105 protein-coding genes and 1 other annotated feature (1 of these 106 running past the window's edge) are annotated in these 115,343 nt (G+C 42.5%); of the genes, 79 read left to right on the top strand and 26 right to left on the bottom strand.

Features of this window, described 5'->3' with window-relative positions; genetic code table 11:
- Nucleotides 1–14 carry the end of a hypothetical protein gene (locus NRIC_RS08550; protein WP_146622276.1) on the top strand. The gene continues 481 nt to the left of window position 1, outside the view, so 14 of the gene's 495 nt are visible here — the last part of the coding sequence; the start codon falls outside the window, past its left edge; the stop codon is at nt 12–14.
- Between the two features lie 9 nt (nt 15–23).
- On the top strand, nt 24–716 hold the full coding sequence (locus NRIC_RS08545) for an aspartate/glutamate racemase family protein (protein ID WP_146622275.1): 693 nt from the start codon (nt 24–26) through the stop codon (nt 714–716).
- Between the two features lie 43 nt (nt 717–759).
- Here the strand turns inward: NRIC_RS08545 and NRIC_RS08540 are convergent, their stop codons facing one another.
- Nucleotides 760–2,796, bottom strand: a complete 2,037-nt coding sequence (locus tag NRIC_RS08540; protein ID WP_146622274.1) for an FAD-dependent oxidoreductase — start codon at nt 2,794–2,796, stop codon at nt 760–762.
- Nucleotides 2,797–2,932: 136 nt separating this feature from the next.
- Here NRIC_RS08540 and NRIC_RS08535 point away from each other — a divergent pair, with 136 nt between their 5' ends.
- The 11 genes from NRIC_RS08535 (at nt 2,933) to alsE (ending at nt 12,357) form a co-directional block, all read left to right on the top strand.
- On the top strand, nt 2,933–3,907 hold the full coding sequence (locus tag NRIC_RS08535) for an AraC family transcriptional regulator (protein ID WP_175580034.1): 975 nt from the start codon (nt 2,933–2,935) through the stop codon (nt 3,905–3,907).
- Nucleotides 3,908–4,047: 140 nt separating this feature from the next.
- Nucleotides 4,048–5,433 carry a sigma 54-interacting transcriptional regulator gene (locus NRIC_RS19540; protein WP_227873771.1) on the top strand — a complete coding sequence of 462 codons (1,386 nt, stop codon included), beginning with the start codon at nt 4,048–4,050 and terminating at the stop codon, nt 5,431–5,433.
- A gap of 31 nt (nt 5,434–5,464) precedes the next feature.
- Entirely contained in the window at nt 5,465–6,562 is a 1,098-nt protein-coding gene (locus tag NRIC_RS19535; RefSeq protein ID WP_227873770.1) for a PRD domain-containing protein, read from the top strand.
- A 185-nt stretch (nt 6,563–6,747) separates the two neighbouring features.
- Nucleotides 6,748–7,170: a PTS sugar transporter subunit IIA gene (locus NRIC_RS08525; RefSeq protein WP_146622273.1), complete on the top strand. Its 423-nt coding sequence runs from the start codon at nt 6,748–6,750 to the stop codon at nt 7,168–7,170.
- Nucleotides 7,167–7,643, top strand: a complete 477-nt coding sequence (locus NRIC_RS08520) for a PTS sugar transporter subunit IIB (protein WP_146622272.1) — start codon at nt 7,167–7,169, stop codon at nt 7,641–7,643. Before NRIC_RS08525 ends, NRIC_RS08520 begins: the two co-directional genes overlap by 4 nt.
- A 75-nt stretch (nt 7,644–7,718) precedes the next feature.
- A complete protein-coding gene (locus tag NRIC_RS08515; protein WP_146622271.1) occupies nt 7,719–8,477 on the top strand; it encodes a PTS mannose/fructose/sorbose/N-acetylgalactosamine transporter subunit IIC in 759 nt (252 codons plus the stop codon).
- A 1-nt stretch (nt 8,478) separates the two neighbouring features.
- Nucleotides 8,479–9,309, top strand: coding sequence for a PTS system mannose/fructose/sorbose family transporter subunit IID (locus NRIC_RS08510; protein ID WP_146622270.1), 831 nt, complete (start codon nt 8,479–8,481; stop codon nt 9,307–9,309).
- Between the two features lie 12 nt (nt 9,310–9,321).
- On the top strand, nt 9,322–10,374 hold the full coding sequence (locus tag NRIC_RS08505; protein WP_146622269.1) for a galactitol-1-phosphate 5-dehydrogenase: 1,053 nt from the start codon (nt 9,322–9,324) through the stop codon (nt 10,372–10,374).
- The gene (hxlB, locus tag NRIC_RS08500) at nt 10,358–10,912 is read left to right on the top strand and encodes a 6-phospho-3-hexuloisomerase (RefSeq protein WP_146622268.1); all 555 of its coding nucleotides are present in this window, start codon (nt 10,358–10,360) and stop codon (nt 10,910–10,912) included. Before NRIC_RS08505 ends, hxlB begins: the two co-directional genes overlap by 17 nt.
- A gap of 9 nt (nt 10,913–10,921) precedes the next feature.
- Nucleotides 10,922–11,659, top strand: a complete 738-nt coding sequence (locus NRIC_RS08495; protein ID WP_146622267.1) for an SDR family NAD(P)-dependent oxidoreductase — start codon at nt 10,922–10,924, stop codon at nt 11,657–11,659.
- A gap of 26 nt (nt 11,660–11,685) precedes the next feature.
- The gene (gene alsE, locus NRIC_RS08490) at nt 11,686–12,357 is read left to right on the top strand and encodes a D-allulose 6-phosphate 3-epimerase (RefSeq protein ID WP_146622266.1); all 672 of its coding nucleotides are present in this window, start codon (nt 11,686–11,688) and stop codon (nt 12,355–12,357) included.
- Between the two features lie 45 nt (nt 12,358–12,402).
- Here alsE and fni read toward each other — a convergent pair whose 3' ends face one another.
- Genes fni through mvk form a run of 4 tightly spaced genes read right to left on the bottom strand, consistent with a single transcriptional unit; the run spans nt 12,403 to nt 16,447 of the window.
- A complete protein-coding gene (gene fni, locus NRIC_RS08485) occupies nt 12,403–13,443 on the bottom strand; it encodes a type 2 isopentenyl-diphosphate Delta-isomerase (RefSeq protein WP_146622265.1) in 1,041 nt (346 codons plus the stop codon).
- Nucleotides 13,433–14,524, bottom strand: coding sequence for a phosphomevalonate kinase (locus NRIC_RS08480; RefSeq protein WP_146622264.1), 1,092 nt, complete (start codon nt 14,522–14,524; stop codon nt 13,433–13,435). The genes fni and NRIC_RS08480 overlap by 11 nt, the downstream gene beginning before the upstream one ends.
- The gene (gene mvaD, locus NRIC_RS08475; protein WP_146622263.1) at nt 14,521–15,513 is read right to left on the bottom strand and encodes a diphosphomevalonate decarboxylase; all 993 of its coding nucleotides are present in this window, start codon (nt 15,511–15,513) and stop codon (nt 14,521–14,523) included. The genes NRIC_RS08480 and mvaD overlap by 4 nt, the downstream gene beginning before the upstream one ends.
- A complete protein-coding gene (gene mvk, locus NRIC_RS08470) occupies nt 15,506–16,447 on the bottom strand; it encodes a mevalonate kinase (protein WP_146622262.1) in 942 nt (313 codons plus the stop codon). The genes mvaD and mvk overlap by 8 nt, the downstream gene beginning before the upstream one ends.
- A gap of 362 nt (nt 16,448–16,809) precedes the next feature.
- On the opposite strand from mvk, the gene NRIC_RS08465 reads away from it, so the two are divergent.
- Nucleotides 16,810–17,469, top strand: coding sequence for a deoxynucleoside kinase (locus NRIC_RS08465; RefSeq protein ID WP_175580033.1), 660 nt, complete (start codon nt 16,810–16,812; stop codon nt 17,467–17,469).
- A 424-nt stretch (nt 17,470–17,893) separates the two neighbouring features.
- The gene (locus tag NRIC_RS08460) at nt 17,894–18,799 is read left to right on the top strand and encodes a magnesium transporter CorA family protein (RefSeq protein WP_146622260.1); all 906 of its coding nucleotides are present in this window, start codon (nt 17,894–17,896) and stop codon (nt 18,797–18,799) included.
- Nucleotides 18,800–18,842: 43 nt separating this feature from the next.
- Here the strand turns inward: NRIC_RS08460 and NRIC_RS08455 are convergent, their stop codons facing one another.
- Complete coding sequence (locus tag NRIC_RS08455) at nt 18,843–19,652, bottom strand: Cof-type HAD-IIB family hydrolase (protein WP_146622259.1); 810 nt, start codon at nt 19,650–19,652, stop codon at nt 18,843–18,845.
- A 98-nt stretch (nt 19,653–19,750) separates the two neighbouring features.
- Complete coding sequence (locus NRIC_RS08450) at nt 19,751–20,806, bottom strand: FUSC family protein (protein WP_146622258.1); 1,056 nt, start codon at nt 20,804–20,806, stop codon at nt 19,751–19,753.
- A 145-nt stretch (nt 20,807–20,951) separates the two neighbouring features.
- Nucleotides 20,952–21,081: a sequence feature (ribosomal protein L20 leader region), on the top strand.
- 36 nt (nt 21,082–21,117) lie between these two features.
- Between NRIC_RS08450 and infC the strand changes: the two genes are divergently transcribed.
- The 3 genes from infC (at nt 21,118) to rplT (ending at nt 22,360) form a co-directional block, all read left to right on the top strand.
- On the top strand, nt 21,118–21,642 hold the full coding sequence (infC, locus tag NRIC_RS08445; RefSeq protein ID WP_146622257.1) for a translation initiation factor IF-3: 525 nt from the start codon (nt 21,118–21,120) through the stop codon (nt 21,640–21,642).
- A 92-nt stretch (nt 21,643–21,734) separates the two neighbouring features.
- Entirely contained in the window at nt 21,735–21,935 is a 201-nt protein-coding gene (gene rpmI / locus NRIC_RS08440; protein ID WP_010755107.1) for a 50S ribosomal protein L35, read from the top strand.
- 65 nt (nt 21,936–22,000) lie between these two features.
- Nucleotides 22,001–22,360 (top strand): 50S ribosomal protein L20, encoded by a 360-nt coding sequence (rplT, locus tag NRIC_RS08435; RefSeq protein WP_010747118.1) that lies wholly within the window; start codon nt 22,001–22,003, stop codon nt 22,358–22,360.
- Between the two features lie 63 nt (nt 22,361–22,423).
- Here the strand turns inward: rplT and NRIC_RS08430 are convergent, their stop codons facing one another.
- Entirely contained in the window at nt 22,424–22,627 is a 204-nt protein-coding gene (locus NRIC_RS08430) for a tyrosine-type recombinase/integrase (protein WP_265416106.1), read from the bottom strand.
- Between the two features lie 520 nt (nt 22,628–23,147).
- On the opposite strand from NRIC_RS08430, the gene NRIC_RS08425 reads away from it, so the two are divergent.
- The 4 genes from NRIC_RS08425 to NRIC_RS08410 all read left to right on the top strand — a co-directional run bounded on the left by NRIC_RS08425 (nt 23,148) and on the right by NRIC_RS08410 (nt 26,983).
- The gene (locus NRIC_RS08425; RefSeq protein ID WP_175580032.1) at nt 23,148–23,849 is read left to right on the top strand and encodes a helix-turn-helix domain-containing protein; all 702 of its coding nucleotides are present in this window, start codon (nt 23,148–23,150) and stop codon (nt 23,847–23,849) included.
- Between the two features lie 402 nt (nt 23,850–24,251).
- Nucleotides 24,252–25,340 (top strand): C40 family peptidase, encoded by a 1,089-nt coding sequence (locus NRIC_RS08420; RefSeq protein ID WP_146622254.1) that lies wholly within the window; start codon nt 24,252–24,254, stop codon nt 25,338–25,340.
- Between the two features lie 18 nt (nt 25,341–25,358).
- Complete coding sequence (locus tag NRIC_RS08415; protein WP_146622253.1) at nt 25,359–26,252, top strand: permease-like cell division protein FtsX; 894 nt, start codon at nt 25,359–25,361, stop codon at nt 26,250–26,252.
- Between the two features lie 17 nt (nt 26,253–26,269).
- Nucleotides 26,270–26,983: a cell division ATP-binding protein FtsE gene (locus NRIC_RS08410; RefSeq protein ID WP_146622252.1), complete on the top strand. Its 714-nt coding sequence runs from the start codon at nt 26,270–26,272 to the stop codon at nt 26,981–26,983.
- A 430-nt stretch (nt 26,984–27,413) separates the two neighbouring features.
- Here the strand turns inward: NRIC_RS08410 and NRIC_RS08405 are convergent, their stop codons facing one another.
- The gene (locus NRIC_RS08405) at nt 27,414–28,178 is read right to left on the bottom strand and encodes a LytR/AlgR family response regulator transcription factor (RefSeq protein WP_146622251.1); all 765 of its coding nucleotides are present in this window, start codon (nt 28,176–28,178) and stop codon (nt 27,414–27,416) included.
- A gap of 85 nt (nt 28,179–28,263) precedes the next feature.
- A complete protein-coding gene (locus NRIC_RS08400; protein WP_146622250.1) occupies nt 28,264–29,757 on the bottom strand; it encodes a sensor histidine kinase in 1,494 nt (497 codons plus the stop codon).
- A gap of 610 nt (nt 29,758–30,367) precedes the next feature.
- On the opposite strand from NRIC_RS08400, the gene NRIC_RS08395 reads away from it, so the two are divergent.
- From NRIC_RS08395 to NRIC_RS08375, 5 genes are all read left to right on the top strand, one after another.
- Entirely contained in the window at nt 30,368–33,409 is a 3,042-nt protein-coding gene (locus NRIC_RS08395) for a hypothetical protein (protein WP_146622249.1), read from the top strand.
- A gap of 1 nt (nt 33,410) precedes the next feature.
- Nucleotides 33,411–34,994 (top strand): SpaH/EbpB family LPXTG-anchored major pilin, encoded by a 1,584-nt coding sequence (locus tag NRIC_RS08390; protein WP_146622248.1) that lies wholly within the window; start codon nt 33,411–33,413, stop codon nt 34,992–34,994.
- Nucleotides 34,991–36,865, top strand: coding sequence for a SpaH/EbpB family LPXTG-anchored major pilin (locus NRIC_RS08385; protein WP_146622247.1), 1,875 nt, complete (start codon nt 34,991–34,993; stop codon nt 36,863–36,865). The genes NRIC_RS08390 and NRIC_RS08385 overlap by 4 nt, the downstream gene beginning before the upstream one ends.
- A 103-nt stretch (nt 36,866–36,968) precedes the next feature.
- Complete coding sequence (locus tag NRIC_RS08380; RefSeq protein ID WP_146622246.1) at nt 36,969–38,189, top strand: class C sortase; 1,221 nt, start codon at nt 36,969–36,971, stop codon at nt 38,187–38,189.
- A 68-nt stretch (nt 38,190–38,257) separates the two neighbouring features.
- Complete coding sequence (locus NRIC_RS08375; RefSeq protein ID WP_146622245.1) at nt 38,258–39,142, top strand: SurA N-terminal domain-containing protein; 885 nt, start codon at nt 38,258–38,260, stop codon at nt 39,140–39,142.
- 1,814 nt (nt 39,143–40,956) lie between these two features.
- Here NRIC_RS08375 and NRIC_RS08370 read toward each other — a convergent pair.
- Entirely contained in the window at nt 40,957–43,410 is a 2,454-nt protein-coding gene (locus NRIC_RS08370; RefSeq protein ID WP_146622244.1) for a hypothetical protein, read from the bottom strand.
- Between NRIC_RS08370 and NRIC_RS19845 the strand changes: the two genes are divergently transcribed.
- Both NRIC_RS19845 and NRIC_RS08360 read left to right on the top strand, forming a co-directional pair.
- Nucleotides 43,346–43,522 (top strand): LPXTG cell wall anchor domain-containing protein, encoded by a 177-nt coding sequence (locus tag NRIC_RS19845; RefSeq protein ID WP_175580031.1) that lies wholly within the window; start codon nt 43,346–43,348, stop codon nt 43,520–43,522. The genes NRIC_RS08370 and NRIC_RS19845 overlap by 65 nt on opposite strands.
- A gap of 26 nt (nt 43,523–43,548) precedes the next feature.
- On the top strand, nt 43,549–43,857 hold the full coding sequence (locus tag NRIC_RS08360) for a DUF2089 family protein (protein ID WP_146622243.1): 309 nt from the start codon (nt 43,549–43,551) through the stop codon (nt 43,855–43,857).
- A gap of 48 nt (nt 43,858–43,905) precedes the next feature.
- On the opposite strand, the gene NRIC_RS08355 is transcribed toward NRIC_RS08360, so the two are convergent.
- From NRIC_RS08355 to NRIC_RS08340, 4 genes are all read right to left on the bottom strand, one after another.
- Nucleotides 43,906–44,433 (bottom strand): GNAT family N-acetyltransferase, encoded by a 528-nt coding sequence (locus NRIC_RS08355; protein ID WP_146622242.1) that lies wholly within the window; start codon nt 44,431–44,433, stop codon nt 43,906–43,908.
- A 381-nt stretch (nt 44,434–44,814) separates the two neighbouring features.
- Nucleotides 44,815–45,390 (bottom strand): TetR/AcrR family transcriptional regulator, encoded by a 576-nt coding sequence (locus tag NRIC_RS08350; RefSeq protein ID WP_227873769.1) that lies wholly within the window; start codon nt 45,388–45,390, stop codon nt 44,815–44,817.
- Nucleotides 45,391–45,450: 60 nt separating this feature from the next.
- Nucleotides 45,451–46,065 (bottom strand): DNA alkylation repair protein, encoded by a 615-nt coding sequence (locus tag NRIC_RS08345; protein WP_227873768.1) that lies wholly within the window; start codon nt 46,063–46,065, stop codon nt 45,451–45,453.
- A gap of 433 nt (nt 46,066–46,498) precedes the next feature.
- Entirely contained in the window at nt 46,499–47,689 is a 1,191-nt protein-coding gene (locus tag NRIC_RS08340) for a polysaccharide deacetylase family protein (RefSeq protein WP_146622240.1), read from the bottom strand.
- 187 nt (nt 47,690–47,876) lie between these two features.
- Here NRIC_RS08340 and NRIC_RS08335 point away from each other — a divergent pair, with 187 nt between their 5' ends.
- The gene (locus NRIC_RS08335) at nt 47,877–49,928 is read left to right on the top strand and encodes a serine hydrolase domain-containing protein (RefSeq protein WP_175580030.1); all 2,052 of its coding nucleotides are present in this window, start codon (nt 47,877–47,879) and stop codon (nt 49,926–49,928) included.
- Nucleotides 49,929–50,029: 101 nt separating this feature from the next.
- Here the strand turns inward: NRIC_RS08335 and NRIC_RS08330 are convergent, their stop codons facing one another.
- Nucleotides 50,030–50,956 carry a hypothetical protein gene (locus NRIC_RS08330; RefSeq protein ID WP_146622238.1) on the bottom strand — a complete coding sequence of 309 codons (927 nt, stop codon included), beginning with the start codon at nt 50,954–50,956 and terminating at the stop codon, nt 50,030–50,032.
- A gap of 752 nt (nt 50,957–51,708) precedes the next feature.
- On the opposite strand from NRIC_RS08330, the gene NRIC_RS08325 reads away from it, so the two are divergent.
- Entirely contained in the window at nt 51,709–52,170 is a 462-nt protein-coding gene (locus NRIC_RS08325) for a hypothetical protein (protein WP_146622237.1), read from the top strand.
- 160 nt (nt 52,171–52,330) lie between these two features.
- Here the strand turns inward: NRIC_RS08325 and NRIC_RS08320 are convergent, their stop codons facing one another.
- The gene (locus tag NRIC_RS08320) at nt 52,331–53,221 is read right to left on the bottom strand and encodes a helix-turn-helix domain-containing protein (RefSeq protein ID WP_146622236.1); all 891 of its coding nucleotides are present in this window, start codon (nt 53,219–53,221) and stop codon (nt 52,331–52,333) included.
- 259 nt (nt 53,222–53,480) lie between these two features.
- On the opposite strand from NRIC_RS08320, the gene kduI reads away from it, so the two are divergent.
- The 15 genes from kduI to NRIC_RS08245 all read left to right on the top strand — a co-directional run bounded on the left by kduI (nt 53,481) and on the right by NRIC_RS08245 (nt 69,079).
- Complete coding sequence (gene kduI / locus NRIC_RS08315) at nt 53,481–54,323, top strand: 5-dehydro-4-deoxy-D-glucuronate isomerase (protein ID WP_175580029.1); 843 nt, start codon at nt 53,481–53,483, stop codon at nt 54,321–54,323.
- Nucleotides 54,324–54,348: 25 nt separating this feature from the next.
- Nucleotides 54,349–55,152, top strand: coding sequence for a gluconate 5-dehydrogenase (locus NRIC_RS08310; protein ID WP_146622235.1), 804 nt, complete (start codon nt 54,349–54,351; stop codon nt 55,150–55,152).
- Nucleotides 55,153–55,318: 166 nt separating this feature from the next.
- A complete protein-coding gene (gene bglB, locus NRIC_RS08305; RefSeq protein WP_146622234.1) occupies nt 55,319–56,428 on the top strand; it encodes a beta-galactosidase BglB in 1,110 nt (369 codons plus the stop codon).
- An 18-nt stretch (nt 56,429–56,446) separates the two neighbouring features.
- On the top strand, nt 56,447–57,463 hold the full coding sequence (locus NRIC_RS08300; RefSeq protein ID WP_146622233.1) for a TRAP transporter substrate-binding protein: 1,017 nt from the start codon (nt 56,447–56,449) through the stop codon (nt 57,461–57,463).
- 10 nt (nt 57,464–57,473) lie between these two features.
- The gene (locus NRIC_RS08295; protein WP_146622232.1) at nt 57,474–57,959 is read left to right on the top strand and encodes a TRAP transporter small permease; all 486 of its coding nucleotides are present in this window, start codon (nt 57,474–57,476) and stop codon (nt 57,957–57,959) included.
- Between the two features lie 2 nt (nt 57,960–57,961).
- Nucleotides 57,962–59,257, top strand: a complete 1,296-nt coding sequence (locus NRIC_RS08290) for a TRAP transporter large permease (RefSeq protein ID WP_146622231.1) — start codon at nt 57,962–57,964, stop codon at nt 59,255–59,257.
- Nucleotides 59,258–59,261: 4 nt separating this feature from the next.
- Nucleotides 59,262–60,122 (top strand): sugar phosphate isomerase/epimerase family protein, encoded by an 861-nt coding sequence (locus NRIC_RS08285; protein WP_146622230.1) that lies wholly within the window; start codon nt 59,262–59,264, stop codon nt 60,120–60,122.
- Entirely contained in the window at nt 60,110–60,763 is a 654-nt protein-coding gene (locus tag NRIC_RS08280; RefSeq protein ID WP_146622229.1) for a bifunctional 2-keto-4-hydroxyglutarate aldolase/2-keto-3-deoxy-6-phosphogluconate aldolase, read from the top strand. The genes NRIC_RS08285 and NRIC_RS08280 overlap by 13 nt, the downstream gene beginning before the upstream one ends.
- Complete coding sequence (locus tag NRIC_RS08275) at nt 60,756–61,754, top strand: sugar kinase (protein WP_146622228.1); 999 nt, start codon at nt 60,756–60,758, stop codon at nt 61,752–61,754. Before NRIC_RS08280 ends, NRIC_RS08275 begins: the two co-directional genes overlap by 8 nt.
- Before the next feature lie 841 nt (nt 61,755–62,595).
- Nucleotides 62,596–63,807 (top strand): glycine C-acetyltransferase, encoded by a 1,212-nt coding sequence (locus NRIC_RS08270; RefSeq protein WP_146622227.1) that lies wholly within the window; start codon nt 62,596–62,598, stop codon nt 63,805–63,807.
- A 31-nt stretch (nt 63,808–63,838) separates the two neighbouring features.
- A complete protein-coding gene (locus NRIC_RS08265; RefSeq protein ID WP_146622226.1) occupies nt 63,839–64,816 on the top strand; it encodes an NAD-dependent epimerase/dehydratase family protein in 978 nt (325 codons plus the stop codon).
- 202 nt (nt 64,817–65,018) lie between these two features.
- Nucleotides 65,019–66,377: an APC family permease gene (locus NRIC_RS08260; protein WP_146622225.1), complete on the top strand. Its 1,359-nt coding sequence runs from the start codon at nt 65,019–65,021 to the stop codon at nt 66,375–66,377.
- A gap of 543 nt (nt 66,378–66,920) precedes the next feature.
- A complete protein-coding gene (locus tag NRIC_RS08255) occupies nt 66,921–67,832 on the top strand; it encodes a N(5)-(carboxyethyl)ornithine synthase (protein WP_146622224.1) in 912 nt (303 codons plus the stop codon).
- Between the two features lie 90 nt (nt 67,833–67,922).
- Nucleotides 67,923–68,516 (top strand): Crp/Fnr family transcriptional regulator, encoded by a 594-nt coding sequence (locus NRIC_RS08250; protein WP_146622223.1) that lies wholly within the window; start codon nt 67,923–67,925, stop codon nt 68,514–68,516.
- Entirely contained in the window at nt 68,516–69,079 is a 564-nt protein-coding gene (locus NRIC_RS08245; protein ID WP_146622222.1) for a YbhB/YbcL family Raf kinase inhibitor-like protein, read from the top strand. Before NRIC_RS08250 ends, NRIC_RS08245 begins: the two co-directional genes overlap by 1 nt.
- 45 nt (nt 69,080–69,124) lie before the next feature.
- On the opposite strand, the gene NRIC_RS08240 is transcribed toward NRIC_RS08245, so the two are convergent.
- Nucleotides 69,125–70,312: an AraC family transcriptional regulator gene (locus NRIC_RS08240; protein ID WP_175580028.1), complete on the bottom strand. Its 1,188-nt coding sequence runs from the start codon at nt 70,310–70,312 to the stop codon at nt 69,125–69,127.
- Nucleotides 70,313–70,477: 165 nt separating this feature from the next.
- Here NRIC_RS08240 and baiCD point away from each other — a divergent pair, with 165 nt between their 5' ends.
- The 4 genes from baiCD to NRIC_RS08220 all read left to right on the top strand — a co-directional run bounded on the left by baiCD (nt 70,478) and on the right by NRIC_RS08220 (nt 76,275).
- The gene (baiCD, locus tag NRIC_RS08235; protein ID WP_146622220.1) at nt 70,478–72,409 is read left to right on the top strand and encodes a bile acid Fe-S flavoenzyme BaiCD; all 1,932 of its coding nucleotides are present in this window, start codon (nt 70,478–70,480) and stop codon (nt 72,407–72,409) included.
- A 20-nt stretch (nt 72,410–72,429) separates the two neighbouring features.
- A complete protein-coding gene (locus tag NRIC_RS08230; RefSeq protein WP_146622219.1) occupies nt 72,430–73,188 on the top strand; it encodes an SDR family NAD(P)-dependent oxidoreductase in 759 nt (252 codons plus the stop codon).
- A 483-nt stretch (nt 73,189–73,671) separates the two neighbouring features.
- Nucleotides 73,672–75,027 (top strand): citrate transporter, encoded by a 1,356-nt coding sequence (locus tag NRIC_RS08225; RefSeq protein WP_146622218.1) that lies wholly within the window; start codon nt 73,672–73,674, stop codon nt 75,025–75,027.
- 24 nt (nt 75,028–75,051) lie between these two features.
- Nucleotides 75,052–76,275, top strand: coding sequence for an amidohydrolase family protein (locus tag NRIC_RS08220; protein ID WP_175580027.1), 1,224 nt, complete (start codon nt 75,052–75,054; stop codon nt 76,273–76,275).
- Nucleotides 76,276–76,337: 62 nt separating this feature from the next.
- Here the strand turns inward: NRIC_RS08220 and NRIC_RS08215 are convergent, their stop codons facing one another.
- Nucleotides 76,338–76,781, bottom strand: coding sequence for an acyl-CoA thioesterase (locus NRIC_RS08215; RefSeq protein WP_146622216.1), 444 nt, complete (start codon nt 76,779–76,781; stop codon nt 76,338–76,340).
- Nucleotides 76,782–76,784: 3 nt separating this feature from the next.
- Nucleotides 76,785–77,621 (bottom strand): NAD(P)H-hydrate dehydratase, encoded by an 837-nt coding sequence (locus NRIC_RS08210; RefSeq protein WP_146622215.1) that lies wholly within the window; start codon nt 77,619–77,621, stop codon nt 76,785–76,787.
- 186 nt (nt 77,622–77,807) lie between these two features.
- Here NRIC_RS08210 and pepV point away from each other — a divergent pair, with 186 nt between their 5' ends.
- Nucleotides 77,808–79,217 carry a dipeptidase PepV gene (gene pepV / locus NRIC_RS08205; protein ID WP_146622214.1) on the top strand — a complete coding sequence of 470 codons (1,410 nt, stop codon included), beginning with the start codon at nt 77,808–77,810 and terminating at the stop codon, nt 79,215–79,217.
- A gap of 41 nt (nt 79,218–79,258) precedes the next feature.
- Here the strand turns inward: pepV and NRIC_RS08200 are convergent, their stop codons facing one another.
- On the bottom strand, nt 79,259–79,543 hold the full coding sequence (locus NRIC_RS08200) for a hypothetical protein (protein WP_146622346.1): 285 nt from the start codon (nt 79,541–79,543) through the stop codon (nt 79,259–79,261).
- A gap of 296 nt (nt 79,544–79,839) precedes the next feature.
- On the opposite strand from NRIC_RS08200, the gene NRIC_RS08195 reads away from it, so the two are divergent.
- The 5 genes from NRIC_RS08195 to NRIC_RS08175 all read left to right on the top strand — a co-directional run bounded on the left by NRIC_RS08195 (nt 79,840) and on the right by NRIC_RS08175 (nt 84,508).
- On the top strand, nt 79,840–80,157 hold the full coding sequence (locus NRIC_RS08195; protein ID WP_146622213.1) for a thioredoxin family protein: 318 nt from the start codon (nt 79,840–79,842) through the stop codon (nt 80,155–80,157).
- Nucleotides 80,158–80,165: 8 nt separating this feature from the next.
- The gene (locus NRIC_RS08190; RefSeq protein ID WP_146622345.1) at nt 80,166–80,621 is read left to right on the top strand and encodes a universal stress protein; all 456 of its coding nucleotides are present in this window, start codon (nt 80,166–80,168) and stop codon (nt 80,619–80,621) included.
- An 88-nt stretch (nt 80,622–80,709) separates the two neighbouring features.
- Nucleotides 80,710–81,321, top strand: coding sequence for a YtpR family tRNA-binding protein (ytpR, locus tag NRIC_RS08185; RefSeq protein WP_146622212.1), 612 nt, complete (start codon nt 80,710–80,712; stop codon nt 81,319–81,321).
- 210 nt (nt 81,322–81,531) lie between these two features.
- Nucleotides 81,532–84,102: a YfhO family protein gene (locus tag NRIC_RS08180; protein WP_175580026.1), complete on the top strand. Its 2,571-nt coding sequence runs from the start codon at nt 81,532–81,534 to the stop codon at nt 84,100–84,102.
- 172 nt (nt 84,103–84,274) lie between these two features.
- Nucleotides 84,275–84,508, top strand: coding sequence for a hypothetical protein (locus tag NRIC_RS08175; RefSeq protein ID WP_146622210.1), 234 nt, complete (start codon nt 84,275–84,277; stop codon nt 84,506–84,508).
- A 126-nt stretch (nt 84,509–84,634) separates the two neighbouring features.
- Here the strand turns inward: NRIC_RS08175 and NRIC_RS08170 are convergent, their stop codons facing one another.
- Nucleotides 84,635–85,942: a S1C family serine protease gene (locus NRIC_RS08170; RefSeq protein WP_146622344.1), complete on the bottom strand. Its 1,308-nt coding sequence runs from the start codon at nt 85,940–85,942 to the stop codon at nt 84,635–84,637.
- 347 nt (nt 85,943–86,289) lie between these two features.
- Between NRIC_RS08170 and rlmH the strand changes: the two genes are divergently transcribed.
- The 13 genes from rlmH (at nt 86,290) to NRIC_RS08105 (ending at nt 96,947) form a co-directional block, all read left to right on the top strand.
- On the top strand, nt 86,290–86,769 hold the full coding sequence (rlmH, locus tag NRIC_RS08165; RefSeq protein ID WP_146622209.1) for a 23S rRNA (pseudouridine(1915)-N(3))-methyltransferase RlmH: 480 nt from the start codon (nt 86,290–86,292) through the stop codon (nt 86,767–86,769).
- 257 nt (nt 86,770–87,026) lie between these two features.
- Complete coding sequence (locus NRIC_RS08160; RefSeq protein WP_146622208.1) at nt 87,027–87,506, top strand: PTS sugar transporter subunit IIA; 480 nt, start codon at nt 87,027–87,029, stop codon at nt 87,504–87,506.
- Nucleotides 87,507–87,527: 21 nt separating this feature from the next.
- Nucleotides 87,528–88,361, top strand: a complete 834-nt coding sequence (locus NRIC_RS08155) for a PRD domain-containing protein (protein WP_146622207.1) — start codon at nt 87,528–87,530, stop codon at nt 88,359–88,361.
- A 96-nt stretch (nt 88,362–88,457) separates the two neighbouring features.
- Nucleotides 88,458–89,885 (top strand): PTS transporter subunit EIIC, encoded by a 1,428-nt coding sequence (locus tag NRIC_RS08150; RefSeq protein ID WP_146622206.1) that lies wholly within the window; start codon nt 88,458–88,460, stop codon nt 89,883–89,885.
- The gene (locus NRIC_RS08145) at nt 89,860–91,317 is read left to right on the top strand and encodes a 6-phospho-beta-glucosidase (protein WP_146622205.1); all 1,458 of its coding nucleotides are present in this window, start codon (nt 89,860–89,862) and stop codon (nt 91,315–91,317) included. Before NRIC_RS08150 ends, NRIC_RS08145 begins: the two co-directional genes overlap by 26 nt.
- A gap of 42 nt (nt 91,318–91,359) precedes the next feature.
- On the top strand, nt 91,360–92,937 hold the full coding sequence (locus NRIC_RS08140) for a glycoside hydrolase family 1 protein (protein ID WP_373862073.1): 1,578 nt from the start codon (nt 91,360–91,362) through the stop codon (nt 92,935–92,937).
- A 118-nt stretch (nt 92,938–93,055) separates the two neighbouring features.
- Complete coding sequence (locus NRIC_RS08135) at nt 93,056–93,376, top strand: DUF960 family protein (RefSeq protein WP_146622204.1); 321 nt, start codon at nt 93,056–93,058, stop codon at nt 93,374–93,376.
- Between the two features lie 62 nt (nt 93,377–93,438).
- A complete protein-coding gene (locus NRIC_RS08130) occupies nt 93,439–93,912 on the top strand; it encodes a JAB domain-containing protein (protein ID WP_146622203.1) in 474 nt (157 codons plus the stop codon).
- Nucleotides 93,913–93,970: 58 nt separating this feature from the next.
- Nucleotides 93,971–94,291 (top strand): 4'-phosphopantetheinyl transferase, encoded by a 321-nt coding sequence (locus NRIC_RS08125; protein ID WP_146622202.1) that lies wholly within the window; start codon nt 93,971–93,973, stop codon nt 94,289–94,291.
- 186 nt (nt 94,292–94,477) lie between these two features.
- A complete protein-coding gene (locus NRIC_RS08120; RefSeq protein WP_146622201.1) occupies nt 94,478–95,035 on the top strand; it encodes a DUF1643 domain-containing protein in 558 nt (185 codons plus the stop codon).
- A gap of 74 nt (nt 95,036–95,109) precedes the next feature.
- Complete coding sequence (locus NRIC_RS08115; protein WP_227873767.1) at nt 95,110–95,496, top strand: Mor transcription activator family protein; 387 nt, start codon at nt 95,110–95,112, stop codon at nt 95,494–95,496.
- Complete coding sequence (locus NRIC_RS08110) at nt 95,486–95,995, top strand: hypothetical protein (protein ID WP_070509375.1); 510 nt, start codon at nt 95,486–95,488, stop codon at nt 95,993–95,995. The genes NRIC_RS08115 and NRIC_RS08110 overlap by 11 nt, the downstream gene beginning before the upstream one ends.
- A complete protein-coding gene (locus NRIC_RS08105) occupies nt 95,982–96,947 on the top strand; it encodes an SPFH domain-containing protein (RefSeq protein WP_146622200.1) in 966 nt (321 codons plus the stop codon). The genes NRIC_RS08110 and NRIC_RS08105 overlap by 14 nt, the downstream gene beginning before the upstream one ends.
- A 69-nt stretch (nt 96,948–97,016) precedes the next feature.
- On the opposite strand, the gene NRIC_RS08100 is transcribed toward NRIC_RS08105, so the two are convergent.
- Complete coding sequence (locus NRIC_RS08100) at nt 97,017–98,447, bottom strand: hypothetical protein (protein ID WP_146622199.1); 1,431 nt, start codon at nt 98,445–98,447, stop codon at nt 97,017–97,019.
- A gap of 427 nt (nt 98,448–98,874) precedes the next feature.
- On the opposite strand from NRIC_RS08100, the gene NRIC_RS08095 reads away from it, so the two are divergent.
- From NRIC_RS08095 to NRIC_RS08070, 6 genes are all read left to right on the top strand, one after another.
- The gene (locus NRIC_RS08095; protein WP_146622198.1) at nt 98,875–101,652 is read left to right on the top strand and encodes a DUF927 domain-containing protein; all 2,778 of its coding nucleotides are present in this window, start codon (nt 98,875–98,877) and stop codon (nt 101,650–101,652) included.
- A 27-nt stretch (nt 101,653–101,679) separates the two neighbouring features.
- On the top strand, nt 101,680–102,381 hold the full coding sequence (locus tag NRIC_RS08090; protein WP_146622197.1) for a hypothetical protein: 702 nt from the start codon (nt 101,680–101,682) through the stop codon (nt 102,379–102,381).
- 474 nt (nt 102,382–102,855) lie between these two features.
- A complete protein-coding gene (locus tag NRIC_RS08085; RefSeq protein WP_146622196.1) occupies nt 102,856–103,137 on the top strand; it encodes a hypothetical protein in 282 nt (93 codons plus the stop codon).
- A gap of 164 nt (nt 103,138–103,301) precedes the next feature.
- Nucleotides 103,302–104,672 carry a recombinase family protein gene (locus NRIC_RS08080; protein ID WP_146622195.1) on the top strand — a complete coding sequence of 457 codons (1,371 nt, stop codon included), beginning with the start codon at nt 103,302–103,304 and terminating at the stop codon, nt 104,670–104,672.
- Between the two features lie 60 nt (nt 104,673–104,732).
- Nucleotides 104,733–106,376, top strand: coding sequence for a recombinase family protein (locus tag NRIC_RS08075; protein WP_146622341.1), 1,644 nt, complete (start codon nt 104,733–104,735; stop codon nt 106,374–106,376).
- A gap of 205 nt (nt 106,377–106,581) precedes the next feature.
- Nucleotides 106,582–108,024, top strand: a complete 1,443-nt coding sequence (locus NRIC_RS08070) for an Eco57I restriction-modification methylase domain-containing protein (protein ID WP_146622194.1) — start codon at nt 106,582–106,584, stop codon at nt 108,022–108,024.
- A 115-nt stretch (nt 108,025–108,139) separates the two neighbouring features.
- On the opposite strand, the gene NRIC_RS08065 is transcribed toward NRIC_RS08070, so the two are convergent.
- Complete coding sequence (locus NRIC_RS08065; protein ID WP_146622193.1) at nt 108,140–109,078, bottom strand: BsuBI/PstI family type II restriction endonuclease; 939 nt, start codon at nt 109,076–109,078, stop codon at nt 108,140–108,142.
- 165 nt (nt 109,079–109,243) lie between these two features.
- On the opposite strand from NRIC_RS08065, the gene NRIC_RS08060 reads away from it, so the two are divergent.
- The 4 genes from NRIC_RS08060 (at nt 109,244) to NRIC_RS19840 (ending at nt 114,288) form a co-directional block, all read left to right on the top strand.
- Entirely contained in the window at nt 109,244–110,167 is a 924-nt protein-coding gene (locus tag NRIC_RS08060) for a hypothetical protein (protein WP_146622192.1), read from the top strand.
- A 108-nt stretch (nt 110,168–110,275) separates the two neighbouring features.
- Complete coding sequence (locus NRIC_RS08055; protein WP_146622191.1) at nt 110,276–111,475, top strand: PIN-like domain-containing protein; 1,200 nt, start codon at nt 110,276–110,278, stop codon at nt 111,473–111,475.
- A gap of 358 nt (nt 111,476–111,833) precedes the next feature.
- Nucleotides 111,834–112,955 carry an IS4 family transposase gene (locus NRIC_RS08050; protein WP_146622190.1) on the top strand — a complete coding sequence of 374 codons (1,122 nt, stop codon included), beginning with the start codon at nt 111,834–111,836 and terminating at the stop codon, nt 112,953–112,955.
- 224 nt (nt 112,956–113,179) lie between these two features.
- Nucleotides 113,180–114,288 (top strand): IS630 family transposase gene (locus NRIC_RS19840; RefSeq protein ID WP_373862072.1). Its coding sequence is split into 2 segments (ribosomal slippage): nt 113,180–113,600 and nt 113,600–114,288, totalling 1,110 coding nucleotides; the frame shifts between segments, so codons are not numbered across the junction.
- A 305-nt stretch (nt 114,289–114,593) separates the two neighbouring features.
- On the opposite strand, the gene NRIC_RS08030 is transcribed toward NRIC_RS19840, so the two are convergent.
- Together NRIC_RS08030 and NRIC_RS19530 are read right to left on the bottom strand one after the other, a co-directional pair.
- Nucleotides 114,594–114,803, bottom strand: a complete 210-nt coding sequence (locus NRIC_RS08030) for a hypothetical protein (protein ID WP_146622186.1) — start codon at nt 114,801–114,803, stop codon at nt 114,594–114,596.
- A 332-nt stretch (nt 114,804–115,135) separates the two neighbouring features.
- A partial coding sequence (locus NRIC_RS19530; RefSeq protein WP_227873766.1) for a hypothetical protein occupies nt 115,136–115,343 on the bottom strand: 208 nt, incomplete at its 5' end.

Here is a 115,343-nt window from a genome sequence, read left to right as displayed (position 1 = left end):
AGAAGAAAGGCTAGGAACAGCAAATGAAAACGATCGGTTTATTAGGCGGGATGAGTTGGGAGAGTACTGTCAGCTATTATACAAGGATCAACCAGGGAATCAATCAAGCCTTGGGTGGACTTCATTCAGCAAAGATTTTACTGGCTAGCGTCGAATTCCAGGAAATCGAAGCCTACCAGCAAACCAACCAATGGGAGAAAAGTGGAGAGGTCCTAGCTGGGTATGCCAAGGCGCTAGAAAATGGTGGTGCTGATTTTCTATTGATTTGTACCAACACCATGCACAAGGTTGCTCCGCAAATCCAGGAGCAGCTGACGATTCCGATTTTGCATATCGCAGATGCAACGATCGAAGTGCTTAAGCAGCAAGGCATCCAAACGATCGGGCTTCTGGGAACCCAATATACGATGACTCAGGATTTTTACAAACAGCGCATCGTGGAGCAAGACATCGAGGTATTGATTCCTGATGAAGCCGCGATCGAAAGGATCAATGATATCATTTTTAACGAGCTGTGTTTGGGTGAGTTAAAAGCAGAATCAAAGGCTTTCTTTTTAGAGGTCGTTGATCAGCTTGCGTCAAACGGAGCGCAGGGCGTGATTCTAGGGTGTACAGAGATTGGCTTGCTGATCCAGCAAGCTGATACCGATCTGCCGCTGTTTGACACAACGGAGATTCATTCAGAAGGTGCAGTCAGAATGGCTTTAGAAGATTAAAATAGCAGAGTGCCCATGTCACGGCACTCTGCTGTTTTTTTAGTTAAGCATGCATTGCTTCTTCGTAAGCAGCCCAAATGGCATCCATTACATTTGTCGGTTTCTTGGCATCTCCAATCAAATGTACATGGTCTGCTTCGATTGCTTTGTACAAGGCATCATCTGACGTGTACCCGATCGATACCACAATGTCGTCTGCAGGGATCTCGTGGGGTTTAGGAAGCCCTTGTGTACCCAAGGCGAACATGTGCTGTGCACGATTGGCTACATTCGGGTAATTCTTCACGGTCTCAGTTACATAAGCGATTCCGGCTTCATATCTATCGACCACTGCATTTTTGATCACAGTGACTTGGTAATAATCTAAAAGCTCCATCATCATGTTGTAGTTGGCGGCGGACAAACCAAAGGCATTTAGAATTGTTTCGCTGGCTTCAATGATGGTGACTTTTTTGCCTTTTTTAGCCAAATCGTAGGCAATCTCACAGCCGGTCAATCCACCGCCGACGATCACAACGTGGGTTCCCGTGATTTCCTTTTCACGCAGGGCTTCAATCGCATAGGTCACATGGTCGCCGTCGAAGCCTGGCGTGTTCAATCTGCGTTCGACTGCTCCAGTGGCCACGAAGATTTCATCGTAATTTGTTGTTTGTGCTTCTGTTATTTCGGTGTTCAACTGGACATGTACTTTTAGATCGGCCATCTGTTTTTTGTACCAAGCGAGTAATTGGCGGTCGTCCTCTTTAAAATCAGGGGTCGCTGCTGCAACAAACACACCGCCCAGCTGATCGGTTTTTTCAAATAGATGCACCTCATGTCCGCGGATCGCAGCCACACGAGCAGCCTCCATTCCGCCGATCCCGCCGCCAATAACCAAAATTCTTTTCTTAGTTTCCGCTGGAGTTAGTGCATAACTTTTCTCCCGACCGCAGGCTGGATTGACTGCACAAGAAATGTCTTTGCCTTGGAAGATTCGCCCTAAGCAGCCTTGGTGGCAGTAAATACAAGGGCGAACATCGGCCAATCGTCCCTCTACGTATTTGTTTGGAGCCTCTGGATCTGCTAACAATGGACGGCCCATTCCCATGATGTCGAGTTTTCCTTCGGCGATCACACGGTCGGCCAGATCGGGTTCATCAAATCGTCCGGCACAAGCCACCGGGATCGAAACGACTTCTTTTACTTTCATTACGTCCTCTAGATTGCAGGCTTTCGGCATATACATCGGCGGATGCGCCCAAAACCAGGAATCATAGCTGCCGTTGTCGCAATTCAGCATATCATAGCCGAATTCCTCCATCTTCTTGGCAACGATCAAGGATTCCTCGTAGTCACGGCCTTTTTCTTCAAATTCTTCGCCAGGAATCGCGCCGCGGTTGAAATCTTTGACATAACTTTTCACACTGTAACGCATAGATACAGGGAAGTCTTGGCCACAAGCGGCTTTGATCGCTTCTACGATTTCTTTGATGATCCGCAAGCGATTTTCAAGGGAACCACCATATTCGTCGGTCCGGCGATTGAAAAAGGAGATCACAAATTGATCCAGCAGATACCCTTCATGGACAGCATGGATCTCTACACCGTCACCGCCAGCCTCTTGGACCAGCTTAGCGCCTTTTGCAAAATTCTCGACATATTGTTTGATCTCTTCTTTGGACATGCCGCGGTCGATCTTGGTTGGGTCCCAGACATTTTGGATTGGGGCAGGTGCAGGACAAATGCCCGTCAGGCCATGATTGGCACGGCCGGTTAGCGAGGTCAATTGAACAAACACTTTACTGCCGGTCTCGTGGACGCCATCCATCAGGTATTTCATGTCTTTCACATAACCTTCAGGATTGCTCAAAATACAAAAGCCCATATTATCAACGACAGGCATCAACCCGGTGATGATCAATCCAGTGCCGCCTTTTGCGCGGGCGATGTAATAATCTGCACCTTCTTTTGTATAGGCGACCGTTTCTGGACTTAGCAGGCGTGGGGAGAAGACCCCCATCGGCATCATAGCAATACGGTTGGGAATTTCAACAGGTCCAATCTGCAAAGGGGAGAACAAATGAGTAAAATGTGATGTCATACCGCAATTCCTCCTTTTAAATAAACTTGTGAAAAAACGATCAAAGAGTATAATTTAAGTATAGAGTATCTGCTGGAAAACGATATGATTTTGGCGCCTGGGAAGTATAATTATTACGCGAGGGGAGCGAAATTGGATGGTTGAAAGAGGGATTCGCTGCACACAATTTTCAAAGTCGCTGGATTATTCAGAAGGTCTGTCTCAGTTGAACTATCGCTATACGATCAACGGCTCAAAGGAACCCGGATGTGTTTTTAGAATATACCAGATGGACCAAATGGTGTTGACCCACAGTATCGTCGACCGCTCCCAAGGAATGTTTACCCGCTCCTCCCAAGACCACACCAATTATCTAGGTTTGCGTTTTATCAAGACCGGACGTGAAACACATGCGAACCAACAAGAGAGGTGTGTGTTGACCGACTATACGATCGGGATTTTTGACCTGCGAATGACCAGCAGCTACGAAAGGGAAGAACGAACAGAAGGGATCAACCTCTTTATTCGACGAAATGGACAGACAGAAGAGCTGCTGCCACTTCCGCTGACCAGCAAGATTCTAGAGGCGGAAAGAGGAATGGGCAGAATGCTGCTGGAAATGATTTTTCAGATTACTGAGCAGTTTCCTTATTGTACAGAAGCAGAAAATCGGTTGCTGCTTCAGCGGTTTATCCAGCTGTTTTGTGAGTGGACGAGTCAAACTGCGCCTTTTTTAACACGTGAGACTCACAATGAGCTGCTGGTAACAGCGACGGATTACATGCGGGCCAATCTCTGGGATGCAGAGCTTTCGATCGAACAGACCGCTTCTTATTGCCAGACGTCTATTCGAACCTTGCAAAAGGTGTTTCAAAAGGCGGAGCTGTCCTTCAGCCATTATTTGAATGACCTGCGTATTACTGCGGCGGCGATCAAGCTGTATCAGACAAGCCAGCCGATCACTTCGATCGCTTTTCAATGCGGCTACAATCATTCGGCCTATTTCAGCAAACGATTCAAGGAGAAATACCGGCTTTCACCCATGGATTACCGCAAAAAGATGCAGGACCTGCTGAAGCTGGAAACGCTCGGAGAAAGAGACTGTCCCTTGCTGCTAAAAAAGGTTTTATAAAAAAGGGCCGATCGAATAGTAAAACCAAAATGGTTGCTCACTGAGGGCGGAGCAGCTTTTCAGTTCTAAAGAAAAAGGAGACTATTGAAAGCCTTTTATTTCCTGTGTACAATATGTGTATCAAAAAGGAGGGTTGCCTGATGGGGAGAAAGGAACTGATTTTTGAATTTTTACAAGATCAAACCAAGCTGTTTATCGCTGGGGACACTTTTGCAAAGATCGAGTCGACAGCGATCGCTGCAGAGCTGAATATTGCACGTTACAACGTAAGTCGTGACTTAAACAGGTTGTCTGAAGAAGGAAGGGTTCTAAAGTTTTCGGGCAGGCCTGTTTATTTTCTTACTCGAGAGCTGATCGAGGCCAAGGTAGGCAAAAAAATCTCTGATGAGGACGAAGTGACCTTAGAAAAGATTCAAGAAGCCTGTACCGCTGAAGCCAGTGGCGGGCTTCCTGAAGACTATCCTTTTACAGAATTGATCGGCTATGACGGCTCGCTGGAAAATGCGGTGCGACAAGCCAAAGCCGCTTTATTGTATCCGCCGAACGGGCTGCATACGTTATTGACAGGCCCTTCTGGTTCTGGGAAAACGACATTCGCCCGTTTTATGTATCAATATGCCAAACGTGCAGGGACCTTGGCAGAGGATGCTCCGTATGTCGTTTTCAACTGTGCGGATTATTCCAACAACCCTCATTTACTGCTGGACCACCTTTTCGGACATGTGAAGCATGCGTTTACTGGTGCAGAAACAGATAAGGTCGGGTTGATCGAGTCAGCCAATCGGGGGATTTTATTCTTAGATGAGATCCATCGTCTGCCGCCAGAGGGACAGGAAATGTTGTTTTCGATCATGGACCGTGGCGAGTATTATCGTTTAGGGGAAACTGGAGCTCCTCATAAGGTTCAAGTATTGATCATCGGTGCCACGACAGAGGAGATTCAGGGCACGATCCTAGCTACTTTTTTGAGACGCATTCCTTTGACCATTACGATGCCAAGTGTCAAAGAACGCGGACTGGCAGAAAAAATCAAACTGATCTATTTTTGCTTCAAACAGGAATCGAAGAAAATCAACCGCAAGCTGCAGGTCAACGAAGACGTGATCCGATTCTTCTTGCAATACGATCCCGTAGGAAATATTGGACAGATCAAAAATGACGTTCAGCTATTGTGTGCCAATGCGTTGGTTGACAGCATCTCAAATCAGCAGGACACGGTCCAAGTGAAATTATCTCATTTATCGACGTATTTGATCGACCAATTCTACTACGCTCATTCAAATGAGAGGGACGATCAGCAAATGCGGGAAAAATTAAAGCTGCTCCAGATCGATGAGTTTGTGTTTACTCCGCAGGAAGAAAAAAACGCGGATCCTTTTTTATTGGTCGATGAGGAGGAAAGTGTTTCTCGCGACGTTTTGGCAACTTACCAGCGCTACCTCGAAGGCAAAGGTAAAATCAATCATCCATGGCAAGACGCGCGAGCTGGCGGAAAAACAGCAAAATCGCCAACAGCCGATCTTTAAAATCGTTTCGCGGAAAAACTACGAAGTCACAATGAATATTCTAAAGAAAATTTCTCAGGTTAATCATTACCACTTGGATGAGAGCAACATCAAGAGCTTAGCTTTGCATCTGGATACGTTGATCGAAAAAATTTCAGAAGGTTATTCGTTTCGCGATAATTCCTTTTTGGAACATAAGCAGCAAAGTGACATCGAGTTAGAGAAGGAGCTGGCGGTGGCAGAGCACATCTGCCGCGAGATCTCTGATCAACTGGAAGTCGAGCTGCCGGAGAGCGAGAAGTATTTTATTTCCTTGTATTTGAAAGCGATGAACGAAAAGTACACGGAGAAGAAGATCGGTGTACTGATCCTGACGCATGGGAATGCTGCTGCAACGGATTTTGCTGCGACCGCCAATCAGCTGCTGAACGTGGAACATGCGGTGGGCTTGAACATGCCGCTTTCGCAATCGGTAGGCGAAACCTTGGAAAAGGCCACTGCGATCGTCCAGAAAATCGATCAAGGCAAAGGTGTGATCCTGCTAAGTGACATGGGCTCCTTAAATATGTTTGGTGATATCATCACCAAGAAAACCGGCATACCGACCGGAACGATCACAATGGTCACGACACCTATGGCGATCGAGGCTACGCGAAAAGCCTTGCTGCCTAAGATGACTCTGCAGCAGCTGGCGGAGGATATCGTAGAGCAAAGCGGCTACATCGGCAACAGTGTCCAAGAGTTTCAGGAAAAAAACTTGGAAGAAACCAGTGGAATCTTTGAAGACGATCGCCGCCGCAAGATCATTTGTATTTTGGAAGAAAGCCTGATTTTCTTGGATGGCACGACGATTTATGATCTTTTGGAGACCGAAGCACACAAAATCTGTGAGCATTACCAAATCGATCACTACGAGGATTTTTGGATCAAATTTTTATTCCACACCAGCAACATGATCGAACGAGCCATTCGCAAAGAACAGTTTTTACGAGAAGAGACCACCGGGATCATTCAGCGGAATCCCTCGTTGTATGACTTTTTGAGGGAAATGCTGACGCCGATCGAAAATCGGTTTGCCATCTCGATCGAAGACAGCGAAGTGACCTTTTTAATGGAGCTGATCGAAGTGAATTCAGAAATGATCGCTTAAAGACAGCACACTTCCGAATACTTAGAGCACACTAGAGGAAATAGGCAGCACACACCAGCTGAATGGCAGGATAATAAATGAGCGATGAAACAAGGAAAGCGAAAAAGCTTGGTTTGTCGCTCTTTTTTTGTTGTTTTCAATTTTGGCACACGACTTGCTATATAAAGAGACGAGGAGGTGAAAGGATGATTGGATTATTGATACTTACTCATGGGGAGCTGGCCAAGGGGTATTTGTCAGCTGCAGAATTAATTTCAGGGAAAGCAGAAAACATTGATTCACTGGGGTTATTTCATGAAACGAGTATTGAAACATTTAGAGAAAACGTTGCAGAGAAAATAGTGGAACTCGATCAGGGGGAAGGCGTTCTAGTATTTTGCGACATTTTTGGAGCCAGCCCGTATAACGTGACGGCCCAAAACTATCATCAGCTAAAGGGAAGGGTTGCTTACCGATCGGTGACAGGGGTCAATCTGCCGATGGTGATCGAAGCCATTTGCAGCCGAGAAAACATGAGCTTGGCCGAACTAGCCCAGCATGTCCAAGACACCGGGAAAGAAGGCATCAAGGAATTATTTGAAACCATGGAGAGGAAGGAACAAGGATGAGTGAAATCGTATTGACAAGAATAGACGATCGCTTGATTCACGGACAGGTGATGACTGCCTGGGTGAAGAAAACTCGAGCGAATCAAATTTTGATCATTGATGACGAGGTTGCTAAGGATGAATTTATGCGGGAAGTCCTAAAAATGTCGGCACCCAAAGGCATCGACATCGTCGTGATGGGATTAGAGGATGCAGTCGCCTTTTTGAATGAGCAGGGTGAAGCAAACAAGCGGCTGATCATCTTAGTGAAGGGGCCGGCGATCATTGAAAAATTACTGGAAAGCGGCATTACGATCAACAAACTGATCGTTGGCGGTATGGGGGCCAAGGCAGAGCGGCGCGTTTTATACAAAAACATCTCTGCTTCTGAAGAGGAACGGGCGATTTTTCAACGAATCATCGCGCGCAATATTCCAGTGGCGATCCACATCATTCCGGATCAAAAGGAGACAGATCTTTCCAAATATTTGTAGTGTGCAGTAAAAGAGGGGGTTCACGGGTGGCGAAAAACAAGCTGTCCGTATGAAAAGAAAAAAGGAGGAAAAAAAATGCTATTATCTGCGATTTTAGTCGCCATTATCTCAACGGTTTGTAACTGGTGGCCAAGTCATTTGATCACTCGTTCATGGTTGTACCCAATTTGGTCAGGATTTTTAGTGGCACTGGCGATGGGAGAACCGCTACTGGGAATGCAAGCTGCAGCCTACATCAACTTGGCCTATCTAGGCTGGATCACTGCTGGCGGAACGATGCCAGGAAATTTGCCAGTCGCTGCGGTGTTTGGGACAGCCATGACGATCTTGTCCGGAGCGGATCCTAGTTTGGCAGTGACCTTTGCTGTACCATTCAGTCTCTTTGGAATTTTGACCTTCCAATTGACGATGTCGATCAATGCATTGTGGGTCCATCAGGCGGAGAAATTCCTGGACAACGGAAATATTCGAGCAATGCGAATGATGAATTATGTTCCGTCAGGCATCTTGAACTTTATTATCACAGGTATTCCAGCTTTCATTTTAGTCTATTTTGGTGCTGAACCAATGCAAAATTTGTTGAACATGATCCCTGATTCCTTTGTAACAGCGATGCAGGTGGTTGGTGCGATCATGCCGGCTTTGGGGATTGCTATGCTGATCAGTTTCATGGGGAACAAGAAGATTATGCCGTTCTTTTTCTTAGGTTTTATTTTAGCGGTCTATTTGAAACTTGATGTGATGGCTATCACGGCAATCGCTGCGATTCTTGGTTTTGTTTTCTACAACACCGGTTTCTTAGATATGAAACCAGCTGGAAAGGAGCAATCATAAGATGGAAGTGAAATTAACGAAGAAAGAAATGTTGAAAAACTGGGCCTTGACTTATTCTAGTGAAACGGCCTACAACTACGAGCGACTTCAAGCATTAGGCCAGGCCAATGCCATGGTTCCCGTCATTCGCAAGCTTTATCCAGAGGACAAAGAACGACAAGTCAAAGAATTGAAGAAATACTTTGTGTTTTACAATACAGAACCTTCCTTCATCGGTACCATGATTCCGGGTGTTGCGGCAGCCATGGAGGAGCAGCGAGCAAACGGCGCAGAGGATATCACCGATGAGACGATCAATTCGCTGCGTACCGGACTGATGGGTCCAATCGCTGGGATCGGCGATACAGTCAGTCAGGGGATTGTTTATCCGATTCTTGCAGGGATCGCCTGCTCGCTGGCGATCGATGGCAGTTATGTTGGACCAATCTTTTTCGAAATAGCTTATAAAGCTTGTTTGATCGGCTTTGGCTGGAACATGTATCGTTTGGGTTACCAAAAGGGGAAATCCTTTATCTTGACGATGCTGCGTGAAGGAACGATCGCTCGATTGACGGAGATCTTCAGTATGATCGGTTTGATGGTCGTGGGCTGTATGACGGCATCACGGGTAAATGTGGAGATTCCGCTGGTTTTAAATATCAAAGGTGTGGAGCTGAATGTGCAGGAGCAGGTGATTAATGCATTGATGCCGGGGCTCGTTCCATTAGGGATCACCATGCTGGTATATTGGCTGGTACGCAAGAAGGTCAATATCAATTTGATTATTTTGATTATCTTCATTCTGGGGATTACTTTGGCCTATCTAGGTGTTTTAGGAGTTCCAGAAGGATAGAAGGAGGATGTCATGAAAGCTGTTGAGTTAGTCTCTATCGGGGAATTAACCTTAGTGGATAAAGCCCAGCCTACGCCTAAAGCAGGGGAGGTTTTGATCAAAATCATGGCCTGCGGGATTTGCGGGTCAGATATCCCGCGAACCTTTGTGACGGGGTCTTATCATTTTCCGACGGTTCTCGGCCATGAATTTTCTGGTGAAATCGTGGCTTTGGGCGAAGGGGTTGCGGAAAGCTATCTAGGCAAGAAGGCTGCGGTGTTTCCGTTACTGCCTTGCAATACGTGTGAGTTTTGCCGCTCCGGCAATTACGCACAATGTACCGATTACAATTATTTCGGTTCACGGACCGATGGTGGATTTGAGGAGTATTTAGCAGTGCCGCTGTTCAACTTGGTGCTGCTGGAGGATCAGGTCAGCTTTGAGGAAGGGGCAATGGTCGAACCGGCAACGGTCGCACAGCATGTGATCAACAAAGCTCAACTCTCATTAGGAGATTCGATCGTGATCTTCGGAGCTGGTCCGATCGGTGTCATGGTTGCTCAATGGGCTCAGATCAATGGAGCCGGAAAAGTGATCTTAGCAGACATCGATCAAACCAAAGTCGACTTTGCTAAAAAAATAGGGTTTGAATTTGTCTGCAACAGTGCAGAGGTTTCGGCCGAGGATTTTATCAAAGAAATGCTGAATGGCAAACTGGCCGATGTCGCAGTCGAAGCTACAGGGGCCAGTGCCGCTTTTGATCAATGTGTGCAATCCATTCGTGCATTTGGTCGAGTCGTTTTGTTGGGTAATCCACATTCAGACATGCTATTGCAGCAGAAAACCTATGATCAGTTTATGCGCAAGGAGGGGACCATCGTGGGCATGTTCAACAGTGTCTATGACAAAATCCCCAAAAACGAATGGCAGATCACTGCCCAGGCAATTGCAAATGGCAGTCTGAAGCTGTCGCCGTTGATCACCCATAAAGTCCCGATCGAAGGATTGATCGAGGCGTTTGACATCGTTCACGAGAAAAAAGAATTTTATAACAAGGTGTTGATGGTACATGAAGACATATTATGAAAATAGTCAAGCAGTGGTCGCCGAATTGGGTCAACTGTTGGGCAAGGTTTCAGAAGAGCAGCAGCAGGAATATGCTCAAGCGCTCCTGCAGGCAGAACAGGTTTTCTTTGTTGGTGTTGGCCGGGTCCGTTTGGCTTTGGAAGCAGCCGTCAAACGACTGACTCATTTAGGAATCCACTGTCACATGGTGGGGGATCTGAACGAACCGCCGATTACAGATAAGGATCTGCTGGTCGTCGGCAGCGGGTCAGGGGAATCGTTGTTTCCTCTGGGGATCGCTAAAAAGGCCAAGACCTTCGATGCGCGGATCGTTCATCTGACCTCGAATCCAGAAAGCTCGATTGCCCAACTGGCCGACGTGATCGTCCGTTTTGAAAGTCCATCAAAGAGTTCCCAAGCATTTACGTCAATTCAACCGATGACCACGGTGTTTGAACAAGGGCTGCTGGTGTTCCACGACGTACTTGCACTGCAATTGATGGAAGAAAAAGGAATGACCTTTGAACAATTAAAAGCCAATCATGCCAATTTAGAATAGAGGGAAAAAATGAAAAAGAAAACAGCAATGATCACCGGTGCAGCCGGCGGGTTAGGCCAAGCGGTGGTTCAAAAGCTGGTCGCGCAAGAATTTATGGTTTTTGTCAATGACAATGATGCAGACCGTTTGAAAGCATTAGAAGAATCCTGCGGAACTGAACATGTGCATGCACTGTGCTTTGATGTAACCCAGGAAGACGCTTGGAAAAAAGCCGCTGCAACGATCCAAGAAAAAGCTGGAAAGCTGGATGTCTTGTTCAACAATGCCGGCATTTTTAAAATCGACACGATCGAGGATACAACGGTCGAGCTGTGGGAAAAAACCATGGCTGTCAATACGCTGAGTATGTTTTTGGGAATCAAAGAGATGCTGCCGTTGCTTAAAAATGGCAGCAGCGTAATCAATACGGCTTCGATCGCTTCGTTCTTAGGCTCGAAAAACCGAATTGCTTATGCCGCTTCAAAGGGGGCCGTAGCGTCTCTAACGAAGGCGGCAGCCATTGAATTAGCACCAAGAGGGATTCGTGTAAATTCGGTCCATCCAGCTTACATCAAGACCCAGATGGCAGAGCACGCTGCTTTGGCCACGGACCGGACGATGGAAGAGATGGGTGCGCGTATTCCGCTATACAATCGGATCAGTACGGCGGATGAAGTTGCAGATGCCGTGGTATTCCTTGCATCCGATGCTTCACGCTTTATGACTGGTTCAGAAATGGTCGTCGACGGAGGACAATCGGTCAACTAAATTCAGGAAAGAAAGAGGGAAAGCTTATGGTGAAATTATCGCCTTCACTCATGTGTATGGATCTAGGCAAATTCAACGAACAGATCGCGTATCTCAATACCGTGATGGATTACTATCATATCGATATCATGGATGGTCACTACGTCAACAATATGACCCTTTCACCATGGTTCATCGAACAGCTTCAGGCACATACCGATGTTCCGCTGGATGCCCACCTGATGGTCACCAATCCAGTTGAGTATGTGGAACCGTTATTAGACTTAGGGGTAGAGGTCATCAGTATTCATGCGGAGCATTTGAATGGACATGCTTTTCGAGTGAGTCAAACCATCAAGGCACAGGGGAAAAAGATGGGGGTAGTAATCAATCCGGAAACCCCGATGGAGCTGATCCTTGATTACCTGCACCTAATCGATATCGTAACGGTGATGACGGTTGATCCGGGATTTGCCGGGCAGAAGTTCATTGTTGAAAGCTTGAACAAGGTGCGCTGGCTGAAAGACTATCGGGAAACGAATGAACTTGGGTTTTTGATTCAGATCGACGGGTCCTGCAATGAAAAAACCTACAGTCGGATGCTGGAGGCCGGAGCAGATATTTTGATCATTGGTTCCAGCGGGTTATTCAGCTTGGATGAGGATATAGCCAAGTCTGTGGCTTTATTAAATGAACACCTGACTCAAGCCATGCAATAACTAAAAAAGATGCTGTATTGTTTTCGCACAATACAGCATCTTTTTTTATCGTGTGGCTAATTTTCTGACGTCGATGCCTCTTAGGTCGCACCATTCCCTCGGTGCTCCTGTAATCATCAATTGGTTCTTTTGAACCTCGTTGGTCGTGGCTCTGCCAGTCATCAAATACAGCCGCCGCAATTGTTCTTTCCAATCTTCGACCATTTGGATCGTTGCATCGATGCCGTCTGACATCAAGGTATGCAAAAATGTACCGGAAATCCCAACAGCGTGAGCACCTAAAGATAAGGCTTTGAAGATGTCAAAGGCATCACGAATGCCGCCAGAAGCCAGCAAGGTCACATCGTTGGCAAAGGGTTGTGCCTCTAACAAGGAAACCACTGTAGATTGCCCCCACTGGTCTAAGTAAGCCAGTTCATGGCGTTTGCGGCGAGAGTTCTCGATTTTAGTGAAGCTGGTGCCGCCGCGTCCGGAGACATCGATCGCCGGAACACCTAATTCTACCAATCGCTGCACCGTTTCTTGAGCCATGCCGAAACCAACCTCTTTCACGAGGATTGGTACCTCCAGCAATTCTAATGATTGACGAATATTGGTCTCCCATTGTTCAAAATCGTGTTCACCCTCGGGCATTACCAGTTCCTGTGGAACGTTCAGATGAATCTGAAGACCGTCTGCCTGCAGCAGATCAACGATTTTTTTGGCATCTTCAGCTGTACGTCCAGCACCCATATTTCCTAACAGCAGGCCGTTAGGATTTTCTTCACGAATAACGGTGTAGGAATCTGCTACCGAAGGATCCTTTAAGGCGGCAGAAACGGAGCCAGTTGCCATCATCAAGCCGGTCTCGCGGGCTACGATCGCCAGCTGCTGATTGAAAATCTTGGTTTTCTCACTGCCGCCGGTCATCGCATTGATGTAAAAAGGAACGTCCAGCGACAAACCGGCGATCGAGGTAGAAAGGTCGATTGAATCATCAGACAAAGCGACTAGCGATTGATGGACAAAAGAGACCGCATCGAAGTCGTTCTCCTTGGCCTTGTATTGTGTTTTAGCTAATAAAAGATGTTCGTCTTTACGATTCATTCATCTTCTCCTCGTTTAAATGGTAGACGTGCAGCGGCAACGGTGTGATTCCGGCTTTTTCCCAAGCGCTCATCAACGGCAGGATCCCGGCCTTTTTATCCACGATCACGATGCCGCAGTCGCCGCCGCCAGCACCTGAGGATTTCGCGGCACCGCCATATTGCTCAGCCAGATCGCTCATGACCTGCAGCTGCTGCGTTTCGATCGAGACATTGCTGAAGGTGGTCAGTTGAGTGAGCAAGGCTCGATTGGTACGGATCATTGCTTGGATCAATGAAACATCCTCTTGCTTGAAGCCTTGGATCATTTGTGCGACACAGGCTTTACTGTCTGCCAAAAACTGTTGATAGGCCGCTTCTTTTTGCTCGCGAGACTGGTGGACCTGATCGACCAGATCGGAGGTCGATGCTGGACTGCCAGTCCAGCCGATCAATAGGCGCAGGTCTTCCGGAGCCTTCAGCGGTTCGATTTTCAGGCTGGGCCAATCACTTTTGACCAGATCGGTCAGCGATCGAGAAGTTAGCTGGTTCAATACCCAGTCATGATCAAAGGTCGAAAAGGCTAACCAGCCACCATAGCAGCTGGCCGCAATGTCGCCGCAGGAACCATTGCCCTGGACATTCAAATGAGCCAAAGTTGCTAATTTGAAAAGCTCCAATTGGGAAAGCCCTAATTGGTAATAGGCATCCAAGGCTTTGACTGTTGCGACCGTCACTGCGCCGCTGGAACCAAGTCCATATTTCCGTCCATTGGAATTGTCCAGCTCGCTGGTCACCTTCAGATCGTAAAAGGTCAGGGTCTTGTTGTTTTCCAGCGCAAATTTTTCAGTAAAGTGAATGGCGGCCAGAATATAATGGAATGGATTGTCCCGAATATCCAAGACCAATTCACCTTTGCGTCGAGTCCAGCGGATCGGCATGTCGCTGTATTGAGCAGATTGGATGCTGCCGTTGCGTTTCGATGACTTGATCGAGACGTTGATGAACTGGTCAATCGCTGCGATGATTGCAGGATGCCCTGGTTCGACGACCGCATATTCCCCGGCGATATAAAGTTTTCCTGGTGCTGACACTTCGATCATGTTCGTTCTTCCTTTGGTAAGATTTGGATTGCCGGCCCGGCATGGGCGACAATCAGCTGTTCACGAGAAAATTGTTCCGCTAGCTTTTGAAGTACTTGCTTTTCATGTGTTTTTTGAACGAGGACTTTCACATTGGGACCGGCGTCCATCGTAAAGTAGCAGGGTAAGCCCTCTTGACGCAGCTGACGCACCAAGGACATTGCCTTCATGCTTTCCGCCGACCAATAAGTGAAGGGCGGTTGTGCAGCCAAGGTCGTGCCGTGCATTTTTAAGGCACTGGCTTCGGTCACTTCGCCTAATGCTTGGAAATCCTTTTTTTGGATCGCTTTTTTGGCTTTTGACAAATCCGTTGGTACTGTATCCAGCCAGCCCTGATAAAAAGCGGAAGTTTCCACTGTCCGCTGCATGCCGTCCCGGCTGGAGATATCCTTTTGTTGGTCATTCACTACGACGAAGATCATGCTCAATTCTTCAGCAAAGCCTTCAGAAGGAATGGCTTCTGCATAGGAAGTTTCATCGGAATCGCCTTTTTGCCATTCCGCAAAGCCGCCGTAAATACTGCGGCAGGCCGATCCGGAACCACGACGTGCCAGTCGAGATAATTCTTGTGGTGTCAATGAAAGATCCAAAGCTTCCGCTGCTGCACCTGCTAATGCAGCCAGACCGCTGGCTGAAGAAGCTAAACCGGCAGCGGTTGGCACAAAATTTCGGCTTGCGACTTTAGCGAACAGCTTCGAATCGGCTTTTTGCCGTACCAAATCTAAAAACATGCTGATTTTTTCCGTGGCTTTGGCATCTTGCAAGTGCCCATCTAAGTAAAATCTATCTTCTGTATAATCTTCTGAGAAAACAACCTCAGTTTCTGTATAAAAAGCATCCAGGGTCAGCGATAGGCTGTTGTTCATTGGCAAAATGAATGCTTGATCGGCTTTTCCCCAGTATTTGATTAACGCGATATTGGTGTAAGCCCGCGCCTTTCCACTATGCATGTGCATATACTCCTAACCCTTCGATCCATGTATCTCGAGCCCCTGCACGAGATAAAATGGTTTGTAGATGACGCCCTTGTGCTTCGTTTTCCGCTAATGCGATCATACAGCCGCCCCGGCCCCCGCCGGTCAGCTTGGCCCCTAATGCCTGGTGCATCAGTGCCGTGTCAATCAAATGATCCAGTGCGTCGTTGCTGGTGCCAAGAATGCGCAACTGCTCCTGAGCTTGATTCATGCAGTCGCCCAACCGGTGCGGCTGATTCAAAAGGATTGCCTGCTGAGCGGTCTTTGTCAACCAGCCGATTTCGCGGATCCGTGGTGCTGTCGTCGAAAATTGAGTATTCATCAACTGAGCCACATCTTTGACGGCTTTGCGCGTTTGGCCTTTGAAGCCAGTATCGGCGACTACCAAAAAGGCATCCATATTCAGCTCGAAAGGTTGGAAATCCAAGCCTTTCTGGTACAACAAAGGCTCTGTTCCGCTGATCGTGGTGGCATCGATGCCGCTGGGGTTGCCGTGAGCGATCTTTTCTGCTTGATGAACAAAATAAAGAATATCGGTCTGCGCAGCTGGGATCTCCATCCAGTCAAAAAAAGCACGCGTGATCGAGACAGCCACGGCTGCACTAGATCCCATCCCGCGTTCCGCGGGGATCGTGCTGTCGATAGTTATATAAAAAGGTTCCTGTACGGCAAAATGACGGATCAGCTGCCATACTAAAGCTGTAACATTTCTCATCGTCGCAGGAGCTTGTGTAAGAGGACCGTGATAGAAACTCGATTGAATCCATGATTCCTGAGAGTGAAGCTGGATCGTCGTATCGATCCCTGTTCCGGAAAACGGAAAGGCGATCGCTGGTTCACCGTAGACGACGGCGTGTTCACCCATTAAAATGATTTTACCGCTGGCATGTCCATGGCCGATGGTCTTCATCGTAAAACTCCTTTTTAGTCAGAATATACTATTTTTTAAACTGTACTCCATTCTACTAAACAACTTAGGCAGAATCAAAACGTTCGATCGCTTCTGCACAAGCCAGTTCGAAAGAAGAGCCAGCTTCTTAGTGAAAAAGGGATCGGACTCCCTCTAGATCTCTTCCATTTTACTGAGAGAAAACGAACAAGTAAATGAAAACGATGAAAACTTCTGAAAAATGAACTTTTTTTTAAACATTCTCGGATTAAAATAATCCTCTATTTCTTTTGTTTTTTATTTGACGCCACAAGATATTGGGGGTATATTAATAAAGTTGAAAAAAAAGATACTATATTTTGTGCGAAGTGAGTTGGAGGTTAATGAGCGTGATCGTATTAGCGGGAACGATTGGGGCAGGAAAATCAAGTTTAACAGCCATGCTGTCAGAATACTTAGGCAGTCAAGCATTTTATGAATCCATCGAAGACAATGAAGTGCTGCCATTATTTTATGCAAACCCAGAACAATATGCATTTTTACTACAAATTTATTTCTTAAATAAGCGGTTCGACAGCATCAAAAAAGCGATGCAGGATGACAACAATGTCTTGGACCGTTCGATCTATGAAGATTCACTGCTGTTTCACTTAAATGCCGATCTTGGTCGGGCAACCGAAACAGAAGTAAAGGTCTACGATGAGCTGTTGGCCAACATGATGGAAGAATTGCCCTATGCTGCAAACAAAAAACATCCAGATCTGTTGATCCATATTCGGGTCTCCTTTGAAACCATGCTGGACCGGATCACCAAACGCGGCAGAGAATACGAGCAGCTGGAATTTGATCCCACCTTGTATGACTATTACAAAGAGCTGAACAAGCGTTACGACCAATGGTATGAAGACTACAATGAAAGTCCGAAAATCCAAATTGACGGGGATCAGTTGAACTTTGTAGAAGATCCGCAGGCAAGAGACATCGTTTTAAAATTGATCGACGAAAAAATTGCAGAGGTACAGCAGCTGTCGGTTGTGGAATAAGCAAAGAGCGGGGAAACCTGCTCTTTTTTGTTGAATAGTTATGGGGAGTGTCAGTTATCCTTTTCCGCATGTTAAATTTTGTTTTGTTTGAAGTAGGGTGATGATGAATTATCCTTTATGATCAAAACACTGTCCGAACACATCAAAGCGTATTGACGGAAAAAGACTCTTTCCAATGGGCGGTGATACAGCTGATCGGGATCGCTTTGTTGATCCATTCGTTATGAGCGTTCAAAGGAAGACCTAGCCTTCCAGATTTTACTGTCGGATTGTTAATGCTTGCTGTCGGAAGGCTGACGCGTTAATTATTTCAACAAATCAACCCTAAAGGTGAGGGTGCGGTGTCCTAAATCTGTGGTGTTTTTTTGTCGGATTCGTGTTTTTCTCTTATAATGAGAAAGAAGCTGGATCAAGGAGGGAAATCATGTTAGAGAAACAACGCTTTAATCAAGGCTTGTGTTCATGGATCAATGTGGACGCCAAAAATACCGAAGAGGTCGCCAAATTACGAGAACGCTACCAGATCAGTGATGAGATGCTGACCTACTCCCTCGATAAAAATGAACGTGCCCGAGTCGAATATGATCCCATGACCCATTCTTTGCTGGTGGTTTTCAATGTTGCTCATTTGGATAAAACGGACAATCACTATGAAACCAGTCCGATGGCGTTCATTTTGAAAGACCATCATATGTTTACTTTTGTTTCCGAGCGGACGAAGTATGTCGTCGCGGTGATCGAAAATCAGTTGAAACGAGAACCCAAGCAAAGTACGGCCAGTTTGCTGTTTCATACCTTATTTGTGATCTCGGATTACTATTTTCCGTTGATCGAAGAGGTCAACAGCGAACGGATCCGATTGAATGCGCGCTTGCGAGAGAAGACTACGAACAAGAATCTACTGCGCCTGTCTGACTTGGAGATTGGGCTGGTCTACCTAGTGACGGCTACCAAGCAAAATGTTGTGCTGCTGGAACAAATTAAAGCACAAGGACTGTTCCCAAGCTTCACCGATAAGGAAAAAGAGCAACTGGACGATGCCTTGATCGAGGCCAAACAGGCCGTTGAGATGACTCAGCTGGCCAGTGAGATATTGGATCAGCTATCAGGTACCTATAATAATTTGCTGAACAATAATTTGAACGACACGATGAAAATTTTGACGATCTGGTCGCTGCTGTTGACGATCCCGACGATCGTTTCGGGCTTCTTTGGCATGAATATGCCGCTGCCCTTCGAAAATTCCAACGCTGGTTGGATCATTTCTTTAGTGATCAGTTTGGGATTATCTGTGTGGATGATCATCGTGCTGTGGCGAAGAATACGTTAAAAAATGGGCGAAACGGAGGTGAAGACCGTTTCGCCCATTCATTTTAGAGGACAAATTTTTGAATGACTTCCGCCACTGCACTCTGGTTATGGTCAGCATCCGTCACATATTGTGCAATCGCTTTGATCTCAGGAATCGCATTTTGGACTGCGACTCCTAATTCCGCTGTTTCGATCATCGTGCGGTCATTGGTGTTGTCACCAATCGCAATGGTTTCCTGTGGAGCGATGCCAAGTCGTTTTGCCAAGCTCAGCAAAGCCTCTCCCTTGGTCACGCCAGCTGGATTGAATTCGAGATAGCGGTTGGAGGAGTAGCTGATTTCGACCTGAGCGCGCAGTTCTCGCGGCAATTCGGCCTCGATGGTCTCAAGGTAGCGGCGATCGAGGTTTTGGAACAACACTTTGTAGCAAACTTCGTCGTTTAAGAAGTCGATCTCATTGGTCTCAACGACTTGATGAGGAATTGTGCTCAAATAAGCGGCTTCCTCCGGGTTGATTTGGTAAATATAAGCCTGATCAAACGTATAGAGGTGGATTGTTACCTCGTAGTTCAGACCAAACTGAAACAGAGTGCTAAGCAGGTCGAAGTCGATCGGGTTGTCTTCAATGATCGTTCCTCCCTGATTCGCTACGATCACTCCGCCGTTAAGGCCGATCATGTAGTGGTCTTGTTTATCCACGGCGTCTAATTCTTCCAATGTCTTGCGGATCGAATGGAATCCCCGACCAGTAGCAGGAACGAAAAAAGCTCCGGCTTCCTCCGCTTTTTTGATCCATTCGAGGTTTCTTTTTGAGACATGCCGCTCCTTGTCCAACAGAGTTTCATCTAAATCACAGGTGATCAATCGATACATACAGGCGCTCCTTTTCCTTTTCTTAGCCTCATTATAGCAAAGAGCCGTCAATTTGAAAAAAAACCACCGACTGCTTCAGACAGACGGCGAGCACGGCGTTATTCTGTTTCGTTGTCAAAATTTTCATCCAGACTAAATTTCTGATTGTAAAAAATCAGTCCAGTGGTCATGATCCAGGCTGCTCCCAGCCCCAGCATACCACCTAAAACGATCCCTAAGAAACGATATTGAATCAAGGTATACAAGTACTGATGTCTGACTAGCATGGATAGCATCAATGCCATGGGTGTGGTGAAAAACTGCGCCAAAGCATAATTGCGCGGAATAAAAAATTCAACCGTCATGAACAGCAAGGTGATTACCACTAATGTTTGCAACACGGACAAATGCAGTGTCAAAAGCAGTGCGGCGATCATCAATCCAATGATCGAGCCGAAGATTCGTTGGATGTTGCGATGCAGCATGGCGCGCAAATTGTCGCCCTGCAGGATCGCCGCACAGGAAACCACCATCCAATAAGGATTTTTCAACTGCAATCCAAAGCTCAGATAAACCGCTAGAAAAAGTACGGCCGCATAAAATAAGCTATCGATGATCACGGCAGGATCATTGTTGATCCGCTGAGTAAGAGAGAGCAGGTTGGAGGACTCAGGTTTTCGTTGATCGAAAAGAGAAAGTACTGCTGCAAAAAATAAAGAGAAGGCAACACCGATCAAAAAATAAAGACTCATCACCGGGATTTTCTGTAAGGGGATCGAAGTACTGGCGCCCATGGCAGTCACCATTACGACAAAAAAGGCCCCTGGCTTGGCGATGCCGTAAAGACGAAAAAACAAACGCCCGATGAATCCGACCAATGCGACGACAAGGGGTGCAGTCCAATGCAGATGAGTCGAAAGCATTCCTAAAAAGTTGCTTAATAAAAGAAAACTCCCAATGGTGGATAACCGAAGCATGGATTGCTTTATGGGGAGTGGACGGGAATACAAAAAGGTGAAAATACCTAAAGAGCCGAAACTGGCGATCGCCAGCTGGTGTGAAAAGTAGCCGGTGAACAAGACACTGAGCATGCAAAGGCCGGCGCCGATCCAGCGAAGGGAAGAGTCCTTTGGCTGGTTATAATGAAGCAATTCTCGAAAGAAAGAATGTTCCATTGAATCACTCCTATTCTAAATAAATGTTCCTATCCAGCTTAGCACAAAAATGAAAAGAAAACTATCGACGTTTTCTGAAACAGAAGAAAAACGAACAAAATAAGTTGACTTTGCTGTTTGAACACTGTATACTATAAAAGTTGAGAAATAAAAGCAGAAGCACCCGCTTCTCGCCTTAGCTGACCGAGGTCACTGGGCTGGATAGTTAATGACTTGTCTTTAGAGATGAGGATAACTGCGCGCGGGTTCGTTACGAACTCGTTTTTTTGTGCGATCGCGCTTTGACTTTCTCTCAAAAATTTTGGAGGTGAATGACCATAGCAAAGGATATGATGGTTAACGACGGCATTCGTGCTCGTGAAGTGCGTTTGATCGATCAAAATGGCGAACAATTAGGTGTGAAATCTAAAGCGGAAGCATTAAGAATCGCTGAACAGGCTAATCTTGATGTCGTCCTTGTAGCTCCAGGCGCAAAACCACCGGTGGCGCGTATCATGGATTACGGGAAATACCGCTTTGAACAACAGAAAAAAGAACGTGAAGCACGCAAGAAACAAAAAGTGATTAACGTTAAAGAAGTTCGTTTAAGTCCAACGATCGATATCAACGACTTTAATACGAAACTTCGCAATGCACGTAAGTTCCTGGAAAAAGGCGATAAAGTGAAAGCTTCTATCCGTTTCAAGGGCCGTGCCATTACCCACAAAGAAATTGGTCAGAAAGTCTTGAATCGCTTAGCTGAAGAAACTGACGATATTGCGACAGTGGAACAAAAAGCGAAAATGGACGGACGTAGCATGTTCTTAGTGCTTGCACCGAAAGAGAAAAAAGACTAACAGTCAGCAAAAATAGTTTGAGGATGCTTGTTCAACTTTTACATTTCTTGTAGTTGAACGGTATGCAAAATGAAATGTAGGAGGAATTAATTATGCCAAAACAAAAAACACACCGCGGATTAGCAAAACGCGTCAAACGTACTGGTGGTGGCGGATTGAAACGCTTCCGTGCCTTTACAAGTCACCGTTTCCACGGAAAAACTAAAAAACAACGTCGTCAATTGCGTAAAGCACGTATGGTGTCAGCTGGCGATTACAAACGTATCCGTCAACAACTTGCTCGCATGAAATAATTGCGGCACCTGAGCTTTACTACTTTAATTTTAAAATTCAACAGAAACATTAGGAGGAATTAAACATGGCACGTGTTAAAGGTGGAACAGTAACTCGTAAACGTCGTAAAAAGACACTAAAATTAGCTAAAGGTTACTACGGTTCTAAACACACCCTATTTAAAACAGCTAAAGAACAAGTAATGAATTCATACAACTACGCATACCGCGATCGTCGTCAGAAAAAACGCGACTTCCGCAAATTGTGGATTGCACGTATCAACGCTGCTGCTCGTATGAACGGCTTGAGCTATTCAAAATTAATGCATGGCTTGAAAGTAGCCGGTATCGAGATCAACCGCAAAATGCTAGCTGACTTAGCAGTAAATGATGCAGCTGCATTTACCGCTCTAGCTGACCAAGCAAAAGATTCATTAGCTAAATAAGCTTATAAACGTTGATTTAACAACATGAACCTCGCTCTTATTGAGCGGGGTTTTTCTTTTGATCTAGAGATTAACCCAGCTTTTTCCATTCTTCATATAATTGCCAAAACTATTGGCGGTTTCTTCTTTGACTTTTTTGGTCACACGAGTGTAAACATTCATGATCGTTTTAGTGCTATGACCCAGATGTGCTTGGACTTGCTTCATACGGGCACCAGCTTCAAATAATAAAGAAGCATGAGTAGGGCGAAAACCGTGTGGCGTGATCTGCCGCGTATCCTTATTGTGACGAAAGAATGTTTGCAGCCATGTAATTGTGCTTTAGACAGACCTATTTTTGGGTAGAAAGATCATCATGAAAAAGCGAATGACTCTTAATCCATTAAAACCATTCACTCGATGAAAGAATACATCTTCGTCTGATTAGCAAAAGATTCATTGAACAAATAATAATTATTACAATATTATTGATTTAAACTAGGAAAAAGTCACTAATTTCAGTGGAAGGGTTCTTTTTTTATATTTTTTCGAGTAAATTTCTTTGAGATCCCCCTAAAAATAACAGAGCATTGGGTAAAATATCAAAAAAAGAAGAAAAAATTAATATTTTTAATAGGGATTCTTATTGAGGATCTCTTTATGATGTGGTAATTTTGAACTGTAAATAGGAATATGTTTTTTTAATTAGTAGTAACATTTTTTAGGAATTATTTTGTGAGGTAAAAAACAATTCTTTTTATAACGATCAAATAGACCAAATATTATGAGGAAAAGTTGGGTGAGGCGAATGAAAAGAATGATTATTCTAACGAGAAACATACTGGCAGAACAGAAGCTTCAAGACATGCTGCAAAAGTTGGATTACGAAGTTTTTGTCACAAAGAGACTGTTTCACAAGGAGAGCTCTGTGATCGATTTCTTGCATTTTTTTAATATTGTCATTTTCAGTGAAACCTTGTCAAACAGAGAAGTGGAAAATGTTCTGGAATTTCTGGAGAAACCGGAATTTCAATTCGTCAGAAGAGCAGAGACGACAAGCGAAAAACAGTCTTACAGTAAAGAGGTCCATTATCTGCCTGTGGAGCTTTCGTTGTCGGAGTTAAGGGAGCAAATGCTGAAATTCGCAGGTGAGAACCAAGAAGAGGAATCATTTGGCTTGAAGGAGTATGAATTCTCGGAGACGAACCGGCATAATTTGTTGACCTTCTACAACTCGCTGAACAAATTAGAATTGCGGATTTTAAAGGTGTTGTTGGAGCATATCGACGGTATCGTATCTCGTGAAGAATTATGCACGATTTTATGGGAAGAGGGAATGAGCAATTCTCGTCTAGTCCAAATCTCTTCGGCGATTGGCAGTATTCGCAAGAAGATGGAGCAAGCAAACGTCAATGATTTCAACATCATCACGTATTGGCGAAACGGGTACCGGTTAAGTGAGTTGATCCAAGGATCAATGACCGGCTACTTTTCAACCTTGATGGAATAATCTGAATCAATTAAAAAAGGGAATGCATGCGAGCAGAGATGTTGCATGCATTCCTTTTTGCTCTTGGCTTACAAATTCGGATATGTTCATTAATAGAAATAAAGTGATCTTTAAATGAAATAGAAAAGTCAATACGCTTATGATAAAATAAAACTGGATTTTTTTGTTTTTGAAATAACTAAAACTGGATATTTTTAACATAATTTAATTTATGATAATTAAAATCCAAAAGGCATCTGTGGTACTAAAAAGAAAATGCTGTTATTTAGGAGCAAGCATAAAAATCGGTACTACTGTAAAAATAACAATGTTTATCATAGAAAAAATCAACTGAGACAAAAAAAGAAATGATTGCTGTAAAGCATGGGACTCGTTTAGTAATCAGAAAAGGAGCAACGAAGGATGCACTACCAAAAGAGAAAATGTTTTTGCAAAGTCATGCTGGTTATTGGGTTCGTCAGCCTTCTTTTCTGTGCGGCGACGGAGCCTGTTTACGCAGATCCAAAAGAGGAACAACAAACTGCCGTCGATGAGCTGAAGGGACGGATCATGAAATTAAACAATGACATCTCCACTGCAGTCGTTCGACAAAAGGAACTGGAGAGTGAGGTCGAAAAGGTCAATCAGGAGATGGAAGGAAAACAAAAGACAGTCCGTGAGGCAACGAAGAAAAAGGAGAAGCTTGAAAAGGAGATCGGTACTCGGGCACGGGCGATCCAAGTGAATGAGTCGCGGGACGGTGTCTGGTTCTTAAAGCTAGGGGAGCTGTCCAAGGCCTTGCTTACGCTTCAATCGCTGCAGGAAATTCAAATGGCGGATGAAAAAAGAGCCAAAGAATACCAGCAGTTGGTTGATCAGCTGGGGCAGCAAGAAGGCCAAGCCAAAGAAAAGCAGCAGGAAATGGAAAGCAAGCAGGAAGAACTTCGGGAAACAACGACAAATCTAGAGGTCAAGAAACATGAGCTGCAAGGAGAGTTGAGTGAGAATCAGGAACTGCTGAAAACGATCAAGGAGCAGGAACAAGAGCAGGAGGAGACGCTTAAGGAGGAACGAGAAGGCGTGGTTGAGCAGGTTACCGCGGGATTCTTTTCCAATGTGCGCCTTCCCGAAGAAGATAGTCAGGGCTCAGAATTACCAAGCGGTACAGCAAAAGAAGTTATCCTCGAGGCCGAGCAATTTATTGGTGTTCCCTATGTGTGGGGAGGAACTACACCTTCGGGATTTGACTGCAGCGGATTGATGCAGTACGTTTTTGCCCGCCATGGTATTTCTTTGCCAAGAGTCAGTCAGGCACAGCAGCAGTTTGCCAAAACCATTCCGCTTAGTCAATTACGTCCGGGAGATCTAGTGTTTTGGGGTGACCCAGCACATCATGTGGGCCTATACATCGGTGAGGGCTTTTATATCCATGCCCCGCAGCCAGGTGAAAACGTCAAAATCACCCATGAAAGCTATCATCCTTTCCAGAGTGCGGGGAGAGTAATTTTTTAGGAAGTTGAGTGGAGACAGATGCGTCGATATACGTTCAAAAAAATGTTTAGAGAAGGGCTGCAAAATATACGCAGACATCAGTTTATGTCTGCAGCAAGTCTGCTGATTATTGTGGTAACGATGACTTTTTTAAGTTTATTGCTGGCACTGAGCTTTAATATTCGTTCCTTTTCAGCTCAGCTTGAAGAAAACGTCGCGATTCATACTTTTGTTGAGGTGTCTGCGAGCAAGCAAGACATTGATTCTTTGCAAAAGGATATTCAAAAGCTGCCAAATGTTCAGTCGGTGACCTTCAAGTCAAAAAAGCAGAGTGTGAAAGAAATCATCGAACGATATGGCAGTGCCTTTGAGATGCTGCAGGGAAAAGCGAATCCTTTGTATGACAAGTTTGTAATCAAGGTCAAAAAGGAAAGAGCAATCAAGCAGACCAATCAGAAGATCGAAGCCTTAAAGCATGTAGCGGAATCAAATTACGGGGACCAAACGGCGGATGAACTCTTGCGCACGACCAAGACCCTTCGACGTTTTGGCTGGCTGCTGTTCGGTTTAGGCAGTGTGTTTACGGTGTTGATTCTGTTCATTACCTTGATGATGGGAATCAAATCCAGACAAGAAGAGATTCAGACGAGAACACTGCTGGGAGCGACTCCGTTGTATATCAGCATGCCGTTTTTAATTCAGGGAGTGTTTATGTCCTTGTTAGGGAGCTTAGCTGCTTCAGGAATCGCCTTAGCCAGCTATGCGTGGCTGACAGGACTTTGGCAAAAGGGGCTGAGGCACTTTGGCTATCACTTTGTTGAGGTTCGAGAACTGCTGCTGTTATTACCCCTTCTTACAATTGGCACCTCCCTTGTCATAGGACTGATCAGTGCTAAAATCGCGGTAAGCTCATGCATTCGCTACCCGAAATAAGGAAAGGGAATGAACAGATGATCTATTTAAATAATGTCATGAAGTACCGTTCTGAGAAGCAGTTGATCCACCAGAGCGGCAAGGAAGCACAGGTCGAATCGCAGATACTTCCTACGTTGGAAAACATTCATCTCGAGATCAAAAAAGGGGAATTTGTCTATATCACGGGACCCTCCGGCGCTGGGAAATCTACGTTGCTGAAGCTGCTTTACAAAGAACAAACTGCTGACAGCGGGGAAATTCGCGTAGGCGGCCATGACTTGAGTATGATTAAACGCCGCGAGATTCCGTATCTGCGTCGGGAGATCGGCGTTGTTTTTCAAGACTTCCGGCTGCTGCCTCAAACCAATGTGGAAGAGAACCTCATCTATGCGATGGATATCGTCGGGACTGACCCAGAGGTAATCCCTAAAAAAATTGAAGAGATTTTAGAGCTGGTCGATTTGAGCGAGAAGCGATTTGCGACCGCTTTGTCGGGCGGTGAAGCCCAGAGAGCTGCGATCGCTCGGGCCGTCATCAATCAGCCCGCGCTTTTGCTTGCGGACGAACCGACAGGCAACTTGGATCGTAAAAATGCTGTGCAAGTGATCAAACTACTGGAAGAGATCAATCAAAGCGGAACGACTGTATTGGTTACAACGCATAATGAAACCCTCATCCATCAATTCCCTCATCGTGTCATTCGGCTGGTGAACGGGCGAATCGTTCGTGAAGAAAGAATGGAAATGTAAGTAAAAATGCCAAGAAAAGAGGAGCGTAGCAGAATCGTCTTTTTTTGGCATTTTTAATGTGTTATAGATGAATGATGGTTGGCGGATTATTTAGTATATATGAGCAAAAATAAAGTGAAATAAGTAGGGGGATAGATGGATAATGTGAAATTAAAATGATAACAAAAACAAATCAATAGCAACAGAATACTGAATGATCCAGCTGCTCGACGGAATCGAAAATCGTAATTCAGAATCTTGGAGAAAAATAAGGTCGACAAGTACGCCGGGAGGAAATCATCCAGTCACAGTGAGGAAAAGGCTATGTGGTGGTTTCGGCGTTTTACTAGTATGTTTCTTAAAAAGATCACTTTCAAAAGACGAAAGAAAGTGAATAAAAAGAGTTGAACCAGCAGACTGTGTGTTGTTTGATTCAACTCTCTTTTTTATTTTAGGATAGGCTGTCCAGCACCAAATTCGATTTCAGTGCTTTCAATGCAGAACGTTTTCTGACGGAGACGGGGATGGAGCTTCCATCTTCCAAGACGACCGTGCCAAAGACTTTTGCGATGTGGGTGATGGCCTTGGTGTTGATCAGAAAGCCGCGATGGCAGCGCAGGAAATGTTCGCTGAGCTTGGTTTCTAGTTCGTTCAAGGTCTCTTGGTAGATCATGTAGTCGTTTTGCCGTGTGACCATGGTTAGGATATGGCCCTTATTGGAAGAAAAGTAGAGGATATCTTCGACTAAAAAGGTCATAATCTCATTTCCGGTGTTAAGGCGCATGGTTTGGCTTTGGCTTAGCAGGTCCAGACGCTGCTTAACGGTTCTCAAACAGGAATACAGCCGTTCGCGAATGTCCACGGAGGGGTCTTTGATGATGAAATCCAGTGCCTGCACACGGTACTGGAAGGTCAAAAAACTCAGTTCGGAACGGATAGTCACAAAGATGATGAAGCCAAAGGGATCGAAGGCACGGATTTTTTGTGCGACGATGAATCCGTTGTTTACTTCGTCACTTTCCTCTAGGTTGATATCCAAAAAATAGATGTTCCATTGATTGCTTCGGTCAATATTTCTCAACAGCGCTTCTCCAGAGCCGGTACTGTAGGCCAGCTCCAGCTCCCAATCCGAAAACAGCTGATAGTCTTTGATGGCTTGCTCCAGCTTTTCGCGTTGGGCTGGATTGTCCTCTACGATATAGATTTTAATGGCCATATGGTTCCTCCTCAAAATAGGCAATTTGGTTTATAAATGGTCAAAAGGGTCTTTTCAACGAACTAAGTTTAATCCAGCGGCCAGCTTATGCGTTAGGGGTATCTGAGTTATTTGGTTTCGCAAAAATCAGGGTTTGAAACACTTGATCGTGTTTTTGTGAAGTCCGCATCGTCAGAATACCGGAATAGCTTTGAACGATTTTTCGGACAATCGACAGGCCCAGTCCGCGGGATTCTCCTTTGGTAGAGAAACTGTCTTGCGTTAAAAGCGAGTGGATATTCTTGTGTTTGGTCGAATTTACGATCATACAAACATAAGAAGCGGGTTCATTGATAAATGCCAAACAGACTTGAGGTACCTCACTTTCTGCAGCAGCCTCAAGGGCATTGTCCAGCAGAATCCCGAAGATCCGCGACAAGTTGACGCCTGAAATACCTAACGAGGAGATTTTCGTATCGATCTCGATCGTAAACGAGATGTTTTGTTTTTTTGCGTCGACCAATTTTGTGAAAATCAAAGTCTTCAATTCAGGGATTTCCAAATTTCCAAGCTTGGAGGTCTCTAAAAAGTAATCGTAATCTGCCTCGAAGGTTTGAGTGACCGATTCAAAATAGCTTTTCAGTTCTTTTTGATCGATCGTCGGCTGATAGATATACCCTCCTAAGGAAAAGAGAATATTGCTGAAGTCATGATGGTTTTTCCGAATATCCTGGGTCATTTTTTCCAAGTTTTTTACATATTGAGTTAATTCATATTGCATTTGTTCCTGGTGGGCCAGCTGCAGCTTGGAGCGTCGATTCAGGAAAAGCAAAAAGATGAAGGCGCCTGCGGCCAGCGCATTTTGCACGATCAGGATCATGTTCACCGTGTACGTCTGATAAAGCGGTTCAATAATGAAAAAAGCCGATGGAATCAAAGACTGGATCATTGAACGTCCGATAAAGCTTTCCGATAGAAAAATCACGGAAGAGTATCCTGGGTACTTAGTGGGTTCAGTGACCGCATAGATCTGAACAAAAAATACGAACAAGTCTATCGCGATCCACAGGGTCCACATCAACACGAGCATCGTCGTGGGAGCTGCGAGGATGTGAGTTCTTAACCAGTTTAAAAATCGTCTCAGCAAAGGCAGAAATGCCAGCCAAAGAAGCAAATACCAGTTGATGATCCCAATCGAAAAAATCGGCGCCTTCGTACTCAATAAAAACATCCGAAGATACTCGAAGGAACTCACCGCTAAAAAGGCAAAACAGGTGACAGTCAGCAAGTTCGTCAGAAAAAGGCGGTCTCCTCGATTAAAGACGACGTAAAGAATCAGCATCACAGCAAATTGACAGACGATGCTGAAATTATTGTGGATCGTCAAGACCTCTTGAAAGGAGTATTGAACGATCTTCATGAAGATCCATCCCAAATTATAAGTAGCAATCATCGTCAAGCCAATTGAAAAACGAGAGATCTTTGTCGGGAAAAGATATTTTAAGATCGTCAAATAAAAAATTAAGGATGGTGTCATTTGAAAAAGGTAGGTGAGAACAAACATACCTTTTGTCATATTTTCGCTATAAAAATAAATCATTTTAATGGATCCTTTGCTTGAAATATGAATAGCCGTGACTTAAAATCCAATGGATAATTAATAATTAGTCCTCTCTAATTATATAGCAATGCGCATCAAATAAACATATAATCATTTAAAATAATTACATTTATATAAAAAAGATCAAAAAGTTGGTTTTATTCCTGTTGTTTTTTCACATAAAGTGATCAGCGTGAAAAGAAAGAGCGCCTATTCATGAAATGAAATTGGTTTTCTTTGTTTTTTTCAATGACAATTCATTTCGGATATCTTTTTGCACAGGCTACTTTAGGATGATAAAAAGAAATCTGGCAGTATCTAAAATTAGAATCAGTAAAATCAAACAGCAGCATTTAAGAAGAAATCAGTAGAATATTTAACAAATGGTTGCAGAAAAATAAAAAAAAAGTTTAAAAGAATAAAATAGTTAAATAATTAACGGGTTGTTCAACGCTTATGAGGCATAAGCGTTGTTTTTTTCGTTAATTCCAACGTTTAAATTCAAATAATTGCTATTCATGAAGAATTTTAAAGTTCATTAATTTATTATTCTATACTGTTTTTGAAATTAAAATCATTACAATCTTTAGTGTTTAAAGGGGAGGTAGATGTGAAAAAGCAACGAATAAAAGTTCTTTCCATGGTGATACTATTACTCAGCACTTTTATAGTAGGAATCTTTGGCGTCCATCCGAAAAAAGCGTTGGCAGCTGATTGGACTTCTGAAATAAATATTACTGATTATATTGTTGAAAAAAGACCAGGTGGAGGAACGAGCGTTGAGACGGGTCAGCAAATTTACATTCGAATGGATTTTGAGCTTGACCCATTGCCTGAGGGGGCTCAGGTGGGCGACACGTTTGAGATCACGGTTCCCAATGATTGGAATTTTGATTATTTCAATACTTCAGGGTACCTACCTAAAGGAGAAAGCGATGATCCAATGCTGGCATACAAGATAGAGGGTGGCAAAGTCATCTTCACGCTTTGCGAGCGGGCGATCGAGCAAGACCGCTTGTATGACGGCTACCTTGAAATGTGGGCAGTCGCACGAAAAGAAGGTACAGGAATCGATGGTGGCGGAAATGGAAAAGGACCAGAACTAGAAGTTACACCTGGACCAGATCCCACCCAGTATCCTCCAGAGGATCGTCCGTTCCCAGATGAATCGAAATATCTGAACAAAAAAGGCAAACCTCTTAATGGAGAGAATGCGATCCATTGGTCTTCATTGGTCAACTATTTGGATTATGGGCAGGTCTTCGATAATTACACCCAAGATCAAGGCACGACCAAGATTCTCGATAAACAAAAAGGACTTCTGGTCGATCATTTGGTCCCCGGCACGCATTTCAGAGAAAACTCCTTAAGCGTGACCGTTCCTACTTATATTATCACGACAGATGCTGTAGGTTCACGCATGGGGGATCGACAGATCGGTGAGAATATCGAAGGGGTGCCTCAGAAAATCAATTTCTCCAATTTCGAGATTGAAAAAGAGGGGGGAACCAACGGGAATCCTTCTTCTTTTACCAAGCTGGATCAAGGAGCAATGACTTATGATGAGTTCCAAGATTATGTGCAAGAGTATCCCGATAATAACGGGCAGCAAAGAGCCTACGGGGTTTATACCCACGCGGACGGAACAGAGACGGTGCTTATTGCATTTGGAACGTTGCCAGGCTCGACGCATTATTACGATGATCTAAAACGAGACTATGTTGATTTTCCAAATGCAGATATCCATCAAGCCATTGATGAAGACGATTCATTGACTGATGTTCAAAAAGCACAGCTGCATGATATCTATGGAAAAAGTGACGCTAGTCCGACAAACGGTGCGATCTCGGCTTATACAGTCGGGTTTACGGTCGACATCGATGTCCCAGAATATGGGTCCGGTCTCTATGAAAATGACATTGATTTCTTATACAACGAGAATGAATCTGAACACGCAGAAACAGAGACGGAAATTGAAGTCATCTGGGGAGACGTGGATGGCGATTTCCTAAAGGCGTATAAAGAAGTCTCTGGAGATGAAGGAACCGAGCTAGCAGAAAGCAAGGTTTTTGAGTTTACGATCTCTGACCGCTACGGCAATATCATCGCGTATGGAAAAACTGTGCAGGAGGTCACTCAAAAAGGGGTCGAGGTGGAGATCAAATTTTATCGCGATGCCGCATACACGATACCGATTGAGAATGTGAATAAGGATGATCCAAACCATTGGAGCCAATTTATGGTCGATGGGCGCTGGTACTACATCAACGAAGTAGGTGCTGACGGCTATGAGGTCCATATTCAAGATACCAATGGCAAGGTGACCAACCAGTTTAAATACAACAGCAGACAAGATCATCGCTGGCGGTTCTTCATCATCAACAAGGAGCCGATCAAACTCGAAGCAGAGAAAAAGATTTTGGGGATCGGTGATCTGCTGGAAGACAAGATGTTCGAATTTGAACTGAGAGATACTCGCGACCAGTCAGTGGCTGCCTATGGCAAGACAGAGATCACCACGACCGATGGAAAAAACACAGGGAAAAAGATCACCTTTTATCGGGATGCTGCGTATACGACAGAGATCACCAATTGGAAGAAAATGGAGATCAATGGACAAGAGACAGTCATTCTCGAAGACGGGGTGACCTATGAGCTGGTCGAGGTAGATAATCAAGGCTATGAAGTGACTTATTACAACGGCAAAGACAGCGCTGGTGAGCTGACGGAAGGAAATACCTATACCGCAGATTACGAAAATGGCGGCAAAATCGAATTTGTCGTAACCAATAAGGATACCTTCGATTTTGGCGCCAACAAGAAAGTAGAAGGAACCGGTGCTATGGCGTCCGGCAAAACCTATGAATTTGAATTAAAAGATTTGACGGCCAGCAGCGAACCAACGGTGGCTTATGGAAAAGTTACCATCAATCAAAAAGGCCAGCAGCAAGCTATTTCCTTCTTCACGACTGCTGACTACGATCCGGCCAATGCGATCACTGATTTTTCAACTGTGTTGGAGGAAGGCCATACCTACCGATTGGTGGAAACAGAGACCCAGCATTACCATCCTGTGTATTCAGGAGGAACTGGGACCAATCATAACGAGTTTGAAGTCGTGTATAACGATGCGACGAAGAATATCACCCTGCAGACAGAAAATCAGGACACCTTCAATTTCAAAGGATACAAGAAGGTGACGGGAGATGGGGTATTTGAAGGAGAGACCTTTACTTTCCATCTGCTGGACAGCAATGACCAGATCATTGCCTACGGAAAAGCAGAAGTTACTGCCAAGGATACCGAAATTGAGATTGATTTTTACACAGATTTATCGGATGCATCCACGAAAATCACCGATTGGACAGATCTTCTGACCGACGGGGAAACGTATCATCTGAAAGAAGTCAATGATTCCGGATATGCGATTACCTATAAGAACCAAGCGGGCGAAGAAACCAATCAATTTACCGCACAGTTCAATACAGGCAATACGCTGTCGATCCATGTGAACAACCAGCGTGGAAAAGTGCCTCTGCCTGAGACCGGCGGTGAGGGACTGCGTCAACAGATTATTTTGGCTAGCTGCATCATCGTGCTGGTCTTGCTGAGCGCAGGCTTCATTGAATACTGCAGAAAGGCAGGTGTTTAAAATGAAACGGTTGACTCTTTTCATTTCCTGCTTAACGGTCGTTCTCCTAGCAGCAAGCACTTTCTTGTTTTTAGGACAAACCGCACAGGCGGTTGAAACACAAACGGTTTATCTGCACAAGGAAGTCACCAAGAATGCGGAGGTCACCACCGATCAGACGATGTTGACTGAAAAGCAGGGGATCAATGGTGCAGAATTTACAGTGGTCGATATTACCAACTATCTAAGAAATTCGACGGCTTCACTAGCAGATGCAATGGAGACCGTCAAGAAAGTGACTAAGGCAGATATTGCGGGCGTTGCGCTTGGACAATCGCTTTCTGCTTACCCGGGAATGCAGGTTGTCGGCAAGGGAATGACGGGACGAAAAGCAGTCCCGAATGATGAAGGCAAGATGGTCGAGACCGATGGAGTGTTTCAAACCAGCCTAGCGAAAAAGTCCGGCACCTATGATGCCAGCTACTTATTTGTAGAAACGGGATCTGTTCCGCATGCAGGGGCCAGCGACAATGTGATCATGCATTTTCCGGTTTTGAACGAAGCGACCAAAGAAGAGGAAGAGCATGTGCATGTCTACTCAAAAAACGATATCGTCATGGAGCTGCCTGACATTCATAAGGAGCTGTCAGAAAAGCATCAGGACTTCGCTTATGGAGAAGTGATCCAGTACAAAGCCGTTTTGACAATCCCTACGATGATTGGAAGCTACCAATACTTTCGCGTAGAAGATCTGCCAGACAAGCAATTGACGGCAGAGCTTGATTCAATCGTACTCACAGATAATCAAGGGAACCTGATAGCTCCTGCGATCTATCAGGTCTCAGCGAAGGACAATGGCTTTGTGATCGAGTTTCAACCTGCTCAACTGGCAATCTATCAAGGCACAGAGCTGACTCTTACCTATCATTTGAAGTTAGCAGAAGGTTCTGAACCAGATGCGGCGTTTTACAATACGATCCGGCTGCACTATCATGATTCGACAGATGAGCAGCAGGAGGAAAGCCGCTCGAAAGAAGTCTATACAGGCGGGTACCGATTTATCAAGGTCGATGCCGATCAGCAGGAAAAAACGCTGAATGGCGCTGCTTTTGTGATTCGAAACAGCAAAGAGCAGTACTTGACCAACCGCTTTACCTGGAAGGAAACGACCGATTCGCTGAATGATCAGGAATTGTTCCGAATAACCTCTAATCAAGAAGGCGCCTTCGAAGTCAGAGGACTGGCTTATGGGACGTACTACTTGGAGGAAGTCGTTGCACCTAACGGCTACCGCCGATTGAGCGATCCTGTTGAATTCAAGGTAGAAAAGAATACCTATTCTGCTGGAACACAGGCAGAAGGAATCTTGAAGGTCGTGAACAGCAAGCTTCCGGATACCGGGACTTCTGTCGATCCACCCCGAAGAGGCGGTACTAATGCGACAACAGTCACAAACAGAATGTCCAAAAGCTTGCCTCAAACGGGAGAAAAATTAGGGACTGCCGGAGTAGCAGCAGGAACACTGATCATCGCATTTGTTCTTGGTCTATTCTGGTTTAAGAAAAAGCAACAAATCAATGAAAATGGAGGAAACAAAAAAAAATGAAAAAGAAATTACTATCCATACTAACAGCATTAGTGGTACTATTGCCCTTTGCTCTAGGGTTAGGGTCCACCTTGACAGCCGAGGCTGCTGGAACAGTTGATATCACACTGCACAAGAAACGGTTTGATACCGCACAAACAGCGATCCAAAATACCGGGGAAGTCATGAATGAATTTGCTTCAGCAGACGGCTTCGGCGGGGTTGAATTTAAAATCTACAATGTGACAGATGATTTTTATACCTTATTAAATACGACTCATCCAACGGCTTCACCCGCACGTAAATACACGATGGATGAAGCATTGACGGAAGTAAAATCAGCAAATTATACAGCAGAAACACCAGTGGACACTGGAACGACTGCAACAACAGGTTCTGTAGGGGATTTGACCTTCAGCGCATTGCCAGATAAGACCAACGGGAAAAATTCTGTCTACGTTATCGTGGAAACAGCAATGGCTGGGGTAACGAAAGCAGACAATATGGTCGTGGCTTTGCCATTGAAAGGTTCTGACGGCACGACAGATTTAACGACGATTCATTTGTATCCGAAAAACATCGTTGAAACTGCCGGTGTGAATGTAGAAAAATTGTCTAACTTGACAGATGAAGATGGTGATCCAATTCCCTTGGAAGACGTGGAATTCGTCATCCACAGAAAAGGATTGTACAATGCTGCAGGTACTGAATACTTAAGTGGATTTGATGGTTCTGACACACCTACTTGGTCAACCAATCTATCGGATGCTCATAAATTCTCAACAGATGGCGATGGTAAATTCTCAGAAGATCGTTTGCTATATGGTACGTACTATTTAACAGAGGTTACTGTTAAACCAGGCTACGTGATCCAAAACGGTGCGATCGATCAGCAATTTACATTAGATGCAACCAATACGACAAAGAATTTTACCGGCAACGATGCGATTTTAAATGATGATGTCGACGTGAAGAAAACCAATACCGGTGGTTCAGTCAACGTCGGCGATAAGATCGACTATCGAGTAGAAACAGTGATTCCTACCGGGATCAGAGACCTGATCGATTCAGATGGCGATGGTGTAAATGACGCTCCACGTTATGTTAAATATGAAATCACTGATACGCACGGTGCTCATTTAGAACTAGATGATACTACATTGTCATTAACAGACGGTACGACGACCTTTGCTTCACCAACGCATTATACATTGGATCAAACAACTACGGGTGTATTCAAAGTCAGCTTTACAGCTGCCGGAATCGCCTTGTTGGAACCAAATGCAACATTGGTGATGACATACAAAATGGAACTATTACAAACCATCGCACCAGGTGATGAAGTGAACAACACGGCAAAAGTTGATACAGGTCACGATACAGATGAAGGTTCAGGTAGCGAAGTATACACTGGCGGATACAACTTTGTAAAAGTCGATGGATCAAACGATGGAGAAGCATTAGAAGGCGCAAAATTTGTTGTTCGCGACGCGGATGACGCTTCAGCAAAATACTTGAAGATCGGTACAGACGGCGAAGTATCTTGGGTAACGAATGAAGCAGATGCTACGAAATATGAATCAGATACTTCTGGATATGTGACCATCAAAGGGCTTAAGGACGGCACTTACTACCTAGAGGAAGTAGAAACACCAACTGACAAATATGTATTGCTGACGGACCGTGTGGAATTCGAAGTTACACAAGGCTCATTCGACAGTACAGACCCATTAGCGGCAACTCCTGGAACACCTGAAGAAGTAGTCAATAAACAAAAAGGCAGCTTGCCATCAACTGGTGGAGCGGGCGTTTATATCATGATGGCACTAGGTGTAGCAGTGATCGCGATCGTTGGCGCAGCATATATGCGTTCACAACGTAAAGAAGCATAAATAACTCGAAGCGCATGCTTCAATAAGACAGTAACGAAGGACTGCAAGCATGCAAGACTTGTTACTGTCTTTTTCAATCAATCGATGACGGGGGAGCACGACGATGACAAAGCTAAAGAAAAAGGGAGAAAAGAAATCAAATGCGGTCGCAGTGATGCTGCAGCGGATTGTGATGCTGATTTTTCTGATGTTTGGGCTTACGCTGCTGCTCTACCCGATCTTAAGTCAAAGCATTAATGATTACTTGGATCAAAAAATCGTTCAAAGCTACCAGAAAGAAGCTTCGAAAAAGAACAAAGCCGAAATCGCACGCATCCAAAAAGAAATGGATGAGCGAAACGAAAAGGCCAAGAAGGAAAAGAATCCCGGATCAGATGGTGAGCCTTTTTCTGAAGCCCGTCGCAACAAAGAAAAGAAGGTCAAGCCGACGCCTTCGTACATCGAACAGCATACCGCCGGCACCGTGGTGATCCCTAAGATCGATGTCAAGCTGCCGATCTTTGATGTCACCAACGAATTCTTTCTGTCAAAGGGAGCGGCCATCCTAGAAAGCACCTCTTCATTGAAGGGCGGTCCAGGGTCGCATTCGGTGATCTCTTCCCACCGCGGGTTAAGAGAAGCCAAGCTGTTTACCGATCTGCCCAAGCTGGAGTCAAAGGATCTTTTTTTTATTGAAGTATTGGATGAGACCCATGCGTATGAAGTCGATCAGGTCAAAGTGATCGAACCAACGGAAACCAGAGATCTGCTGATTGCAGAAGGAATGGATTATGTGACCTTATTGACCTGTACGCCTTACGGAGTTAATTCCCATCGCTTGCTGGTCCGCGGACATCGAGTTCCTTATACGAAAAAAATTGCCAAAGAAAAAGCAGCAGTTGATAACCGTAAACAATGGAAGCAGCTCGGTGTACTGATCGCCGCGATTATCGGTAGCTTGCTCTTGTTAGGATTATTTTGCTACATCATTCGATTAGGCATGATCGGTTTAAGAAAGTATCAGTTGATTTTTTATCTCATCGACCAGCAGACCAAGGTGCCGATCACCGGGCAAAAGATTCAAATGACTGGAAAAAAGGGCAAGAATCCAGTTCTAGTTGAGGGACAGCCAGTGATCGAAACGACTGACGAAGAAGGAAAAGTCGAGTTTCCGGCAGTCTTTGGCAAAACTTATGGCATCAAGCTGGAAGGCCAACCGAAGATTTTTGCTCGAACCAAGGTGAAGAAAATCAAGGGTCATACATTTTCGTTGAAACCGCGGTCGAAGCAATACACCATCCAACAAACGGATCGTTTACTGGTCTTAACAGCAACCAAAGGATAAATGCTTCGCAGCAATCTCGGATTCAGTAGAGTTCGGGTTTGTGTAGCTTTTCTAAGGAGAAAGACTTCATGAAGCAACGAGTAATGAACATTAAAAACAACGCATTTCAACACAAAAAAATCATCATTCCAGTAGTGGTCCTGCTGCTGTGTTTGGCAGGATTCCTTTGGTGGAACAACCAATGGGTGATGAGAGTCAACGGACAAAAAATCTCCAAGGAGGAATATGTCTTTTATCAAAAGGTCTATCCTCAGCTGGAGAAAAAGGAACTGCAAGAGCAGATCGTCGAAGACAAAGTGCAATTGGAGCAAGCCAAAAAAGCAGGCTTCGAAGTCGTTGACAGCTATCAAGCAGTGGTCAAGCAAATGGAAAAGACCAATCAGAAGAATCAGAAAAAAATCAAAAAGAAACAAGTCGTCTATGGTTTGCGCGAGTACGATGAAGCGACTTACTATGCCTATACCCTCAGCAACAGCATCAGCGATCTCAAAAAAAGCTGCCAGCAGGAAGTCACCGATAAAGATGTCAAAACATTTTACAAAGACTATCCTGAAGCCTTTCGCGAAGTTGAGAACAAAGAATTGTATCGTGTATGCGGCGATGAGAAACAGTTAAAGGAATTGATTGCTGTCAAAGGAACGACTGATCAGTTGGAGGGGGACAAAGGAATTAAGCTGGAAAAGGTTCAGTTAAAAGAAAGTACGATGCGTGATTGGCTCAAATATTACGACGAAGAGATTCAAGAGATCGTGCAATTAAAAGCACAGACCTGGAGCTCGGTTTACGGCGAAGGCAAAAACGCACGCAGCTATTACTGCATCAGTACCAACAAAGGACCGATCCAACCATTGGAAGCGGTCTCTGAAACGATTCGCATCCAACTGGAAAAAGAGAATTACCAAAAACATTTGGAAAAGTGGGTAGACGCCGCAAAAGTAGAACATAGACAATAGGAGGTACCAATGAAAAGAAAACAGCTAGTGTCAGTCGTTGGGGTACTGACACTGATCATTCCTTTGCTAGTTGGTCTCTTTCCGCAAGAGGCAGAGGCAGCCGGAACCGTTTATTATGTAGATGCTGCCGAAGGAAACGATACGAATACAGGAACTTCTCCCGATGACGCATGGGCAACCTTGGACAAGGTCGAAGCAACCATGTTTGAACCCGGAGATACGATCCGACTTCATGAAGACAGTGTCTTCAACGATACCCTGTTTTTAGAAGGCAAGGTCAATGGGGAAGGAACAGCAGAAGCACCGATCACGTTGGAGAGCTATGGATCGACAGGTGGGAAAGCACAAATCAATGGGCAAGGTGGAGAATTTATCGAGCCGATGCAATCCATGAATAAAGAAATTTATTCCGCGGTCACACTTTACAATGCCAGCGGTTGGACCATGAGAAATTTTGCCGTGACTAACATTCACCCCGATGAAAGCCAGCGAGCTGATCAGCTTTGGAAATTAGTTGGTAGTCCGAAATCCAAAGAAGGACGTGTCGGAGTTTATATTCTAGCTAAGGACAACGGTCTGACTCAAAACATCCACTTGGATGATCTGCAAGTGACGGATGTGGATGGACATATTCATTCGAAGGATTTCGGCAATGGCGGGATCTTTTTCACCGTAGGCGGCAAGCCGGACTTGAATAATGTCACGCGTTTCGACACTATTTCAGTCACCAACAGTTATGTAGCGAATACCAGAAGAACTGGGATTTCTGTTGGATGCACCGCATTTGAAGGGACGATCACCGACGAGCGTGTTGCAGACAAGATCGATCCTGTGCAAAGTCAGACCTATGGGCACACTAATGTATTGATTGAAAACAACTATGTCAAGGATTCTGGCGGCGATTCGATCGTTCCGCAAAATTGCTATTTACCGATGATCCAATACAATGTCTCTGACAGTGCCAGTCAAACACATGCCAGAGCCGATGGCGATCTGTTCAGAAATCCTAGTCCAGAGTTTAAACCCTATTATTGGCAGGTAAACGCTGGAATCTGGCCATGGTTGTGTTATTATCCGACCTTTCAATTCAATGAGGCGTTTGATACCGCTGATAATTACGATGGCGAAGGCTTTGATTGCGACTCAGGCACAGGCACGCTTTATCAGTACAACTACAGCCACGGGAATCAAGGCGGTTTTATGCTCCTGTGCGACGCGAAGAACTTCAACAGTGTCATTCGCTACAACATCAGTGAAAATGACCGTAAGCACTTGTTCCTGGCAGCCAATAGCTTAGATCCTAAATGGACGACGGATATCAGCGAAGAAGATGTCGGGCAGGTGTATAACAATACCTTTTATACCGGATCGGGAACCAATACAGATATTATCAGTCGACAAAGTCCGGGCCAACTTCGAGTGAAAAACAACATTTTTTACAATGAAGGCGGAAAAATCACTCCACATTGGCAGGTCGGACAATTGGACAAAGGGGAACCAGATAGACAAGAACATCCGGCAACAGTACAGTTTGATAACAATGTCTATTACGGCTATACCAACCTTCCAAGCAACGAGCAAAACCCGGTCATTGTAAAAAGTCCAGATATCGAATACGACGGTACTTACAATGTGACAGGACCAGAAGGCGACCATGAACGAGCAGTAAAAGAAGACGAGTTGATCGAAGGTCAACTCCTCCAAGCACCAGGAACTGGAGGCGTCGGCATGAATTCTGTCAGCGGATATCAGTTGACAGAAAATTCTCCTGCCATCGATGCCGGAACAGAAATTCCTGACAACGGCGGTCGAGACTACTTTGGAAATGCGTTAACAGATGGAAAGACCGATATAGGGGCACATGAAGCTGATACTAAAGGCACAGGCGGCAGCTCTAGCAGTAGTTCGTCATCGAGTACCCAACCAAGCAGTAGCGACAGCAGTTCATCGAGTACGAAACCAAGCAGTACAGATAGCAGCAGTTCATCGAGCACGAAACCAAGTAGCACGGACAGCAGTAGCTCATCCAGCACCAAACCAAGTAGTACGGATAGCAGCAGTTCATCGAGCACGAAACCAAGTAGCACGGACAGCAGTAGCTCATCGAGTACGAAACCAAGTAGTACAGATAGCAGCAGTTCATCCAGCACGAAACCAAGCAGCACGGACAGCAGCAGCTCATCAAGTACGAAACCAAGCAGTACAGATAGCAGCAGCTCGTCTAGTACGAAACCAAGTAGCACAGATAGCAGCAGCTCATCGAGTACCAAACCAAGTAGTAGCGACAGTAGCAGCTCGTCTAGTACGAAACCAAGTAGCACAGATAGCAGCAGCTCATCGAGTACGAAACCAAGCAGTACGGATAGCAGCAGTTCATCCAGCACGAAACCAAGCAGTACGGATAGCAGCTCGTCTAGTACGAAACCAAGTAGCACGGACAGTAGCAGCTCATCCAGCACCAAACCAAGCAGTACGGATAGCAGTAGTTCATCGAGCACGAAACCAAGTAGTACAGATAGCAGCAGTTCATCCAGCACAAAACCAAGTAGCACGGACAGCAGCTCATCCAGCACGAAACCAAGTAGCACGGACAGCAGCTCATCTAGCACGAAGCCAAGTAGCACGGACAGCAGCTCATCGAGTACGAAACCAAGTAGTACGGATAGTAGCAGCTCATCTAGCACGAAACCAAGCAGTACGGATAGCAGCAGTTCATCGAGTACGAAACCAAGCAGCACGGACAGCAGTTCATCAAGTACGAAACCAAGTAGCACGGACAGTAGCAGCTCATCCAGCACCAAACCAAGCAGTACGGATAGCAGTAGTTCATCTAGCACGAAACCAAGTAGTACAGATAGCAGCAGTTCATCCAGCACAAAACCAAGTAGCACGGACAGCAGCTCATCTAGCACGAAGCCAAGTAGCACGGACAGCAGCTCATCGAGTACGAAACCAAGTAGTACGGATAGTAGCAGCTCGTCTAGTACGAAACCAAGTAGCACGGACAGTAGCAGCTCATCCAGCACCAAACCAAGCAGTACGGATAGCAGTAGTTCATCTAGCACGAAACCAAGTAGTACAGATAGCAGCAGTTCATCCAGCACAAAACCAAGTAGCACGGACAGCAGCTCATCTAGCACGAAACCAAGCAGTACAGACAGTAGTAGCTCGTCTAGTACCAAACCAAGTAGCACGGACAGTAGCTCATCTAGCACGAAACCAAGCAGTACGGATAGCAGCAGTTCATCGAGTACCAAACCAAGTAGTAGCGACAGCAGCTCATCGAGTACGAAACCAAGCAGTACAGATAGTAGCAGCTCATCAAGTACGAAACCAAGCAGTACAGATAGCAGCAGTTCATCGAGTACCAAACCAAGCAGCACGGACAGCAGCTCATCCAGCACGAAACCAAGTAGTACGGATAGCAGCAGTTCATCCAGCACAAAACCAAGTAGCACGGACAGCAGCTCATCTAGCACGAAACCAAGCAGTACAGACAGTAGTAGCTCGTCTAGTACCAAACCAAGTAGCACGGACAGTAGCTCATCTAGCACGAAACCAAGCAGTACGGATAGCAGCAGTTCATCGAGTACCAAACCAAGTAGTAGCGACAGCAGCTCATCGAGTACGAAACCAAGCAGTACAGATAGTAGCAGCTCATCAAGTACGAAACCAAGCAGTACAGATAGCAGCAGTTCATCAAGTACGAAACCAAGCAGTACGGACAGTAGCAGCTCATCAAGTACCAAACCAAGTAGTACAGACAGTAGCAGCTCATCCAGCACGAAACCAAGTAGCACGGACAGTAGCAGCTCGTCTAGTACGAAACCAAGTAGCACGGACAGCAGCTCGTCGAGCACGAAACCAAGTAGTACGGATAGCAGCAGTTCATCGAGTACGAAACCAAGTAGTACGGACAGTAGCAGCTCATCGAGTACCAAACCAAGCAGCACGGACAGCAGCTCATCCAGCACGAAACCAAGTAGTACAGACAATAGCAGTTCATCTAGCACGAAACCAAGTAGTACAGATAGCAGCAGTTCATCGAGTACAAAACCAAGTAGCACGGATAGCAGTAGCTCATCAAGTACGAAACCAAGTAGTACAGACAGCAGCACCAAAGACTCCTCTAAAACCAATGTTGCTGGAGGAAATGGCAACAAAGGGAATGGAAATCTAGGTGGGAATGTAAACAACGGAATAGTGAATAACGACAGATCCAACGGTTCTGGAAGAACGTCTGTCGACAATGCGACTGCTTCAAGCAAAAAAGAATTACCAAGAACCGGGAGTGAAACCAACCACTTGTTTATTCTGATCGGAGTGATCTTGCTGTTGAGTAGTTTGTCATTACTCCAAAAAGCTAAAGCACACAAATAGTACGAAACGTAGAGAAGAGGTGAAGTATGAATAGAGAAAAGGTACCACGCTGGTTTTTAGATTTAAGTGACGAAGAAGTTGATTTTGTTAAGTATTTTCTGCTTTCCTCTGGTTCGATCAAAGAGCTTGCAGGAACGTATTCGACCAGCTACCCTACGATACGTAAACGAATTGACAAGCTGATCCAAAAAATTCAAATCAGCGATCGAAAAGACAACGATACCGTTGTAAAATTGATCAACCAATTAGAAGAAGAAGGCAAGATCGATCAGGAAATTGCTAAAACAGTTGTTTTAGAATACAGTCGATCACTCAACTCTCTAATCGTTGAATAACAGAAGGAATGAAAAAGAAGCAGTTAGCCAAACTGCTTCTTTTTCATTTTATTCAAACACCTTCAGTTCATTCTCAAGCAAGCCGTAAACGAAAGTGTCCTGCCAAATGGGCAGCCCCTCTTCTGTACTGTTGAAAAAAATATTGCTCCTTAAACGTCCTTCTTGCGTGAAACCAAGGCGTTCTAGTAATCTCCAGGATGCCGAATTTTCTGGGTTGCATTGGGCATAGATTCGATGAACCCCTTTCTCTGAGAAAAACAGAGACAACAGGTTCCACAAGGCTTCTGTCGCATACCCTTTGTGTTGGTAAGCATAGTTGAAGACATAGCCGACCTCCATACTGAATTGCTCTCTTTCTGCAAGGTAGATCGTCCCAATCACTTTGCCAGTATCAGTAAGGCAAACTGCCCAAAAATCAGGGGACTGCGCATAAAGATGAACACGCTCCTTGCATTGTTCTCTTGTTTGCGGCGGATAGGGTTCATATTTTACGACCCGTTCATCGGACAGATAGTCAAATAAATCGGCATCGTCCTGTTCGATAAAACGGCGAAGCAGTAAGCGTTTCGTTTTCATGAGTGCACCTTCTTTTCTCTGTTGATGGTGAGGATAATTCCTTTATATCTGAGAGGTGGTGTAAAAAAAGATTTTTGCAAGGAGTCGTTATGGATACTTACTCTACAAAAGGAATTAGGTATCGACGCAGTTTCTTTTACAAATGGGCAATACCCAGTTGGCTAAACCAGTGAAATCGGATTTGCCGAATTTGGGTGATATTCATGCAATCATAGGTTTGGATGTTCTAAGCAGTTTGTCTCGACCATTGATTTCCCTAACGCTACCCTTGAAGTATTTCCGCATACCGATGCAAAGGGGCGAACAAAGGAAATGCTCTTTAAGTAAATAGCAAGGACGAGTTGACGACCCGTTGATTAAGAAGCAGGTCGACAGTTTGTCTTAGGTTGCCTTAAAGCCATCTACCAGCCGACGAATAGTAGCCAGCAAATCAGTCGGATCTTGAATAGAATAATTCAGGGCTAATTCGTTGAGCGCACCAGAGAGCGCGATAGCCATCAGTGTAGTGTCGACGTCCTCTGCCAAGCAGCCTTTTTGCTGCAGCAGATCGATGTGGGATTTCAGAACCGACTGGGAATTTTCCTGATCGACTCTTCGCCAAGCTTCCCAGCCGACCACTCCCGGCGCATCGACAAGCAAAATTCTGCGGCATTCGTCTTTATTGGCTGCTTTGATAAAGCCCCAAGAGCCGAGAATCAGCTGTTCCCACAGATCTTCGCTGGTGATCGCTTCTTCTTCGATCATAGCAGCCACATCCTGCTGCACAAGCTCCAACACAGCTAGAAATAGGCCCAGCTTATTTTTGAAATGATGGTAAACTGCGCCCCGAGTCACGTGGGCTTCTTCAGCAATCTTTTCTAATGATGCGTCGTGATAGCCTTCCTGCGTGAAGTGCTCTCTAGCGACCTTCAATAAAGCGGTCATCGTCTTGCGCTTTGCGTCTTCTTTTTTGATCATTTGCTGGGCTCTCCTGTGTAGTTATTTAGAAACTCATCAATACTGGGTAAAGGCTTGTCTTCATTGCACGCGCTCCTTCGTCTGATTGCGTCTTCCGTGTTTAATGATCCATTCCTGCGCATTGCTGGTGGGTGTTTGGCGCCACTGAGCAATGATCTCATCCGCCATCTCGGGGTCATCTTTGTAAAGATCATTCAAATTGTTCCCGACACTTTTTTGCACAAATTTCTCTGGATCGTCTTTTAAATTCGTCAAAATCGTTACATAACGTTCGGATTCTGTCAGACAAACATAGATTTTTTGTGACCAGGGCAGTCGAATCCGAATCCCTTCACTAGCTAATCGTCGGACATGAACATTGTCATCTAAAGACCACTCGATCAGCTCGTCCATTACTTCCTGAGGATGTTCCCTTAATAACGTCCGGATCGCATATTCCCCTGTGAACCGTTTCGTCAATTCCTTCAAAAACGCCAATGAAGCTTGCCAATCCTGATTGCCGTAGCGTTCCACATACCTGCCGATCGGCCACAGCCACCAGCCAAAACTAAACATTCCTTCTGATTGCGTCAGTTCAGGTCCAAGCAGCTCGTAAAATGCTTGAATATTGACGGTGTAGCTCTCATCCATGTGCTTTTCCATCGCATCAACAATAAAATCAAAACGGTCAAACAATTCCTTGTCCTCCAGCTGACCTAGCAAGTCTCTGCAGAACGCCTCTGCAGAAAAGTTTGGAAGCACAGCAGCCAATTTTTCGGAAAAATTTTTGATATACGCATCGTTGTAGTGATCTTTGTGTTTGATAACCCCGCACCTCTCCTTCGACTAATTTTAGTAAACGGTAACATACGTACAGTCTGTATGTCAAATAAACTTTTATGAATATTGAATTTTATTCATTCTATTCAAGGTTCATTCAAGACACATTTCCTATAGTAAAACTAGGCAGTCATTTTTAGTGAGGAGATAGGGTCATTGTCTATAGGAATCATCCTCCTAAGGACGCTGTTCTTTATTCGATTGATTGGAAGTCTTCGGCTGCAGGAAAAATTAGTGTAAAAAACAAGCACATTGCGGATTAAAAGGCAATGTGCTTGTTTTCTGCTTATCAAAATTGTACCGGTGTGCACTCTGGTGTTAATGGCTCGAAAGAATAGCCATGCTGTTTGCCATACTGAATGATCCTCCTCAACGCGTCTGCAGAGGTCTGCTTTGTATCATGCATCAAAACAACATTGTTTTGATCCGGTTTTAATGTACTGGTCACATTATGATACGGTTGGTCCGCGGAGGTCTGATGACTGCCGTCCCCGCTTGAGACATTCCAGTCATAATAAGTATAGCCGCGCTGTGGGACTTCTTTGATCAAGGTAGCCATGATACCTGGCGAATAATTGTTGCAGATCGTGTTGGTGCTGCCACCAGGAAAACGGGTGATCTTCGACTCCACGCCAGTGACTCGTTTGACCCGCTGATTGACTTGCTCCAAATCAGCGAAATAGGCTTTTGTAGAGGAATAGACGCTGGAATATTCATGGGTGTTGGTATGCAGACCGATCGCATGACCTTCATCATGGATGCGTTTCAGCAGCTTGTCTGGCCCCATGCCTGTCACAAAAAAGGTTCCTTTGATCTTCTCTTCTTTTAAAATATCCAAAAACTGCGGCGTCACCTTTTCGTGAGGACCATCGTCAAATGTTAGATAGATGACTCCTTTGGTAACGACCACTTCACGTGTGACCTCAGAGGAAAGACCACGTGCATCCGTCACTTTATAGCTGACATTGTACTTTCCGGGTGTATAAGTGTCCACATTGCCGTCCCGTTTGATCTTTTTCGTCAGGCATTTCTTTTTATGATCGAAGGCGCTGGCCCCCGGGTCTTGAAACTCTTTTCCGCTAGGGACGTAAAGTGTCGAGTCCCCCTCAAGAGTGATGGCCGGCGGGGTTAGATGTTTCATTGGTTTAACCGTGACCTTTCGGGAGATTTTGCTCTTTAGCCCAAAGGAAGAATAAACATAATCGATGTTGTATGTTCCAGCTTTAGTGGGGTCTACCTCACCATGGGTTTTGTAATGCTTGCGGGACAAGGCCTTCTGCTTTTCTGAAAGCTTGACCCCGGGATCGGAATATACCCCGTTTTCAGGGATTTCCAGATGCTCTTTGCCGATCAGCTGTAGTCGAGTCTGCTGATAGAGGAAAAAACCGCCCGCAGTTAGTAAGATCAGAGACAGAAACAGGAAAAAAAGGACGATCGGTGTTTTCTTTTTCTTTTGGTGATATCGTTGTGCTCGATTCATAGAAACTCCTAATTTTTATTATTCAATTTAAATTCATTATAAATGTTAGATCTTTAATCAAAATATAATGCTAGAGCTAAATTGTCAAGCTGATTTAAGAAAAATCCTTACTCTTGCTTAATCTAAATGATTCAAGGTTGATTCAAGGTAGTTACGCTATGATTGAAAAAAAGAGATGGAGGTAGTTATGAAAAAAAGAAGGATGGTTGCGGCAGCATTACTTACTATACTGCTGGTTCCGTTAGTGACCGGACCCACAGCTCAAGCAACAAAAGAGAAAGAAAAATCTGGTGCTTATGAAGCAGCCTATAGGAAATTCGATCAGGCTATGAAAAAGAAAATGAAAGAAGAAGGTATTCCTTCAGCCAGTATGGCAGTTCGAGGAAACGGTAAAACGATTCGCACCAAGACGTTTGGTAAGAGCAACACAGAAAAAGATCTGCCTATGACGAAAAAAACCATGTTCTCAACAGGGTCAGTCAGCAAAGTCTATGCAGCCGCGGCTGCCTTAAAACTGGCAGATGACGGCAAATTAGATTTGGATGCACCAGTTACCCAATACATTCCAGAATTTAGAATGGTAGACGAACGCTATGAAGACATCACGGTACGCATGCTGTTAAATCACACTTCCGGAATGCCCGGGGATGCGTCTGGAATTGATTGCGACTGGGCTGGAAAAGTTGATAACGATGATTTTCTCGAAAATACATTAAATGAACTTTCAACACAACCACTAAAGTCCAAACCAGGAGCCAGCGCGAATTATTGCAATTCCGGATTTGTACTGGCACAGCAGGTGATCGAGATCGCAGCTGGACAAAGCTTTGGTGAGTACCTAAGCGAGACATTTCTCAAACCGATGAAGATGAAAAACACCGCTATGAGCTCTGATACCAGCATCAGTAAAGACCGTGTCGCAAGACCAATCGATTCGAAGGGCAATCGCCTGCCGAAAGAGTATATTGGCGCAAGTGCGGATGCGCTTGGTGGCATGACTGCCTCACCAGAAGAAATGGCTAAGTTCGCGGAACAAATTCTGTCGCCAGATGCCGGCTATTTAAGTCAAGAGGGGATCGACACATTTAGAAGCGATCAATCTCTAGGCACAGCTATGCCTAAGCAGCAGCTGAACAACTCCTTTGGGTTTGATCGCATCTCACCTGAATATATCGACACGCAGGTGTACGAAAAGGCGGGCGGAACAACGAACTACTCCTCAAAGGTATTGACTGCACCGGATGCAGGACTGTCCATTGCTGGTTCAATCACTCAATTAAATCTAAGTTTTACTGCTCTATTAGACGAGTTGATGCATGACTTGTTGGTTGCTAAAGGAACCGTGAAAAAAAATACAACGATGCCTGATCTGCCAAAAGAAAAGACTGGCAAGCCATCCGAAACTTCCACGGATTACTACTATAGTAATGATACTATGTTTGCAAATGCCGGCATCAAAAAAACCGAAATCAAAAATAATCAGCTTTCCCTAACCTCCTATCAAGGCACTGAATGGGTAGCAGAAGACAACTACGCGCAACGAGAAGATGGTTCCTTCGGCAAGTTGGATACGAAGACCAATCAATATACCGGCTACAGCTTCAAAACGGTCAACGGTGTGACTTATTTAATGAAGACGACAATGACACCAAACTATAGTAATACGACGGCAGTGGCTAGAAAGATCGAAGTCGACGAATCCAAAGAGTTCAGCGATGCTTGGAAGCAAAGAGACAACAGTCTATGGCTGAGAAAAAATGTCAATCCCGTCGATTATCAAGCGTTTGCCTGCATCAGCTCGATCCAGCTTATTCCAGAGCTGAAAGGCTACGCCCTGACGAATGGCGCACAGCCGTTGATGGAAATTGGTGATGATCAGACCCTTAAAGACATCTCTGAAACGCCTGGCGCACACTATCCGGATGCCAAAGTGACAGATGAAACGCTAGACTTCATGGGAATGAATTTTATTTCGGCAGAAGAGGCCAAACCATTGACAAAAGGGAAAAACACCGCTGATTTCCAAGAGAAAAATACTGCTGAATGGTTTGTTGTACCAAAGAAAATGACGATTGATGCCAAAGCGAAATACCAAAAGGTCCGTGTCATCGCTTATGACCTAGAAACAGGCTTAGTTTATGACAATATCGGAAAAAGCGAAGCCTTCGAAGTGCCAGCGGGCAGCTATGTAATGATGACCTCATCGAGAGCTCAACGCTTTGATTTCAATGTAAAATAAAATCTGAAAAACGGAGAGGCCCCCTGAATTCTCTGTGATAAAGATAACGATCAACACCTGATTCTGTTACCGGAGTTGGGTGTTTTTCATTGCTCAGACAATTATTTCCGCTTTTTCTTCTTCCGCTTCTTCTTGTTCAATTTCCGCAACAGTCGCTCCTTCTCACGTTCTTCTTTGTTTTTAGGCTTCGTAGAGAAATCTCGTGGGAACATCCGCCGTTTCATTTCTTCACGTTTTTGGCGTTCGTGTTCACTGATGTCAGATGACTTTTCTTTTCCACTTGCTTTGCTGGATGTTGTATTCTTTGTCGAAACGGCCGCTTTCGCTGCAGAAGAATCAGGCGGAACTTCTTCGCCATCAATTTCCATCGGCTGCAAATCAACCGGATTTTCATAGGTTTCTACCAGATCATCCTCATTGCGAACATCAAAACTAGACTTAACTAAGTAGAAGTTGGCTTTGATCACCTTGGCAAATCGGCGAGTGCCGTCTTTCTGAAAAATCGTCAACGAAGTCAAAATATGTAAAAGATCATAGACCTCCTGCAGTTTAAGAGAAGGATCGACGTTGCTTAAGTTCCAACCATGCTTCTTACCGCTTGCATCTTCAAACACAGAGACTAAGCCGGCTTTATCGGACACTGGACGGCTTCCTGAGATCATACCCGCCCGTAAATGTTCAATCTGCAAGCGTGTCTGCTTCGTTGCAGCTAAAAATGCGTCGTTGCTTTCAAACAAACGGCCGATCACTGCTGTCCACTCATCACTGGTAAAGTAATCACGGAAGTATACACAGTAATCCCGCACTGAGTCCACGTCTTCATTTGCAAAAAACAGCTCGCGAATCAATTCTTTGGCGAGGTAAGAAAAGTCCGCCGCACAAAGCGCATTGCGCACTAAAACAGCCACTGCACATTGGATCAAGTAAGCGGCATCCTTCGTTTCCTCATAAAAATCAAAAAAGCGTTTCTCCAAGCGTTCCTTTTTCATTGTGTAAAGCTGACGTTGTTCAAGCGGTTTTACTGCCATGTTTCTCTCTCCTTGTTATAGAATTCGCTTACATAATAATGCAGCAAATGTCCTTTTGCAATGTTGAATAATATTCTATAACGTTCCTTTTTTTAAAGATAACTACCGTTATAATATTGATGTTCTTTTTGAGAACAACAAAGTAAAACTTATTCTTTTTCAGAAAAGAAAATTTCCAATCTTTATTTTCGGTTTGTTTGTGTAAACGGTTATTTTAAAAAAGATTTTTGGGGAATTTTCTGAAGGGCACTGTAAAAAATAATTTCATTTTTTTCTGTGATAAGAAAACAAGTTTCGGTTAAACAAAAGACAGTAAGGTATCATCAATAGTTCTTTTTAAGAATGAGGGAGTACAAAGCAATCACAACTTTTATATTCAACTTCGCCGTCTAGAAAAAAACTTCCTAGTGAAAAGTCGTGTATTGTTGAGGTGTTGACACCAATCAATAAAGAGACTTTTTACTAGGACCTATTCACATCTACTGTAAAACAAAGCGCAAAAAGGGAACACCTCTAACTGCCATAGAACGAGGAAAAATCGCCGGATGGATGGCACAGGCAGCTTGTCTAATCAGGTTACCTTACTGTCAAATCAACGCTGGAATCAATTGATAATACATGAATTTCACTATTTTCGAAAAATGGCAAAGTTGTTCTTGAAATTTGAAAGTGCAAATCAATCAATTAGGTGTATACTTTTTGTGAAGTTGATTGCACAGTTTAGTAGATAGAAGTTACGATAGGAGGAACAAATGAGAAAGCAACGCTTGTCGCTTTATCAGATCAGCCAAACAATTTCAATGCGGCTAGAGGAAAAGAATATTCCTTTCCAAATCCATAGCAATCGTAAAGAGTGGATCATTGTTGTCGATAAAGCCAACAATTTTCTATGCCGAATCGAAAAACTGGAAATCTCTGTTTCTCATTTGCAAGGCTGTCGGATCTTCAATCTGGATGAAGGCATTAAGCGGGATAGGAAGACTTTGCAGGCAGTATTGGATCATCTCTTTCTGATCATTGAGCATAAATTGGTTCAGGAGGAAATCTACAAATTTGGCAAGCTGTGCGCAAGCAGACAATATGTACTCGTAGATGGTAAGAAGGTGAGCTGTTCAAAAATGTGGATCGTTCACAAGCTCTATTTTCTTCCAATAGGAAAAAGAGAGCAAAAAATCATTGAGTATGTGTATCGGAAAAAAGAAGAAAGCGAATAATCCCCTCCGATGACTTCGAAGAAAGATTGTTGGTTTTTTTAATCGAAATTCTAAATCAGTTGTGTTAGTCACCCGCTAATGATAGCGGGTATTTTTGTGGGGGTTAACGATTTTTCAGCAGCACCGAATAGGTGTTTACTGAAAAATCGTCTTCATTCTATCAATGAGGCTCTGTAAACTGGATCGGTGGATTTTCATTTGCGTGCTTGAGAAATTCCTTTGGTGTCATGCCGAATTCCTTTTTGAAGGTTTTCAGAAAGTGCGCATAGGAGTTAAAACCGCACTTGCTGTAAACTTCGGAAGAGCTTTTGTATTGCTTTAATAATTGTTTTGAGTAGAGCAATTTCTTTTTTAACACAAATTGGTGAAAAGTGAAGCCTGTGTATTTCTTGAATTCGCGGGTGATGTAGTATTTGCTGACGTAAAAATTTTGCTCCATCTCCTCTAGGCTTAGTGGATGGGATAGATTTTTAGTGATGTAATGGATCATCTCTACGATTCGTTCGTTTTGAATCGCTGGCAGGGTAGGTTTTTCCTGCTCATCTTCTTCGATCAGCTGATTCAGGTACATTAAGTAATTCACCAGCTGCTGTTCATAAAGAATGTCTGACCCATACATCTCCTGCGAGGGCTTTTCATCAACAAATTGAAGCAGCTCATGCAGCTTCTCAGGCTTCAGCTGCAATACCTTGCTTCGTTGTTCTCCGACCTGCTGAAAGCACGCCTCCAATTTTGTCCATTCTGTGGAACGATCCTGCAAAAACTTAGGTGTTATAAAAATATAGACGCGCTCGAAGTAATCGGTACTCTGTTTTAAGATTCGATGCAGGTCATTGTAATGGATCAAAAGAACGGTCCCCGGGACGATATCGAATTGGCGATTGTCCAAGAAAAAAGTCGCTACTCCTTCTAAAGTCGCATGAACTTCATAAAAATCGTGGTAATGATAAACAGTTTTCTCATTATTTACATTGTCTTTGACGTGGTAGATCTCATAGTGATCTGATAGCATCGTGTTGACATAGTATCTTTTTTCTTTTGGCTGAACCATGCTGTTCCTCCCGCTGAAGAATAATTTCATGTGTTATTTTCACCCATTATACTGTACTTTCAGTCCAAGTGGCTGATTTTTTTTTGGTTTTGTCAAAAACGGCCATTTTTTGTAAAAGACTGCAATTTTTGACAGTATTTGTTCAAAAAATGCCATTTATTTAAAAGACACTCCTTGTTAAACTATCCCTTGAAAGCGTTACAAAAAAATGATTGTAAACGGTTAAATTTAGTCGGAATACGAAAAGGAGAGTTTTTACATGCAGGAAATGGAAACACGTTATACCCATAGTCCAGTAGATATTCGTCACTATTCTACGGAAGAGCTGCGAAGAGAATTTTTAGTAGAAAAGCTGTTTGTTCCCGGCGCGATTCGCTTGACCTATACCCACAATGACCGCATGATTTTTGGCGGTGTGACCCCTGCTGATCAAGCGCTTGAGGTTATCTTGGCACAAGAGTTAGGAGTAGATTACTTCTTGGAACGGCGGGAGCTGGGCGTTATCAACATTGGCGGACCGGGCTTCATTGAAATCGATGGGCAAAAAGAATCGATGAAAAAACAAGACGGGTACTACATCGGAAAAGAAACCAAGCACGTGGTGTTTTCTTCAGAAAATCCGGCTGATCCGGCGAAATTTTACATCAGTTGTGTGCCGGCTCATAAAAAGTATCCGAATGTCAAAATCAGTATTGACCAGATCAAACCGATGGAGACCGGAGAAGGACAAACCTTGAATGAACGGAAGATTTATCAATACATTCATCCAAATGTTTGTGAAAGCTGTCAATTGCAAATGGGCTATACAATTTTAGAACCCGGCAGTGCCTGGAATACGATGCCTTCTCATACCCATGAGCGTCGAATGGAGGCGTACGTGTATTTTGATTATGCGAGTGAGGATACGCGCGTATTCCATATGATGGGCAAACCAGATGAGACGAAGCATTTGGTCGTTGACAATGAGCAAGCGGTGATCTCGCCGAGCTGGTCGATTCATTCAGGTGTAGGAACCAGCAATTATTCGTTTATCTGGGCAATGTGCGGAGAAAACATTACGTATACCGACATGGATATGGTCGCGATGAATCAACTAAAATAACCAATTAAGAGGAGTGGACTAGAAAATGGAATTTCAAATGGATATGTTTCGTTTAGACGGAAAGATCGCTTTGGTGACTGGTGCAGTTTACGGCATTGGCTTTGAGATCGCAAAGTCATTGGCGGCTGCAGGAGCGACCATCGTGTTCAATAATTTGGATCAGGCTTCTGTCGATCAGGGGCTGGAAAACTATGCGAAGGAGGGGATCAAGGCGCACGGCTATGTCTGCGATGTAACGGATGAAGAAGCCGTCAACGCGATGGTCAAGCAGATCGAGACAGAGGTCGGCGTGATCGATATTCTGGTCAACAATGCAGGCATCATCAAGCGTATTCCGATGCTGGAGATGTCCGCCAATGAGTTTCGTCAAGTCGTAGATGTCGATTTGAATGCACCGTTTATCGTCTCCAAAGCAGTGCTGCCGTCTATGATCAAAAAAGGACATGGAAAAATTATTAATATCTGTTCGATGATGAGTGAGTTGGGACGTGAAACGGTGGCAGGGTATGCGGCTGCCAAAGGTGGATTAAAGATGTTGACCAAAAATATTTGTTCCGAGTTTGGCGAAGCCAACATCCAATGCAATGGCATCGGTCCTGGGTATATTGCCACACCGCAAACGGCACCGTTGAGAGAGAAGCAGGCAGATGGTTCTCGACATCCCTTCGATCAATTTATCGTCTCAAAAACACCGGCTGCACGTTGGGGGGAGCCGCATGATCTAGCAGGTCCGACGGTTTTTCTAGCATCCAGTGCTTCTGATTTTGTAAATGGACATATCTTGTATGTCGACGGCGGGATCTTGGCGTATATCGGGAAACAGCCTTAAGCAAGTAGACCTGTATGAAGAATAAGAGCTGGCGGTTCTTATTCTTCATACTAAAATGAGAAAGTATCATGGTTTTTTTATCAAAAATATTGTTTATCGCTTCATTGTTATTTGTTACTATATTCACATTGAATAAATGAAAGCGATTTATACTGAGGAGAAAAAGATGGCAATTATTTTAGAAGAACTGTTTATACCAAAAGAAGTTGTAGAAGATAACATCGATCGATTGATCAAAAATCTGACTGAAATCAAAGATACTGATGGTGAGTTCATTCTGGATTTTGATGGGCTGAAGGTGGACGATAAGAGTTGGACGATCTGGAACTGGCCGCAGGGCGTAGGCTTATACGGCATCTACAAAAACTACCGTATTACGAAAAATCCTGCTGCATTAAAGGTCGTGAACGACTGGTTCGAGGCACGGATGCAGGAGGGGGCACCGCCAAAAAACGTCAACACGATGGCTCCACTGTTGACGATGGCGTATTTGTATGAAGATACACAAGACACGCGCTACATTCCTTATTTGGAGCAATGGGCAGAGTGGGTCATGAACGAGATGCCGCGCACAAAAGAAAATGGGCTGCAGCATGAGACATACGGTCCAGAGAACAAGAATCAGCTGTGGGATGATACCTTGATGATGACGGTTCTCCCCTTGGCAAAAATCGGGAAGTTGTTCAATCGTCCTGAGTATTTGGAAGAGGCGCGTTATCAATTTTTGATTCACACCAAATACTTGATGGATAAAAGGACGGGGCTATGGTACCACGGCTGGACGTTTGAAGGCAATCACAACTATGCAGAGGCCTTTTGGGCAAGAGGCAACTGCTGGTTGACGATCGCTATCCCAGAGATCATTGAGATTTTAGAATTGCCGAAAGGCGACGCGTTACGAGAATTTTTACTAGAAACCTTGGAAGCACAAGTGAGAGCTTTGGCAGAGTATCAGTCGGAAAGCGGCTTATGGCATACCTTGATTGATGATCCGACCTCTTATGTGGAATCTTCAGCAACGGCTGGCTTTGCCTACGGGATCTTGAAGGCGGTCCACAAACACTATTTGCCTAAAACATACGAAAAGGTCGCATATCAGGCGATCGAGGGATTGCTGACACAAATAGATGAAAACGGGACAGTACAAAATGTGTCCGTGGGCACAGGAATGGGAGACAGTCTGGCGTTTTATAAAAACATTGGAATCACTGCCATGCCGTATGGCCAATCCCTAACGGTTTTATGTCTGACCGAGTTGCTAGTTTCTTATTGCTAAAGAAAAAGGAGCGAAACAATGAAAATAAAAGCATTGATTTTAACAGCAGCAGCGCTGTTTGCGGGAACGATCTTTTTAAGCGGATGCAGCAATACAAAAGCTGCTTCTGCGGATGAGAAGGGTGTCACCTTGCGATACGCCTATGCCTCTAACAGCCAGCCGGTGATTGATTCGATGAAGGAATTTGGCCGACTGGTAAAAGAAAAAACCGATGGCCAAGTGACGATCGAGTACTATCCGGATGCGCAATTAGGTGGAGAGACGGAATTGATCGAGTTGACTCAAACGGGGGCAATCGATTTTTCGAAGGTCAGTGGAGCTGCTTTAGAGAGCTTCTCTAAAGACTATTCGATCTTTGGAATTCCTTACTTGTTTGACAATGAAGCCCATTTCTTCAAGGTCATGGAAGACAAAACGATCATGGATGAGATTTACCAATCCACAAAGGAACTGGGATTTGTCGGACTGACCTATTATGACTCTGGTCAGCGAAGTTTTTATATGACCGAGGGTCCGATCAATCATCCGGATGATTTAAAAGGTAAGAAAATTCGGGTAATGCAAAGTGAAACAGCGATCAAAATGGTGGAGCTGCTTGGTGGATCAGCAGTACCGATGGGAAGCAATGAAGTGTACACGTCTTTGCAATCGAACCTGATCAATGGGTCTGAGAACAATGAATTTGTCTTGTATACTGCGGGCCATGGCGGTGTGGCGAAATATTACTCTTATGATGAGCACACACGGGTACCAGACATTGTGATCATGAACGATTCAGTGAAGGAACGTTTGACAAAAGAACAATTCGCAGCTGTGCAGGAAGCAGCGCAGGAGTCGACAGAATATGAAAAGGTTGCCTTTAAAAAAGCGATCGATGAAGAAAAGAAAATTGCAACTAAAGAATATGGGGTGCAATACAACGAAGTAGACAATTCCCCATTCCAAGAATTGGTTCAGCCTTTGCATGATGAATTCAAGAACAATGATGTGTATCGTGATCTGTATCAAGAGATTCGGGCATTGGCGGGAAGTTAGGAGGATACGAATGAAAGCGTTTAGAAACGGTTTGGATAAAGTAATGGAGATTTTGTGTTCGACGATCTTGGCAGTAATGGTGCTGGTCGTCTTGTATCAAGTCTTTGCGCGAAAGGTCTTGAATAATCCCAATACAGTCACAGAAGAACTTGTTCGTTTTGGCTTGGTGTGGGTTGCAATGCTGGCTTCAGCCTATGTGGTTGGAAAAAAAGGGCATTTGTGTGTCACCTTGCTAAGCGATCATTTGAATGAACGCGGCCAACGCTTTTTAGAGATCGTGGTTCAGGTGCTGTTCTTATTGTTTGCGGCAGTGATCATGATTTACGGCGGTTGGCAGGCTTCGATGGTAACGATGGGGCAAATTTCACCATCGCTGTCGATCCCGATGGGTTATATCTATATGGCAGTGCCGGTATCAGGTGTAGTGATGCTGCTGTATTGCTTGATGAATTTGTTGGATGGAGCACCTCGTACAGTGGAAAGTGAGGCGGAGTAATCATGGCTTTAGAAGCAGGCCTGATCCTTTTTGTAATCTTCGCGATCCTGTTAGTTGTCGGAATGCCGATTGCGATCAGTATTGCGGTTTCATCGATTTGTACTTTGTTGTTAGTGATTCCCTTTGATAATGCGGTCTTTACCTCTGCCCAAAAAATGGTCTCCAGCCTAAACAGCTTTTCGCTGATCGCTATCCCGTTCTTTGTCCTGTCGGGGATCATCATGAACAATGGCGGGATCGCTGAAAAATTGGTGAATTTTGCCATGTTGTTCGTTGGACGGATTCCTGGAGGTCTGGCACATACAAACGTGTTGGGCAATGCATTGTTCGGTTCGATGTCCAGCTCGGCAATTGCAGCATCGACTGCGATTGGCGGTGTGCTGGTTCCTCAGCAGGTCAAAGCTGGGTATGATCGAAAATTTGCTACGGCTGCCAACATTGCCTCAGCCCCTACCGGCATGGTCATCCCACCGAGTACTGCATTCATCATGTACTCATTGGTTGCTGGAGGCGCTTCGATCTCGGCCTTGTTCATGGGAGGCTATCTTGTTGGCGCATTATGGTGCTTAGGAATTATGGTCGTTGCGTTTGTTCATGCTAAGCGCAACAATTACCAAACGATCAAGGGAACCGAAAAAGGAACGGCCGGAACCGTTTTAAAAGAGGCTATTCCAAGTGTTATGCTGATCGTGATCATTATTGGCGGGATCTTGCTCGGATTGTTTACCGCTGTGGAAGCCTCCGCGATCGCAGTTGCTTATTCTCTGCTGATTGCTATGTTTTACTACAAAACCATTACGGTCAAGGATATTCCTTGCATGTTGACAGAAGCAGTGAAGACGACAGGGACGATCTCTTTCTTGTTGGCAACTTCTTCGATGATGTCCTTTGCGATGGCATTTACTGGGATACCACAAGCCATCAGTGGTGCGATTTTAGGGTTGACAACGAATAAAATGATTGTTCTTCTTTTGGTGAATATCGTGCTGCTGCTGGTCGGGATGTTTATGGATGTTGGTCCGGCAATCTTGATTTTCACTCCGATCTTTTTACCAGTGGTGACCAGCGTTGGAGTTGATCCTGTTCATTTTGGATTGTTCTCCATCATGAATCTATGTGTGGGATCGATCACACCGCCAGTAGGAACGGGGTTGTATGTCGGGGCCAGCGTCGGCGGGGTCAAGGCGGAGCAAATGCTGAAGCCGCTGATTCCTTTTTATGCCGCCATCTTAGTGATTCTGTTGCTGATTACCTATTTCCCAGCCATCGTCATGTGGCTGCCGAATATGGTGGGGTAACAGCATGTTGAACTTAGCTATTCGCGGACACGATTTATCTGAGGTCACCTCGCTAGAATCATTGGCGGAAAAGACGCAGGCACAAGGGATTCAAACCCTCCAACTGGCACTGGGGCTATCTTTTCCCGCACTGCTCAGCGAAGGGAGGAACATCAATCCCGGTTTGGGTCAGTTAGTGAAAGGAACCCTCCAGAGGAAAAACATTCAAGTGGGGATATTAAGCTGCTATATCAATCTGATTCATCCGGACAGGACACTTCGCGAGGCTGCATTATCCAAATTTGAGAGCTACCTTCGCCATGCTCGTTATTTTGGCGCAGCTATGGTAGCTACGGAAACGGGGAATGTATTTCCGGAGATTCGCTATACGACCAAGAATTTCACGGAAGCTGCGTTTGAGGAGATGGTCCAGGGGATTGAACGCTTGACGGCTGTCGGAGAACAGCAGCAGATGCTGGTCGGAATCGAGCCTGGCTTGAATCATCCGCTGCATTCATTGGATCGAACAGCACAATTGCTGCAGAGGGTTGATTCAGCGTACTTAGGTATTATATTGGACCCCACCAACTTGATTACCAGCGAAACTTATCGTTCTCAAGCGGCCTTGGTTCAAGAAGCCTTTGATCGGTTCGGCGATAAAATCATCGCTGTTCATTTAAAAGATTTCCAAGTGAGAGAAGACCAGATCATCCCCGTCGATTTAGGGACTGGTGTGATTGATTACCCAGCGATCTGTCAGGTGATTGCAAAAGAAAAACCAGGAACCTTCGTCGTGTTGGAGGAAACCAAGGATCAAGCGATCGGTAACGCGGTCTCTTTGATCCAGCAGGTATTAAAAAAGGAGCGAGAATCGTGCAACGAGTAGAACGATTGAAAAAAATCGAAGCCGCAGGCGTGATCGCAGTAGTTCGCGGAGCTTCAAAGGAAGTTGGAAAAAAGGCTAGTGAAGCGCTAGTAGCAGGAGGCATGAAAGGGTTGGAAATCACCTTTACCTTGCCAAAGGCAGATGAGGTGATCCGTGAATTGCTGGCTGAACGCACAGACACCAGTGTAGTGATTGGCGCAGGGACTGTGTTGGATGCAACGACTGCACGGTTAGCCATTTTAGCTGGCGCAGAGTTTATTGTGAGTCCGACTTTTGATCAGGCCACAGCTGAACTGTGTAATTTGTACCAAATCCCGTATTTGCCGGGCTGTATGACGATCACGGAGATGAAAAGAGCCCTCGCAGCAGGGGTGGATATCATCAAGCTTTTTCCGGGGTCAACGTTTGAACCATCGATTATCTCTGCCTTCAAAGCACCGCTGCCTCAGCTCAATATTATGCCGACTGGCGGTGTCAGCAGCGAGAATTTAGCTGAATGGTTCGCTGCCGGGGCAATCGCAGTCGGTGCAGGAGGAAAACTGCTGGCACCGGCCGAAGCAGGAGATTTCCAGCAAGTGACTGAAAATGCCAAAGCCTATATGGAACAGTACCGACAGGTCAAGGAGAAGAAAAATGGGTAAGGTCGTGACGTTGGGAGAAATCATGCTGCGTCTTTCAACGACTGTGGGAGAACGGATTTCGACGAGCCGTTCGTTTCAAGCGCATTATGGCGGCGGCGAAGCCAATGTTGCTGTCTCTCTGGCTAATTTTGGTCATCAGGTTACTTTTGCCACAAAAGTTCCCGACAATTCATTGGGAATGACGGTGATCCAGCAGATAAGGCGTGCTGGAGTCGATCCTTCCTCTATCTTAGTAGGCGGACCGCGTTTGGGAACCTACTATTTAGAAGCGGGAATTGGCAGTCGGGCAGCCAAGGTGATCTATGACCGGGCAGGTTCAAGCTTTGCTGAAATTTGTAAAAATGAATGGCCTGATGATCTTTTGGAAGGTGCAGATATCCTGCACTTATCGGGGATTACCGCAGCACTCTCGCCTCAATGGTGCGAACTGCTGATCGAGTTCATGCAGCTGGCTCATCAAAAAGGCTGCAAGGTCAGTTTTGATATCAATTACCGTGGAAATTTGTGGAGTCAAGCTGCAGCGGGAGATGCTTTGGCTCGATTGCTGCCGCATGTCGATTATTGTTCTGCTGGAAAATTAGACGCTATCTACTTATTAGGTATCGAAGAACGTGCGTCCTCCGATGGGGAGGTGATGGACTACTATCAAGCCATCCAAGAAAAATACCCGTCGATCGAACTGCTGTATTCGACGAAGCGTGTGGTGCACTCTGCGTCTTCCCATGAGTTGACCGGGACACTTTGGCAAAACGGCTATTACGAATCTGTCACCCATCGATTGAATCCGATTGTTGATCGAGTAGGCGGCGGTGATGCCTTTTCTGCAGGGATCCTGCATGGCCTGTTAACGGGGAAAAATCCACAGGAGCTAGTGGATTTTGCCACAGCAGCAGCGGCTTTGAAGCACACGGTGCATGGCGATGCCAATTTGTTCACTGCTCAGGAAGTAGAAGCCTACATGAGCAATGGCTCGGGTGTGATCAGCCGCTAAAAAGAGCATCAATGAAAGAACCAACCATTAAAAATTATCGCTACACCCCAAAAAAGAATGTGTGAAAGCCAACGAGCGTGTACCTAACACGACCGCAGGCTTTCACGCATTCTTTTCTTTTTTAATCGCTGCGAAATGTTAAGCAACAAAAACACAGCCAACAGCTCAAAGATTCCATTCCGATCAGAGTGTCAAAGGCGCTTAATTATCTGAAAATTTTGTCATTTATAGCACACAAAAATTCCAACATATAGGACATCTCATCTTTTGTCAAAAGATGGATAGTGAGTAAAATGAAAAGTCACATTCAGCTTTCTAAAACAAGCTCGTCATTTATGATAAAAAGAATGAGATGAATGTTTAAAAAATGATAAAAATAAAGCGTTTTCTCATCTAGAAATGTCAGAAAAGTCTGATAGAAGAATCTCTTAGATTGTTATTAAAATAACTTTTATTGTGTGCGGCGTTTTTAACTCATTGTTGTTAAATCAGCGTTGATAATTTTAGAATCATGTATATTGTGAAAGAGAATTCTTTAGAAAATTCAGAATTCAGTCGATTTCTATAAATTTGAGAACTTGAAAAAACCCTAAATCACGGGAAAAAAAATCCTTAAAATAAGAAAGATGAAAGAATCAAATGGTTGTTTATTATAATTCAGAGAAGTTGAAAGCATCTTTATTGAAAGCGCAGACATTCGCAAGCTATACTACGAGTGTAGGTGACAGAGAAACTACTTATTGAAATTTTGTGTTATATTTATCGCTTTCAAAGGAAAGATAACACGAAAAAAGCGTCTCAACACATTCACCCGTAAAAAAGAGTAATGGAGGAATCAAACATGAGTTCAAAAGTACTTGATCAGTTTCTTGAAACCAATTTGAACGAGCTGAAGGAAAAAGGCCTGTTCAATACGATCGATGTGATCGAAGGGAGTAATGGACCGAAGATCATGATCAATGAAAAAGAGTTAATCAACTTAGCCTCAAATAACTATCTGGGATTTGCGACACGGCCGGAATTGATTGAAGCCGATGTTGAAGCAACTGAAAAGTATGGAGCGGGTGCGGGAGCAGTTCGTACAATCAATGGCACATTGGATATTCACCGCCAATTAGAAGAGAAAATTGCTGAGTTTAAAGGCACAGAAGCAGCGATCGCTTTCCAATCCGGCTTCAACTGCAACATGGGAGCCATTTCTGCCGTGATGAAAAAAGGCGATGCGATCCTTTCTGATGAATTGAATCATGCGTCGATCATCGACGGCTGTCGGTTGTCGGGAGCTAAGATCATTCGCGTCAATCATCAGGACATGCAGGATTTGGAGGAAAAAGCCAAAGCAGCAACAGAGAGTGGCGAATACAACAAGGTGATGTATATCACGGATGGTGTGTTCTCGATGGATGGGGACGTAGCCAAGATCAAAGAGATTGTGGAAATCTGTGAAAAGTACAATGTGATCACCTATGTTGATGATGCGCACGGAACCGGGGTTATGGGTAAAGGTGCCGGCACAGTCAAACATTTCGGTATGCAAGACCACATTGATTTCCAAATGGGGACGCTGTCTAAAGGGATCGGCGTGGTCGGCGGCTACGTGGCCGGAACCAAAGGTTTGATCACTTGGCTGAAATCCCAAGCTCGTCCGTTCTTATTCTCGACATCGATCACACCAGGAGCGGCTGGGGCTGCGATCAAAGCGATCGAATTGATCCAAGCACATCCAGAATATGTTGAAAAACTGTGGGATAATGCCAATTATTTCAAACAAGAGCTGAAGCGCATCGGTTATGACATCGGTCAATCAGAAACACCGATTACCCCCGTCATCGTCGGCGATGAAAAGCTGGCGCAGGAATTTTCGAAGAAATTGATCGAAAACGGTGTTTACGCGAAGCCAATCGTTTTCCCAACGGTTCCATTGGGCACGGGGCGTGTCCGTAACATGCCGAATGCCGGTCACACCAAAGAAATGCTGGATGACGCCATCAAGATCTACCAAAAAGTCGGTCAAGAGCTGGGAATCATCAAAGAAATCGAAGTAGTTCAATAAAAAATAAACAATCAGAGGGGAAGTTTTTTATATGAAAAAAGTATTGATCACCGGTGCATTAGGACAAATTGGATCTGAATTGACTGAACGTTTGCGTCGTGATTTAGGCAACGAAAACGTGATTGCGACAGATATTCGCAAACCAGACAACAACCCGACCGTGGAAAACGGTCAGTTTGAAACCTTGGATGTGCAAGATTTCGCTGCCTTCCTAGACATGGCTAAACGCTATGATGTTGATACGATTATCCACTTGGCAGCATTGCTTTCGGCTACGGCGGAGCAGCGCCCGGCATTTGCTTGGCAGCTGAACATGGGCGGCTTGATGAATGGCTTAGAGGTTGCACGTGAATTGGGCGAAGGCATCAAGTTCTTTGCGCCATCGTCTATTGCGGCTTATGGTCCTGATGCGGAGCCAGATACTACCCCGCAGGATACGGTGATGCATCCAACGACGATGTACGGAGTCACAAAGGTTGCCGGTGAATTACTGGAAAACTACTACCACGATAAATATGGGGTCGATACTCGCTCAGTTCGTTTCCCAGGTTTGATCTCTTACAAAGTCGAACCTGGCGGCGGCACAACTGACTATGCGGTAGACATTTTCTACGAAGCGTTGAGAAACAAATCTTACAAATCCTTTATCGCAGAAGGAACTTATATGGACATGATGTACATGGATGATGCAATCGACGCCATCGTTGATTTAATGAATGCGGATTCAGACCGTCTACTTCACCGCAATGCCTTCAACATCACCGCCATGTCCTTTGCGCCAGAAGAAATCGCGGCAGCAATCAAACGCCGGATTCCGGAATTTGAAATGACGTATGACGTAGATCCGGTTCGTCAGGGAATCGCTGAATCTTGGCCAAATGCGATTGATTGCCAATGTGCACGTGACGAGTGGGATTTCACACCGAGCTACGACTTGGAACGCATGACAGATGAGATGCTGATGCGTCTGGAAAAGAAATTTGAAGCGGAAAAAATCGTTTCAAGATAAGCGTTAGAAAAACGTGAAGGCCAGCTAAGAAAAAGGGGATTATTCATTCAGGATCACTCCTTTTTCTTGCGGCTCATGTTAGAATGATTTTTCGGAAATGGGAGATTGTTTTTGAAAAAATATTTCTTTGTTTTTGCTATTTTTACTTAAATCAGCAAGCAATCTCCCAAGAGTTGGATTGCTTCAAGGAGGAGGAAGAATTATGGCAACACACCAACAAGATGTCGTTGCAACATCCAAACCGCAAGAGGGCGAATTAAAACGAACGATGAGCTTTTTCCCTGCGTTGTCCACCGTAATGGGGACTGTGATCGGAGCAGGGGTATTCTTCAAGGCAGCCAGTGTGGCAGCAGTGACCGGATCGACCAGTATGCACATGCTGTCTTGGTTTCTAGGCGGACTGATCAGTGTCTGTGCCGGCTTAACGGGAGCAGAATTGGCAGCCGCGATTCCTGAAACAGGCGGGATGCTGCGCTATATTGAACGCGCCTATGGCAAATTCCCTAGTTTCTTATTGGGCTGGGCACAGGTTATCATTTATTTCCCGGCCAACGTAGCAGCTTTATCGATCATCTTTGCTACTCAATTCAAAAATTTATTTGCCTTGAGTGATGCAACCATCGTACCGATTGCCATCGTGGCAGCGGCATCGATCATGCTGATCAACTTCTTAGGCTCGAAGGCTGGCGGGATGTTCCAATCAGTGACCTTGGTCTTCAAGCTGATTCCTTTAGCTTTGATCGTTATTTTCGGCCTGCTGCGCCAAGGCACAGTGGAAGTCAGCTTGATCCCTGTCCAAGCAGGACCGGGAGTGGGCGGGTTTGCCCCTGCGTTGGGTGCTGGTTTGCTGGCAACCATGTTCGCTTATGACGGCTGGATTCATGTTGGAAACTTGGCTGGAGAGTTAAAAAAACCGGCTAAAGACTTGCCTCGGGCGATCGCTGGCGGGATCTTGGGGATTATGGTGGTCTATTTATTGGTCAACTGGGCGTACCTGCGGACGATGACCGTGCCAGAGTTAGCCGGCAATGAAAATGCGGCGATGGAAGTCGCTGGCAGAATCTTCGGTGGTATGGGTGGAAGACTGGTAACCATCGGAATTTTAGTTTCTGTGTACGGCACAATCAACGGCTATACTATGACCGGGATGCGCTTGCCATACACGATGGGGCTTGAGAACCAGCTGCCTTTTTCCAATCAATTGGCAAAATTAAACAGAAATGCGGTTCCATATGTAGCAGGGATTTTGGAACTTGTGATTGCGATTGCGATGATGATGGTCGGCGGCTTCGATCTATTGACGGACATGCTGGTGTTCGTGATCTGGATCTTCTACACACTGGTCTTTATTGCGGTGATCAAATTGCGGAAAACAGAGCCCGAGCTTCACCGTCCATACAAAGTACCTTTGTATCCGATAATTCCAATGGTCGCGATCGTCGGTGGCATCTTCATTTTGATCATGACCTTGATCAACCAATTCTCTCTTGCAATGGTCGGCTTGCTGATTACGGCATTGGGAATCCCGATATACTTCTACATGATGAAAAAAAATCAATAATGTATTTTTCACAGGCAGTCTTCGCAGGAGGGCTGTCTTTTTGTGTTGGAAGATTCAGCTGCATTGGTTTTTCGTAGTGCTTTTAGTATTCTTCCTTTTCTCTGAAGCGCACCCGTGCAGGGGAGATCGATCTATCGAAAAAGCGGATCACTGAGAACTGAGACATTTACCTAGAGACCGCGGGAAGAAAGGAAACTGTTGTTCATTTCAATGGTGGGGAGGCATTGGCTGATGCCGAGTCAAGATTCCTAAGATCGAAGTGGCTCTGCCGATCTATCATGGCGCAAAAGAAAGTATTTTGAAAAAACGGCAGGCATCACTTCTAGCATTATACTACTATTGATTTTATTCACTTGGCTTCGCAAAAAAATGTTTGGAGGTTCTTAGTGCTTACACAGCAGGCGGCTAGAGTTTAAATTTAGAGAAAAAAAACCTTCGTGATACAATTATTTTGAGAGTAAAACGAAAGGCTGCTGGTTTGCTGCGAGTGATCAAATCAGCTTTTTTGGTGCAGCTGCCAACCGTCACAAGGAGGAATAGAACATGAACAAACGAACGATCGGATTTCCCATCGGACACAAGGAGAATGAAAAGCGCCGAGCTTTGCTGCCTGCGGATATCGAAGGCATCAAACACAAGCAACAACTGGTGTTTGAACAGGGCTACGGCAAGGTAATGGGCATAGAGGATGCCGCTTATGAAGCGATGGGCTGTCGAGTAGCAGAACGGAAAGAGGTCCTTCAGCAGGATATTCTTTGCGATCCGAAAATCGGGGAGGCTGATTATTTGGATTCTTTGAAAGCGGAGCAGCTGTTGTTTGGTTGGATTCACACGAGCTCCAATCAAGGAAAGCTGGAACCGCTTTATGAGAAAGGCATCGAAATGATCGCTTGGGAGCGGATGTACCAAGACAATCGTCATACGTTTTGGGAAAATAATCGCATTGCCGGCGAAGCAGCGGTGATGCATGCTTATCTTTTGTACGGCAAGTTGCCGGAAGAGACAAAAGCGGCAGTGATCGGCCGCGGCAATGTGGCACAAGGGGCGATTCGCCTGCTGGAAAAATTAGGAGCCGAAGTAGTGATCTACAACCGCAAACAGGAAAGCTTGCTGCAAAAAGAACTAGACAGCTTTGATGTGATTGTCAATGCGGTGAAATGGGACAAGGAGCGAGAAGATCATATCATCACAAAACAGGATCTAAAAACCATGCGGACGCATGCCTTGATCATCGACATCAGCAGTGATACCAATGGCGCTATCGAGACCTGCCGGCCAAGTGAAGACGACGACTCTCTGTACGAGGTCGATTCGATTCTGCACTACACTGTCAACAATACCCCAAGTATTTTTTATCAGACCTCGACCAAAGCGATTTCTAAGGAAGTTGCCAAATACCTGGACGACCTGGTGGAAGGCCAAGCGAATGCGGTGTTGGACGACGCACGAATTTGATTCGCTAAATTGAACGCTGTTATCATATGTTAATGACAGATAACCTGCAGACCATTACAATAAAAGAAACTTGTAAGAGGGGAGCAGTCAATGTCTGAATTTGAAGCAACTATACGCGCCATGATCGATCGATACAAAAAAACGCCGATTTCCGATGAAACGATCGCACGTATCGCTGCGTTAGGAACCCAAGTGAATGTTCAGCCAGGCGAGCTGATCGTGGCTTCGGGGGATCAGGGAAGCAAGCTGTATTTCCTGATCGAGGGCTTGGTTCGAAAATTTTATTTGGACAGCCACGGCAACGATCTGACTCATTTTTTCATGCAGGAGGGAAAAATTTTCGGGACCCATAATATCGTTTATGGCGGCCAGGTGATGTGCAATTTCGAAGCGGCAGAGCCGTGTACTATGGTTTGCTTTGATTACTTGAAGATTCAAGAGCTGATGATCGAAGAACCAAATCTGACCTGGATCTATATCGGTCTATTGGAGGAAACGCTACGGCTGAAATTGATCCGAGAGACCGCTCTGATTAATCAAACAGCGACAGAACGCTACATCGCGCTCAAACGCATGATCCCTGACATCGATCAGCGAGTCAGTCATACGCATATTGCCTCCTATGTAGGAATCACTCCTGTGTCATTAAGCAGGATACGTCGTACATTAAGGGAGGAAGTCTGATGCTGAAGATCATTGGCGCAATCGTCGCTGTTTTAGCCGTTATTTTCCTGTTTTTAAGAATAAAACAACAACCGGATATTGCAATTGAAGAAGCGTACACTCCGTTGAAGGTTTCCAGTCCAGCGTTTGGTCCAAATCAAGCGATTCCCGAGCAATATTCGGGGGACGGAATGGATATCTCGCCGGAATTAAACATGTCTGAACTGGATCGTCGAGTGGTATCTTTAGCGGTGATCATGGACGATATCGATCATCCGTTGATGGGGGTCTACAATCATTGGCTGATTTGGAACATTCCGCCGCAGCAGACCATTCCAGAAGCGATTCCAAAAGGGGAAAAGGTATCGACCTTGTCTGGTGCCGTCCAAGGAATTGGTTATGGCAAGCACCGGTATCGAGGACCTAAACCGCCATTTGGCAGTCATCGCTACAACTATCATGTCTTTGCGTTGGACCAAAAGCTGAATCTGGAGGCTTCTGCCAAGAAAGCCGATCTGCTGGCAGCCATGGAAGGACACATCGTCCAATATGGGTTTCTTGTCGGCGAATACCCAGGAAAATAAAAAAGTGGATCCAAATGAATGAACACTCATTTGGATCCACTTTTTTTAGCGGTATTCTCGCGGTGTGACACCAAGGTACTCTTTAAAATGACGATTGAAGCTGCGCAGGGAATCATAGCCGACATAGGCGGCGATGTACGCCACCTCCAAATCGGTCGCCTTCAACAAAGCACAGGCATAAGCCATCCGAATACTCAAAAGCAGCTCAGAAAAGGAGATCGACAAGCTTTTTTGGACCGTTTGTTTGATCGTATGCGGACTTAAATAAAGCTGCTGCGCCACGTCCTCGATCGTGATTCCTTCCTTAAAATGATCCGCCACGAACAAAATGATTTTCCAAACAGTGTCCGCCTTTTCAATGATCGCCGTCTCCGGCAGATAGTCTCCTTTGCGATACACCTCAGGAGTGGTTCCCTTCAGCTTTTTAAAAACGCGGTAAAAGGTAGCGGCCGACCGATAGCCGACATAGCGCTGAATATAAGCGATCGACAATTCGGTGAAAGGCATCATGGCACAAGCATTGCGAATGCGGATTTCGTGCAGATTACCCATAAAATTGGTGCCGGTCTTTTGGTAAAGCTGATGATTCAGCTGGGCGACCGACAACTGGAAAGTCTCCGCCACGGTTTTCGCAGTCAACTCCTGATTGAAATGCATGTGCATATAGTGCAGAGCCTGCCAAATAGGCGCAGGCTCTTTTTGAAGGGTCTCCGCCCGTTGCGCGACTCGTTCAAAATGCAGCGACAGTTTGGTCAATTCAGCCATGATCATATGGTCGCAATACAGGTCTGCCTGCTTCTGCTCCGTCAGAATGGTTGCAAAGGATTGAGCTACGGCGGCTTGATTGTGAAGAGGAATCGTAACGAGAGGAGACAAATGCTCCAGAATATAATAGCTGGCATAGCGTTTGGACAGGTCAACATCGGCATACATCAGCACAGAAAGTGGAAAGCGGCAGTAGATGTAGTCGACAGGCTCATCGATTTTTTCCAAAGCATGGATATGAAAAGAAAACAAACGGATCAGTGAGCCGGCTTGAAAGGGATAGCGGCGGTCATTGACCTTTAACAGACCCTGTCCTTTTTGAATGTAGATCATCTCGATTGAATCATGGGCGTGCAATTCTTCCGAACGAGCAAGTCGACATTCCTTGACGTCAAAATCCATCGCCTGCACATTCTGCTGGCGATATTCGGCCAATGAATACGTGTGAATCTTCTCATAGTTGGTCATCTTCCTCATCCTTTCTTCCTCTTTTAAAGCAAGAATACCATAAATGAGAACGCTTTTTTACTTATTGTCTAATGAATTGAAAATAGTTCTGTCGAATTTGTCCAGAATTTGCTGATTTTCTATGAGAAAATATTGTTGAACAATTCACAAAGAGGAGGGGTTAGAATGTTTCCTACGCTTTTTTCACCCGTCACCATTCGCCAATTGACCTTGAAAAATCGCGCCATCATGCCAGCCATGGGAACCAAATTTCCAAAAGACAACCAAGTGACGCAGCAGCTGATCGATTTTCACATTGCTCGAGTGAAAGGCGGCTCGGGGCTGAACATGGTAGAGGTGACCGGGGTCCATGCCGGATCGATCCCAAGCCACTACTTGTCCCTAGCAGAAGACCGCTTTCTTCCAGGGATGCGGGAACTGACTGAAGCCATCCATGCACACGGCGGAAAAGCCGGCGTTCAATTATGGCAGGGCAGTATTGCTGTTGCGGCGGACCCGACATCACAAGTGATCGTTGCCAGCGACCTGCCAGTGTCACCAGAGTATACGATTCCCGGCGCCAGTAAAGAATTGATCGTTGAGCTGATCGATTGCTACAAGCAAGCTGCTCGCCGCGCTGTTGAAGCCAATTTCGACTGTGTCGAAATCCATTTAGGACACAACTACATTTTGCATTCGTTCCTTTCTGGCGGGATCAACCGGAGGACCGATGAGTACGGCGGCAGTCTGGAAAATCGCGCTCGTTTTCCATTGGCAGTAATCGAAGCTGTTCGCTCGGCAATTCCAGATACGATGCCGTTGTTTATGCGAATCGATGCCCACGACGATTATTTGGAAAATGGACTGACCATCGAGGAAGTCATCCAGTTTGTCAAATGGGCAAAGGATTGTGGGGTCGATGTTGCCGATGTTTCTCGCGGGAACATTATGACCAGCGGCCTAAAATACGAAGTTCCCCCTATCGACATTCCGTTTGCCTTCAACATCGACAACGCTGCACGGATTAAAGAAGAGACGGGCATCATCACGATGGGCGTTGGTCGAGTGAATTATCCAGACTTAGCTGAAGAAATTTTAGCTGAAGGAAAAGTCGATTTGATCGGCATCGGACGGGCGCAGCTGTCTGATCCAGACTTCTTAAACAAAGCGCAAGCGGGCCGACTGGAGGATATCGTGTACTGTGTTGGCTGCAATCAGGGCTGCTACGATGCCTGCGAACGTGCGGATATTCCGCATATCACCTGTTTGCGCAATCCGGCAGTCGGCAAAGAACGGGCTTATCAGCTGGTTCCGACGAACGATGCGAAAAAAATTGTGGTTGCCGGCGGCGGAATGGCGGGAATGGAAGTCTCAATGACCCTGCAGGAGCGCGGCTTTGACGTGACTTTATGTGAAGCCTCAGACCGCTTGGGCGGACAATTTCTTTTAGCTGGAATGGCACCGCGTAAGCAGGAGATGCGTGAAGCAGCAGAATTGAAGGGCAAACAGATCCAACGTGCCGGAGTGAACGTTCGGTTGGACACACCTGTCACGGAAGCCTTGCTGAAAGAGCTTCGACCAGAGATCGTGATCAACGCTGTCGGTGCACAACCGCTGATGCCGAAGATTCCGGGCATTGAAAAGGAACATGTCTATAATTATGTCGATATTTTACAAAACAAACCTCAGTTGGCTGGCAAAACGATCGTGATTGGCGGCGGTTTAGTAGGACTTGAGGTCGCAGAAACAGTTGCTGAGACTGGCGGAGATGTTACCGTGATCGAGATGACCGATGCCGTGGGGAAGGATCTAGGATCGACACGAAAAATCACGGTGATGGAGCAGCTGTACATCGACAAGGTAACGACCATGACGGAGACGACCTGCATTCGCATTACAGATGAAGGCGTTCAAGTGTTGAAGGACGGAGAAGAACGTGTGCTTTCATGTGACCATGTAGTCGTAGCGATCGGCTCGCAAAGCCGGGATTTCAAGGCAATCGAACAGTATTGTGAAGCAAATGGGCTGCCTTATTATGTGATTGGTGATGCCCTTCAGCCACGACGCGCATTAGAAGCAACTGCCGAAGGAGCAGAATTAGCCAGAAGTATTTCATAAAGGAAGGGAGAAAAAGAAAGATGGAGAGAAAAATTGCAATCGTCAGTGGAGCTGCAACCGGCATAGGAAGAGCCAGTGCAGTTCGTCTGGCAGAGGATGGGTTTGCCTTGGTTCTAGCCGACTGGAACGAGGCAGAGGGCGAAACTACCCTGGGCTTATGCCGAGAGGTCCATGAGGATGTTGATTTCGTCTTGACAGATATGGGGAAAGAAGCCGAGGTCAAGAAGCTGGTCGCCTTCACCATGGACAAATACGGCAAGATCGATTTCTTCTTTAATAACCAGGGCGTACTTCATATGCCAAGGGATTTTGATGAGCTGACCGAAGATGACATGGACTATGTGCTGCACTCGAATTTTAAGGCTTGCTTCTTTGGCATGAAGCATGTGCTGAAAGTCATGAAGGAACAGCGCTTCGGCCACATCCTAAACACCGGCTCTTCTTCAGGGATTCGGCCAGAAACCGGTTTTGGCGTGTATTCTGCGACCAAACATGGGGTAGTCGGCATGAGCAAGGTGGCGGCGATGGAATATGCCCGTTACGATGTGCGGGTGAACTGTCTTTGTCCAGGCGGCTTCATTACACCAATGACCATGAAGGTAGGCATGTTCATGCAGGAGCATCAATACCAGCAGCCAAAACCATCTGTCGCCTTGTTAGGACCAGCCAAAATGGGCGATACCAGCGAGATCGTTGGCATGGTCTCTCTGATGGCTTCCGAGGATTCCAGTTATATGACCGGCTCAGTGATCAGTGTGGATGGCGGAAATACGTTGTAGAACGAGTGAATATTGAGCCTATGATCTAGCTTTTGGTTCAAGTCAATGACGGGCGATTTTAGCATCCATTTTACTAGCAGTAAAATTGAATAGACACTAGCTCCTCTTATGGTTTGATCCTAAGAGGGGCTTTTTTGATAAGACAACAAACAAGCATAATTTCATCAAATTATTGCTTTTGCCCTTTATGGATAAAAAAATCAAGATAAATTTAGAACAACGTCTAATGAAAACGGATTCAACAACCGATAAAATACTAGTGATGAGAGGATTTTTGGAGGGCAAAACGGCTGAAAATCAAGAAAAAATAACTATATGTCTGTCTTGTAGTGGTAAGGGCTGCCAACGTTGCAAAGGAAGGAGGAAGTAAAGGGAGCATCTTTCTGATTGTCTTATCAAGGATGCTGCTCAAATGAATCAGGAAAGACATATTCAAGTAACACGAGAAAGTTGTAATAAAAATAATCGACAAGGAGTATCGTCATGAAGCGAAGAATTGTATTATTTTTAATGCTGTTGTTTATTGGAATTACCACGGGAATCAACGCCCATGCGGCTGAGGCACTAGATAGTGTGACCGCACCTACCGGATTTAAAGCTGTTTTAGTTATTGTTCCATTGATTGTCGTATTGGTTTTGCTTTTTATGAAGGTAGATATGATCATTGCTGGTTTGATAGCCGGCGTATTAGCTATGCTGATTGGTGGGGTAAGCTTAATGGACGCCAATGCGCAGCTGCTGGAAACGATCCCCTCAATGCTGAGCATTACGGTTCCGATCATTAACTCCGCAGTAGCCATGGCCGTGTTTAAAGCCGGCAGCTACTCGGCCGCGCTGACTTTAGCCAAACGCGGAACCAAAGGAAAAGTGGAATTTGTCTCCGCGTTTATCGTGATCCTGCTGGCTGCGGCTACCTACATGTCGGGGATCGGTGGAGGGAGCGCAATGGTGATTGCGCCGCTGGCCTTTGCGGCAGTAGGTGTTGTACCTGAATTAATAGCTGGCATGTCATTGGCGGCTGCGGTCTCCTTCACCACATCGCCTGCTTCATTGGAATCCAGCATTGTCTCCCAGCTCGGCAAATTTGAGGTGAGTGAATATGTCACTGTGATGCGTCCATACTGGCTGGCTTTTGTGGTACTGGCTGTGATTTTGGCCTTCTGGGGAACGAAGCGCCGCAATGTCGGCTTCAAAGAATCGGAGGACGATGAATTTGACAAGAAATCAACCGGTCAATTGGTCAAGCTGACCTTACCTGCTATCTTTTTATTGTTTGCGGTAATCTTTGGTCCGGTGGTCAACAACCTGATTGGTTTTGCTTTCTTCACACCATTGGTTTATATGATTTTGACATTGGCCCTGGTGTTTATTTGCACAGACTTCACGATGAATCAGTCGGTGGAGGCGATGGTCGATGGGTCGACCTATATTTTGACTCGATTGTTCCAGGTAGGAATCTTCTTGGCTTTTATCAATGTCATCGCGCAAACGGGAACCTTTGCAGTGATCGCAGGTATCGCCGAGAATGCGCCTGAATTTGTTGTGGTGCCGGTCGCTATTCTGACGGGTGTATTGATTGGCGTTCCAGCAGGTGCTTACGTCGGTTCAGTGCTGACCCTTGTATTGCCAGTTGCTGTTTCACTAGGTTTTCCACCGCTGGCTTTGGGCTTCGTGACGATGGGTGTTGGCTTAGGCAGCCAAATGAGCTTTGTTAATATCACGATGCAGGCGCTGTCTTCAGGTTTCCAGATTCCGATTTTGGAAGTAGTCAAAGGCAACGTGAAATGGTTGAGTCTGGCGTCTGTCTTGCTGCTGGGGATCGGACTGATTTTCGGCTAATATAAATGAAGAGGAGTGAAAACGATGGATTTATTGATCAAACAAGCACGTTTAAATGATGGAGAAGACTTGCAGGATGTAGCTGTCGAAAAGGGTCGAATCACTCAGATTGCCCCTGTTATTGAAGGAGATGCCAAAGAAGTAATCGAGGCAGCTGGCAGAGTCTTGATCCCGGGATTGGTCGAAAGCCATATCCATTTAGACAAAGCATTGATTGCTGATCGAGAGCCCAACAAATCAGGGACGCTAAAAGAAGCGATCGAGGTTACTGCAAAATTAAAGCCTACCTTTACAGAAGAAGATGTGTACCAACGTGCCAAGCAAGCACTGGAAATGATCATTCGCCGAGGGGCAACGACGGTCCGGACACATTCCGAATTTGATCCGGCGCAAGGCTTTACCGGCTTCAACATGATCATGAAGCTCAAAGAGGAGTACAAAGACCGCATCGACATGCAGGTCGTGGCGTTTCCGCAGGAGGGCATTTTTAAAGCGCCTGGAACTGAAAAAATGATGTATGAAGCAATGGATATGGGGGCCGATGTCGTTGGCGGCATTCCTTACAACGACGCACCTGCCAATGACCACATCGATCTGATTTTTGAGATTGCTAAAAAGTATGACAAAGATATTGATCTGCATCAAGATTTCGCGGATGAAGCGGATGACACATCTATCGAATACTTGTGTAAAAAAACGATCCAAGAAGGCTATGAAGGTCGGGTTTCGGTCGGTCACTTAACGGCCTTGCATGCAATGCCGAAGGAACGATTGGATCGAGTGATTTCGCAGATGGCAAAAGCCAAAATCAATGTGATGCCTCTGCCGGCGACCGATCTCCATTTGGGTGCTCGTGGGGATGAATGCAATGTCCGCCGTGCTGTGACACCGATTCGCAAACTACGGGATGCAGGCGTAAATGTTTGTCTGGCTACAAACAACATTCGAAATGCCTTTACTCCATATGGCAATGGCGACCTGATGCAGATCGCGATGCTGGCGATTCCAGTTGGACATTTAGGTGGAGCTGACGATCTGCCAACCGTCTTGCCAATGATCACGGAAAATCCGGCGAAGGCCTTGAATCTGCAGGATTACGGGTTGGCAGTCGGTAAAAAAGCAGACATGGTTCTGCTGGACACCAAAGTCAAAGCCAATGCGATCATCGACATTCCTGAACGGGCTTACGTGATCAAAAATGGACGCATCACAGTCAAAGTTGATACGACGGTTACATTGTCTCAATAATCACACATAAAAAAGGAGCGGGACTTGTCCACTAGGGGGAGTCCCGCTCTGTTCACGAAAGGTTAGTTTCTCATTTCCTGATCCAAAGCATCATACGCTTGAAAAAGTGCATGCAATTCTGGATGCTGCTTTTTCAAATGAACCAGACGCTTGGTTTCGCTGGACATAAAGCAATGTTCGCTAGTTCCAGTGGTGACGATCTTGCCTGTTGCTTGATTGGTAATGACGTAGTCAAAATGAAGGCGGGTGCTGGTGTATTTATTGATGAACGGCCGAATCAAAACCTCATCGCCAAATCGGACCATTTCTTTATAAGCAGCACTGACTCCAAGTACGGGAACGATGATGCCGTCTGCTTCGATCTTATCGAAGGAATAATCTAGAAAGTCCAACAAATCAACCCGTGCCTCTTCAAACCAGCGAATGTAATTGGAATGATGGATGATTCCCATCTTATCTGTTTCGTAATAAAAAGGTTTTCTGACATAGCCTGCATAGTGTTCCATCCATCAACTTCCTTTCCTGTTGTATTTTTTCATATAACCAGGCAAAGCCTGACTGACCTTCGTAGGCAAAACGACATAATTCTCTTCAGCCAGATCATCACCGATTTTGCTGTGCAGGTAGACTGCAGCAGCGACAGCGTCACTGGTGTTTTCAAATTGCGCTGCAAACCCAGCTATCATTCCTGCTAGAGTGTCGCCTGTACCCCCAGTTGCCATCCCTGCATTGCCTACGGTATTTTTATAAACTGTTTGGCCGTTGTAAATCTCGGTGCGGTGTTTTTTTAGAATAATTGTTGCACCTAGTTTCTCTTGCATGGCTTGATTGTTTTCTGTCGTCTGTTCTTCGATGGTCAAACCGCTCAGTCGCTTCCATTCCATTTGGTGGGGTGTGAAGATCACTTGCTTTGGGTATTTTAAGGATAATTGGTGTTTGGCAACTAATGTGATCGCGGAACCGTCGATGACTAGCCACTGGTCCTTTTGCTGTTCAGCCAAGACGCCTTTTAATACAGCCAGGACAGTCGCATCCAATCCAAGACCTGGACCGATCAAAACAACATCTGCTGCACGAACAACCTCATATAACAACTCCCAATCAGAAAAATTCAAGACCATAGCTTCCGGTAAACGCGCATGCAGCGGGTGATGATTTTTTTCCGTCGTCACAACGGTCGTCAAGCCAGCACCGCTATGGATACAGGCCTCTGCGCTCATGATGATCGCTCCGCCGTATTGATAATTTCCCCCAATCAGAACAGCTCGGCCAAAGGTCCCTTTGTGAGATTCCTCTGGTCTTTTTTTGATGACCTTTGCTAAAATATCGTCTGTTAGTTCGATCATACAATGCCCCCTTTTATAATCTACTCTTTCTATTATAAAGCACCTTCGTCTATCTGTCTTTTCCTGGAGGAAGACAATAGTTTTCAATTCTACGCGAGAATGCTATCATGATAGGGTGGATCAAGGGAGATGGATGGTAAAAGGGATCTGACTTGATCATCGAATCGAACCTAGGAGGAATGTTTCATGACAATCGATTGGAAAAAAGAAGTCGATGCACGAAAAGACGATTTACTGGCAGATCTGAACAGCTTGTTGAAGATCAACAGTGAACGAGACGACAGCAAAGCAACCAAGGAAGCCCCGTTTGGTCCAGGACCGAAAGAAGCTTTGGAAAAAATGCTGGCCTTGGCTGAACGTGATGGATTCGCAACGAAAAATGTCGATAATTATGCTGGACACATTGATTTTGGGGAAGGCGATGAAACATTGGGGATCTTCGGACACTTGGACGTTGTTCCGGCTGGCGAAGGCTGGGATACAAACCCGTACGATCCAGTTATCAAGGATGGAAAATTATACGCCCGCGGTTCAAGCGACGACAAAGGACCTACTGTGGCTGCATATTATGGCATGAAAATCATTAAAGAATTAGGCTTGCCGGTGTCGAAAAAAATCCGTTTTGTGATCGGAACGGACGAAGAGAGCGGCTGGGGCGATATGGATTATTATTTCGAGCATGAAGAAAAACCCGATTTCGGCTTTTCACCCGATGCTGAATTTCCGATGATCAATGGAGAAAAAGGCAACGTTACAATGGTTCCTCGGTTTGCCGGGACCAACGGCGTGGACTACGTACTAAAAAGCTTTGAAGCAGGCTTGAGAGTCAACATGGTGCCTGGCAATGCGAAGGCCGTCGTGACAGTTGCGGATGAAGCAGCGGCAAAAGTGATGGCCGACGATTTTGCCGATTACGTTGAGAACAATCCAATCAGCGGTTCAGCAAGCGTTGACGGCAGGCAAGCAACCTTTGAGTTGGTCGGCAAAGCGGCGCATGGTGCCAGCCCGCAATCAGGAATCAATGCCGGAACCTTCTTGGCCGTCTTTTTAGAAAGCTACGAATTCGACGGCGGTGCCCGAGCCTTCATCAAATATGCTGCAAATGAGATCCATGAAGACGTTTACGGGAAAAAATTAAGTGTTGCTTTCCACGATGAAAAAATGGGTGACTTGACCATGAATGCCGGAGTCTTCCAATTTAACGATGGCGAAGATGACAACACGATCACCTTGAATTTCCGCTATCCTAAAGGCATTTCGGCAGAAGAGATCCAAGACAAGCTAAGCCAATTGTTTGGTGACGATGCAAAGGTCGTTCAAGACGGCCGCAACATGGCTCCTCATTATGTACCAATGGATGATCCGATGGTGGTTTCACTGATGGATGCTTTCGAAGAACACACAGGCTTGAAAGGCGATGAACTGATCATCGGCGGCGGTACCTTTGGTCGTTTGCTGGAACGAGGCGTCGCTTTCGGAGCGCAATTCCCAGGCTACACAGATACGATGCACCAAGCCAATGAGTATATGCCAGTCGAAGATATTTTGCGCGCTGCAGTAATCTATGCAGATGCCATCTATCGCTTAGCAAAATAAACAAAAGAGGAGGTGACAGTTATGTATGTCACCCCCTCTTTTTATACGGTCAACCGATCGATCGTTAAGACAGCACCGGTTTTGGCGTCTGCCAGAAATTCGTAAGAAACCAATTTTCCATCTTCTAAGCGGGTGATTCCACCCTCGACACCGTTCATTTTGATCGCAAATTTGCGCATCGGCTTGGTCTCAAATGAGATCCATGAGCCTTCGATCGGCCCTTCAGCTAAAAAGGCCTTTTTTACCTGCGTCAAAATGTCATCCGGTGACATGTTTTGCTGCTTATGAAACCAATAAGTACCGACGACACCGCCAGCAAAGCCCATCAAGGCGCCAACTGCCAGTCCTTGCCCAAATTCTTTTGCTCTTCCCACAGCTTCTCCTCCTTTTTTGTGTAACTTGAGAAACGAAGTCTGCTTCTCAAGAAGAACATCTTGTCGATTCAATCCATAAAGTCTATGTTAACTATTAGCCATGTTTCACGTCAGGACGAGTCCGTCTAACTCTTATTATTTTACCATAAGTCATGAAAAAGGTTCCAATAATTCTATCATCGTCTTCCTTTCTCAAAATCGCCGCAAACGTGTATAATTAAGGTAGAAAAAGAAAAGGTCGTGACGAAATGATTATTCCAAAAAATATTGATGAATTAGCTGAATATGCAGAAAAAGGCAAGAACGTCTTCTTCTTTACTGCAGACTGGTGTGGAGATTGTAATTTTATCAAACCCTACATGCCGGAAATCGAGGCAGAATTTCCTCAGTTTCAATTTATTCAAGTTGATCGGGACGAATACCTCGATGTAGCAGCAGAATGGAATATTTTTGGGATTCCAAGCTTTGTAGTAACCAACGACGGAGAAGAGCTCGGCCGTTTAGTCAATAAAAACCGCAAATCGAAAGAGGAGATCAGTGGCTTTTTACAAAAAGTAGAAGGGTAGTGGGGAAAATGATCACACAAACGTATCAACGCATCTTAGTGGGGACCGACGGCAGTGAACAAGCGATGGAAGCATTCAAAAAAGCGTTGTCCGTAGCCAAACGCAATCAGGGAAAGATCTATGTTGCGAACGTATTGGATCAGCAATTGTACAATGTCATGGGGTATTCTTCGTTAAATGAGAATATTATCGATCATCAGACAGAAGAAGCCAAGAATCTGATCGCTGATTATCGCAAATATGCCAAGGATCATGGATTTGAAGATGTCGAGGGAATCGTTGCCTATGGCTCTGCCAAGGAAGCGATGGCTAAGAACTTGCCGGAGAAATACCAGATTGATCTGATCATGGTGGGCCAGTCAGGCTTGAATGCGGTGGAACGGTTTATGACCGGCAGTGTAGCCAGCTATATTATCCGTGAGGCGCCTTGTGACGTGCTGGTTGTTCATCCGAGCAAAGAATAAGATGAAAAAAATCTCATGACGCCTAAGGACTTTTTTGTTAAGATAGCAAAGGATAAAACGAGAGTGAACAGAGAGGACAAGCAATCAAATGATTTTTTCGTACAACAAGCAAACAGTCGGCGATACACTTTTAGTCATCGCAGCCAATGATAACGGCCAAGAGAATCAGGTCGAACGGAAAAAAGACGTGGCGAGAATCTATATCCCTGACGGCACGACAGTCGCTTGGAACTTTTTCAATGTTTCTGAGATCCTGACGATTACCGGCAGCGGTCAAATCGAGATGTCAGATGCTGACATCGATGTGTTGAATCAACAGTTGAGGGATGCCGGCTTTGAAGAACGTCTGGTAGCAGACCATTCCCCTAAATTTGTTGTCGGTTATGTGAGAACCTGTGTCGATCATCCGGATTCGGATCATCTGCACATCACAGAAACGGAAGTCGACAACGGAGAAGTTCTGCAGATCGTTTGCGGAGCAGCCAATATTGCTGCCGGTCAAAAGGTCGTGGTTGCCAAACCAGGTGCCATGATGCCAGACGGTCTAATGATCTGGCCAGGCAAGCTGCGTGGCGTTGAAAGCTACGGCATGATCTGCTCAGCTAAAGAGCTGCACTTACCCAACGCACCTGAAAAGAAGGGGATTTTAGTATTGGATGAAGCTGCAGTGGTTGGTGAAGCCTTCCCTGTTGGAAACTAACGAATTAAAATCAATCGGGCCATCTCTGAAATGGATGCCTCGATTGATTTTTTTTCTGTTCATGAAGCATTTCACAATTCCAATGATTTTGATAAATTTGCAAAAATTAGCCTTAAGTCTTTTGACAGATTTTTGGCAAATGGCTAAACTTGATGAATACTATTAAAGAAATTTCAGAAAATGAATGAAAAATTCATCAGGGAGGATGACATGACGAAAAGAAGATGGCTGCAAGGAGCCGGGAGCTTTCTTGTGCCTTTTTGCATCATGATCGTCATTTGGCAGTCGCTGTCGATTGCTCCATTTGGCGACCACAACCTGTTGGTCAGTGATATCGGGACACAATATTTGGAGTTTATGAGCTTATTCAAACGCTTTTTCGACGAAGGCTTCAGCCAGTATTCCTTTTCCAATGGAATCGGCGGGTCGATTGCTGCATTAAGCGGGTATTACCTGATTAGTCCGTTCAATCTAATCTGTTTATTCTTTCAAGATGAACAGCTGCCGATCGCTCTGATCTGGATCATTACTGCAAAGATTGCAACGATGGGGAGTACGATGTATCTCTATCTTAGTCGCCATTATCAAAAACGAACCTTTGCTTCGTTAATTTTCTCGACTTCCTACAGTCTGTGCGGCTTCGTGGTGGCCTATAGCCTGAATTTCATGTGGCTGGATGCGCTGATTTTGCTTCCGTTAGTCACATTGGGTTTAGAGAAGCTGTGGCGAAGAGAGACTGGTTCACTGTACGGGATCAGCTTGTTTGCGACAATTGTGACCAATTATTATCTCGGGTACATGGTTTGTTTGTACGCCGTCATTTACAGTGTCTATCTTTATTGGCTGGCGCATCCGGAAAAGGGCGCCTGGAAGCCGCGTGTTTTGTGGCAGGAATGGCGGAAGTTTATTGTGGTCTCCTTCCTAGCAGGGATCGCCACCAGCTTTGTGTTGATCCCGTCATTGCTGGGCATGCTGCGGACGGCCAAGACCAATTTTGATCCATCCAGTTTTTTGCTGTACCCACGCTTTGGCGTCTCTTCGTTTGGCGAGTTGGGGATCGGAACGTATCATTTTGATCATCGTTTGTCGCATTTGCCGACGATTTATTCAGGAATCCTGATGGTTCTGCTGTTCATCAGCTACTTTTTCCGAAAAGAGATTCCGCGAAGAGAAAAAAGAGGCAGTTTCTGCTTGATGCTGGCGCTGTTCTTGTCCTTCATCGTTCAGTTGATCAATACCGTTTGGCATATGTTTCAAAGTCCGGCCGGATTTCCTTACCGCAACGTCTTTATTTTCAGCTTTTTGCTGATTCGGTTTGCTTACGAAGCCTGGCTTCACCGCAAAAAAGAAGAAGCCTTTTTAGGTCCGATCGGGAAATCCGCCTGTGTTTTCAGCGGACTGTTGTTAGTCGCCGCTATCGGTATGTCGTTTGAGTCTGAATTGTTTGAAACCAATGAAATCGTTGGAATCAGTCCCTATTTAGGAATCAGTCTCGGACTGATTTGGCTGTATGCCGGATTGCTTTATTGGAGCCAGAAAAAGAACTACCGTTGGCTAATGGTTTTGACCGCTTGCTTGACGTTTACCGAATTGGGCTTTAATTATCAGCAATCGTTAAAGGCAATTCCTCTTGGCAGCCAGCAAAAATTTGCTCAATTTTATCAGCAGCAAAACCAACTGATCAGTCAACTGAATGCCAACGATACCCTGTGGCGGATCAATGAAAGCACGGATCAAAAGAACGACGGTTTTTCAATCGCCTACAACAGCTACAATGATTCATTCTTGTATCATTTTGCAGATATCGCCAGTTACACGTCAACGTTGGAAAAGGACGTGCTGGATACGCTGGTGAATTTAGGGATCTATTCCCGCAATGTCCGGCGCTTCACCTATGTCGACGAAAATCCAGTGCTGAATTTGTTGTTGAACGTCAAATATTCAATTAAGTCGACCCCTTTGGAAAATCAGCAATCCATTAAAAAGACAGATCACATGTATGTCTATGAAAACCAAGAAGCTTTGGGGATGGGGCTTTTAATGGAAAGAGAAGACTTACGGCTGCGCTCTAAAAAAGTGATTCAAAACCAAGAGGATATTCTGCAAACCATCAAGAGCAATCCTTACGGCTATTATCAAAAAGCGGATTTCTTGCCGCCAGCTGAATCCCAGTCCAATCAATTGGAAGTGGAAACGACAGCTTCGGGTGAATTATTTATGTATTTGCCAAAGGTCTATTGGAAAAATGTCGATCAGCTGATGGTCAATGGAAAACGCCATTCCACTGCGGTGGGGATCCAAACCAATCAATTATTTAACCTTGGAAAATTCGATTCAGGAACCAAGGTAACCATCCAGCTGAAAGGAAAGAGGCACTTCAACTTTGCCAATGCCGAAATCGCGACATTAAAAGAAGAGCCGCTGCAGCAGCTGCTGGCCGATGAAAAGGACTTAGCGGTCAACCTGCAAGGCAAACGAGACGATCGATTGACCGGAACCGTCACGACCAAGAAGGACGAGCAATCGCTTTTCTTATCGATTCCTTACGATGAGGCGTGGCATGCCACGATCGATCAACAAGAAGTCCCGACCCGCAAAGTATTTGGCAGCTTTTTAGCTGTCGAAATTCCCGAAAAAGGCCAGCATCAGTTGAAGCTGACCTATCGACCTGCAGCCCCTCTTATTGGTCAATTGATCTCCGCATTTGTCTTTATCGGAGTCGTCGGGTATTACATCATTTACAAACCACTAATCAAACGCAAAAAAGACCCAGATTTTTAAGGAATCTGGGTCTTTTACTATGCTTGATTGACCACAAGAACAACGAAGCCGCTTGTTTCATGAATACGTCTGCGCCGTGATGGAAGGCTACGATCACCGTTGTTTTAACTAGTCATGATCAAACCCATTGTGAACCTTAAAATGCTGGACGAAAGAAGTGGTGTCAAAATCCATGATCAATAAAGGATTGCTGGGACGCAACCGCTTATACAATTACTACAAAATCCATTCATTATCTGGAATCTGCAGCAAAACCAGCGGCATAAGAATTCAATCTACTTTTTCATCGGACAACTCGTTGGTGTCTCACCATGCAGAACAGAAACGTTTTTCAGGCCTGCTGTTGAATCTTATACTCAGACAACTCCAGCTTCCTGCTTTCGTTTTGATCTCGCTGCTAGCGTAGTACGACGATGTCAAGCAAACAAAAAAATCGGCCGAAGCCGATTTTCAGACTGTAGACAAAAGCTGTTCCAAACTCGAACCACGAGCTTGGAACAGCTTTTTATCTGCTTCATTTCGAAATGCTGTTTTATTGATCGTCGCTTTGACGATTTGAATTTTGCATCGAATTCGCATCCAATGACAATTCGACCTTGGCTGTCCGTTTGTCATCGCCGCGGTAATACGTGATCTCGATCGTGTCGCCGACTTTATGGTTGTATAATTCAGATTGCAATTCCACACCAGTCGTGACTTTCTTGCCGTCGATTTCAGTGATCACATCGTATCGTTCAAGTCCTGCTTGATCTGCTGGAGTGGCGGATTGTACGCTTGCAATCACGACCCCTTGTGTCACTGAATCAGGAACCTTCAAGATTTCTTGCTGTTGCTGGCTTGATAGGTCAGACAGATTACGCATCGTGATCCCCAATGCTGGACGAATCACTTTGCCGTCTTTTTCTAGCTGATTGATCACATTGACTACATCGTTGCTTGGGATTGCAAACCCAATTCCTTCAACACTGACATTGGATTCCGTTTGAACGATTTTGCTGGAGTTGATTCCAACAACTTGACCAGCAATATTTACTAAAGGTCCTCCAGAGTTTCCTGGATTGATCGCTGCATCGGTTTGAATTGCGTTGATGTTAACAGTTTGACCTTCTGATGTTTGGCTGACGACTTGACGACCTAAGGAAGAAATGATCCCTGAGGTGACTGAGTTCGCATATTGAGAACCCAGCGGTGAGCCAAGTGCAATTGCTGGTTCGCCTGCTTTCAAGCTATCTGAATCCCCAAATTCTGCGGGAGTGATATCAGCTACCTTGTCCGATTCAATCTTCAGTACAGCCAAATCAGTATAGGAATCGGTTCCTACTAGTTCAGCGGTCACCTTTGTTCCGTCCTTCAATAGAACCTCTAGTCCATTTTGTCCTTCTACTACGTGGTTGTTGGTCACTACATAGGCCGTGTTGCCTTCACGTTTGTAAATCACGCCTGACCCTTCAGAAGCTTCGACCAAATCGCCGCTATCATTGTTGCCTTCAGGCTGCTCCTGAGATTCTCCATTTCCATCACCAAAAATATCAGACCAGCCGCCCAGACCACGCTGTGACTGCTGTTTTTGCAGATTAATCACTGATACAACAGCCGGCTGTACCTTGTCTACCGCTTCAGTGATATCTGAGTTCGCATCGACCTTTACATTGCTGACCTGAGAATTTCCCGCACTAGGCGAGCCGCTGCTGCTTTGATTTGGTGCCAGTGTCGATCCACTTACCATGTAAAAAATGCCAATCGTGAGGACCGCACCAACAACACCTCCCAAGACCCCAATCACAAACCTTCTGCCAAAGTGATTTGATTTTTTAGGAGAAGTATTCTTTTTTCTATCCATCATAAATTCCTCCAACTCTATCCAATTATACGTTATATTTAGTATAGTATTATTCGATAAGGTAAGTCTACTATGGCGATTTGATTTTTTTATGAAGAAGGTTTGGAATTATTTTTTAAAACAATTATTTTTTTTGGATTTTTCCACAATTACCTAAGGAAAACTCAGGGGAAAACGTGTGGGTATCTTTTTTGATTTTATCCACAATTCTGTGGATAAAGTGGATAACTGTGGGGAAAACATATGTTTGTAATCAAAAACACCAAGAAAGCAGCACTTTTTCCACGATTTTCTGTGGAAAAGCCTGTGATTACTGTGGACAAAAAAGTGGAAAAGAGTGAATACGTATGAACATCAAAATCATTACTGTGGGAAAACTAAAAGAAAAGTATCTCATCCAAGGAATTTCCGAATACACGAAACGATTATCAAAATATGCAAAAGTCACCATGATCGAAGTCCCCGACGAGAAAGCACCAGAAAAACTAAGCGAAGCCGAAATGACCCAAGTCAAACAAAAAGAAGGCGAACGCATCCTCGCCAAAATCAAAGAAGGCGAATACGTCTTCGCCTTAGCCATCCAAGGCCAAAACCCCAGCAGCGAAGAATTCGCCGCCCAACTCGACCGCCTGCAGATCGCAGGCAATAGTCAATTCGTCTTCGTTATCGGCGGATCACTGGGACTGAGCGACGAAGTGCTGAAACGCAGCAATGCCCAAATTTCTTTTGGCAAGATGACGTATCCGCATCAGTTGATGCGCTTAATTTTGGTGGAGCAGATTTATCGAGTGTTTAGGATTAATAAGGGGGAGCCATATCATAAGTGATGATATTTTTTGCGAAATTTTAGTTATTAAACGATTGGTATAACAAAGTCAGTTAGCGTTGCAATCACTAATTCCAATTTGAATGAAGCGTATTTTTATTTATTTGAGGGTTGACTGTAAGCGCATAATATCTTATTATGAAATCACAGATACAACAAATAGGTCATTACTCTACGGGAGGTGTCACTATTTAATAGGCTTTTTTGCCTATTAGACAGTGAGACTTCCCGTTTTTTATTTTGAAAGGAAAGATAAATATGATTAGTATTTTTAAAAAGAAAGAAAAAAGTATTCAAGTAGTTACTCCTGTTACAGGGGATTTGATTTCTTTAAAGGATGTACCGGATAAGGTATTTGCATCTGGAATGATGGGTGAGGGCGTAGCATTTAAGTTTGATAGTGATACATTGTTTTCTCCTTGTGACGGAACAGTAATTATGCTTCCTAAATCACTACATGCTGTTGGAATCAAATCAAAAAATGGAGCTGAAATTCTTATTCATGTTGGGCTAGATACTGTTGAGTTGAATGGAAATGGATTCCAAGCTTTAGTATCAGAGGGACAAAAAATAAAAAGAGGAACGCCAATTTTAAAGGTAGATCATGACTATTTGAAAGAAAACGGGAAAAATTCGACTACTCCAATGGTCGTAACAAATAGTAATGAATTTCAAGTTGAAATAGCACCAAATCAAAAGGTGAATGAAGCGGAGACAGTTGTCATGACGCTGAGCTAACAGAATTTGAGGGGAATAATCATGAAAGTAATAAAAAAAATCCATAATAATATTGCTTTGGCAATTGACAACAACAACAATGAATTGATTGTATTTGGAAAAGGTGTCGGGTTTAAAGCCGTTCCTTATGAAATCACTGATCTGAATGTAATTGAACGCACCTTTTATGATGTAGATTCTTCCCTAGTAAATCAATTAAGCGAAATACCTGAAGAAATTTTTGATGTATCAGTTAAAATTGTTGATCTAGCTAGAAATAGATTAAGCAAAAACTATAATCCAAATACAGCTTTTACTTTAGCCGATCATATAAACTTTGCGATAGAAAGAGAAAAGAAAAATATCAGAATTAGTAACCCCTTGTCATATGATATACAGCTCTTATATGAAGATGAATATGAGATTGGTACTCAATCGGTCGACTTTTTACAGAAGTCATTGTCTGTCAAATTACCAAAAGAAGAAGCTACGAACATAGCTTTGCATCTAATAAATGCTGAAATGAAAGCTTCACCAGATAAAGCCGATATTAAGATCAATACTATTACAGAGAAGATTACTCAAATTATAAATGAAGACTTTCAGCTATCTATTGAGAAAGATACATTCAATTACTCACGATTTGTTAAGCATTTACAATATCTACTAAAACGTCAAGAGAGTGGGAAAATATTTTCTTCTGACAATTCAAAGATGTTCGATTCAATTAGAAGTCAATATCCCGAAGCATATAATTGTTCACTCAACGTAAAAAGTTATTTAGAGAGCTCCGAAATTGGAATGACTATATCTAACGAGGAGTTGCTCTATTTGATAATTCATATCAACAGATTATGTTTCAGAGAAACAATTTAAAATCTGATAAAAACTCCAATTTGGAGATTTTATACATCTACTGATTAATTTGCGCGCATTAATTATTAGATAAATTAATAGGAGAAGGTGAATGAAATGGCTAAACAAGATAAGTTTAGTGAATTAGCTAAGTCTCTACCTCAATATATTGGGGGAAAAGAAAATGTTGGTTATTTTACACATTGTGTTACTCGATTGAGATTCAATTTGAAAGACCGTAGTTTAGTAAATATAGAAGAAATTGAAAAATTGCCTGCTGTTGTAGGAGTACAGTGGTCTGGTGAACAATTACAGATTATCATTGGGCAAACTGTTGGAGACGCATATAAAGCTATTGCCTCCGAACTTGGAATTAAGCAAGAAGATCCCATTGACGAAAACCTTGATAAAAATACAAAGTTTTCTTTTAACAACATATTGGATGGAATCGCAGGTTGCGTTACACCACTAATACCATTATTAATTGGTGCAGGTATGATTAAAGTAGTAGTTCTTATTTTACAGGTTACGGGTGTAATGGCTGAAACTTCGCCTACTTTATCTGTTTTAACTTTTGCTGCTGATGCAGGCTTTTATTTCTTACCTATATTAGTAGGTGCTACTGCTGCCAAAAAATTCGGTGCCAATATTGGGTTGGGGATGCTTATGGGTGCAATGTTACTACATCCGACTTTTACAGGCATGGTAGCTGAGGGTACGAAAGTATCATTCTTAAGTATTCCTGTTTTAGGAGCTTCATATGCCAATATGGTATTTCCTTCAATCATTTCTGTGTTTATTCTTTCTAAGGTACAAAGATTCTTCGGAAAGCATTCACCAGACGCACTTCGGTCGTTGCTAGAACCACTGCTTTCATTACTGATTATGATTCCGCTTACTTTGTGTTTGTTGGCTCCGATTGGTTCATACTTAGGAACGTTCTTAACGGATGGAATTTTATGGATCTACAATACGATTGGATTCCTAGGAGTAGCGCTTCTAAGTTGTTTATGGCCATTACTAGTTCTTACAGGTATGCATACTACAGTGACGCCGTACTTAGTACAAACAATGGCTACTGTTGGATATGACCCAATAGTTATCGTGTCCTCGTTCTTAGCGAACTTCTGTCAAGGAGCAGCGTGTTTAGCGGTGTCCCTTCGATCCAAGGATCAGAATTTGAAAGCAAATGCACTTTCAAGTGCAATTACAGCAATTCTGGGAGGCGTTACTGAACCAGCACTCTTTGGAGTCACGTTAAAACTAAAGAAACCTCTATGGGCGGTATTGATAGGCGGTTTTTGTGGCGGAGCTGTTGCCGGCTTGTTTAAAGTATACGTTTATGCCTTCGTGGGAAGTGGTGGTGTTTTTGGATTACCAGCACTAATCGGTGAAAAACCAATGAACCTAATCTATATGATTATTAGTATTGTTGTTGCTATGGTAGTTACTTTTGTTTCAACATTAATTCTATATAAAGAAGAATCTGCAACTAAAGAAGAAAGTGGGAAAATCAATAATGACCAAAAACTTGTTTCCGAGTAATTTTATGTGGGGAGGCGCAACTGCTGCCAATCAGTTTGAAGGTGGTTGGAATGAAGGGGGAAAAGGTGTAAGTACAGCGGATATGTGCTTAGCCGGCTCACGTACAACGCCCAAAAAATTAACGAAGACCATTTTAGAAGGAGAGTATTATCCCTCTCATAACGGAATTGACTTTTATCATCGATATAAAGAGGATATCAAGCTTTTTGCGGAAATGGGATTCAAAATTTTTCGTATGTCGATCGCTTGGACTAGAATTTTCCCGAATGGTGATGATGTTCACCCGAATGAGGAAGGACTGCAGTTTTACGATGAAGTCTTTGATGAATTGTTGAAGTACGGAATCGAACCGCTGGTTACGATCTCACACTATGAGTATCCGTATCATTTGTCAGAAACAATCAATTGTTGGGAATCACGTAAGATGATCGATCATTATACGCGATTTGCTGAAACTGTGATGAACAGATACAAAAATAAGGTGAAGTATTGGCTAACATTAAACGAAATCAATGCTGTAAGTCTAGAATCTGCTGGATATGTAAACGGCGGTATGCTAAATGGTGATGAAGATGTAGTCATGGAGATGAAGATCGAAAAAGAAAAGTTGTATCAAGCATTACACTACATGCTTGTTGCCAGCGCTAAAGCTGTCAAATTAGGTCATGCAATTAATCCAAATTTCGTGATGGGAAATATGATTGCATATATCACCTATTATCCATTTTCTTGTCATCCTGATGATGTTTTGGAAACGCAGAGAATTGATCGAGAAGTGAATTTGATTGCTGGAGATGTACAAGTAAGAGGTGAGTATCCTCAATTCGCGCTAAACTTTTTTGAGAGAAATGGGTTCAATTTAGATATTACAGAGGACGATTTAGTATTCCTGAAGCAAGGCACGATTGATATGTTTACCTTCAGTTATTACTTTACTGCAACGATGTCAACACAAGAAGATGCTGGAGAAGCAACTGGAAACTTTATCGTAGAAGGTAATCAAAATCCATACTTAGAAACCTCAGAGTGGGGATGGCAAATTGATGCAAAAGGGCTTCGTTATACATTAAATCAAGTATATGGCAGATATCAATTACCTATGATGGTCGTTGAAAATGGCTTAGGAGCAATGGATAAGATTGAAGAAGACGGAAGTATCCATGATAATTACCGCATTGCGTATATTCAAGAACACATTAAAGAAATGGGAGCTGCTATTAGTGAAGATGGTGTAGATCTAATCGGTTATACTCCTTGGGGATGCATCGATTTAGTATCAGCTTCAACTGGTGAAATGGACAAACGTTACGGTTTCATTTATGTTGATTTAGACAATTTTGGAAAAGGTACATTTGATAGATACAAAAAAGATTCATTCACTTGGTACAAGCAAGTTATCGAATCGAATGGAACAAATTTGGATTGGAAGTAAAATAAAACACACAAGGATTCAATAAGTCCTTAAGAGAGTGTAGTGAAGGACAAAATTATCCATTCACTGCACTTTTTTGTAAATGATAGTTTGTGCTATCTTTACGTTTTTGAGTTTATCGATGGAGAATGCAATACAAATTGTTTCAAAAGTTGTCTTGACGGGAAAATGCATTTGTTAATGAATAATTTAATTAGAAAGGTAAGGTTGATAGATTTGAAGATGCCTAAAGGTTTTTTATGGGGAGGAGCTACTGCTGCTAACCAGTGTGAAGGAGGATGGAACGAGGACGGCAAGGGGCCAAGTACAGCAGATATCGCTACTGTTGGGTCTATAGATAAAGCTAGGGTTTATACTAGTAAAATTGAAGATGATTTGTACTACCCTAACCATGAAGCCGTTGATTTTTTTCATAGATACAAGGAAGATATAGCATTAATGGCAGAAATGGGATATAAGTGTTATCGGATGTCGATTGCATGGACAAGGATCTTTCCAACCGGATTAGAAGAATCTCCGAATGAAGCCGGATTACAGTTTTATGACAATGTATTTGATGAATTAATAAAATATGGAATAGAACCCATTGTTACAATGTGTCATTATGAAATGCCGTTATATTTGATGGACAATTATAATGGATGGAAAAGCCGAAAGCTAGTTAATCTATTTGAAAAGTATGCGAAAACAATTTTAGATAGGTACAATTCTAAGGTTAAGTATTGGCTCACCTTCAATGAAATAAATAGTGCTATATTAAGTTCCATTTTTTCGTTGGGAATTAGAGAGGCGAGTATGCAAGAAACTTACCAGGCTTCACATCATCAGTTCTTAGCAAGTGCTAAGGCCGTAAAATACGCTCATGACAATTATCCTAGGGTTAAGGTAGGGATGATGTACGGAGGGATATTTTCATATCCTCATACATGTAACCCAGAAGATGTTATGGCTTGCGAAAAAGATATGGATCGGTATCTATATTTTCCGAATACAATGTGCAGAGGCTATTATGATAGAAAAGCCAAAAGCTTCTGGAAGAATAATGGAATTAAAATTGATATGAATGAAGAAGATGAACAAATTTTACTTGACGGAAAAGTTGACTTTATTGCCTTTTCTTATTACATGACGATGTGTTCATCCGCTAGTATAGAAGTAAAAATGAATCTGGTCGGAAGTTCAATTGACGGTGCAGAAAATCCTTATTTATCAAAAACTGATTGGGATTTGTCTATAGATCCACTAGGCTTAAGATATGCTTTGAATATTTTGTATGATCGTTACCAGTTGCCATTAATGATTGTTGAAAATGGATTAGGAGCAATTGACGAAATAGATAATAATATGGAAATACATGATCTATATAGAATTGATTATTTGAAAAAACATATTATTGAAATGAAAAAAGCGGTGTTACAAGATGGGATTCCTTTATTGGCCTACACAACGTGGGGAACTACAGATATTATTGCTGCTGGCACGGGAGAAATGAAAAAACGTTATGGACAGATATATGTTGATAGAGATGACGAAGGGAATGGAACTCTAAATAGATACAAAAAAGATTCCTTTTATTGGTACAAAAGGGTTATTGAAAGTAATGGAGAATTCTTGGAATAAATATAGCCCCAAAAATAATTTGGAAACATTACAAAATCAAATATATATTATTACTATGAGGTCCAATCATCTTAAACGGTGATTGGGCTATTTTTGTGTCCAAAGGGAGGAACAAGCAATGTTTGATACGCAAGAAAATCGTTATATCACCAAAGGAGTGAACGAACAGGTGACAAAGGAAATGCAGCAACGTTGTTTTCAGTTAATTGATGAGAAGGTGAAACAAGAGGCTGTTCAGTTAGATTATCTACAGATATTCGAGTTCAATCGAGATGATCAGAGGGGGACGATCACGATTATCCATCGGCAAGAAGAACCATTCTTTATTGATTATCATGAATGTCGAATAACGGATGCTTTAGCAAATTTCCAAATTAAAAAACTATGGGTGATTGATGATCATACCCATCAGACGATGTTGTTACCGGAAGAGTATTGATTGCACATAGTAAGCACATGAGTAAGAAATTTCAAAAAATTAACAGAAAGAAGGTCTTATTAATGAAGAAAAATGAACCACAAAAACGAGTAAATGTTGTGTCCTTACAACTAGTAAAAGAATCATCACTTTTATATGGCCCGAGGAGAATTACAAATACACGACTAGCTTATGAGCTTTTTGCCCCCTATTTGAAAGAGAAGGATCGAGAGCATCTGTATGTCGTTGGATTGAATACGAAGAAGGAACCAACATTTTTGAATCTGACCTCAATAGGTACGATTAACCAAGCAATTGCAGTACCTAGAGACATTTTGAAACCAGCGATTTTGGCGAACTCAACTAGTATTATTGTTGCACACTGCCATCCTAGCGGTGACACTGCAGCTAGCTATGCTGATATTTCTTTTTCTGAAAATCTTAGGAAAGCATGCAAACTATTACAGATTGATTTAGTCGACCATTTAATTATAGGTTGTTCGACTGATAAGTATAGTTCTTTAAAAGAACAAGGTTATTTAAAGAGTGAAGATTAACCCTAATGACTATAACTGGTCATTAGGGTTTTCTTTTTGTAGAAAGGATTGTTTGTAGATGATAAATGAAGCGGTAGAGATACTGAAAGATCAAGTAGGACTTTACACAACTGAAAAAGACTGGGGGTCTGAAACCGTAGCAGTGGCTTCAAATGAATTGGATAGGGATACTCAGACCATTTTAAAGGAGCTCATATCAGACTCTTCAAAAATGGTTTCAGCAGATATGTATCTATTTATGGACAAGCAAACTAAAAAAGACTACGTTGTCTTCTTTATTTCGGATATAAATCATAGTCATAGTGAAACTGAGCTTGCAAGAGGATTATTAATTGACGGAGTACTTCAGTGGCATTCAACAGGTAACGCACATGATTAGTCCAGACGTTTGGAAGACGATTGCTGAATGCTTACAGGACATCTTAATGGCACTAGAAAAAAATGAGAGGGTTGATCTAAATGAAAAAAGAGAAATGGTTCAAACTAAAAGTCATCGCAAAAATTTTGACAGCTTTAATAGTAACATTGATTAACGCACAAATTATATAAAGAAGGAGAGAATGAAATGATCAAGAAAGAAATCATTACCATTCATGCTGAAGCGTGGACATCAGAAGATAACGTACACAAATATGTCTGGAGAAAACAATGGTATGAAGGGTTGAAAGAAGATAAAACCGGAAAGTTAGCGTTGGTTATCACGATACGTCCGACGAATACCTCTGCGTTTACAGAAGATTTAACCAGTCTATTAATCGAAAAAAACATTCGAAAGTTGGGTTTCAAAGGATTCGTTTTAGTCAATTTATTTTCTTCAATCCATGCAAAAAGTAAAGCAACCTTTTTAAAAGGTTCAGATGAAAATACTTTTGAAGTGATTTCCACAATTTTAAAGGAAAAAAGAATCGGTCAAATTATTTTTGCTTGTGGTTCGATTGTCGAAACTAATCCTCTTGCTATGGAACAAGCGAAAAAAATATTTACCCTACTAACCGCAGCGCAGAAAGAGAAAGCAAAGCTACTGTGTAATGGAACTACAGGAAAACCTGCACACCCTTTGTCAACTCAAGTAAGAGATCAGTGGGTACTTGATGATGTGGAAAAACTTTTTATTTTAGAATAGTGAAGGACATTCCTAAGGTGAATGTCCTTCATTTTGTCACAAGATAAGTCAAATTAGAAGTTTTATTATTATTAGTGAAAGTACTAACGACGAAGGAGGTAGTTTGTATTGGTAAAAAAGAGGGCCCAGATATTTACTCTTGGCATAGCATCTATAAAGAATTGGCTCAGCTAATAGGAACAGAAGCGACAATCCAGATTTACCAAGAATTCAAAGGAACTCAGATTCATTTTCCTGTTCGATTGATTCGGCCAGATGCACTACCGTATGTTCTTAACAATGAATACAACGGAAAGAATTTACGAAAATTAGCTCATTATTATGGCTATAGTGAAAGACATCTTCGGAGAATCCTTGCAGACAACAGAGAAAAAACTGACGAAAATCACGTAAATGACCATTCACTACCATATCTATTGGATTTAACTAAAAATGAAAAGGGGAAAAAGAATGAAGAATGAAGAGTTAAAAACAAAATTATTGAGTAACTTGAGTATTGTAGGTGCAGTACTTATGATCGTAGGATTATTTATTGGTAATTTTTACTCGGCTGCTAATGGCGCTTTTTCGGGAGGCTACATAGTGAAGGGTTATAATATTTTTACGAGCATTTGGTATGGCTTCTTATTAGTCCTGATTCCAATCCTATTGTTGATTGCGCCAAAAATCGAAGTTCTAAGTAAATCAAAGAAACTGATTGATTTTGTACTGCCGATTGTTTCATTGGTCATTGTATTCATTTTAAAAGGACAAATCGCTGAGGCTATAAGTATTTTTGGTTCGTCAACAAGTTCCTTTGGTACGGGTGCGTATATTTATCTGATAGGTAATATTATTTGCTTAGTATTGGGAGCTGCTAATTATTTTGGATTTAAAACAGATGTGAAAAGTATTCAAAAAGCGGTAAACGAAAAAAGCTTTGATTCTTTGAAGAAGGATGATGACGATGAAAAAGTATAGTGTACTTGTTTTAACAGTGCTGTTAGTTTTTACTCTTTCCGGCTGCAAGTCACAAAGCGGAGGGAATTCGTCGGTCAATAAAAAAGCAGCAGATAAATACGAAAAAACATATGGTGAAGAACGAGCTCACCAAAAGAAAGTGATGGATGAAGCCTCTTTTAATCAAAATGAAGAACAAAACGAGGCGGAATATCGTCAACGCTCGAAAGAAGCCGACGAAGAATTTTCTCAAGCCATTGAAGACCAAGAAAAAAATAGTCAGCAAGCAACCAAAGATTACTTAGCCATGTTAAAACAAGCCGAGTCTTTAGCTGAAAATGGAAAATTCACAGAGGCAAAAGAAAATATCCGTTACGCTGATTTACCAGGATCAGACGAAAAAGGGAAAGTAGCAAAAGCAAAAGGTACCGATTACGAAGAACAGCTTCAACAACTTGAATGGTTGCAGAAGTACGAAGAACAAGGCGTCAGTGGGTTAGACACATCTGTTCGAGAAGATTCTAGAAAAGCGATTGACTTAGAAAATGGCTCTAAAGTACTGGCAAAGTTAATCAAAGAAATGACAGAGCAATTAGACAACGGTCAAAAGATTGAGAAGACTGCTTCTAACACCACAACAGAAGGTTACAAGGCAAATGCGCTGCCCGAATTAACTATCACTGAAGGTGTTGATTCAACTGGTACGGCACAAGCTAATAATGGTGAAATCAAATTAAAAGGCGTATACAGTGCTGGTGGTGGTGCTAAACATTTGGCGATCAATGATGGTGGTACCATTATGGGCACTGTTGAAGTAGCTAGCGATGGCAGTTTTGATATTCATATCAACAACATTGACAAATTACCATGGGGATTTGATGTGATTCCTAGTGATGGATTAAAGGCTGGGCAAACAGGTGTCATTTCTTATGATCAGGGTGACGGGAAATATTGCCATATTAAGGTTAATTAGAAGGAAATAAAAAAATTTGGGTAGACACATTTTACTGTATCTATCCAGATTTTTTATTTTTGTAAAGTATTATTCGAATAAAGCTTTCATTGCATTAAAAAAGGAATTATTATCAGATTCTATGTTTAGTATTTGTAATTTTTCAAGATAATTTTGATTTTTGCATGTTGAATAAAGCTCTTCGTAAAAATGTTCGGGAGAAGAATTTTCCATATCTGCAATTTCATTATCAATAGAAGCAAGTTGTTCCTCAAGTTCTGCACGTTTTCTTTTTTTATCCATTAAAGTATTAATATATAGAAGCTTTGCCGAATGAGCATCATTTTTTGATTGATCTTTTATTATTCTATTTAAAACGGTGATTGGAAATGATTCTAGGCTATATAAAGGATCAATGACATTAGGCTTTTGTGGTAGAAAGAGTTCAGATAGAAGATTATCAAGAGCAAGTAACAACTCTGGATAAAGTTCTTCGTTTGTTGGATTTGACTTTAGTTGTGCATATAGTGAAGGTTCTCTTTTTTTGAAAGGGGCTATTAGATCGTCAGCCTTGTTCTCTATGCAACTAGAGGTACTATTAGTAACACTGAACTTTACTCCTTTAATTGCTATTTGTTCTCCGGTATGCTTCAAAAATGCGTCAATCCCATCTTTGGATAAGATATCGAAACTTTTCTCACGCCTATCAATGAAAGCGTTCCTTCTTGTGAAAAAGAATCTGATATCTTCTGAAGATTCAATTTGGTATGAATCTGGAAACTGTTTCTTTGATTTTTCTTTCTCATCAGTTAATACATATTTCTCGTAGCTTGTTTTTGAGATTTCTTCCCATACTATTTGAGCGTAGGCCTCATCCAACGTATTTGAGCTTGAAATATTTGTTGGTAAAGGACTGGCGTATCCAGCCTCTAACTCAGTGATATGTGACTTTTTTATACGCTCAAAAATCTGTTGCTGTAATTCACTTAGATAAACAGATACCAGTTTAACCCTATTTATATTACACCTTTTTAAGTCGATTTGTAGATTAGCAGTTTCTTTATATATATCTAAAAATTTTAAAGTGGTATCGTAACTTTTACTATGTTCAATTCTTTTCTTCCCAATGAATTCCTGATTATTAAAATAATCGACTAGAATTCGGTAATAATCATAATACTCTTCCCACCCCAACTTTGAATTGATTGTTTTCCCATCATTTGTTTTAGATAACGGAATTACCGCTTCAGATTCAGTCTTGAGTAAGTGAATCAAGGCCTTTTGAATTTCCAAGACGTAATGCTGAATATTTTTACCGATTATTTCAATTTCTGTATCCATGGGAGAGGTTTCAATGTCTTGTTGTGAAATAATAACTTTTTTGTCCTTATTTCTAAGGTTGGTTCTTAGCAATATTGCTTCAAGACGATCTTTTAATGTTTCGTTAGCTAAGTTGATATCCTTACCTACGTATGAAAGAAATTCTTTTTGTGTTTGGTAGTCAAAGCTATAGTTTTTCATAGGTTCCTCCATCATTATGGTAAATCTAGATTCAATGTATTTCTAAAAAGAAATTACCGGTAAAAAGGGTAGTTTCTTTTTAACTTTGATATTACTAAGTGCTGTTAGCTCTATAGACGGAACAATATATCCCTAAAATACCGGTAGTTTTACTCGTGACCATTACTTCTTTGATTTTATATGAGTTTTTTAAGTAAAAGTAGATTTTTTTCAATTTTTCTACTTCTACTTAAAGGTAGCTTCAAATTTTATATTATGGACTCAAGCAAGTGATGAGTACTCAAACTTGTGAGTAGGGACTTTGAGCGATTGTTTTTGAACCCAAACTTGGCGCCGAGAGAGGTTTCACAAGCAGTTAATCGAATAAGCTCGAAAAAAGCTATTTCGAGCTTCTACTCTCCATTTTAAACGATAGGGATGAGCATAAATGGATTTTGTTAAATATAGTACTGAAATGAAAGATTTCTTTGGAATGTTGAATGGTTATGGTGTTGCAAATGTGAATCTCAGAGCTTTTCCTAAAGGTAGCAAAAGGTCTTTTACTGGAGTTTTCGCCACTGGTAAGTTAGGGATTGAGCGAATGATGAATTGGATAAAAGAGAATGGATTAGCAGAAGAATCGATCTACACTACATTTAATTGTATTGATGAAAAAGCTTTAAGCAAATCTGCTGTTGGTAAAAAGGACATATCTTTGATCCGATTTATTTTGCTTGATATAGACACAATAACAGCAGAATCAAAGAGAAGTGCGACCAACGAAGAAAAACATTATTCGCAGTTGTTACTAAACAAAATAAAAAAATATTTAGAAAACATGGGAATTGTTGTGCCCATTACAATTGATTCGGGAAATGGCTATTATGCACTGATACCAATTGAACCATTTAAACCTCAAGAAAAACCAGACTTAGTTAAAAATTTCTTGAAAGTGTTAGATGCTGTTTTTTCAAATGAGCATTCCAAAATCGATGCTGTTGTGTTTGACGCCTCAAGGCTTATGAAAGTACCACCTTCAAAATCTACAAAGGGAGAACCTACGGAAGAACGAACTCATCGGTTCAGTAAGCTATTAACTAAGCCAAATGATTTTAAGTCGAATTCTATTGAGCTGATTCAACGGGTAATTGGAGCACAAATCAGGGATTCCGCAAATCCTGATTTAGAAGAAAATAGTTACATTTCGAATCGGGGTGAGACAAATTACAATGATAGCCATCGTGATACGGTGGAGATGGACCCAGAAAAATGGCTGAAATTTCACGGAATTCAATATGAAAAACAAAACGGCGATTACGATGGAAGGACATTGTATATCTTAAAGGAATGCCCTCTAAAAGTTCATACTAACAGCCAAAGAGGGTCATATCTAAGCCTTAACGAAAAGACTGGACGAACAGGTTTTGGTTGCCTGCATGATAGTCACAAATCAACTACTATTCACGATTTGATAAAAAAATATCCTATACCTGAGGATGCAAGAAAATTTCATTTTTCTTTCACGAAAGAAAAAATAGATAAGGAAACGATTTACTTTAACGAATTCAAGATTTCGGATGAATACATTACACAAAAGAAGAAAGACGGATACCAACGAATTGGTTCATCAATGTTTCTAAAGACGGCCTACCATAATGTGGATACGAAAAAAGTTGCATTTGATCTTTGCTATAAAACCAGAATAGGGTGGCAAACTATTCTGATTCCATCGGATAAAATCACTTCAACAAATATTAAAGATCTTGTTACTTACGGAATAAAAATCCTTCCATATCAAGAAGGAGGGGTAAGTAAATTTCTAATGGACCAACAGGATCATGCTGAAATAATTAAAGTTCATTCAAAGCCTGGTTGGCACTATGATCAAAATCAGAGATTAGTGTTCAATTTGGATAAGCAGTATAACTTAGAAGATGACTCAGAAAAAAGCATCTTATCTAAAAACTCATCAATGGATCTAACTTGTTTAGGGTCATTTGAAAGATGGAAACAGCAAATTTCCCAATATGTTCTTGGGAAGCAAATGGAACTAGGATTAGTTCTGGCTGTGCTTCCGATCGTGATTGGGTACTTAAACCTAAAGAAGAAAACTAGCCTAAAAAGCTTGTTGTGCAATCTCTTGGGCTCTTCTACAACAGGTAAGACAACTACTTTACATTTTATTGAAAGTTTCTTTGGCGATTCTTCGAATTTGGTCCGAACTTTAAACGCGACAGATAACAGCATAATAAATAGTTTAGCTGATAATCATGGAGTTCCTATAGCATATGATGAATTGGGTTCAAATGCTCAAAAGAATTATACGTCATTGGTGTATCAAATTTCGTCAGGAGAAGAGCGACGCAGACTTACAAAAGAAGTAGATCAAAAACCTCTTCAAACATTTCATACGACCATCTTTACGAGCTCTGAGGAAAGTCTATCAGCATATCTTGGAAAAAATACAGGTTTAAAAGTGCGTTATATAGAATGGAGAAATAAAGAATGGACGTCTAGTGCTGAAGACGCAAGAAGAATTTCGGATTTATCTAATCAAAACTATGGACAAGGTGCAAATGCTTTTGTGAAAGAACTATTTAATGTTGGGCCACAAATAATTGAAAAGACTTATAACCAATCTCGAAAAGATATATTGACGTACTTGTACGATTCGCGGTTAAAAGATCGCCTTTCTGAGCCCTATGGAATGATTCTCACAAGTGCTAGGCTATTGAGTCAACTACTGAATATTCCAATTAGAGAAGATTTCATAGTAGAGGAAATAAGGAATGCTGACGAAGAAATGAACAATCTAATTCAATCGGAGAAGTCAAATGTTGAAGAAAAATTGTATGAATGGATTGTCTCAAATGCTAGTAATTTTGTTCAACATGGAAAAACGATGAAGTATCCGCGAGCACCAATTTATGGAACTGTAAAAGAGTTTAAGGGAACTATAAAGGTTAGAATTTTTCCCAATCGTTTTGAAGGAGCAATTCGATCAGAGTTTGGCATTCGTGATCCAAAACCATTGATAAAAGAATTGATTGAAAAGGGCATCCTTTCAACGGAAGGGGATCGTAATACTAAGCGATCCAAACTACCTGCGATTGATGATCCAAAAATTTTGAGAAATCAAAGTGTTTACGAAATGAACTTGGATACTAAGTTCAAAGGAGCATTTGGATTTTTGGCAACGATGGAAGAACAGATTAGTGATATGTAAAAGTATGAAGATGAAGGAGGAATAATCATGATTATCAAACAAACTGTAATAAAAAACGAAAGGGGTCAGTTGCACAGTGACGTAATTGATCCGGTAAAAGAGAATACTTTATCTAAAACTGAGCAAAATCAAACAGTGAAGGAGAATGAAAAAATGCAAGAAGAAAACAATTTAGTTGAAGGAGTAAAAAATGAGGATCAAATAAAGGATGATCCTAAGAAGATAGTAACAAGTCCTTTCAAAACTACTGAAGAAAAAATGATTCTAGACAAACAACAAGGAGAAACCTCTGATGACCCAACTTTAGGAACAGGGATTCTTGGTGGAGTACGTCGAGTAAAAGAGAAGAAACCTGGTACTGGAAGAACACGTAAAGAAGGAAATGCTGAAAAATTTAGGAAGTATATTGTTGAAAACTATCCTAATTATGCTGAATTTGTGACCAATGATCTTTCTGAATATTTTAGAACCAATCATAATCTGAAAAACTCAGATATCTCTGGGCAGTTATTCGGATTGCGGACTGCTGGCTGGATTGAAAATCGAAAACCAACCGAAGCTGAAATAAAAATTATGGGTAAAGGGATAAAGATTTGGAAGGGGACTGATAAATTGTACGAGGCTTATTCCAAAGATTTAAAGGTTGCTGAGGAGGAAGAAACTTTCAACGTATCTGTTGAAACAAATCAAGCTGGAGGGGATAAAGGTGAAAAAAATGAAGACATCTAACTCAAAGCAACTCAAAATGGACGTAATTTATTATTGCAAAGAGCTCAGTAATGAGGAGCGCGTAAACATTCTTTTCGATGTTGCTAAAAGAGATGCCAAAGAAAAATCCTGGAGCTCAATAAAGTAATTGTCATTGATTCAATGGAAGACTTTGAAAAAAAAATGGATTATTCATTTTCTGATAAGTCTTTGATTATTTAATTCTTTTCAATGTAGAAGAAATGGAAAAAAATCTATTTCAAATGAAGCGTGAATAAAACAAAAAACTAGGAGTGATTTTGCTGGTTACTCCTAGCTGTAAAGATATTTATTAAAACTAATTTTTGATACGTAGTCTAATTTTGAAACCACGGAATAACAGATTAGTGATGGATAAATATTGAGGAGGAATACTCATGACTGTTAAGACTAATAGTCAACAAGGTTTAATTAAAATGAAAGAGATCAGTTGGAAATGAGGAGGTTGAATAAGATATGTATCCATACTTAACATACTTAGCAAGACAGAGGGGAGCTTTGCTTTATGTGCAACATAAACTCACAGGAGAGCAACGACTCAGCTTGTTTTTAAAAAATATTGTCGGCTCGGGTAATCAATTTGATCCGAATCATTTAAAAGTCTATGCAAGCTGTTTCGGACTAAAGAAAAACAGTATCTCAGCCGCTTTGACAAATCTAAAAAAAGCAGGGGTAGTCAATACGACTACTCCTGGTCATAAAAATGTTCGAATAAAACTAACTTGGTACGTAGTTTAAAAGGAGGAGCTTATCATGGAAGCAAACAATTCGTTTACAAGAGACTTAGCAAAGCAATTACTTCCATATTTGTTTCATCATGATCCAAATATGGAAGACACTGAATTAAGCAACAAGAATGAGGGCGTTTAGCCCTCTATTTTTTTATTGCAAGGAGCATTTTTATGGAACAGGTTTATAGTTACGATCGAACTTCTGTTTGGGATACACAGAAAGTGTCAAATGATGCTCAGTGGGAAATTATTCGAAGTCGTTCATTGGAAGATACTGAATGTATACCACAGCGTTTTAGTGACCGGGGAAAATCTGGAGGAAATGACGATCGTCCAGCCTTAAAGAAATTGTTTATAGAGATACGATCTTCCTATATAAAAAGAAAGCTTTATGTATGGAGATACGATCGGATTTTTCGTGAAACGCAAAAAGCGTTAGAGTTTGTTGAACTTTGTCATAAGCATAACGTCGAAATCATTTCTATTTCAGAACCTTTACCAGAGGGATCATCAAGCCTAGCGTTAAAAACCATGTTTGTTCAGTTATTATTTATCAATGCTTCTATGCAACGTGAGACGATCATTGAAAACATTCGTAATGGTTTGGCGTACAAAAGAAGCAATGGAGACTATATTTCTTCTGCTATTCCATTTGGCTATCAACTAATAGAAGGCAAAATTATCCAGAACGAACAAGAAGCAAAAGCTGTGAAGCGACTGTTTGAACTATATGCAAGTGATGATTATGGCTATAAAAGATTAGCAGACAAGCTTACTGAAGAGGGGTATCTTTTTAACGACCATCCGTTTAAAGTTCACAACATATGGAACATCTTAGATAAATCCATTTACTACGGCATCGTAAAAGGTGGGACTTTTGGTGAGTACAAGGGAAATTTTGAACCTATAATCAGTGAGTCAGAGTTTAAGAAAGCCCAAGCTATTCGAGAATCGCGGAATGTCACGAAAGTTAATCGTAGAGAATATCCCTTACGTAAAAAGATTATTTGCCCATACTGTGGACGAAGATTAAGCCCAACACAGCGATGGAACTATAGTAAGACAAAACGATTGCATTATTATCATTGTACGAAGCGAGAGTGTCCGGGAATTTATGTTTCTGCTACTAAAACGGAGAATATGCTATTAAAGATATTGAAGCGTTTTGTTAATGAAGATGTAATTTATCAAGGAATCATTACTGAAATTGATTCACAGATGAAGCAGTTAATAAAGAAAGAGAAACAAAAGGATCAAAAGAATGCTCAATCTAGGCGAGAGATTGTCAAACAGTTCGAGGACGGAATAATCACTTTGGATGAAATGAAAGACTTACTAAGCAGTTTTGATGAGTCACAATCGAAACAACCAATCCCCATTGAAAATTGTCGTACACAATTGGATCAGCTTTTAGAGCTACGAAAGCAATCAATTCAGCAACTTTTGTTAGACCATGTAGAAGTTGTTACAGTTCAAAAAGATAAGAAAATCGATGGGGTATTTCTCCAAGGCCTATCGGAAAATATCTGTATCAAAAAGTAGGAAGGTGAGGAAATGGAAGAAAAATCTTTTGTAACAGAACAATCCAAACGGCAATTGACAATGGAAAACAGTCAATTGCCGAAGAAAAAAAGAGTAGCTATATACTTGAGGGTATCGAGTTTGGAACAAGTTGAAGGTCACAGTATTGCTGCTCAAGAAGCAAATGCTCGAGAATACGCGAAAAAAATGGATTACGTGGTAGTCGGAGTATATAGTGATGAAGGTTTGAGCGGGAAATCTACAAAGCATCGCCCTGCTTTTCTTAAAATGATGGCTGATGCGAGAACAGGAAACTTTGATTTTGTTATTATTTGGAAGCTAACTCGTTTAGGTCGAAATATGTTGGACATTTTAAAAACAGTTGAAGAATTTATTGAACTGGGGATTGAGCTATTTTCGATCAGTGAAAATTTTGATATTTCAACTTCATCTGGAAAATTAATGCTGCAGCTATTAGGTAGCTTCGGGGAATTTGAACGTAATCAAATTTCCGAAAATGTAGCTATGGCAATGATGAGTTTAGTTCGAGATCAACAACGGTATGCTGGCGGAAGGCGATTAGGCTATGTTAGTGGTCTTGATGCTGAAGGTAGAAAGCAATTGATCATCGAACCAGAAGAGGCAAAAATCGTTCAATTGATCTATGCTAAATTTTTAGGTGGAGATGAATTTCGAACGATTGCTAATTATTTGAATCGTCAGGGATATCAAACACTCAAAAAGAATAAGTTTACACCAACAGCAGTTAGAGATATCCTTCAAAACAAGATTTATGCTGGCTATATTGAGTATGCTCGTTATTTAAATTGGGACATCAAGCGAAGAAAAGGAAAGAATCCAAATCCGATTTTAGTCAAAGGCGAGCACGAACCAATCATTGATCAAGTTACCTATCAGGCAGTACAAGAACGTTTAGTACTAGAAAAAGATCGACCAAGATGGAATCTTACTGGTGAAAATGTTCTTACAGGATTGTTACGTTGTCCGGAATGTGGGGCACCGATGGGTTCGAATGGAGTTGTAAACACTTTGAAAGATGGTACTAAGAAAACATTGCGTTACTACTCTTGCTCAAAATTTCTAAGTAAAGGGAAAAAAGGATGTCATGCCAATTCTATTCGAAAAGAGAAAGCGGAAGACTTTGTTGCAGCAAGACTAAAAGAAATTGTTCAAGTACCAGAAATACTTGACTCATTGGTTAAAGAAATGAATCGAGAGTTGCACGAGCAAATCGCTCCTTTAGAGCAGGAGTTGGCAGTTATCGCTACTGAAAAGCAAGATTTAGCACCCAAACTTGAGCGATTACAACAAGCGTTGGAGGATAGTCCTGATTTACATGATAATTTAATCGGTCGTATCAATGAGCTTACTTCAAAAATCATGTTGCATACACAAAGAGAAAATGAGATTCTAACCATCCTTTCTCACAAAGATCAAAAAATTGAAGTTGAGAACGTTCAACAGATTGTCTCTTCACTAGATCATTTGCTGGAACAGAGTGAGAAAAAAGTGGTCAAAGAGATATATCGAACGTTCATTGATAAAATCTTATTTGATAAGAAAAATAAGGATGATATCAAAATCTATATGAAGTTTGATCAAAAGATCGTTACTCAACTAAATGAGCTATATCAAAAAGTCGTATCTGATAAAAAAGATACGACTTCTTTTGTGTTAAAAACACCGTTCTATTCAGTGATTTAGATTGCATATGTTGTTATGTAGGCTGTAACGATACCTTAGCTATTTGAGATATCTAGGGTAGTCGTTATGGACCTGCGTAACATTAAACGTATATTTTTGTACAAAATGCGTAACTTATTGTAAAAGCATCTGTAAGTAAATTGGAAGCAACCGGAAAAAATGATATGATACGATACGAAGACCAGAAGGATTAGGAAGATAATTTATGATGAATGCGAAAAATAAAGAAAAATACAATCAATACTTTACGAATATTGAAATTGCCAAGTTTATGGCCTCTTTAGTGAATCTAGATAAAGAGAAAAGGGAAATTAATATTCTTGATCCAGGAGCTGGTGAAGGAATTCTTGGAATAGAAGCTGTAGAATATATCGTCTCTAATTCAAATATCAGTACTATTAGTTTAACCGCTTATGAAATAGATAAAGTGCTCTCAACAATTTTAAAAAGTGATTATGAAAGACTTAAGCAAGATCTAGCATTAAGAGGGATAGCTTTTAAATATAAGGTAAGTAACAGGGATTTTCTAAATGTTGTATCTGAACGAATGAAAAGTCATTTTGATTTGGTCATTATGAATCCTCCTTACGAGAAAATTGCTAAAAATTCAAAAGAATACAAAGCAATGGAAAAACAAGGATATAGCAAAACTAATTTGTACTCATCTTTTATAGAAAAAAGTCTCGACTTTTTAAAAGAAGAGGGTCAATTAATTGCAATAATACCCAGAAGCTTTGCGAATGGAACATACTTTTCTTCGTTTAGAGAAAATGTATTTTCAAATAGTAATTTAACCAATATTCATTTATTCGAAACTAGGAAGCTATTTACAGATGTTTTACAGGAAAATATCATTATTAAAACGGAGAAAAAAGCGGCTGAAAAGAATAGTGATGTAATAATTAGCTACAGCATCGACAACGATGTATTAGAAAACTCAGAGTCTGTTACTTTAAAAAATCATGAAATAATTGATGTTAAAAAGAAGTTTCAATTGCGAATAATGAAGGATAATCAAGACTTTGAAATAATGAGAAACATCCATGCTTTACCCTGTAAATTGCAAGATTTAAAATTAGAAGTTTCAACAGGGCCTATTGTAGATTTTAGAGAGGGCCGTGATTTTAAAAGAAGCGATTTTGAATTATTTACTGTTCCTTATTTATTTCCGGAGCATTTCAATTTAGCAACTAAAATGCTAAATTGGCCTAGATATCCAATCAATAAAGCAAATTATATAATCAATGATGATGCAATCAGAAGTAAATTGAGAAAAAATGGAAACTACATTTTAGTAAAAAGATTTAGTTCAAAAGAAGAAACAAGAAGAATTAATGCTGCTTTATGGTTAAGTAATTTCACAGAGGAAGAGTTAGTAGGATTTGATAATAAAGTTAATTATTATCATTTTAATAAAGAGGGATTGGATTTGGATATTGCTAAGGGAGTGTGTTTATATTTAAATTCAACTATAGTAGATAGATATTTTAGACAAGTTAGTGGTAATACCCAAGTAAATGTATCTGACTTAAGAAATTTAAATTATCCTGATAGAGAGTCTTTAATAGCGATTGGAAACCAGTGGAACTTGGGCGGAGATATTTCTCAGGACGCAATCGATGATTTAATAAATAATAGAATATTTTAAAAAAGAAAACGGCCAACATTGACCGTTTTCTTTTATTGATGAGATTGTGTTGGAGAATCAACGAGGTAGATAGCCCTCGTGACTAATTGAGTATACTATTATCGGTCACTTTTATCTAGTAGTCTTTATAAGAAATCATTCTTTTTTGATCAATTAAGTACACTGTCGTATCGGAAGCTATTTGATTTGAAAAACGTTTGAATAAAGAGGAATCCAAAAAAGCAGTAGCAAAAACAATGGTGTGTTTGGATTTCCAATCACTAAATAGTTCTTCCAATTCCTTCTTTCTAAGAGTATCAATAGGCCCGGAAGAAGCTACAGCTTCAAAAAGATAGAGTATACCATTTTTATCATCACACATAATCACGTCGGGAATCTTCTGATGAATGTCAATTTCTAATCCTACATATTCGACAAGTTCTTTGTTGAAATACAGATCTTTAGTTTTAGTATCTCCGACATACACAACCTTAGCATCTTTGGAAAGATGTGGTGCAACGTCTTCAACTAGAAATTTTTCAATGATATTGTGAGGACCTGGTGACAAGCGTAAGTCCTCTTTCAAACTGTAGTGACTGATTGTGATATTATCAGTTTTTTTCTTTAGTTCTTCTATCTCTTTGAGACGGGTTACTTCCAGTGAGTCGACAAATGTTTCTTTTAGTAAAGCGTATTTATCTTTATCAGTTAAGTATGCTTGGATGAGTTCTCTAAACTGAGGTGTCAAAATGTAATTATTATTGCCAGAGTTAGTAACGCGATTTGGATCGTCAGCATTTTGAATAACTAGCCCATATTCAACTAAATACTTTAAACTATGTTTTCTTACCGTTTCTCGAGTGTTTTCAGCATAAGGTTTATTTAAGTCATTTCTTGCAAAATTTAGAATATCAGTTACTCGAGCACCTTGGGATAAACGGGTATAGCCTAATATTAAGCCATCGCGCTCGCTGTCATCGTTCAAGGCAATTATGCAGATTGCTGTCACATCGTTTATATTTTCGAAATATAAATCATCGAGAATTATTTTAGCATCTTCAATTTCTAAGTTCATTCCTTTTTCTCCTCTTTATAAAAGATCACGAATAGTATATCATATTGAGTAGTAATATAATAAAAAATGTAAATATTAATTGATGTGCGAAACATAAATGAAATTTAGTAAACGATACTTAGAAGATCATTTAAAGTATTGGAAACTTGAATAGGAGGTTCTTTTATGAGAGATGCTTTTTTTTATGATACCAATGTTAAGCTTAAACAATTGACACAAGTATTAAATAATTCATGGGCAGTGGTTGTGGCCCTTTGGAATTTGAGATGTGAAGTAAATGGAATAGTGCATCAGTGTCCAGACATAAAACAAGATGAACTAGTTCAAAAATTTAATACTGGTAGTTTAGTAAAAGGCGTTGACTATAGGAGAACATTTATTGATACTGAGTGGTCAGAACAGCAAGACGAGATTGCTGTAATGATACTCAATAATACTATTTCTCTGTATGAATCTTGGTTAGCTGAATTAAAAGATAATTGTTTTGTTAATATGAATATTAAAAGGATGCAGTTTCCTGATTCAATAGAGATTGAGATAACTAAACTGAACACCCCATCTTCAACGGTCCTTACTAATACTTTCTATGCAAAATATTTAACTAGAAGACATAGGAACTATACTCAAATAAAGGATTTGCTGAGGTGCTATAGGGTATTTAAAGAAACTAGAAATTGTTATATGCATAATGATTTTTATGCAACGCCTCAGCTAATTGATAGTTATAATGAGTACCAAATTTCAAAAAACAATTTGTCTACGATACTGAAAGAGATTCCTGATATTTCTCCCCCTAAAATTGGGGAAAAAGTGCATTGTAATATTCGAAATGTAATTGGATTTACTCAAGTGTTGATTAAAATAATGGTATCTAGTGATGCAGAACTTGTTAAGTCTCTTACAGCGGAAAATGAATTTATAAAATGTTATCGGCAGAAACAAAAAATAGTACGAACTTTGTCGCCTAACGAAGAGAGAGCAAATAATCAGGTATGTAGATATGTAACTCAGTGTTGCTATCCTTCACCTATTGATAACATAGAAGAGATGAAAAGTTTTTTACTGAGAAAAAGGTTGGTAAGTAGGTAGGAGAAAAGTATATTAGTATGAATAAGTTAATAGTAGAGTAGTATTTTTAAAATCTATAGATAATTCGCTTAAATACAATTATAAATGAAGAAATAGGAGAACAAAGAAATGGCTAATATCGATAATTATTTTGTTACTCAGAAAAAGATAGATGAGTTAATATGCCTTGATGATACTTGTGTTGTGCTAGATACGAATGTTTTGTTAGCTACTTATCAATGGAGACAGGCTACAAAAAAACAAATAGAAAATATAATAGAAAAATTTTCAGCCGATGGCAAATTGAAATTTTCTTTACAAGTTATAAAAGAGTTTTCTAAAAATAGAAGTATCTTAATTCAAGAAAGAATAGATGATGTCTCAGAAGAAATAAATAAAATAAATATCTCAACATCAATAGACAAGTTAGTGCCGGTTTTGAATGGAACCCAACGCTTTGAAGAAACGCAAAACTTACAAGAAGCTTATATGAAAGCTACAAATATTTACACTGGACAATTGCGGAAAATAAAAAAAGATTTGAACAAATTGCTTTATTATGATGAATTTTTTGAGTTAATTCACCAAACATCAAAATTAAATTTGATACAGGATTATAATGACGAATACTTAGAGGATGTTTATAGAGAAGGTAGAGAACGATTCGATAAAAATGTTCCACCTGGTTTTAAAGATGGAAAGAAAAAGAACGGTAATGAATATGGCGATTTTATTTTATGGAAAGATTTGATTTCATTAAAATCGAATGTTGTTTTTGTGAGCAATGATGAAAAAGAAGATTGGTGTCTGAAGGACAGCAATGGACAAACTTTATCTACACGACCTGAGCTTTTAAAAGAATTTTTTAAAGAGACAGGTGGAAAGAATTTTATTCATATATCTTTACTAAATCTTGTTAAATTTTTAGATAATGATGTTCCCGAAGATGTTTTGGCGGATTTACAAGAATCACCTTTTGAAGATACAATAATTGTTCCAGCTAGAAAAGAAGGTTTTGATCGAGTATTTCTTGGAGAAAAGCAATGGTATGATATCAGAATTAATAATAATAGGATCGGAAATATAAAGTATATTGCTGCTTATCAAGTAGCGCCAATTAAAGCAATAGTATATTATGCTAAAGTTAAGGAAATAGTTGAGTCTGATAATATCCCAGGGTACAAAAAAGTAATTTTTGATGGAGAACCTATTAAGCTAGAAGAGCCAATAAAATTGGGTGATAATGTAGCACTCGCTCCACAAAATAGTAGATATGTTCATTTTAATCAATTAACGTCGGCTAGATCTTTAGATGAACTTTTTGAATAAGAAAATAATATATGGCATGAAGGTATTTTACTTTTGAGGATCGGTAAAAGTAAAATACCTATTTTTTATCTGAATGTATAGCTGTCAAAGAGTCCCAAGAATATCATTCACTTACGATACGCGGAGCCATATCATAAGTGATGATATTAGATGAGTTAAATAATGATTTGTTCCACAAGTATGTGGATTATAGGTTTAGCCAAAAAAATATTTACAGTATCTAGAGATATTTGATATCACTAATGTTGCAAAGAATTCCTAACCTATCAAATGTTTGATGTAACGCTATCCAACCATAAAAAAGTCCTTTATACTACTCTTGGATGACTTATCCAAGACCAATAAAAAGGACTCAAGCATGGATAAGTATAACGCAAAAACATCTTTTCAGAAATGGTTTTCCGCAATTAAGTTTGAAGAATTATCTGAAAAAGCCAAAAATTGGATTTTTCAGTTTGATTCTTACAGTAAAAAATTGGATTTCACTACCACAATCAAAATTCTGTTACACGCCGTTTATGAAGAACTGCCCAGCTATCGTGAAATTGATCGTGCATTTATGGATCGCAGACTCTGTGAAGAAATCGGGATTGATTCATTGTGCTACAGTTCGTTATCGCGTAAAACTGCCGAAATCAGTCAAGATGTCTTAATAGAAATTTTTACACAATTGGCTCGGAAAGTGTCCGAGCAACGGCCAAGTTCAAAAACGACCAGCCTTCAACTCGTTGATTCAACCACGATTCCACTGAATAGAACGCGATTTCCATGGGCAACGTTTCGGAAAACAAAAGCAGGCATCAAACTTCATTTGAACCTCTGTTATCTGGATAAAGACAATCAGTATCCAGAAAGTTTTACGATCACCAATGCCGAAGAACATGACCGGAATCATTTCGAGTGTTTGGTGGACAAAACGGAAGCGACCTATGTGGTGGATCGCGGTTATTTTGATTATCAACTGCTGGATCGTTTGCACTATGACGGCTATTTCTTTGTGACACGAACAAAATCCAATACAACAATCACCGTCTTAGAACAAATTGAACTCACCAAGCGAAAGACAACAGATGGTGAAATCATCAGTGACCAGCACGTGATTTTAGGCGGTGGGAACAATCATGTCACCGAACAGTTTCGTTTAGTAACGATTCTGACGAAAGGTCAAAGCAGATTACGAATTGTGACGAATCGTTTTGATGTCTCACCAACTGAAGTCGCCGATATGTATCAGGCACGCTGGCAGATAGAGCTGTTCTTCAAACATTTAAAACAGAATCTGACGATCAAGCAATTTTACTCACGAAGCGAACAAGGCGCGATCAATCAAGTGATTCTCACCCTTATCGCGACGCTGTTGACCTATTTGGTAAAGATCGAATTGAATTCGTCAGCGACACTCTTCCAGTTGAAGCGCTCCTTTCATTATCTATGTTTTGAGCCCGCAGAAATCTGGTTAGAACGCCACAAACCCGGATGATTTTGACTAAATAAGTTGTCGACGCTTTTAGGATTCAGCTAAATACGACCAAAATTTTCTGGAAGAAAGTCATCCGTTGCGTAAGCATTCGACTTTTTGGAAATTTTAGCGAAAGATAGTTTTCAGATTATTCTGACTATATTTGTGCAACATTAGTATTACATCCATCTAGAAATTAAAGTGCAAACTATGATATGATTTGATCAAAAAGGGTTTGATTAATTATGGGAAGATATAAAGTGACGTTAACAGATGAAGAACGCATTGAATTGAAAAAATTGATTCAAAAAGGTGATAAGGGCTATCGTATTCGTCATGCTCAAATCTTACTCAAATTGGACAATTATCCAACAAACGATTGGACGTATAAAGAGATTCAAAGAGCGCACGGTGCTTCCGCCGCTACGATTGCCAGTATCGCAAAACGTTATGTAATTAGTGGGTTGGAAGCCGCCCTTGGTCGAAAACAACAAGTAAATCGTCACAGGAAAGTAACCGGAGAAATTGAAGCACACATTTGTGCAATTGCTTGTTCAGAAGCACCTGAAGGACATTCACGTTGGACGATGCAAGCGATCGCTGATGAACTCATTCGATTAGAATTAGTAGATTATATTACAGACAGCACCATTTGTAATGTGATGAAAAAAACGAGATCAAACCGTGGCTTGTAAAAGAATGGTGTATCCCCAAAGCTGGAGCGGAATTTGTCGCTAAGATGGAAGAAATATTGGATATCTATCAACGTCCTTATGACCCACTTCTTCCAGTTGTTTGTATAGATGAAACAAGTAAACAGCTTATTAAAGAAACGCGTGTTCCTGGGATACTTGGGAAACCAGAAAAACTGGACTATGAATATGAGAGAAATGGGTCCGCTAACGTGTTTATGATATTTGAGCCTCTCGGCGGAAAAAGAGAGACTATTATAACGGAAACACGGACAGCATTAGATTTTGCACGTGTCCTTAAACATACGGCAGATATCCTTTATCCACGAGTAGAAAAAATTATTTTAATCACAGATAATTTAAATACACACACGAAATCCTCTCTATACAAAGCCTTTTCTCCAGAAGAAGCCCATCGATTGGCTGAAAGATTTGACTGGCACTATACTCCTAAACATGGAAGTTGGTTGGACATGGCCGAAATTGAGATAGGTATTTTAAGTAGACAGGCTCTTGGTAAACCGTTACCAGATATGGAAAGTTTTCAACGACAAGTAAACATTTGGACAATCAAACGAAACACAGAATCAGTTAAAGCTAATTGGCAATTTACTACACTGGATGCTCGAATTAAGTTAAAAAGGTTGTATCCTATACTTTAAAAACTACTTGGATGTAATATTAGTGATATTCTGTATAGTTATTGTCCAGTTTATATCTGTGTCTGCACTATGAATAGCTTCACTACAATCATATAGATCGTACGTTTGATTTATGGAGTAGACCTCCTTGTTCGTTTCAAAATCTGGTTGAAAATTGAATTTCTTATACACATCGTTCCAGACTTCTTGTGAATCAATATCAGAAAGAATTTTCCATTTTTCTTCTACCATAACTTTCTCCTACTCTACTCTTATAACTGATTTATAATGATCCTTCGTATAATAAACTGAACCGTCACTCCCTTTTAAAACCTCTCAGCATCACGTGATTGTCCAGGCACTTTATTATTAATATCAAATTCTTTATAAGAAATACTCTTGCAATTTGTGTCCGTTTTTGGAAGAGTGACAGAGCCATTACTCCCGTCATTTTTCCACGTTGCTCCAGCTTTTGTACCTTGGGTTTGCCCCGTAACATTCCCCTTCCATCCATTTTTTTCATATTTATCATACATCTCTTTAGCTTGATCAGGTAAAGCATTTTTACCCGAATTACTATAATTACTCCCATTTTTATACTTTGAAGAGTATTATTCATAACAACATTAGCATGAGCGGCCCAGAAATTCCGATAATAAATCCCCTTATCTAAGACTTCGTCGTTTCCTTGTCCTAGATAAGGGGAATAGACCATGTGGAGTAAAATCTCTTTTGCTCTTTGCAATACTAGATTTCGGAAGCTCTCTAAGCTTTTTATCCCTTTATGATGTAACAGGTATTGAACAAAATTTTCTTTTGTTCTAATAACTCAAGAAACTTCTCTAAAGAGGTCTTTTTCCAGATACGTCTAATCAAAAAATTCTATTTCAAAACAGAAGCCCTGCATATTGTTTTTGGTCGATAAAAAAATGTACTTATTACCTTCATTACAAAACATACTGATCCCTGTATACTTCATAAACAACATAAAAGAAAAAAACATTTTTTCTTTCTCATACTTACTAAAACTTGAAACATAAAAATATACGCTAATCCTTACCATAAAAGGATTTTTT

The organism is Enterococcus florum (assembly GCF_004309355.1).
Classification (GTDB): Bacteria; Bacillota; Bacilli; order Lactobacillales; family Enterococcaceae; genus Enterococcus_A; species Enterococcus_A florum.
The sequence above is the reverse complement of the archived record's forward strand: the minus strand, read 5'-3'. Positions and strand labels throughout refer to the sequence as shown.

What these genes read in the sequence shown, in the direction of transcription:
- NRIC_RS08545 (WP_146622275.1), top strand. Translation starts at nt 24, where the DNA reads ATGAAAACGATCGGTTTATTAGGCGGGATGAGTTGGGAGAGTACTGTC.
- NRIC_RS08540 (WP_146622274.1), bottom strand. Translation starts at nt 2,796, where the DNA reads ATGACATCACATTTTACTCATTTGTTCTCCCCTTTGCAGATTGGACCT.
- NRIC_RS08535 (WP_175580034.1), top strand. Translation starts at nt 2,933, where the DNA reads ATGGTTGAAAGAGGGATTCGCTGCACACAATTTTCAAAGTCGCTGGAT.
- NRIC_RS19540 (WP_227873771.1), top strand. Translation starts at nt 4,048, where the DNA reads ATGGGGAGAAAGGAACTGATTTTTGAATTTTTACAAGATCAAACCAAG.
- NRIC_RS19535 (WP_227873770.1), top strand. Translation starts at nt 5,465, where the DNA reads ATGAATATTCTAAAGAAAATTTCTCAGGTTAATCATTACCACTTGGAT.
- NRIC_RS08525 (WP_146622273.1), top strand. Translation starts at nt 6,748, where the DNA reads ATGATTGGATTATTGATACTTACTCATGGGGAGCTGGCCAAGGGGTAT.
- NRIC_RS08520 (WP_146622272.1), top strand. Translation starts at nt 7,167, where the DNA reads ATGAGTGAAATCGTATTGACAAGAATAGACGATCGCTTGATTCACGGA.
- NRIC_RS08515 (WP_146622271.1), top strand. Translation starts at nt 7,719, where the DNA reads ATGCTATTATCTGCGATTTTAGTCGCCATTATCTCAACGGTTTGTAAC.
- NRIC_RS08510 (WP_146622270.1), top strand. Translation starts at nt 8,479, where the DNA reads ATGGAAGTGAAATTAACGAAGAAAGAAATGTTGAAAAACTGGGCCTTG.
- NRIC_RS08505 (WP_146622269.1), top strand. Translation starts at nt 9,322, where the DNA reads ATGAAAGCTGTTGAGTTAGTCTCTATCGGGGAATTAACCTTAGTGGAT.
- hxlB (WP_146622268.1), top strand. Translation starts at nt 10,358, where the DNA reads ATGAAGACATATTATGAAAATAGTCAAGCAGTGGTCGCCGAATTGGGT.
- NRIC_RS08495 (WP_146622267.1), top strand. Translation starts at nt 10,922, where the DNA reads ATGAAAAAGAAAACAGCAATGATCACCGGTGCAGCCGGCGGGTTAGGC.
- alsE (WP_146622266.1), top strand. Translation starts at nt 11,686, where the DNA reads ATGGTGAAATTATCGCCTTCACTCATGTGTATGGATCTAGGCAAATTC.
- fni (WP_146622265.1), bottom strand. Translation starts at nt 13,443, where the DNA reads ATGAATCGTAAAGACGAACATCTTTTATTAGCTAAAACACAATACAAG.
- NRIC_RS08480 (WP_146622264.1), bottom strand. Translation starts at nt 14,524, where the DNA reads ATGATCGAAGTGTCAGCACCAGGAAAACTTTATATCGCCGGGGAATAT.
- mvaD (WP_146622263.1), bottom strand. Translation starts at nt 15,513, where the DNA reads ATGCATAGTGGAAAGGCGCGGGCTTACACCAATATCGCGTTAATCAAA.
- mvk (WP_146622262.1), bottom strand. Translation starts at nt 16,447, where the DNA reads ATGAAGACCATCGGCCATGGACATGCCAGCGGTAAAATCATTTTAATG.
- NRIC_RS08465 (WP_175580033.1), top strand. Translation starts at nt 16,810, where the DNA reads ATGAGCGTGATCGTATTAGCGGGAACGATTGGGGCAGGAAAATCAAGT.
- NRIC_RS08460 (WP_146622260.1), top strand. Translation starts at nt 17,894, where the DNA reads ATGTTAGAGAAACAACGCTTTAATCAAGGCTTGTGTTCATGGATCAAT.
- NRIC_RS08455 (WP_146622259.1), bottom strand. Translation starts at nt 19,652, where the DNA reads ATGTATCGATTGATCACCTGTGATTTAGATGAAACTCTGTTGGACAAG.
- NRIC_RS08450 (WP_146622258.1), bottom strand. Translation starts at nt 20,806, where the DNA reads ATGGAACATTCTTTCTTTCGAGAATTGCTTCATTATAACCAGCCAAAG.
- infC (WP_146622257.1), top strand. Translation starts at nt 21,118, where the DNA reads ATGACCATAGCAAAGGATATGATGGTTAACGACGGCATTCGTGCTCGT.
- rpmI (WP_010755107.1), top strand. Translation starts at nt 21,735, where the DNA reads ATGCCAAAACAAAAAACACACCGCGGATTAGCAAAACGCGTCAAACGT.
- rplT (WP_010747118.1), top strand. Translation starts at nt 22,001, where the DNA reads ATGGCACGTGTTAAAGGTGGAACAGTAACTCGTAAACGTCGTAAAAAG.
- NRIC_RS08425 (WP_175580032.1), top strand. Translation starts at nt 23,148, where the DNA reads ATGAAAAGAATGATTATTCTAACGAGAAACATACTGGCAGAACAGAAG.
- NRIC_RS08420 (WP_146622254.1), top strand. Translation starts at nt 24,252, where the DNA reads ATGCACTACCAAAAGAGAAAATGTTTTTGCAAAGTCATGCTGGTTATT.
- NRIC_RS08415 (WP_146622253.1), top strand. Translation starts at nt 25,359, where the DNA reads ATGCGTCGATATACGTTCAAAAAAATGTTTAGAGAAGGGCTGCAAAAT.
- NRIC_RS08410 (WP_146622252.1), top strand. Translation starts at nt 26,270, where the DNA reads ATGATCTATTTAAATAATGTCATGAAGTACCGTTCTGAGAAGCAGTTG.
- NRIC_RS08405 (WP_146622251.1), bottom strand. Translation starts at nt 28,178, where the DNA reads ATGGCCATTAAAATCTATATCGTAGAGGACAATCCAGCCCAACGCGAA.
- NRIC_RS08400 (WP_146622250.1), bottom strand. Translation starts at nt 29,757, where the DNA reads ATGATTTATTTTTATAGCGAAAATATGACAAAAGGTATGTTTGTTCTC.
- NRIC_RS08390 (WP_146622248.1), top strand. Translation starts at nt 33,411, where the DNA reads ATGAAACGGTTGACTCTTTTCATTTCCTGCTTAACGGTCGTTCTCCTA.
- NRIC_RS08385 (WP_146622247.1), top strand. Translation starts at nt 34,991, where the DNA reads ATGAAAAAGAAATTACTATCCATACTAACAGCATTAGTGGTACTATTG.
- NRIC_RS08380 (WP_146622246.1), top strand. Translation starts at nt 36,969, where the DNA reads ATGACAAAGCTAAAGAAAAAGGGAGAAAAGAAATCAAATGCGGTCGCA.
- NRIC_RS08375 (WP_146622245.1), top strand. Translation starts at nt 38,258, where the DNA reads ATGAAGCAACGAGTAATGAACATTAAAAACAACGCATTTCAACACAAA.
- NRIC_RS08360 (WP_146622243.1), top strand. Translation starts at nt 43,549, where the DNA reads ATGAATAGAGAAAAGGTACCACGCTGGTTTTTAGATTTAAGTGACGAA.
- NRIC_RS08355 (WP_146622242.1), bottom strand. Translation starts at nt 44,433, where the DNA reads ATGAAAACGAAACGCTTACTGCTTCGCCGTTTTATCGAACAGGACGAT.
- NRIC_RS08350 (WP_227873769.1), bottom strand. Translation starts at nt 45,390, where the DNA reads ATGATCAAAAAAGAAGACGCAAAGCGCAAGACGATGACCGCTTTATTG.
- NRIC_RS08340 (WP_146622240.1), bottom strand. Translation starts at nt 47,689, where the DNA reads ATGAATCGAGCACAACGATATCACCAAAAGAAAAAGAAAACACCGATC.
- NRIC_RS08335 (WP_175580030.1), top strand. Translation starts at nt 47,877, where the DNA reads ATGAAAAAAAGAAGGATGGTTGCGGCAGCATTACTTACTATACTGCTG.
- NRIC_RS08330 (WP_146622238.1), bottom strand. Translation starts at nt 50,956, where the DNA reads ATGGCAGTAAAACCGCTTGAACAACGTCAGCTTTACACAATGAAAAAG.
- NRIC_RS08325 (WP_146622237.1), top strand. Translation starts at nt 51,709, where the DNA reads ATGAGAAAGCAACGCTTGTCGCTTTATCAGATCAGCCAAACAATTTCA.
- NRIC_RS08320 (WP_146622236.1), bottom strand. Translation starts at nt 53,221, where the DNA reads ATGGTTCAGCCAAAAGAAAAAAGATACTATGTCAACACGATGCTATCA.
- kduI (WP_175580029.1), top strand. Translation starts at nt 53,481, where the DNA reads ATGCAGGAAATGGAAACACGTTATACCCATAGTCCAGTAGATATTCGT.
- NRIC_RS08310 (WP_146622235.1), top strand. Translation starts at nt 54,349, where the DNA reads ATGGAATTTCAAATGGATATGTTTCGTTTAGACGGAAAGATCGCTTTG.
- bglB (WP_146622234.1), top strand. Translation starts at nt 55,319, where the DNA reads ATGGCAATTATTTTAGAAGAACTGTTTATACCAAAAGAAGTTGTAGAA.
- NRIC_RS08300 (WP_146622233.1), top strand. Translation starts at nt 56,447, where the DNA reads ATGAAAATAAAAGCATTGATTTTAACAGCAGCAGCGCTGTTTGCGGGA.
- NRIC_RS08295 (WP_146622232.1), top strand. Translation starts at nt 57,474, where the DNA reads ATGAAAGCGTTTAGAAACGGTTTGGATAAAGTAATGGAGATTTTGTGT.
- NRIC_RS08290 (WP_146622231.1), top strand. Translation starts at nt 57,962, where the DNA reads ATGGCTTTAGAAGCAGGCCTGATCCTTTTTGTAATCTTCGCGATCCTG.
- NRIC_RS08285 (WP_146622230.1), top strand. Translation starts at nt 59,262, where the DNA reads ATGTTGAACTTAGCTATTCGCGGACACGATTTATCTGAGGTCACCTCG.
- NRIC_RS08275 (WP_146622228.1), top strand. Translation starts at nt 60,756, where the DNA reads ATGGGTAAGGTCGTGACGTTGGGAGAAATCATGCTGCGTCTTTCAACG.
- NRIC_RS08270 (WP_146622227.1), top strand. Translation starts at nt 62,596, where the DNA reads ATGAGTTCAAAAGTACTTGATCAGTTTCTTGAAACCAATTTGAACGAG.
- NRIC_RS08265 (WP_146622226.1), top strand. Translation starts at nt 63,839, where the DNA reads ATGAAAAAAGTATTGATCACCGGTGCATTAGGACAAATTGGATCTGAA.
- NRIC_RS08260 (WP_146622225.1), top strand. Translation starts at nt 65,019, where the DNA reads ATGGCAACACACCAACAAGATGTCGTTGCAACATCCAAACCGCAAGAG.
- NRIC_RS08255 (WP_146622224.1), top strand. Translation starts at nt 66,921, where the DNA reads ATGAACAAACGAACGATCGGATTTCCCATCGGACACAAGGAGAATGAA.
- NRIC_RS08250 (WP_146622223.1), top strand. Translation starts at nt 67,923, where the DNA reads ATGTCTGAATTTGAAGCAACTATACGCGCCATGATCGATCGATACAAA.
- NRIC_RS08245 (WP_146622222.1), top strand. Translation starts at nt 68,516, where the DNA reads ATGCTGAAGATCATTGGCGCAATCGTCGCTGTTTTAGCCGTTATTTTC.
- NRIC_RS08240 (WP_175580028.1), bottom strand. Translation starts at nt 70,312, where the DNA reads ATGACCAACTATGAGAAGATTCACACGTATTCATTGGCCGAATATCGC.
- baiCD (WP_146622220.1), top strand. Translation starts at nt 70,478, where the DNA reads ATGTTTCCTACGCTTTTTTCACCCGTCACCATTCGCCAATTGACCTTG.
- NRIC_RS08230 (WP_146622219.1), top strand. Translation starts at nt 72,430, where the DNA reads ATGGAGAGAAAAATTGCAATCGTCAGTGGAGCTGCAACCGGCATAGGA.
- NRIC_RS08225 (WP_146622218.1), top strand. Translation starts at nt 73,672, where the DNA reads ATGAAGCGAAGAATTGTATTATTTTTAATGCTGTTGTTTATTGGAATT.
- NRIC_RS08220 (WP_175580027.1), top strand. Translation starts at nt 75,052, where the DNA reads ATGGATTTATTGATCAAACAAGCACGTTTAAATGATGGAGAAGACTTG.
- NRIC_RS08215 (WP_146622216.1), bottom strand. Translation starts at nt 76,781, where the DNA reads ATGGAACACTATGCAGGCTATGTCAGAAAACCTTTTTATTACGAAACA.
- NRIC_RS08210 (WP_146622215.1), bottom strand. Translation starts at nt 77,621, where the DNA reads ATGATCGAACTAACAGACGATATTTTAGCAAAGGTCATCAAAAAAAGA.
- pepV (WP_146622214.1), top strand. Translation starts at nt 77,808, where the DNA reads ATGACAATCGATTGGAAAAAAGAAGTCGATGCACGAAAAGACGATTTA.
- NRIC_RS08200 (WP_146622346.1), bottom strand. Translation starts at nt 79,543, where the DNA reads ATGGGCTTTGCTGGCGGTGTCGTCGGTACTTATTGGTTTCATAAGCAG.
- NRIC_RS08195 (WP_146622213.1), top strand. Translation starts at nt 79,840, where the DNA reads ATGATTATTCCAAAAAATATTGATGAATTAGCTGAATATGCAGAAAAA.
- NRIC_RS08190 (WP_146622345.1), top strand. Translation starts at nt 80,166, where the DNA reads ATGATCACACAAACGTATCAACGCATCTTAGTGGGGACCGACGGCAGT.
- ytpR (WP_146622212.1), top strand. Translation starts at nt 80,710, where the DNA reads ATGATTTTTTCGTACAACAAGCAAACAGTCGGCGATACACTTTTAGTC.
- NRIC_RS08180 (WP_175580026.1), top strand. Translation starts at nt 81,532, where the DNA reads ATGACGAAAAGAAGATGGCTGCAAGGAGCCGGGAGCTTTCTTGTGCCT.
- NRIC_RS08175 (WP_146622210.1), top strand. Translation starts at nt 84,275, where the DNA reads ATGATCAATAAAGGATTGCTGGGACGCAACCGCTTATACAATTACTAC.
- NRIC_RS08170 (WP_146622344.1), bottom strand. Translation starts at nt 85,942, where the DNA reads ATGGATAGAAAAAAGAATACTTCTCCTAAAAAATCAAATCACTTTGGC.
- rlmH (WP_146622209.1), top strand. Translation starts at nt 86,290, where the DNA reads ATGAACATCAAAATCATTACTGTGGGAAAACTAAAAGAAAAGTATCTC.
- NRIC_RS08160 (WP_146622208.1), top strand. Translation starts at nt 87,027, where the DNA reads ATGATTAGTATTTTTAAAAAGAAAGAAAAAAGTATTCAAGTAGTTACT.
- NRIC_RS08155 (WP_146622207.1), top strand. Translation starts at nt 87,528, where the DNA reads ATGAAAGTAATAAAAAAAATCCATAATAATATTGCTTTGGCAATTGAC.
- NRIC_RS08150 (WP_146622206.1), top strand. Translation starts at nt 88,458, where the DNA reads ATGGCTAAACAAGATAAGTTTAGTGAATTAGCTAAGTCTCTACCTCAA.
- NRIC_RS08145 (WP_146622205.1), top strand. Translation starts at nt 89,860, where the DNA reads ATGACCAAAAACTTGTTTCCGAGTAATTTTATGTGGGGAGGCGCAACT.
- NRIC_RS08135 (WP_146622204.1), top strand. Translation starts at nt 93,056, where the DNA reads ATGTTTGATACGCAAGAAAATCGTTATATCACCAAAGGAGTGAACGAA.
- NRIC_RS08130 (WP_146622203.1), top strand. Translation starts at nt 93,439, where the DNA reads ATGAAGAAAAATGAACCACAAAAACGAGTAAATGTTGTGTCCTTACAA.
- NRIC_RS08125 (WP_146622202.1), top strand. Translation starts at nt 93,971, where the DNA reads ATGATAAATGAAGCGGTAGAGATACTGAAAGATCAAGTAGGACTTTAC.
- NRIC_RS08120 (WP_146622201.1), top strand. Translation starts at nt 94,478, where the DNA reads ATGATCAAGAAAGAAATCATTACCATTCATGCTGAAGCGTGGACATCA.
- NRIC_RS08110 (WP_070509375.1), top strand. Translation starts at nt 95,486, where the DNA reads ATGAAGAATGAAGAGTTAAAAACAAAATTATTGAGTAACTTGAGTATT.
- NRIC_RS08105 (WP_146622200.1), top strand. Translation starts at nt 95,982, where the DNA reads ATGAAAAAGTATAGTGTACTTGTTTTAACAGTGCTGTTAGTTTTTACT.
- NRIC_RS08100 (WP_146622199.1), bottom strand. Translation starts at nt 98,447, where the DNA reads ATGAAAAACTATAGCTTTGACTACCAAACACAAAAAGAATTTCTTTCA.
- NRIC_RS08095 (WP_146622198.1), top strand. Translation starts at nt 98,875, where the DNA reads ATGGATTTTGTTAAATATAGTACTGAAATGAAAGATTTCTTTGGAATG.
- NRIC_RS08090 (WP_146622197.1), top strand. Translation starts at nt 101,680, where the DNA reads ATGATTATCAAACAAACTGTAATAAAAAACGAAAGGGGTCAGTTGCAC.
- NRIC_RS08085 (WP_146622196.1), top strand. Translation starts at nt 102,856, where the DNA reads ATGTATCCATACTTAACATACTTAGCAAGACAGAGGGGAGCTTTGCTT.
- NRIC_RS08080 (WP_146622195.1), top strand. Translation starts at nt 103,302, where the DNA reads ATGGAACAGGTTTATAGTTACGATCGAACTTCTGTTTGGGATACACAG.
- NRIC_RS08075 (WP_146622341.1), top strand. Translation starts at nt 104,733, where the DNA reads ATGGAAAACAGTCAATTGCCGAAGAAAAAAAGAGTAGCTATATACTTG.
- NRIC_RS08070 (WP_146622194.1), top strand. Translation starts at nt 106,582, where the DNA reads ATGATGAATGCGAAAAATAAAGAAAAATACAATCAATACTTTACGAAT.
- NRIC_RS08065 (WP_146622193.1), bottom strand. Translation starts at nt 109,078, where the DNA reads ATGAACTTAGAAATTGAAGATGCTAAAATAATTCTCGATGATTTATAT.
- NRIC_RS08060 (WP_146622192.1), top strand. Translation starts at nt 109,244, where the DNA reads ATGAGAGATGCTTTTTTTTATGATACCAATGTTAAGCTTAAACAATTG.
- NRIC_RS08055 (WP_146622191.1), top strand. Translation starts at nt 110,276, where the DNA reads ATGGCTAATATCGATAATTATTTTGTTACTCAGAAAAAGATAGATGAG.
- NRIC_RS08050 (WP_146622190.1), top strand. Translation starts at nt 111,834, where the DNA reads ATGGATAAGTATAACGCAAAAACATCTTTTCAGAAATGGTTTTCCGCA.
- NRIC_RS08030 (WP_146622186.1), bottom strand. Translation starts at nt 114,803, where the DNA reads ATGTATGATAAATATGAAAAAAATGGATGGAAGGGGAATGTTACGGGG.